We start from the raw sequence: 115,343 nt of genomic DNA, 5'->3' as shown, positions 1-115,343 counted from the left end.
TTGCACACTGCTGCATTCGTTTTACCTTTGTAATATCTACCAGTTTAGTGGTTTTTATGAAGAAGGCGCATATTCATTGTTGTTGCTACTTGTGTTGAGCCTCCCGGCTCACCTCTGCACTGTATTTATCCACCACCAACTTTCTGTATCATCGTGAATCATATTTATCCCATACAAACTAAGGTCAGCCAGGCGCAGCGTGAGGCATTGCTGCAACAGCGCGCGGTTGTCCTGTGGTTTACCGGTCTTTCAGGCTCGGGTAAATCCACCCTGGCGGTACAGCTGGAAGCCCACCTGCACCTGCAGGGCTTCAAGACATACCTGCTGGACGGCGACAACATTCGCAACGGTCTGAACAAGGACCTTTCGTTCACCGACGAAGGCCGCGTGGAGAACATCCGTCGCATCGGTGAGGTGTCGCGGCTGTTTGTCGATGCGGGCATGATCGTATTGTCGGCTTTCATCTCGCCGTTTGCGGCAGACCGCGAGCAGGTGCGGGCGATCGTAGGGGCGGAGAATTTTGTTGAAGTGTTTGTCGATGCGCCGCTGGAAGTATGCGAGCAGCGCGACGTGAAGGGGCTGTATAAAAAGGCACGTGCCGGCGAGGTAAAGAACTTTACAGGAATCGACTCGCCGTATGAGCCACCCGTACAGCCTGATGTACATATTCCCACGCATTTGCAAAGCGTGGAAGAATCGATGGAAACGTTGCTTTCGTTCCTCCGCAGCCGGATCAGCCTGAAAGCAGCCGTGTAAAATGTTATATGTGTGAATTGACCTGAACTTTAGAACATGAGTAATCCATATTACCTGAGTCACTTAAAAGAACTGGAAGCCGAAGCGATCTTCGTGATCCGTGAAGTTGTCGCGCAGTTCGAAAAACCCGCACTGCTGTTTTCGGGCGGCAAGGATTCTATTGTCCTGGCGTATCTCTCGCGCAAGGCGTTCGCGCCGGCGCGGATCCCGTTTCCCCTGGTACACATCGACACCGGTCATAATTTTCCGGAGACGATGGAGTATCGCGACTGGCTCGTGAACGAGCTCGGCGTAAAGCTGATCGTAGGCTCGGTACAGGAGAGCATCGACAAAGGCCGTGTGCGCGAAGAGACGGGTGTCAACGCCAGCCGAAACGCCCTGCAGACCGTCACACTGCTGGACACGATCGAACAACATAAGTTCGATGCCGCCATGGGCGGCGCGCGGCGCGACGAAGAGAAGGCACGCGCCAAGGAGCGGTTCTTTTCACACCGCGACGAGTTCGGCCAGTGGGACCCGAAGAACCAGCGCCCGGAGCTCTGGAACTTGTTTAACGGCCGCAAACACATCGGCGAGCACTTCCGGGTGTTCCCCATCTCGAACTGGACGGAGATGGATGTGTGGCAATACATCTATAGCGAGAACATCCCGATCCCGACGCTCTACCTGTCGCACGAGCGCGAGGTGATCGAACGCGACGGCGCCTTGTTGTCGACGTCACCCTGGCTGCAGTTGAAGGCCGGCGAGATCCCCACGAAGCGCATCGTGCGTTTCCGTACCTGCGGCGACATGCCGATCACGGGCGCGGTAGAATCGTTTGCCGACACCATTGAAAAGATCATCGAAGAGGTAGCCTCTTCGCGGAAGACGGAGCGGGGCACGCGCGCGGACGACAAGCGCTCGGAGACCGCCATGGAAGACCGGAAAAAATCAGGCTACTTCTAAACCAAGACGACCACCACCATGAGCAATATCAACAACCAGCTTCTACGTTTTACAACAGCCGGCAGTGTAGACGACGGAAAGAGCACCCTGATCGGCCGCCTGTTGTACGACAGCAAGTCAATCTTTGAAGACCAGCTTGCCGCCGTGGAAGCCTCGAGTGCCAAGAAAGGGTTCGATTATGTGGACCTGTCGCTGCTGACCGACGGCTTAAAATCCGAGCGTGAGCAGGGCATCACCATCGACGTGGCCTATCGTTATTTTGCCACGCCCAAGCGTAAATTCATCATTGCCGATACACCGGGCCATATTCAATATACCCGCAACATGGTGACCGGGGCCTCGACCGCCAACCTGGCGTTGATCCTTATCGATGCGCGCAAAGGATTGGTCGAGCAGACGTTCCGCCACTCGTTCATCGCTTCGTTGCTGAAGATCCCGCACATCATCGTCTGCGTGAATAAAATGGACCTCGTGGAATACGACCAGTCTGTGTACGAGCGCATCGTCGACGAGTATAAAGCGTTCTCCTCGAAGCTCGAAGTATCGGATATCCAATTTGTACCGATCAGCGCGCTGGCGGGCGACAACGTCGTAAACCGCTCGGAGGCCATGAGCTGGTACCAGGGCGCGACGCTGCTGCACATGCTGGAGACCGTGCATATTGAAAGCGATCATAACCATATCGACAGCCGCTTCCCCGTGCAATACGTGGTGCGTCCGCAGTCGAAAGAGCATCATGACTTTCGCGGCTATGCGGGCCGCGTGGCGGGTGGTATTTTCCGCCCGGGAGATGATGTGACGGTATTGCCTTCGGGATTTCAGTCGAAGGTAAAGGCGATCCACTTTGGTAGTGAGCTGCTGGAGGAGGCCTTCGCGCCGATGTCGGTCACGCTGACGCTGGAAGACGAGATCGACATCAGTCGCGGCGATGTTATTGCCAAGCCCAACAACCAGCCGCAGGCCGAGCAAGACATCGACCTGATGCTGTGCTGGATGAACCAGCGCCCCGTCAACCTCAATACCAAGCTCTATGTACGCCACACGTCACGCGAAGTGCGCGGTGTGCTGAAAGAGATCCAATACAAGCTGGACATCAACTCGCTGCACCGCCTGGAAAACATCGACCAGCTGACGATGAACGACATTGCCCGCGTAAGGATCCGCACGGCGCAGCCGCTGCTGATCGACAGCTATCGCAAGAACCGCATTACGGGCAGTGTGATATTGGTAGACGAAAGCACCAACGAGACCGTCGCGGCGGGCATGATCGTTTGATGGATCTGCCCGCGCTACTACCCATCGCGCTGAACGCCGCCCGCGAGGCCTGCCAGGTGATCCTGGAAGTATATACCTCCGGCGATTTTCAGGCAGAAGCCAAAGGCGACCAGTCGCCCGTGACCCGTGCCGACAAGCTGGCGCACGCGGTCATTGCCGGGCACCTGGCGCCCACGGGGCTTTTTGTGCTGAGCGAAGAAGGAAAGGAGATGCCCTACGATACCCGCAAGGACCTGCCATACTTCTGGATGGTCGACCCCCTGGACGGCACAAAAGAATTTCTCAAACGCAACGGCGAATTCACGGTAAATATCGCCATTATTCATCAGCAGCGCCCGGTACTGGGCGTGGTGGCGGTGCCCGTTACCGGCGATGTATATTACGCTGTGGAGGGGCACGGTGCGTTCCGCGCGCGCGAGGGGAAGGCAGAGGCCCTGGCGCGTCGTACGCCGGTCACCCTGGATCAGCCGCGCCTGCGCGTGGTGGCGTCGCGCTCGTATATGAATGCGGAAACAAAAGATTTTGTCGATGCGCTGGAAGCACCGTCGTTGTTGTCGAAAGGCAGTAGTTTGAAATTTATGTTGTTGGCGGAAGGCGCGGCGGATGTATATCCCCGCTATGCACCCACGATGGAGTGGGATACCGCGGCCCCGCATGCGATCTTACACGAAACGGGCCTGCGCATTCTGCAGGCAGGGCAGGAACACGAGCTGGTATATAACAAACCCTCGCTGCTGAATCCTTCTTTTCTTGTGCTTTGACGGAGCCGGGGTGTGGAATTGCTACTACATCTTTTTTTACGCCGCTTTTTAATTTTTAGCTGTTGTTAAATTATTTAATCGGGTTCATATTGTCGCGACAGTATATTTCGCAAACGATGTAAGTCATAGCGCAAGCATTGCCATAGAATGTTTTGTTTACGTGTAAGAACGACTATTTATCTTTGTTGAGGCCCGTCAAACACTGCATTATACCGATTAAGCAGCGATCGGTATGTTATCTTAATGTCAATAAATCATTGAAAGATTTAAACGCCGAGTAAAGTTAATCTCTAAGAGGTCGGGTATTTTTACACCACTAACTTACACTCAACCTAAAACAAAAGCTATGGTGAAAATTTTACGTTTCGCCTGTTTGAGCATCGGCTTGATGCTTGTAACAGCGATAGTATCACTCGCACAAACGGGCTCCGTTCGCGGCGCTGTCGTAGACAATGAGACGGACGAAACCGTTGTCGGTGCCAGCGTTCTGCTGAAAGGCACAACAACGGGTGTTACGACCGATGCCGATGGCAAATTCACACTTGAAGGTGTTCCAGCCGGGCCGGCAACTATCACAATTTCGTTTATAGGGTATACTTCCAAAGAAGTAGCCGTAACGGTTACAGCGGATAAGGCAGTCAATGCCGGACAAATCCGGTTGGCCAGCGAAGCCATTGGCTTGGACGAAATCAGTATCGTGGCCTCGATCGGTATCGACCGGAAAACCCCGGTAGCATTATCCACGGTACGAGCGGAAGCGATCGAGACCAAACTGGGCAACCAGGAGTTTCCCGAGATTCTGCAAACTACACCCGGTGTATATGTAAACAAAGCCGGCGGTGGTTACGGCGACTCGCAAATTACCATTCGCGGTTTTGAAAGCACCAATGTGGGTGTACTGATCAACGGTATACCGGTAAATGATATGGAGAACGGCACGGTATACTGGTCGAACTGGGTAGGTCTGGCTAATGCCGCCGGTACTGTACAGGTGCAACGCGGTCTGGGGGCTTCGAAAGTGGCGATCCCATCTGTGGGGGGTACGATCAACGTGATCTCAAAAGCTTCTGCCGCGCAGCGCGGGGGAAGTGTTTTCTTAGGTACTGGTAACAACAACTATCAGAAACAAACGCTGGCACTGAATACCGGCCTGTCCGAAAAGGGCTTTGCGCTGTCATTGTCACTGGGGCAGACGAAGGGTGATGGTTATGCCGACGGCACACAGTTCAGCGGTTACGAATATTATCTGGCGCTTGCGAAGAAGTTCAACACCCAGCACGAGATTACTTTCACGGCACTGGGCGCCCAGCAGCGTCACGGTCAGCGTCAGAACCGCTCGACGATCGAGACAATCCGGGATAACAAACGCGGTATTCGCTACAACCCGGATTGGGGCTATAAGAATGGCAAGGTTACGTGGGCGGAAGACAATTTCTACACCAAACCGTTGTTCTCGTTGAACCACTACTGGACCATCAACGAAAATACGGAACTGTCGACGGTGGCGTATGCATCGTTCGGTACTGGTGGGGGTGGTGGTGTGACGACAGTGTCGGGTACACCCAACGTGTTCAGCACGGACGCTGCCAGTGGCGGGTTGCGCACCGACGGCGCGATCGACTTTGACGCGATCATGGACGTGAACGAAGCCCGGGGCACGGCAGGTTCTGCTGCCATTCTGCGTGCTTCGCGTAACGACCATACATGGTATGGTTTACTGTCTACGCTGAACAAGCAAGTAGGCTCTAACTTGAGCATCCTGGGAGGGATCGATTTCCGCTATTACTACGGTGAACACTTTACCGAGTTGACAGACCTGCTGGGCGGCCAGTATTATCCCGATGCAACCAACGTCAATAACCCGGGTGCCCGGGCCGAAGAAGGAGATAAGATCCTCTATAACAACGATAACGTAGTGATCTGGGAAGGCGCCTTCGTGCAAGCTGAATACACGGTGGATAAACTTACGACCTTCCTTACGCTGCAAGGTTCTAACACCAGCTATAAACGCATCGATTATTTCAACTACCTCGACTCAGACCCCAACCAGGAGACCCCGTACTACAACTTCTTTGGCTGGGGTGCAAAAGGTGGAGCCAACTATAACGTGACAGACAACCACAACGTGTTTGCCAACATCGGTTATTTTGAACGTGCTCCTTTTGTCGACGCGGTATTCCGGAACTTCAGAAACGATGTGAACAAAGATGCGGCGCCCGAAAAGATTACCAGCTTTGAAGTAGGATACGGCTATCGCAGCGGCATCCTGACCGCGAATGTCAACGTGTATCATACCCGCTGGAGGGATAAGTTTTTTGCGCAGAACGTAGCTTCGGCAACACCGGGCAACCCGCCGCTGACGGCGAACATCACGGGGGTGAATGCATTACACCAGGGTGTAGAGATCGATCTGAAGGCGATCCCTACCAGCAACCTGACTCTGAACGGGATGTTGTCGGTCGGAGACTGGACCTGGCAGAATAACCTGACGGATGTGCCGGTATTCGACGACACGCAAACACAGGTTCGCACGGTAAACCTCTTTATTAAAGATACCCACGTGGGCGGTTCGGCGCAGACTACGGCTGCCTTGGGTGCCCGCTACGAGCTTTTTGACGACTTCCATCTGGCATTCGATTATACCTATTTCGCCAATAACTACGCGTACTATGACCCGTTGAGCCGCAACGATGAAAAATACAGCGGCAAAGATCCCTGGAAGATGCCGGACTTCGGTCTGGTAGATTTGAATGCTTCGTACAAATTCATCATTTCAGAGGGCATCAACGGTACGCTGTCGGGCAACGTGTACAATCTGTTTGATACCGACAACATCAAGAACGCAAGCGACGGCGTTGACAGCGACTGGCAGTCGTCATTTGTGTATTACGGCTTTGGTCGTACTTGGAGCCTGGGCCTGAAAATTAGTTTCTAACCTGAAAACACTGTTGACATGAAGAATTATTTAAACTATATGGCGGGCATAGCCTCGCTGCTGGTAGTCTTCGCCTGCGACCCGTATGAAGACATTTATGACGAGCTCGATGCGCGGGGAGAGAACTATGACTATACCCTGGTGGACGCCGACTATAATGCGGTTGCCAAAGTAGATGGTGGTGCGGACATTGCTAAAAATAAAAATTTCACTTCGGTAGGTCAGGCCAAGGAATTTATACCGCACATGCTGGCGGCGAAGTATCCGAAGCTGCAAAAAGGATCAAAGGTGCAGGTGACCTACAAGCTGTATTCACCGATTCGCGTCGACAGCATTCGGCCGTATACATTGACAGAAGCGGATTACAATGCCATCACCGAGCCGACGCTTACTTTACAAAACCAGTCCGATGTTTTTAAGGCGGCAACGTATGTGTGGCCGGCCGTGGAGAATTTCGATTTGCTAAACCTGAAATACTCCTTTCCTGTTAAAGCCGCGAACGGCGATCCGGCTCAAAAGGACTCTGTCAGCAAAGTGCTTCGATACAACGATGCCTGGCTTTTGCCGTATGTGATTACTCGGGCCGACTATCGCTTTATGGGCCAGTCGTTCGACAACTTCGACAACCGTACGACAGCGATCGACCGCATTGCCATACTGTTCAACCAGCGCTTTCTGTTTGCCAACAAGGATGAAGTTCGCTTTGCCGCGTATGCATTTACCTATACCGTTGGGGGCGCCCGCGTTACCGTGGACGAAATTGTCATGCTGACGTATACAGGCACGCAGTGGGCAGCACAACAGGACGTCATGCCGGCCACCCTGTCATTTGAGTACGACGGTGCAACCTGGATTCCGGATAACACTATTGCCTATCGATTGGCTGCCGCCGACTACAAGGCGATTGCCGCCAATAAAGGCCTCGGAAACTCCGACGCTGACAACGCAAACTCCTTCGGCAACTTCGATCGCCGTTCCAGCAGCGCCAACTACTGGGATGACACGGAAATCACTGCCGGGCTGGATTTTCTGTTGCAGAGCCTCTTCCCGAATGCCGCAGAGGGACAAAAGTATGCTGTGACCTTCGCCGTCTATACAGGCAGCGCCGGGTTTGAGACAGTTGTGATGATCAAGGAGGGCGGCAAGTACGTACGCTTTGTGAAATAAACGACGACTTATAGAAATATCGGACGAGGGCGCCCCAGGGCGCCCTCGTTGCGTTTAGCACCATGGACAATGGTAATGGAGGCTCTGAAATTGCCTGCGAGTGGGGGATACCAGGGGGACACCCTAGACTTACGCTAGAGTTATCCCAGACTTAAGCCGGCGAGTTCCTGATCTGGTGGAGATTAAATCTACTTATTACCAGCTTCGGGGGCTTGCGGCTCGCGCTTGTGGACGGAGCTGACCGGAGAATAACTCCAGGACGCAGGCTAACGAAAGAGGACGCCCAACAGGCGCCCTCAGATGACTGATCGTGATATTGCTTTTAGCCGTTCGGCCTACATACCCAGTGACTGGTTCTCGATAGAAGCCAGTTCCAGGACCTTTTCGTATTCCGCGGCCGTGAGGTCGTTGTAAAAATAGTGGACGGGGTCTACCTGGTCGCCGTTGATCAGCACTTCGTAGTGCAGGTGGGGGGCGGTGGACAAGCCCGTGTTGCCGACGTAGCCGATGAGGTCGCCGCGTTTTATGTTTTGTCCCGAGCGGACGGCAAACTCGTGCATGTGCGCGTAGCGCGTGCGGTAGCCGAAGCCGTGGTTGACTTCCACCATTTTGCCATAGCCGCTGAACTTGACGCTGACCTCGGCCACGGTGCCGTCGGCGGTGGCGTAGATCGGCGTACCGATAGAGGCGGCGAAGTCAATGCCGGTGTGTAGTTTTTTCACTTTGTAGATGGGGTGTGTACGCCAGCCGAAACCGGAGGCCAGGGCCACCAGTTGTTTGTTGGAGATAGGCTGTATGGCCGGAATGGCCGCGTAGAGCTTCTCTTTCTTTTCCGCCATCTTCACCACTTCGTCCTGAGACTTGGATTCGATGTAGATCTTGCGGCGCAGCAGGTCGACCTTTTCGTTGAGGTTCAGCACGATCTCTTCGTGGTCGATGCTTTTTTCGCGAATGTCTTTGTAGCGGTCCACGCCGCCTACGCCCGCGTCGCGGATGGATTTGTCGATAGGCTCGGCACCCAGCACCACGCGGTAAATGTTGTCGTCACGGTGCTCGATGCCCCCCAGGATGTTGTTCATGTTCTCAACGTCCTTGCTGAGCTTGTCGTAGTAATATTCCAGCTCCTTGATCTCGTTTTTGAGAATGAGCTCTTTGGGAGATTCGAAATAGTTGGCGAACAGGATCATGAGGCCTACGGCCATGATCATGGTCAGGGAAAGGATACCCAGCGCGTTCATGACCACATCGCTGGTCTTGGTTTTTACACGTTCGTACTTACAGGTTTCTGTGTCGTAGTAATACTTGATTCTGGCCATGGTAACTACAAGTAGGTCTGCAAATTAACTAGATTGAGGCCGGAAAACCGGCATAATAGCACTGTTACATTCGATAAACGGCCCTTCCAGCAGGTCAATGCAATATGGTATCGCTGGAAAGACGGCATCCAGGCATTGCCGGATGGCCTTTGGTTTCCCGGGTAAATTTACGATTAAAGTCCGGTTCCTGATACCGGCGGTCTGGCGCGAAAGAATGGCTGTGGGTACGTATGTAAGACTTTTGGCCCGCATCAACTCTCCGAAGCCCGGCAGCATCTTCTGGCAAACGGCTTCGGTGGCTTCCGGCGTAACATCGCGCCTGGCGGGGCCTGTGCCACCCGAGGTGATGATCAGGCAGCAGCGGCGGTTGTCGGCCATGTCGATCATGGTCTGCTCGATCAGGGGTTGTTCGTCGGGAATGACGGCATATTCCTGTTCCCAGGGACTGGTGAGATATTCTTGTAAAGTCTGGGCGATGGCCTTGCCGGGGATGTCTTCATAGATTCCCTGGCTGGCGCGGTCTGAAACATTGATAATGCCTATCCGGATGGTCATGTCGGGCGGTTTGACGGGGCAACATAAAGGAAAAACCTTAAAAAACCTCGAAAATCCGGGTGCGGCTGGTCGCAAAGGGCGGGTTACTCCGGGTATATAATAGTATTGACATAGAATTAAAATAGCATTTAAATAGAATTGAAATAGCCCTAAAGGACTATAAAAAAACCATTTCTATATACACTCATATCCAAACAAAACGGCTCTGTGGCCTGTCGTAAGACCGCGGGCAGCTTTTACCGTTTTGCCTTTACCTGGTGTTGTGGCGAATGTTCTCGGAGCGGCCCTTTTTGAACACCTGCCGGCCTTTGTTGATGCCGCGGCGGAGCTCTTTTTGAACGTCTTCGGGCAGGGCTATGGTGTCTTTACACTCAGCAGAGCAGCAGTTGTTGTATTGTTGCTTGCAATCCTCGCACTGAATGAAAAGCAAATGACAACCGTCGTTCTTACAGTTGGTGTGATCGTCGCAGGGTTTGCCGCATTGGTGGCAGACGGCGATGATGTCGTTGGTGATGCGCTCGCCCAGGCGCTCGTCAAAGACGAAGTTCTTACCGATGAACTTGCTCCCGAGCCCTTTCTCTTTGATCTCCTGCGCGTATTTGATGATGCCGCCGTTGAGCTGGAATACATTTTTGAATCCGATGTGTTTCATCCAGGCGCTGGCTTTTTCGCAGCGGATGCCGCCGGTGCAGTACATCAGGAGATTTTTATCCTTCTGGTCGCGCATCAGGTCTTCGGCGATTTGCAGCTCTTCGCGGAAGGTGTCTACGTTGGGAAGGATGGCGCCCTGGAAGTGGCCTACTTCGCTTTCGTAGTGGTTGCGCATGTCGATGATGATGGTGTTCGGATCGTCGGCCAGCTTGTGAAAGCCTTCGGCGTCTACGTGGGTGCCGGTGTTGGTCACGTCAAAGGTGCTGTCGTCGAGGCCGTCGGCTACGATCTTTTTGCGCACCAGGATCTTGAGCTTGAAGAACGACTTGCCGTTGTCTTCGACGGCGACGTTGAGTCGCAGCCCGTTCATCCAGTCGATGGCGTACAGGTGGTTGCGGAAGGCCTCGAATTGTTGCTCGGGCACGCTGATCTGGGCATTGATCCCCTCGGATGCTACATAGATCCGGCCCAATACGCCGAGGGCTTCCAGGTCGCGGTAGAGCTGGTCGCGGAAGGCAACGGGGTCGGACAGGTGGTGATATTTGTAGAAGGAGATCGTTACCCGTTTCTCCGGGGTGGCGAGCATCTTCTCCTTGAGAAGACGGCCATCAACGCGATTGTACAATGCCATGTGATTAATTGCAGGTCAGTAAATACTGGTCTGAGATGTACCTAAGAGGTCTTAGGTGTCTCTTTTCAGCTAAAACTGCACTGTTTAACGTCATGTAAATTTTGGTCAGACCAGAAAAAAGAACGCCATACAATTAAGACCATATCCCACTTTATCAAAATCATGCTATTTCAAAGAACCAACCCTGCAAAGGTAGCAACGAACGCCAATATTAATGTTGGTTTAACCCGAATATTCCGACGCAAAACCTTCGTATTTGGTCAGAAACGGGCATTCGTCGCGATGATTTTGTCAGTATGGCGCCCCAGGTTTTCTTTTTCTCAATGAGAAATACCGTCAGATCGGCGTTTTAGCGGCGCTAAGTGACGGAGGGCCCATCCGGTCCGCAGCAGTCAGTTGTGTCATGTTGTTGCAGTATCTCCATCATCGAAGTCGAGAAAGTGAAATTCCAGGAATCGCTGATTATTTGAGTCTGCTGTATACGAATGCTGTTTAATTTGGTATAGAATCACCAAGCCATTTCGGATCATATACTGTTTAAGTATGTCATCTCGTCAATCAGCCCGGGAGCAGCACCCTTGGCGTACAGTTCCCGCAAGGTGTCTACTTTGCCGGCTACGACTGTCCTATGGTGCCGGTCGCAATCGTTGATATCAGCCCCGGCGTCGAGCAGCAGCTGAATCATTTCTCTGTTATCCGGAAGGTAATACATACAGCCTTTGAGGGAAGGAGGCTTCCTGGACAGGATGTAGCGAATGAGCTCTTCGTTTCCGCACTTGCAGGCATATGCCAGAAAGGTCATCCCGCTGAACCCCACCGGCGGATCGATCGTTCGGGGCGTGGATGGCCCCGGCACCGGCGTGGTCACGTTGTAGGTCAGTTTGAATTCATTCAAGGCGGGAATTTCTATATGAGGCACCCAGTCTCCCGTAAATGTGAAAGTTGCCATGAGGCTCGTGTCAGTGAGTAGTTATAAACTGACAAATTAAGAGAATGTCGGGGCTCGTTTAAGATTTCTGATGTTTAAAATAAATTTTAACCCCGCCCTACTGATCAGATTCTTTTTTCTGACCGGCGGTGGAAACATGCTGGCTTAGACTACGCCCTGGGATGGCCGGTGGTAGAATATTATTTAAAAGAAGGGTAACCTGAAACCTCGATAATGGTGCAAGATGTACCGAAGAGGTCTCAGATAAAGCAAGTATTCCTGGTTACCTATAATCCTCCTGATAGAGAGCACTTTGCATTAGACCCGAAAGACTTTTTAACGAGCGGATGTTCTTGCGCTTGCGCGGGTTCATCGGCATTCGACGGGAACTGATAACTTCGTATAGACCGGATATCGTATATTGACGTGTTTGAATGATTTTCTGAATGAACAAACTCGTCGCGAGAGCAAACCCGGCCCCCCTGGCTATCGCATGTCTACTGATAGCCAGCCTTTTTTCCTGCAATAAGCGCGACGAGAAAAATCCACCTGTAAAGAATTACGTTGTTTCAGAATACGACTACATACAGGCTTTCCTGGCGATGGACACATTGCCCGCGCCAAAGCGTATAGAACAGATCAGCCTGATGCTGGAAGAGTTCGACTCGACGGAATACCCTGGCAATCCCTGCTACAACTACCTTCATGGCTATCTTCTACAACTCAAGAATAAGTCCGACAGCGCATTGATCTACTACCGGAACATGAAGCCGGATGAACGTTCCGGGCTCTCCATTCTAAAAGAATATGCCATTCTGGCCAGCTCGACAAACGAAGCCGATATTGCCGATTCCGCGCTCATGGCCGCCATCATGCACGTGATTGCGAAAGCGGAAAAAACCAAGAGTCCATTCACCTACAAATTGTACGACCTTCTCGCCAGATTCTACTACAGGAACCAGAACAGTGAAAAGGCCGCAGCATACACGCACCTTTACTACAAGAACCATCCGTTCAAAGATCAGATTACGGTCAGACAGCGTTATCACGCGATCCTGTTTATACTCGCAGTGAGAGACACGGATACCAAGGCTATGCGCGTGCACCTCGACAGCTGCCGTAAGCTGGCCTTGCTGATCAATGACAGCCTCACACTTATGCGTACCTACGAGGGCGAATCGCAGTTGCAAGCGCTCACGGGCCACTACGCCGAAGCCGTCAATGGCTATCGAAAATATTTTCAGTATTTGAAACGAAAAGGCCTTCTCGATATTGTCGCGTTCAACAACATGGCCAAAATCGTACTGGATAATCATCAGCCCGATTCGGCGATTCACTATTTCAGGGAAGCCATACGGTGGGCGGAAGAAAACGTTCCTACCGCCGACCTCACGGAAATTTACGGCGGGCTCAATGAAACGTACTGGAGTATGGGAGATTGCCGTAATGCGCACATCGCCCTCGACTCCGTATTTCAGATATATGCCCGCAACACGGAAGCCATCCAGGCTACGAAAATAGAACAGATCCACACGCGCTACGAAACGGAAAAGAAGGACCATGCGATAGCCTCCCTGCAAACCACCAATGCCCTGAACGAAAAGATCATCACCCAGCAACGGTGGATCTTTGCCGCCACCGGCCTGCTGATCCTCATCGTGCTATTGTTTATGTACAATCTTTATCGCCGCCGCCTCCTGACCGAAAGGAATGAAAAGCTTTCACTGGAAAACAAACGTATGGCACTGGAACAGAAAACCCGGCAGATGCAGCTGAATCCCCACTTCATATACAATGCCATCGCTAACTTGCAGGGACTTATCGGCGGTGGAAAAAAACAGGAGGCCAACGCCTACCTCGTGTCGTTCTCACGGTTGATGCGTAATATCCTGGAGCTGAACCGCCACGAGATGATCTCCCTGGAGGACGAGATCACCTCCCTGAAGAACTACATCGAGCTGCAACAGATGCGCTTTGCCAATATGTTCGACTACCGCATCGACGTTCAGGACCTCGACACCGAAGCGATCATGATCCCACCCATGCTCCTCCAACCCTTTGTGGAGAACGCCATCGAGCACGGCTTCAAGAATATCAGTTATAAAGGCCAGCTGCAGATTACCATCCGCCTGGACGTGCAGCGATTGCACATCGACATCGGCGACAACGGCGTGGGCATCGAAGAACAGCCGACGGCACTTTCCGGGAAGACATCGCTGTCGCGGATCATCACACAGGAGCGGCTCGATATCCTGTTTAACAACGGCAGCCGGAAAGCCTGGTTTGAAACACATACCAATGCGGCATTTGGAAAAGGGACCGAAGTAAACATATACATCCCCGTGCTTGCCGCCTGATAACCCCATGAATGTAATGAAAGTTTATATCCTCGAAGACGAAGTAAATATCCGTGAATACATCCTCTCGCTGGCGGGCAATATACCCTACCTGCAGGTAGTGGGCCATGCTGCCGATATAGCCACAGCACAAAAAGAGATCCAGCAGCTGCAACCGGACCTCATCCTGGCCGACATCGAGCTGAAAGACGGTACCTGCTTCACGCTCTTCAACAACATAAAAACAGACGCCCACATTATCTTTATTACCGCCTACAACCAATACGCGATCGATGCCCTTAACCTGGGAGCATTCGCCTATTTGCTGAAGCCCGTAGATACCGCCGCCTTCAACGAAACCATAGACAGGTGCCATAAGAAGACAGAGGCGTATCGTTTAACAAAACAACAACTCGAAATAGCCGATAGCCACTACCAGAAAAAAGACCCGCCGCGAAGGATCGTCCTTAAAAACTTCGACTTCATCCAGATAGTGGCCATGGAAGACATTGTCTATTGCCAAAGCGACAAAGGTTACACCACCTTCCACCTGAAGGACGGCAGCAAGATCATTATGTCCAAAGTTCTGAAAGAGTACGAGGCCCTGCTCCCCGAAGACACCTTCATCCGCTGCCACCAATCCTATATGGTAAACGTCAATTACATCAGCCGCTATTACAAAGAAGGCGAGCTCCTCCTTACCAACACCCACAAAATCCCCGTTTCCGATCGTAAAAAATCCATCGTTATAGACTACATCGAAAGACTGGCATAGACACGGAAACCAGAAAATAGCAGACATGTTAGAAGGGAGGCGACAAACGACGCCCTCCCTCAGCGCATATCCCCCGGTAACCCGCGAATATCAACCCACCCCCTGCGGATATCAATCTCCCGCATTTGGCCTCATTCGGTCACCTACCTTTACTTCACAATTCAGCAGAAGTACAAAAAACGCCGTAAGAGAACAAAACCATCGGACATGACACGCCAGGAAGTAAAACAGGTCATCCTACACCAATGCGCCCGCGAAAAGAGAATCGTATTGCGCAATATCATCCTCGTCGCCATACTCGCAACCATTGTACTGGCGCTTCTCTGGATTTATGCCCTTCCGAACCTGATCCTGTATAACCAGCAGGCCATTGCCGGTGTGGCATCCAGCGACTTCGGTGTCTATTACAAGTGGGCCATCCCGGTGGGACTGCTGTTGTCATTGATCTACCCCGCGAAGAAACTTTTCGACGTCTTCCAGCGCGAGAAGAATACCCACAAGGTCTTCGACATGCTCCAGCAAAACACAGCTTGCACCATCGTTTCGGAAAACAAAGCGTACCTCACCACCATCCCCCTGCACTGGATAAAAATCCGGCTTAATCCTGTGCACTACTTGCACATCTCCCTGAACGATAGGGGCTACGAGCTGCCGGTGGTTGAAGAACTCGCCCCGGAGATCAAGCGGGTCCTCAGTCAGGCTGACCTCGGCCATTACGAGTCGATCATGGATCAGCTGTATGGGGATGCAGCTCCGGCAGAAACAGAAGATGCACCGGTAAAAAAACAACCCCCGGCGCAACCGTTGCCTTCACTGACCGATTTCCACCGGTACGCCGAGGCCGAATTCTCAGGACAGCTGAAGGACATGGAGCAGGGCAGGGGCTCCGTGCAGAACATATTCGTTGTACAGGTATTCATCGCATTGGCCTTCGTGGGAACTATGGTCTGGTTTTTTGTAAGCGGCGGCTCGGCTATGACGGACCCTGCCGACATATTTAAACTGATGATGACCTTTGTTGGTTTCTCCAGCGTGGTGGGTGTCGGATACTACTTCTTCTATAAACGAAAAATTTCCAACGGCAACACCAACTTCACCGCATTCAAGAAGTCGGTTTTCTCACGCCTGGTGCACTACATCAACCCCGGCTTCGAGTATATCGAGAAAGCACACATCGGACTGCGCGAGTGGCTGCACGCCGGATTGTTCACAGAAGAGAACTACAGCATCACCGGCGGTGACCAGATCATCGGCATGCACAATGGTGTGCCGTTCCAATCCTGTAACCTCACCGTCACCTACAGACCCAATTTCACCAGCGAGAGAGATCCCGACGACTGCGTCTTTTCCGGCAATTACTTTGTGGCCCGCTTTCACAAAACCTTTCCGACACCGATATACATTCATCCACGGAAAGGTGTATTCGGTGCCATCAACGACAGCACGACCACAAGCTACCTCAACACCGAAGGAAATAAGATCCTCCTGGAGGACCCCGATTTTCAGGAACAGTTCAACGTATACTGTGACGACCAGGTAGTGGCCCGGTATGTACTCACCCCGGTCATGATGGAACGCCTCAAAGCCATCAATAAGCGGAACAAAGGAAAGCTCTACATGGCCATCAATCAAAATAACATCGTCATGGCCACCAACTCGGAAAACGCCACGGAAGTGGGCAACGCCGCCTACGGAATGATGTTTACAAAGATCGACCTCGCATTGCTCGACCGTATCTACCAGGAGCTCACCGAGCAGCTGGCGATGATCGACACACTGAAACTCAACCAGGCCCTCTGGAAAAAATAACCGGCATGCACTACATACCCTACATCGCCTTCATCGGAACGCCCGTGGCGTTGATGGTCTATGGAATAAGCCTGTTCAATAGACTTTCGAAAAAGCGCAACCAGATCGAGAACGCCATTTCGTCCCTTGACGCGCTCTTCATCCAACGCGCGGATCTGCTGCCGAACCTAATCGCCTCTGTCAAACAATATATGGTATTTGAACGTGAGACCCTGGAGAAGATCACCGTACTGAGGCACCCTGCCGCCACACAAGCCAACAATCCGTACGTAAGACCCGAAGAAGGCAGCTCTATCCTGCGACAGATTATGATCCAGGTGGAGAACTACCCGGAACTGAAGGCAGGAAGCCAGTTCGCCAAACTGCAATACAGCTTTCAGGAATGCGAGGAACAGATCGCCGCAGGAAGACGCTTCCTGAGCGCATCAATCACGGACTACAACACGAGCACCGTGCTGTTTCCGTTGAACATCATTGCCAGGATATTTGGCTTCAAGCCCCATCAATGGCAATATGCCAGCGAGGTACAACGGCAAAGCGTCGCCGTACAAGACCTCTTTCAGAAATCGTAATCAATCGTAAACATTTATAAACATAATAGATATGGGACTTCTTGATTGGAATGTTACCGCCTACACAGTAGCAGCTACTGTTCAGGCTGAAGATCTGCACAAACACTATGAGGAAAAACTGGGCGCGAAGTATGAGGTGAAGCTTGAGCTCAAAGGAAAGAGCAGGCTGCAGAGAACCCTCACCGGCGTGCGTGAAAACAGCGTGTTCATCGCGAAGAATGCCTACCACCGCACCCTGATAACACCCGTGCACAAGGACGGTATAACCACTTTCAAATTCGATGAATCTTCCGTCAGCCCGTGGCTCACGGCGCTGTCCCGGCAAACGGGCCTGATCGGCGTCCTCCTGATCAGGATCATTTACGGCAACGGCAATGATTTTTATGCAGACGTAATGGATGTGCTGTGCACCAGCTACCCTGTAAAAGAGGAAAAACTCAACGTGGGCATCAGCACGCTCTGGAAGGGCCAGAAGCAAAATCAGCCCGCTTGATAAAAACCAACAATACCATGGCTGAAGAAAAAGAAGAACCGATCAATCCGATGATGGAAGAAATGAAAAAACAATGGGCTGCGATGGGCATCGACCCGAACCAGATGCTTTCCTATATGAACAATGCCATGGGCATGCAGCAAAACATTCAGGACCAGCTCAATCAGGCCATGGGCAGCAACCCGTTCCTGCAGAATCTGATGGGTATGGCGGCCGGTCAGGCCCCGGCCGGCGACATGTTGAATATGTTCGACGAAAGTCCTGAGGTAAAAGAAGATTCTGATCTTACGCCTGCCGAACTCAAGGCCGTGCTCTGCGGGGCAAACATTGCCTATGGAAACACTCAATACCTCAACACGCTCTCTACCTATTGCCCTGTAGAAGATATTCTTGAAGGCCTGGAAAATGCCTGGAACATCGGCTCCCGCGAAGACTTGCTGGGAACGCTCGACTGGCTGGACAAGAATGGCCACAAGGCATATTTCGATATCATCTGGGCCAAGCTCAGTACGCTGCCGAAAGCCGAATGGCGCGCCGGTATCAAAGGTCTTGCGCTGCAGGCCCTGGTCGATACCAACATCGAGCCTGAGCGCCTCATGACCTATGCTACCCACATCCTGGAAGGGTATCCCGGCCTGCTCAGTCACGGAATTTTTGCCGCCGCAAAAACTCCTGATGTCACCGCCTGGGATCTCACCCGCGCCATCAACCTGTGCCGGTTTGGCTTCGACGTCGAGTATCTGACACGCGACGAAGCGTTGCAGAAGATCCAGGAGTTTGCGCAAAAGCTGTACAGCACCTATGATTCCTGGAAAGCACTATCCGAGGGCTACGTGACAGGGTTTGCGATGTGGAGCGGCGAAGGTGACGCCCTCGACGAACGGATAGAGCAGCACGGTGTTCTCTTGCAGCATCCGAAAAGCCCCTGGACGAAGGTCAGCTGGAAGTAATATGCTTACGGATTCTGGTGACCGATTTAAACGCTATGGCAGGTGAGCCCGCCATAGCGTCTCGCGACAGCGGGTCAGTTCCTGGGTTTGAGCTGCCCGCGGACCAGGAGGTTGTATTCTTCGCAGGTCAGGATGCCCTGCTCGTTGCAATACTGGCAGGTTTTGTACTCGTCGCCGAAGGGACCTTTTTTGATCGTGACATGGTCGCCTTTACAGACCGGGCAGATCACCTTGCCCGTGGGGCCGCAGTCGATGTCGTAGTCGGCTGAGAGCACTTCGGCTACTTTGGCCGATGCTTTTGATTTTTCCTTGAGGTACTCTGCTTCCGCTTGTTTTTTCCATTGGATCGCATCCGATGAGTACTGGCCGTTGGTGCCTTTCAGCTGAATGTATTTGTTCAGCCAGTCGATGCTTTGTTTGTATTGGGCCAGGTGAAAAGAGTTCTTGCCAAAGTAGTAGGTCAGGTCGGAAGGAACGCTCCTGAGGTTTTCCAGCACGTACCGGAATTTTTTATCCGCGGCGGCGTACTGACCGTTGTCCATGAAATACACCCCCGAGTCGAGCTCGCGCATGAGCATGGCTTTTTTTGCTTGTTCCTGTTGCTGGATGTATTCCTGTTGCTTTATTCTGTCGGTGCTTTGCGCATGTGTTGTACCGGCCGTTGCCAGGAGTAATAACAGGAAGGTGGCCAGCGTGGTGACCGGGTGCTTGTGGAAGTATGCCGTCATTTAATCAAACCGTTCTTTTCGTATGTCCAGCCACGCGAGCGTGGCCCGGTGAAAGATGTCTTCTTTCACGCTCGTATCCAAATTCATTTTTTCAATAAAGGTGCCGATCTCCAGGTCGCCCAGCGGAAAGGGATAGTCCGATCCCAGGGTGATGCGCTGTGAGCCCTGCAGCCTGAGCACGTATTCCAGCAGCAGCGGGTCGTGCGTGACGCTGTCTACCCAGAAACGCCCCAGGTAGTCGCGCGGCGGCACGGCGTTGTCGATCGCCACCAGGTCGGGCCGGCAATCAAACCCGTGCTGGATGCGGCCGATCGTCGTCAGGAACGACCCGCCCGCGTGGGCGAAGTTCACCCGCAGCCGGGGGAGTCTTTCAAATATCCCGCCAAAGATCAGCGAGCATACCGCCCGCGATGTCTCCGCCGGCATGCCCACCAGCCACGGCAGCCAATACCGCTGCATGCTTTTTTCACCCATCATTTCCCAGGGATGGATCAGCACGGCCAGGTTGAGCCGCTGGCATGCCTCGAAGATGGGAAAGAAGCGATCCTCGCTGAGGTTCAGGTCGTTTATATTCGAGCCGATTTGTACGCCCAGCAACCCCAGCTGCTGACAGCGCTCCAGCTCGCCGATGGCCAGCGCCGTGTCCTGCATAGGGATGGTGCCCAGGCCCAGATAGTTTTTGGGATGGGCCTGTATTAATCCGGCGATGTGGTCATTCAGGAAACGTGCGATGTCGAGGCCGTCCTGCGGTTTGGCCCAATAGGCGAACATGACCGGGATGGTGCAGACCACCTGTACCTGAGTGCCGAAGCGCGCGTATTCGTCGATGCGCAGGTGTGGGTTCCAGCAGTTCTCGCCGATCTCGCGAAAGAAGCGGTTGCCGCGCATCATGCGCGCAAAGCCGGGACGGTGGTGCTCCAGGTGAATAAAGTCTCCATAGCCGAACTTGTCTGTCCAGCGGGGCAGCGTGTCCGGTAGGATATGGGTGTGCGAATCGATTTTCAGCATAGCAGGGAAAGCAACCGGATAAAGATACGGAACCGGCGCTATCCGCGCGGCTTCTTCTTGCGTGGTCCCGGCCAGGGATATTTGCCCGTTTTTCGTTTGGGTGTGCCCTTGGTCTGTTTGCGGCCGTTGCCGGCGTGTTTCGTGATGGAGAAATAACGCGAGATGCCCATGCCTACCAGCGCATAGGTATCGTGTCGGCGTCCCGGCAGGTCGTACAGCGCCTCGTAGCGGTTGAGCTTGTCCAGGTAGGCGGGGGCACGGGGATCCAGGATGCCGTAGTGCACGCGAACGTCCGCGGTGACGCGCCAGGCGTCGGATACGTCCCAGTCGGCGCGGAAGCCCACGAGCGCAAAGACCTGGTACGAGCGGAAGTCGCGCTTTTGCAGCAGGGTGTAGTCGTCCACTTCGGGGGTGGCGACGCCATCATATTCCACGGAATAGCCGGCGGGGAGGAGCGGGTATACCTGGGATGGGAATCGCAAGCGCGCGGCGTCGTGGCGGATCGTTTCGTCGGCGTCGAGCAGGAAGGCCATGCTGCCGCCGCCCACCAGGCTCAGGCGGAAAAAGTCGAGGTCGATCAAATGCAGGCGTATGGCCAGGGGGATGTTGGCGTATTGCTGATGCACGTTGCGCATGCCGACGTGTCCGCCGGAGGTGTTGACTACCTGGAAGTGCTGGCCGATGTTGACCAGGCCGGGGTTGATAAAGAATCCAAAGCCTTCGTAATCAACGGAGTAGTTGATGGAGATCGGGGCGAAGCGCAGGTTGTGCAAGGCGCTGTAGCGGGCGTCGCGGTCGATGCCGGTATCCCAGGTGTGGGTGGCGGTAATGCCGGTAAAGAGGCCGATGGAAACGCTCTTATCTTGTGCGAGAAGCGCGCAAAGGGGGGAAGACAGGCAGAAAACGAGAAGGTAAAGTCGGGTCATTGGCGCTGTCTTCGAGACGGTGCAATATAGAGGCTGCAAAGCTAAACATTTATGGGAAAGTGCCATAGTCCGGGAGGGTAGGGCCGGGGCTGGCCAGGTGGGCTTATGAAGCAGGTAAGTGGGGCGTTGATACGGTGTTGATACGGGTATGATAGGGCTTTGATAGGGGTATGATACGGGTATGCTCGGGTTGGCCTCGGCAGATTTCCCAAAAAATGCCTAAATCGCAGGGGCTTTTTTGCCCATCGCGCATGAACTTGAAAGTAAGAGAACTCCTGGTCCGCACAAACATCTGGTGGGTGCTGTTTTTACGGTTGTCGTTGGCCATGTTGCTGTTTTCGCTTTGCCGGGTAGGGTTTTACCTCTACAACCGCGACTACTTTGCGGATATGACGGCGGCCAACTTTTTTGCGATCATGCTCGGGGGCCTTCGGTTTGACCTGACGGCCGTGCTGTACACCAACATGCTGGTGCTGGTGCTGATGATCGTGCCGTTGGAGATCCGCTTCCGGGCGGGCTACCAGGCGGTGGTGAAATGGATCTTCTTTGTCTTTAACGGAGTGGCCCTGGTGGCCAACGTGTCGGACTTCATCTATTTCAAGTTTACCGGGCGGCGTACCACGGCCGATGTATTCCAGCAATTTGAGCACGAGCAGAACATGGGCGGGCTGTTGGGCCGCTTCCTGATAGACTACTGGCATGCCACGGTGTGGTGGATCGGGCTGATCGTCCTCATGGTGTGGTTGTACAACAAGACGCGTGTGCAGGGGCCGTTGATACGGAACAAGTGGCTGTTCTATAGTTCCGGTCTGGCGGCCATGGTGGGGGTGGCGTATCTCACGGTAGGGGGCATTCGCGGAGGCTTTCAGCATAGCACGCGCCCGATCACGCTCAACGATGCCGGCAAGTATGTGCGCGACCCGAAAGACGTGCCGCTCGTGCTGAATACGCCCTTTGCTTTATACCGCACGGTGGGCAAGACCAAGATCAAGAAGGTACATTACTTTGCCGACGAGGCTGCGCTCGACTCCGTGTTCTCGCCGGTGCGCCACGGGGCCGACTCGGGCGCCATGCGGAAGCTGAACGTGGTGGTGCTGGTGCTGGAGAGCTTCTCCAAGGAGTTTGTCGGCTTCTTTAATCACGATCGGGAGAACGGTACCTATCAAGGATATACACCCTTTCTGGATTCGTTGCTGCAGCATAGCCGGTCGTATACCTATTCGCTGGCCAGCGGGCGTAAGTCGATCGATGCGTTGCCTTCGGTGATCGCCAGCGTACCTTCGATGGGCGTGCCGTATGTGTTGTCGCCATTCTCGGGCAACAGGATCAATAGCCTCGGTACGATCCTGCGCGACGAAGGGTATCACAATTCCTTCTTTCACGGTGCGCCCAATGGGTCCATGGGTTTCCAGGCCTTTATGAACATAGCGGGCATCGAGCATTATTACGGCATGACCGAATATGGCAACGATGCCGATTTTGACGGCTGGTGGGGCATCTGGGATGATAAATTTTTACAATTCATGGCGCATACGCAGCGCGATTTTCCGGAGCCTTTCTTCTCGGCGTTCTTCTCGGTGTCGTCGCACCATCCCTTTAATGTTCCCGACGACTATAAAGCGCGCTTTACCGGCGGCCGCGAGCCGATCCTGAAGTGTATCCAGTATACGGATGAAGCATTGCGCCAGTATTTCCATACGGTGTCGAAATATCCCTGGTTCAAGAATACGCTGTTTGTGATCACGGCCGACCACACGTCGTCCAATATCATGTTCGACGACAGCCGTACGGCCCGGGGGTTGTTTTCCATTCCCATCTTTTTTTACCGCCCGGACAACAGCCTGACGGGCCTGGAGCCGGGGCTGGTGCAACAGTCGGACATCATGCCGACGGTGTTGGGCTACCTGGGCTATCCGCATGATTACATCGCTTTTGGTCGCGACGTATTTCATTCAACGGATGAGATCGCGTGGAATTACAAAGACGATGTGTACCAGCTTTATCAGGGTGATTACCTTATGGAATTCGATGGGCGCCGGGCGTTAGCGTTGTATAACTACAAGACGGACCGGATGCTGCGGGAAAATATTGTCAAACAATATCCGGATGTGGTGCAGGGTATGGAGAAGAAGATGCGGGCGATCATTCAGCAGTATAATAACCGCATGGTGGATAATAACCTGGTCGTGAAGTAGGGACGACACATTGGCCCGGGTCTATAACGTCAGTTGAGTGCGGAGCCTGAAAGGGCGTAACAAGCTGCGCACGGATCTGCCTCGGATTGTTGCGCCCTTACAGGGCTGGTTTGGACTTATGTAAATGTCCACCGTTAAAATCGTCGGTGATTTTAGTCCGACGCTTGTTTTTATGACAATGCCCCGGGCCGGCAAAATCACTACGCCAGGTTGTGGTATACGCTCTGTACGTCGTCGTCGGCTTCGAGGGTCTCTACCAGCTTCAGCACTTCGTCTGTTTCTTCTTCGCTCAGTTCTTTTGTAGTGGTGGGGATATAGTGCAGCTCGGAGCTTTTGGCTTCGAGGTGTTTAGACTCCAGGAACTTGGCCATGTGCCCGAACTCGGTGAACTTGGTGTAGATGGTGACCTCGTCCTCCTGCTGGTCGATGTCGTCGGCACCGGCGTCGATCAGGTCGAGCTCAAGCTCGTCGATGTTGATCTTGGCGGGGTCGAATTTAAAAACGCCTTTGCGCTCGAACATAAAGCCCACGGAACCGGAGTTCCCCATGCTGCCATGGCCTTTGGAGAAGTGCAGGCGAACGTTGGCCACGGTGCGGGTGGGGTTGTCGGTGGCGCATTCCACCATGATCGGTACACCGTGTGGTGCGTATCCTTCGTAGGTTACTTCCTGGAAATCTTTTTCTTCTTTCGAAGAGGCGCGTTTGATGGCCGCTTCTACTTTGTCTTTCGGCATGTTCACGCCTTTGGCGTTCTGGATCGCCATGCGGAGCTTGGGATTGTTCTCGGGAAGCGGGCCTCCCTGCTTCACGGCAATGGCGATGTCTTTGCCGATACGGGTAAACGCTTTGGCCATTTTGTCAAAGCGGGCAAACATCTTATGCTTACGTTTTTCAAATATACGTCCCATAGGATTCTACGATTTAAGGGGTACAAAAATAACGAGATTGTGCATTCCTCAAAATGGAAAGCTGTGCTTATGCTTCCGCGCGTTTGGCCTTTTCCCACACAACCGACTGCCGGCCCCGCAGCAGGCGTACCAGGCCCGCATAAACCGACAGGTTCATGACCACAAAATAATAGGGTACAAAAAAGCCCTTAATGCCGATCTTCCGGTCGCGCAAGGCATATCCCAGGGCGGCCAGCAGATAGAATCCCACCTGGGCGACCAGCATCATCTGGTAGAAGCCAAAGCCTTGTAGGGCCAGGTATATGCTGCTGACCAGGATCAATGGCAGGAACAGCGGTGCCAGCGTCCAGCGCAAGACGCGGTGTGATACATATTGAAAGGTAAGGATGCCGTACCGGAAGGGGTTCAGCAGGTAGGAGAGTTTGTACATCGCCTGAAAGCCGCCGGCGGAGATCCGCACTTTGCGTTTCCATTCTTCTTCGACGGATGCGGAGGCTGTTTCGCTGGCAAAGGCGTCGGGCTCGTAGGCGAAGCGATAGCCTTTGGCGGCAATGCGCAGCGACAGGTAAAAGTCTTCGATGAGCATGTTCTCGGCCGGTTCTTCAAAGAGCTCCGTACGAATGGAGAACAGCTCGCCGGCGGCGCCGACGATGGAGTAGACCTCGGCGTCTTTCTTTTTCAGGAACGACTCGTATTTCCAGTAAAGTCCTTCGCCTGATCCGGAGGCATTGTCTTTGTCTTTCGAAAGGATCCGTTTTTCACCGGCCACGCCGCCGATGGTCGGGTCCTGGTAGTGGCGTACGATGAGCCTGAGCGCCTCCCGGTTCAGGGCCGTGTTGGCATCGCAAAATACGACGATGGGTGTTGAAACATGCTTCATAACCCGGTTTACGGCATGGATCTTACCGCGGCGCTCGGCGGAGTGGAACACTTCAATCTCCGGAAAATTCCGGATTATTTCAGGGGTGCGGTCGTTTGAGCCGTCGGTGACAAAAAAGAGTTTCAGCTTGTCTTTGGGATAATCCAGGGCGAGAGTGTTGTGGATCTTATCGAGGATGAACGCCTCTTCGTTGTAGGCTGCGACGAGCAGCGTAATGACCGGTAACTCGCTATCAGTCTGTATAGTTAGGGGTGAGGAACGACGCTTGAGCTTGCTCAAAATATAAATAATCATGCCATATCCTACATACGTATAGCCAACGATCAAGATACCAAGCCAGAAGGCCGCGAGAAAAGTACGAATCATTGTTTTTGAAGCAATTAAACCACGAATCTAAGAGTTACAAATAGAATTTTGGCGGAATAGAGTACCGATATATTTATTATTTTTGTCGGTCTTTAGTTGGAATATGCGTTTTTTGCCACAAACATTACCTTTATTGCTCACCCTCGTCACCACGGCCGCATTCGGCCAGCTGGTCGCGCCCGGTGACAACGCCTCCACGCCTGTGGGTGTGGCGGTTACGTTCAATATCGCCACAAACGATATCGAAGCCAATAGCAATGCCGATCCGGCCTCCATCGATCTCGATCCCAGTATATTTTCTCCGGGTGCGCAAAAAACGGTCTCCAACAACGACGGTGACTATTCCGTCACCGACACGGGCGAGCTGACGTTTACACCGTCGGCGGGTTTTGCCGGCACCGCAACCCTGAACTACAGCATCTCCGGTTTTCTGCTGCCGGGGACCATCACGATCGAGGTCGTCAATAGCGCCCCCGTGGCAAACGACGACAGCGGGGTCGTGGATGAAAACGGCGAAGTAACGATCCTCATTCTGGCAAACGATACAGACGACGCTATCGGCATCGACCCGGGGTCGGTCGACCTCGATCCCAACCGGCCGGGCCGTCAGAACGATAATAATACGGACGCCGGCGAGTGGAGGGTGAACGGCCAGGGTGAGCTGACCTTTGAGCCCAACGACGGTTATTCCGGTCCGGCATCCCTTACCTATACCGTGCGGGACACGGAAGATGCGCTTTCGAATGTCGCTACGATCTCGATCACCGTAAACCCGGTGAACGATGCGCCTATTGCGAACGACGACGCCGGCCAGACGAACGAGGAGACCAACGTGACGATCAACGTGGTGCAGAACGATACGGACAGCGAAGGACCGGTAGACGCCAGCACGGTGGACCTGAATGTGTCGACCGATGCGATCGATAACAGCGCGACGACGGACGCGGGAGCGTGGAGCGTCGACAACAGCGGTGTGGTGTCTTTCACGCCTGTGGCCGATTTTGTCGGCCCGGCCACCCTGGCGTATACCGTGCGGGACGCGGGTGGCGCCACGTCCAATCAGGCCACGATCACCATTACGGTGAACAACGTTAACGATGCGCCGGTAGCAGGCGACGACGTGGCCAGTACCAATGAAGAGACAACGGGAACGGTAGACGTTACCACCAACGATTCGGACTCCGACGGAACGCTTAATAAAGGCTCTGTCGACTTGAATACCGCTACGGCGGTCATCGAGAGCACCCATACAACAGATCAGGGAAACTGGTCGGTGAACGGCAACGGCATTGTTTCGTTCACGCCCGTGCAGGGTTTGGAAGGTCAGGCTTCTATTACGTACCGCATCAGCGACAACGGCGGCGCGGTGTCTAACATCGCGACGATCACCTTTACGGTGAACGGTGTGAACGACGCGCCGGAGGCCCGTGGCGACAACGGTTCTACAGCCGAGGAAACCGCCGTGACCATCAACATTGTTCAGAACGATACCGATGCCGACGGTTCGATCAACGCCAATTCCGTGGACCTGAATACCGGGATGGCCGGCATCCAGAAAACAAACAACACCGACCAGGGTACCTGGAGTGTCGACGGCAGTGGTGTGGTGACGTTCACGCCGGTGAAAGATTTTACGGGTACCGCTTCCATCACCTACACGGTGGAGGACAATGACGGCGAAACTTCGAATGTCGCCACGATCTCCATTTCGGTATCCAATGTGAACGATGTGCCGGTGGCGGCGAACGATGCTTTCTCCACAGACGAGGATCAGGAAGCGACCTTTAACATCCTGTCCAACGACCGCGATGTAGACGGTACCCTGCAAGCTGCTACGATCGACCTCGATCCTGCAGCGACCGGCATTCAAAATACGGTAGATGTCGCCGGTGGCACGATCAGCACGGTGAGCGGTGGTACGATCCGGTATGTACCGACCCGGAATTTCTTTGGTACGGTGACGGGACGTTATACGGTGTCGGACAATGAGGGCGGTGTCTCCAACGCGGCGACGATCACGATCACGGTCAATGCTGTGAACGATCCGCCCTTGGCCAACAACGACCTGGCGGTTGCCGAAGAGAATGAAACGGTTACCATCAATGTGCTGGAAAACGATACGGATATAGACGGAACCATAAACGCCGCTACGGTCGACCTGAACACGTCCCAGACGGGGATCCAAACTTCCATCACGACCACCGCGGGTACGTTTACTGTGAGCGGCGCCGGCGTGGTGACGTTCGACCCGAACGAAAACTACAACGGTATTGCGACGACAACCTACACGGTACGTGACAACGGGGGTGCGACATCCAACGCGGCGACGATCAGCATCAACGTGAACTCGGTGAACAGTGTACCGGTTGCTACCCATGACGCCGTCACGACGGCCGAGGACACACCGGTATCGCTCAATGTCGTGCAAAACGACCGCGACCCCGACGGTACGATCAATGCCGCCACCGTCGACCTGGATACGAGCACGCCGGGCATCCAGAATACATTGACAACCGACAACGGTACCTTTACCATTCCGACGTCCGGTACGGTGCGGTTTACGCCCACCCAAGATTTCTTTGGTGTGGTGGCAATCGACTATACAGTAGACGACAACGTCGGCGCTACTTCCAATGTCGCGAAGATCACGGTGACGGTTACGTCTGTCAACGACAAGCCGGTGGCGGCGGCCGATGCCGCGACCACGCCGGAGAACACGGCTGTTCCGATCACGATCCTGGCCAATGACAAGGATGTCGATGGTACACTCGATCTCACGAAGGTGGATTTGAATACGGCGTCGGCCGGCATTCAAAACACGGCCACTGTCACGGGCGGTACCTTTGCTGCCAACAGCGCAGGGGTTGTGACCTTTACGCCGTCGGCGGGCTTTAGCGGCAAGGCCACCGTGAACTATCGTGTGAGCGACAACGAGGGGGCCGAGTCCAACGCGGTGGCGATCACCGTCACCGTCAATTCGGTGAACGATGCGCCGGTAGCCAAAGACGATGCGGCGACCACAAAAGAGGATGTTACCGCCACGATCCGGGTGCTCGACAACGACGAGGACGACGACGGTTTGAACACCGGTTCGGTCGACCTCAACCCGTCGACTGCGGGCATTCAGAATACCTTTACGACGGCGGGTCCCGGCGGTACCTTTACGGTCAACGGCACCGGCGTGGTGAGCTTTAAGCCTACGGATAATTATACCGGCACCGCTGTCGCGACCTATACGGTGAGCGACAATCAAAGTGTGGTGTCGAACGTCGCCACGATCACAGTAACGATCGAGCCACAAAACGATGCGCCGGTGGCGAAGGACGACGTGGCGAGCACGAGCGAAAATACGGCGATAACCTTCAGTGTCATTGCCAACGACACGGACGTAGACGGTACGATCGACCCGGCTACGGTGGACCTGAACACCTCGCAGGCCGGGATTCAAAACACCTTTACGAACACGGGCGGTACGTTTGCGGCGAGTGCCAACGGGTCTGTCACCTTTACACCGGCACAAAACTTCAGTGGCTCGGCCACGGCCAATTACCGGGTGAACGACAATCTGGGCGCGACTTCCGCCACCGCGACGATTACGGTTACCGTGGATGGCATCAACGACCCGCCGGGCTTTGACCAGATCCCCGACCAGTTTGTATTGGAAAACTCGGGTGCGCAGACGATCACCATTAGCGGTGTCACCAAAGGCGCGGGGGAAGACACGCAACAGCTGACGTGGATTGCCTCTTCGGGTAATACAAGCCTCATTTCGTCGCCGACCGTTACCTACAACGGCACGGGCAAGCAGGCTACGCTGAAGTATACAGTCGAGCCGGAGGCCACGGGCTCGGCGGTCATCACGGTGAACGTGGTCGACAACGGTTCGAGCGTGGCTCCGAACCAAAACTCGTACACGCAGACCTTTACAGTCAACGTTGTGGAGGTGAACTTCACCTCTACGCCGGTCACGGTGGCGGTTCGCCAGGCGCCGTACATCTACGACATTACCATTACCGACGTGGACCCGACACTGACGATCGCGGCGGCGCAAAAGCCGGCCTGGGCCACCCTTGCCTCGAAGGGCAAGAACATAGCCCGTCTGAGCGGCACGCCGGGCGCCGACGCGCCGGCCAGCAGTACGGTGATACTCCAGATCAAACAGGGCAGCAAGGTGCTGGCCACACAGGAGTTTACGTTACGGGTGAACCTCCGGCCAGCCGTACAGCCGGTGGCGGTGACGCTGGAAGAAGATCAACCCAAAGCATTTGAGGAGGCCGTGTTTGCCGGTGCTTTCTCCGACCCGGATCAAGGCGACGTGCTGGCGGAAGTGCAGTTCCCGGTGATGCCGAAGCATGGCAATCTGTTATTGAACGGTACGGCCATCACGCCGGCTACCCGCGTGCAGGCTTCTGCTCTCCCCGGGGTTGTATACCGCCCGGCGCAGGACTTTGTAGGACAGGATACGCTGTATTGGAAGGCCAGCGATGGCATGAGCTTCAGCCTCGACAGCGCCCGGGTGGAGCTGACCGTTACGCCGGTGAACGATGCTCCGGTCATCTCAGACCTGGAAACAGAACCGCTGGAACACGAGATCGCCGGGGATGCTCCGCAGCAGATCACCAGGACCTTTACCATTACCGACCCGGATAATACGACGTTGGCCAGCGCGGAGATCGGCTTCCGGCTGCAGACCTTCAACCTGGAAAAAGACCGGCTGATGTTCACGAACACCGACAAGATCACGGGTAACTACAATCAGCAGGCGGGTACGCTGTTGCTGACGGGCGAAGCTTCGATCCAGGAGTATATTGACGCGATCCGCAGCATTCAGTACGCGTATGTCAACTTCGAGGAAATTGAAGACGTGACAAAGAATGTATACATCACGGTCAACGACGGCAACCTCTCCAGCGAGACACAGGAGCGCGCGATCAAATTGGTTTACACCTTCCAGGACATCGACATTCCGACGGCCTTTACGCCCAACGGCGATGGCAGCAACGATGTATGGAAGATCGTAGACGCCGACAGCAGCAACCCCGCGCAATACGAGCAGGCCAAGACCCGCGTGTACGACAAGCGCGGCCGCCTGGTATTCGAGACAAACGGGTTCTCGTCATCATGGGACGGCACCGTCAAAGGTGAAGCATTGCCGCCCGATTCGTATTTCTATACGATCGATCTCCAGTACGGCAACAAACGGTACAAAGGCATTGTCACCATCCTGAAATAATTCGCATGAGATCAACGTTTACAGGTATATTTATTTTTGTGTTGGTATGGTCTGTCCGGGGACAATATATTCCCAACAGCGGGCAGATGTTCCAGTTCGCCCCGGTGTACAACCCTGCGTTCAGCGGGGTGGAGGATTTTACGGAGGTGAAATTGGGCTATCGTCAGCAAATGACGAGCTACGGCAAGAATGCGCCGAAGTTTGTGAACCTGCTGGCCAATTTCCGGCTCAAGCAGCCGTTGGATATATCGACGAACACGCTGCGCCCCAGCAATGCCAAGGCAGTATCGCGTCCGGGATTTGCGCCGGCGGGCAAACGCATGATCATCGGTGGCGGAGTGAACGTGTTCAACGAGAAGGTGGGCCTGGTGGAGCGCCTGGGCGGCGGCCTGACATATGCCATGCATTATCCGCTTTCCAAAAAGGTGCGGTTGTCGGCCGGTGTAACCGGCATGGTCGAGCAGATCAACCTGGATACCGACGGCATCTACCTGGGCAAGGAGCCCGACGTCGATCCCTTCTATGAGCACCTGATGGCCGGTTCTTCCAAACAGACGAATCTGGGTGTGCGGGGTGGCCTGTTGCTGTATGGACAAAACTTTTATGTCGGCGTTTCGTATCTGCCGATTGTCACGCATGTGCTAAAGACATCGGATGTGAATTTTTCGTCATCGTATTATCGCGCCACGGGCCAGTTCGGTCTCGCCTTGCCGGGGGGCGCGGATTTTGTATTGAAGCCGAGTGTGCTGGCGATCATGCAGATGGATAACTCTTTTTTGATCGACTACAGTGTGAAGGCGGATATTCGCGAGCGCGCGTGGGTGGGGCTGACATACCGCGATATCAAGGCGGCTGTGTTGCAGGTAGGATTCGATTTTACACCGGTGATAGGAGCCGGTTATTCGTATGAAATGTCGGTAGGCGAATTCAAACAATTTAATGACGGCAGCCACGATATTGTGCTGTCCCTGCGTATTAACAATTTTAAAGGCCAGCGTCAGTATACATGGTAAGATCCACGGTTTTCCTGATCGCTTGTTTGTCCGTGCGCGCCTTTGGCCAGGACCTGAACTTCCAGACCGTTCAAAAGCTACCGGCAACGGTAAATTCCGAGTTCGAGGAATCGATGCCGTTGCTGGCACCCGATGGTAAGACATTGTATTTTTCGCGCTTTATGCACCCGTCGAACAATGGCGGCAAATACTCCGGCACGGATGTGTGGGTCAGTACGTTTGATGCGGCGAAGCGCGGTTGGCAGAAGAGCGACAACGACAAGGTGAATTTCAACAACCGCGGCAGCCAGGCGGTGGTGGGTATATCCGCCAAGGGCGACGTGCTGTACCTGCTGAACACCTCGTCGACCAAAAAGGTCAATGGCATTTATTTTTCTAAGCTCCTGTCGTCGGGTTGGACCACCCCGGAGCTGATACCCATCGAGGGGATCGATTCGCAGGGTTTTTTCAGTCCGTATGTATCACCCGACTTTGATGTCATCATCTTTTCCATGAAGGGCACCGACAGCCGCGGGCAGGAGGACCTGTACGTAAGCACAAAAAACGCGAACGGGCAGTGGTCCAAATTAAAAAATATGGGACCTACGATCAATACGAGTGGTTTTGAGATCTCGCCGTTCTTATCGGCCGACAAAAAGCGGCTGTACTTTTCCAGCGACGGACATTCGGGCAAAGGAGACGCCGACGTGTTCTACAGCGACCGGATGTACGACAACTGGGAGATCTGGTCGGTGCCAAAGAACCTGGGCGAGCCGGTAAACTCGAAAGGATTTGATGCGTATTTTTCCCTATATGGCGATAGTGTGGCGTTTTTTGCCAGTAACCGCGATGGAAAATTCAGCGATATCTACCGATCCTCCGTTAATAAACAAAAAAGTGTGGTGCCGGGGCAACAAACTGCCACCGAAAACGCTTACCAATCTGCATCGAAGACGGATTCAGCAAAGTCCAAAGAGGTTTACCTGACGAGCGCTGAAATTCAGGCATTGTTGGGCCTGAAACTTGATACAAAGATTAAGTTTGCCCCAGGGTCTTTTCATGTGGAAGACAAATCGCGCGAATTACTGTTTTTTATCGCCAATAAGGTGGCAGCCCGGAAGGATGTTGCCCTGCGGCTGGTAGGATATTCAGACGGGACTGGATCGGAAGGATACAGTCTGGAGCTCGCGCGGATGCGTGCAACGTCGATACGTGACTTTTTCATCAGTAACGGATTGGAGTATCACACCATTGTTTCGCAAGGAAACGCAGACAGACATGCTGGTCAAACCGGGTTGGTCGAAATTTTATTTTACAAAAGATAGCTCATTTCTTAAATTGGTACTTTTATAAGGATTTTACTATGGATGTTCTGGTCATTTGGAGGCTTCTGATGCGGAGAAAATGGATTTTGATACTGGTACCGACAGTAGCTGCCTCCATCGCCTTTTACTACAAGTTTACAGCACCCCGCGAGTTCAGGTCCACCCTGAACCTGGCGACGGGATTTACCGTCAATGAACAGGTTCGGGTAAGCGACGAACGCTTCAGCTTGTACGAAGCGGATGTGAAGTTTAATAACCTGATCGAATCGATCAATTCGCCGCAAGCCATTGGATTGTTGTCGTACCGGCTCATGCTGCACGACTTGCAGGACCGGGAGCCATTCCGCAGTCCCAAGAACCCCGAAACGCTTCGCAACAAAGCATTCCTGGAGATCGCCGAAAGGATCCTGCAGAACAAGGCAGACTCCATGACGCTGCTCAACGCGAGCGATGCCGACGAGCGCCGTGTGGCAGGCTTGCTGAAGGAATTTGGCTATGATACCAAGTCCCTCCGGAAAAGCCTGGCCGTAAAGCGGGTGAACTTTACCGACTTTGTTTCCATCGACTACCTATCGGAAAATCCGAAGCTGTCGGCGTTTGCCGTGAACACGCTGGCGGACGAATTCCTGCGCTACAACCGTATTGCCAAGGACGAGCGCTCGACCGAGTCGGTCGACTTCTTCAAAGACCTGGTGACGCAGAAAAAAGAGACGCTCGACATCCTGGGCGAGAAGATGCGTCAGTACAAAGAGGCGAACAACGTATTGAACATCGAGCTGCAAAGCGCGACCAACATCGACCAGATCAGCGACCTGGAAAAGCGTCGTACGGAGGTCGAGTCAGAGATCAACCAGTATCGTCTTTCGATCCGCCGGCTCGACCGGCAGATCAACCAGCTGAGTGGTGCGGGTACGGTGGAAAACCGGGGCAGCGATAACCAAAAGATCGTGCGTCTGCGCAACGCCATCAGCGAGATGAACTCGCGTTATATTGCCAGCGGGTCTTCGAACAAGGCGTTGCTCGATTCGCTCACGGCGGCGCGTCGGCAGTACAGCGAGATGAGCGCCAATTCAAGCGCTGCGACGACGGAGCCCGGCGTGAGTCCGGCCACCAAGGTGCGTGATCTGATCGACAAGAAGGCCGAATACGAAACATCCCTGGAAGTGTCGGAAGCGAGCCTCGCTTCGATCAGCTCGAAGCTGAATGCGCTTCGGTACAATGTATCGGGCCTGACCAGCAAGGAGGCGATCCTGGCCGATATTCAACGCGAGATCGATGTGGCCACACAAGAGTATCGCGAAGCGCAGGAGAAATATAACCTGGCCCAGAATACGGCCAATGCCGGTAACCCGCTGCGTGTGATCCTGCGCGGTCTGCCGCCGGCCGAACATGAGCCTTCCAAGACGATCGTCGTGACGCTGCTGGCGGGTGTGGCGAGCTTCTTCCTCTGCGCCTTTACGATCATCTTCCTGGAGTTTGTGGATACGCGCGTGAAGTCGCCGTTCTATTTCCAGAAATCGGTCAACATGAGTCTGGCGGGTACCCTGAACGTGATCAAGGGCAATACGGACTTTGCCTTCCTGTTCGATAAAAACATTACGGATAACAACCTGCTTACCTTCAAACAGCTGATCCGGAAGCTGCGGTTTGAGATCGAGCGTCAGAACGCCAAGGTGATCCTGGTGACCAGTATGAAGCAGGGGGAGGGAAAGACCTTTACCATTCTCGGCCTGGCGTTTTCGATGAGCCTCATTCAGAAAAAAGTATTGATCATCGATACGAACTTCAAGAACACGGCACTGACCAAGTTGCTGGTGAAATCGAAATTCAAAAAGCTGAAAGGTGCCAACGGCGTGGTGTCGGAAGGAGAAGCGAACCAGTTGCTGAGCCACGAGCCGGAAGATGACTTCAGCAAAGAGCGCGATTTTATCTCGCACACGAAATACAAAAATATACACGTGATCGGCAGCCGGGTGGACAACGATTCACCGTCGGAAATCCTTTCGGGTCGTGACTTCCTGGGCATGCTGACCGAGCTGAAGACGGTGTACGACTACATCTTCCTGGAAGGTGCTGCGATGAATGATTTCCCCGATACAAAAGAGCTGATCGGTTACGCTGATAAAGTTGTTGCCGTATTCTCTGCTGAATCGGTGGTAAAACAGCTGGATAAAGAATCCATTGGTTATCTGAATCAGTTCAACGGCAAGATCGTTGGCGCTGTTCTTAACCGCGTAGAAGTAAAAGACCTCGACCTGTAACCCCTATCAATTCCATGGATTCGCGCGAATCGATTCTCCGGCAATCAAAATTTAAACGCGTATTACAGTACATTGAAAAGTTTGGCTTCTTTACCGCCATGCGGCTGGTGCTTTCCCTGAAAATGGGGAAGGGGCAGGCCACCTTCAAGTACGGCAAGAATACATTGTATATCCGCAAAGGCACCTCAGACGTGCAGGCTTTCGAGCAGATCTTTTTGCTCGACGATTACGATATCAACGTCAAGAATGTATCGCCGCGGCTGATCGTCGATGCCGGCGCCAACGTGGGCTATGCGTCGCTGTACTTTGCCAATAGATATCCCGAGGCTACGATCGTGGCGGTAGAGCCGGAGTCGCAGAATTATCAGTTGCTTTGCAAAAACACGGCGGGTTATCCCAATATCAAGGCGGTTAAATCAGCGGTGTGGAATGAAGATACGCATCTGCGCGTAGTAGACCAGGGCCTGGGCTCATGGGGCTTTACCGTAGAATCTTGTGGTCCGAACGACCCGGGTGCCTTCAAGGCAACGTCTATCGGTACGTTGCTGAACGACACCGGCAAGAGCAGTATCGATATTCTGAAGATGGATATCGAGGGCGCGGAGAAGGAAGTTTTCACCACCAACTACCAACATTGGTTACCGAACGTGAGCGTGATGATCGTTGAGCTGCACGACCGGATCAAGGCTGGAACCTCCGAGGTTTTTTACAAGGCTATCGAAGGCCAGAATTTCTCGATCCAGGAGAAAGGGGAGAACCTGATCTTGTCGAAGGTACGTTAATCATGAATCCCCACACACGGCATGTCCACACAGGGTAAAGGATATTGGCTCAAGTCGGGAGCGTATACGATCATGCAGCGTTCGTCCATGCTTCTCTTTGGCGTGGGCAGTTTCATGATCCTGACGCGGATGCTGCCCAAAGATGAGTTTGGTACCTGGTCGCTCTTCCTCTCGATTACGACGCTTTTTGAGGTGGCCCGTAACGGTCTGATTCAAAACGCGCTGATCAAATACATCGCGTCTCACGACCGCACCGACCATCCGTCTATCACCGCGGCATCGGTATACCTCAATATCATCATTACGCTGCTCAGCCTGATCGTAGTATACTTTTTGGCAGACCTGTCGGCGATGATGTTCAAGACGGACAAGATCATACCGCTGTTTTATGGCTATATGGTGATTTCAGTCCTGTTGGCGCCGTACTCACAGTTCGAATTTTTGCAGCAGGCCAACTTTCGATTTCAAGGTATTTTTGTTTCCACCTTTATACGGCAGGGATTGTTCTTTGTCGGGGTGGCGGTGGCCTGGCTGGCAGGGTGGGAGATTACCCTGGCATACCTCATTGCGGGTCAGATCGTCTCCCTGGCCGTCGCTACTTTCGCGTCGTATTTCTTTACACGCAACTACCTGACACTCGACTATCGCTATCGATCGGAGTGGATCTGGAAGCTGTTTCACTTTGGCAAGTACGTGTTTGGTACCAACATCAGCGGCAAGATCTTTAGCAGCGTAGACCAGATCTTGCTGGGCGGCATCATCTCGACGAGCGCGGTGGCCGATTATAATCCCGCGGTGCGTATAACGATGCTGGTTGATGTACCGACCACGTCGGCGGCGCAGGTGGTGTTTCCACAGAGTGCCCGCATCGCCAGTCAAAACGACCGGAACGGCTTACGCCTGCTGTACGAAAAATCGGTGGCGGTCATTTTGCTGTTCCTGATCCCGTTTGTGATCGGCATCTTTTTGTTTCCGAAGTTAATCGTACTCTTCATTGCGGGAGAAGGATATTATAATTCGATCGAAATCCTGCAAGTAACGATTCTGTATTCGGTGCTGGTGCCGTTCACACGACAGTCGGGCACGATCTGGGACTCGATGGGCATGCCGCGGTTTAGTTTTTTATTTACGTTGGCCATCGCCATCGTAAACATTGGACTTAACTACTGGTGTATTTTGCAGTTCGGTGTGATTGGTGCGGCGTATGGCACATTTGCCAGCTACTTTATCGGCTTTGTGGCAACGCTGGTGATCATGCGCCGGATGCTGGGCGTACAGCTGTCGGAGATCCTGCGGTATGTAGGATACTATTTCCGGTATAGCATAACCCTGGTGTCTGAACGGATCAATTCAAAACGCATTAGCAAGACGCTCTAAATGATAACCGGCAAAGACTTCGTTTTTTTTGGTATGCAGTCGTGGGACACCCCGATCGGCAGCAATTGCAAGAACATTGCCATGGAGGTGGCCCGTCACAACCGGGTGCTCTATATAAACCGTGCGGCGGACCGCTACTCCCTGTGGCGTGGTGACAAGTCGCCGGAGGTGGTCAACCGTCGCCGCGTGATGCGCGGCGAGCTGCCGGTGATGGAACAGGTCTCGCCGAACTTCTGGGTATATACGCCCCCCGTTGTGCTGGACTCGGTCAACTGGGTGCGTCCGCAGGCGTTGTTCGACGCCTGGACGAAGATCAACAATCAACGCCTGGCGCGTTCGATCCAGAAGGCTATTCAGGAAGTGGGATTCAAGGATTTCTACCTTTTTAACGACAATGATTTTCTGCGGGGCCCTCATATTCAGGAAGTGTTGAGGCCGGCGGTATCGATCTACTATATACGCGACTTCCTGCTGGCACAAGACTACTTCAAGCGGCATGGCGAACGTACGGAACCGGCGCTGATGAAGCGAGCGGACCTGGTCGTGGCGAATTCCACGTACCTGGCCAACTATGCCCGTAAATACAATAAACATTCCTACTTCATCGGGCAGGGCTGTGATCTTTCGGCGTTCTCGCCGGAGGCAGGTTACGCCATCCCCGACGACATCAGTCCGATCAAGCGGCCCATTATTGGCTATGCGGGAGCGTTGCTGGAGTTCCGGCTGGACATTGCCACGATTCGCCACCTGGCGGTGAGCCGTCCCGACTGGCAGGTAGTGCTCGTGGGTCCGGAAGACGACGCCTTCCGTCGCAGTGATCTGCACGGTCTGGCCAACGTTCATTTCCTGGGCGCCAAGGCGTTTGAGCAGGTGCCGGCGTATATCAACAGCTTTGACGTCTGCATCAATCCACAGGCGCTCAACCTGAATACGGTCGGCAACTACCCGCGCAAGGTGGACGAGTACCTCGCGTTGGGCAAGCCGGTGGTGGCCACGGCCACGGAGGCCATGGAGCTCTTTGCGGAGCATTCATATCTGTGTGCAGACAAGGAAGCTTACATCGGCCAGGTCGAACGTGCCCTGACAGAAAACAATGCTGCGCGGCAACAGGCCCGCCGGGCCTTTGCGCTCGGGCATACCTGGGAAAACAACGTAGCGGAATTATATCGTGCCATCGATCTGGCTATACCCGAAGCTGTCTATGCAAAATAGTATACCCAATAACCCCAACGACAAAAAGACGGAGCTGTCGAACAACACCAAGTTGCACGCGTCGCTGGTGATTGCGTTTATCGCGACGGTCTATCTGGCCATGTTTGTAAAGATGCTGTTCCTTTAACATATGTTGCTTAAGAAGTCAGCCACCGTTCCCAAAAAGAAAGACGCCGGAAGCAGCCACCTGCGGCCGCTGATCGGCGCGGCCCTGATCTCCTGTGCCGTTGCCTGGCTCATGGGCCATCTGGACTATAAGCTCAGTTGGGCATTTGCCGCTGTGTTTGTCGGGCTGCCGTTTGTGTTCTTTGCATTTACGTTTCCGCGCTTCGGGTTGCTCACGGCCCTGGGCCTGTCGTACTTTATATTCTTTATCAAGCGCATTGTCTACAACTACGAGCTGCCGGTCGGGCTGGTGGTGGAGGTGCTCCTGATCACGTCTGCCGTGGGGGTGCTGGTGCGCTCATTCCTGCACGACGAAATGAAGCCGGGCTGGTATAAGAACAAGATCACCGTGATGGTGGTGTTGTGGATCGCATACCTGCTGTTGCAGGCGGTTAACCCCAACATGACATCGATGAGCGGCTGGCAGCTGGCGTTCCGGGGGATCATCAGTTTTATTGCCACCTATTACATCAGCTTTTACGCATTTAATTCGTTGCAGTTCGTTCGTAGCTTCACCTGGCTATGGGTGGGACTTGCCGCCTTTGCGGCGGCTTACGGGATATACCAGGAAGTGGCCGGCCTGCCGCCGTGGGATTTGAAATGGGTGACCAGCTCGCCGACGCTGTTTGCGTTGAACTTCATCCAGGGCAAGTTCCGGAAGTTCTCGATCCTGGGGAACGTGAGCGCGCAGGGGATCTTTATGGCCTACGCTGCGATCTTCTGCCTGGTCATGATGATGGGGCCGTTCAAAACGAAGATCCGCATTTACATGGCGATCTCGGCGGTGCTGATGTTATTGGCCATGGCCTTTTCGGGAACCCGTACAGCGTATGCACAGGTGCCTGCGGGCATCGCGTTGTATGTGCTGATGACGATCAACAACCGGCGCACGCTCATGCTGGCGATGGGCGCCATGGCAGTGTTTATCTTTATTCTTTTTGGACCGATCTATACGCCGCAGATCATCCGTATCCGGTCGGCGTTCTTTCCGAGCGAAGACTCGTCGATGCAGGTGCGTGACAAGAACCGGAGCCGGATCCAGCCCTATATCTGGACGCACCCCATCGGGGGTGGGATCGGCACCAGCGGCGAGCACGGCCGCGAGCACGCGCCGAACCACGAGCTGGCCGGCTTCCCGCCGGACAGCGGCTACCTGGAAGTGGCCGTGGAGATGGGCTGGCTGGGGCTGCTGCTGAACCTGTCCGTCAAGTTTGTGATCTTGTTCACGGGGGTGCATTTCTTTTATCGGTGCAAGGATCCGGAAGTGAAGATCCTGTACGCGGCCTATATCTGCAGTTTCTTCTCGATCACGGTGGCGCACTTTGCGCAGGTGGCGACGGGGCAGCTTCCCAACGGAATGATCTACAATTGCACCTACGTGATCCTGATTAAACTTATTGAATTTGATCGGTCAGATCAATCTTCTTCCTATTTTAGCAGTTAAATTAAAATGTTTATAGTATGGTAAAACGATTATTACTCGCAGGGATAATTATAGCGCAGACCGGTGCTGCGTGCTTCGCGCAGGGACAACCACAAAGCACCGTGGATTACAATAAGATCATCGTTCCGGGGTCGAGCGCGAGTCTGAACGCAGAAGAGCGGCTGGTGCAGATCGCCTGGCGCAACTATCCGGACAACGAAGCGCTGTGGCATGAGCTGAAGATGGCCAAGGCCGACGTGAACATTACGCGCTGGGCTTGGTTCGATCAAATCTTCCTGCAAGGCAACTTAAACGAGTTTACCATCGAGCCCGATAAAGCGCCCCCCGGCGGTAACTTCTTCCCCAAGTATAACGTGGGGGCCACGATGCCGATCGGTAAGTTTATCAGCATTCCCAACAACAAGCGCAAAGCCAAAGAGGCGTACCGCATCAAGGAGCTTGATATCAACAAGCAGAAGCTGATGATCCGCTCGACCATTCTGGGGTTGTATGCGCAATACAACACCATGCTGGAAATTTATAAGATCGAGAAATCCACCAGCGACGATGCAGACGGTGCCTTCCGCATCGACGAGCAGAAATTCAAGAATGGCGAGATTACGCTGGAGAAATACAACGCTTCACAGGATTATCGGGGTATCAAAAAGATCCGTGAGATCACGGCCGAGAACGACTACAAGCAAGTGAAGTACAAGTTGGAAGAATACCTGGGCATGCGCCTGGAAGATGCCCTGAACTAAGCGGGCTTCCGGTTCTTATTCATTACCGGCGACGGCAGCATTGTCTTTCCTGCGAAAGACAGTTCTGCCGTCGATTGTTTTTACCTCTTCGTATTCCCGCGTCAGGTACGGCTCCAGCAGGTTGTAAAACGTGTTATCGGTGAGCTTGCGGCTGATGATATACCGCGGCTTTTTATCCAGTATGCTGCGAATCTCCGTTGCCGGATCGATGCCGGATACATGGCGGAAGTGATCGTCCAGGAAGAACGGCGGATAGGGGAACCGCGTCGGGATCCGCGCACCGGTCAGGTAATAGATCACGGGTTGTGCGCCCGCCACGAAGATGTAGTCTCCGGGTTGCAGGTCTTGTTTTACGAGGGCGGCGATCTCGGCGGAAGCGTCGTTCCAGTAGGGGTTTCCGGCTACTTTACGGAAGTAGAGCGTCATCACAGTCTCTTCGACGACTGGCAATACCGTTGTCAGCAGGACGAACAGCGTCAGGCAGGCCACGGCGGCCCTGCGCGTTGCTTTTTGCAGGTTGTTATAAAGCGGCGCCCACACGACAAAGAAGAGGATGCACAGGGGAGGCAGCGCTTGCAGAAAATAGTGCGCGTAGAATTTTTTGGTGAGGGAAATGCTGATGAGATCCAACAGCAGCCAGGCCCACAGGGCAAGCACCGTCCACTTTTGTGCGTTGGAACGTGTACCCCGCGCGATCCAAAAGAGCGCCGCGACAGCGGAGCCCCACAGCACGAACTGGTCGCGGAATTGCAGGTAGAACTTGCCGGCAGTCTTTACGATGGAGACGTCGCCGTGTGTGCGGTGTTGAACGTTTGCGCTGAGGGTGGCGGTAATCAGGTCCTGTAAATGTCCTTGCGCATGAAAGTAGTAGAGTATCGCGGCGTTGGGCAGTACAAAGCCAAGAAGGATGAGGACGCCGATGCGCAACGTATTGCGTATTGCCGTTGCGGGTGTGGTTGTCAGAAATTGAAAGAGCGCGATGCCAAGGGCGATGGCCAGCAGGTCGAACGCCACGAGGTATTTGATCTGAAAAGCAAAGCCCAGCACGCCGCCGCCGATGATAAGCCGCCACGGACGTACATGCCAGGTGCCCCGGGCGGTGTCGACGCAGGAGACCATGCACCACACGCCGGCGATCACAAAGGGGATGAAAAAGATCTCGGTGTTGGCGGCCAGCCCTTGATTGACCAGCGTGAAGACAATGTACAGCAGGCCGGGTGCGTACGCAAACGCGCCACTGGCGGGGGCCAGCCGTTGACAGATGCGGTAGAGGAAGTAGGCGGAAAAGGTAACCGCCAGTACGGAGAGTACGCGAATGCCGAGCAGCAGGTCGCCGGCGCCGAAGAATTTGCCCAGGAGAAAACACAGGTACACGCCGGGTGGCTTCTGATCCCAGATCTCCACGTACGGGATGGAGCCATGGCTCCAGGCGTCAGCGATCAGCAAATAGAGGGTCTCGTCCCAATCGATTACGGAATAAAAGAACGAATAGGCACGAAGCAACAGGGTGACCAGCAGGAACGACAGCCAGACGAGGACGTTTTTTTTCATTCAAATAATTAAAAGGTAAATCTATTGGTTTTACTCGTTAAAATTATACTACTATCTTGCGTAATTGATTTTGTCTTGGTTTTTAGTTTGGCATCAATTTAATCTTGCACATGTTTTCTTTCTGGCGCACCCTTCCTGACCGTTTGTCGCGTGTCACTTCCGGTGGTAAGTTCATTTCCGAGATCGACGGCTTCCGGTTCCTGGCCATTTTGCCCGTCGTGATAAATCATGTCAGCCAGCGTGTGGAGAGGCATGCCACGGTGGCGTTCGATCCACCGCTCAGTCAGGACCCGTTCTTCTTCTGGATGTCGCGTGGGTACGTCGGCATCTACGTGTTCTTCGTCATCAGCGGGTTTATTCTGTCGCTGCCTTTTGCTTCGCACAATCTGCTGGGCACGAAGAAAGTGCGCCTGGGTGACTACTTCGTGCGCCGCCTGACACGCCTCGAGCCGCCATACATCATCGCCATGACCATCTTTTTCATCGTGCTGCTCCTCCAGCACGTGCCGTGGTCGGATCTGTTCCCACGCTATCTTCACAGCCTGACATACACGCACAACCTTGCGTATCTGCGCTGGTCCAAGATCAACCCGGTTGCCTGGACGCTCGAAGTAGAAGTACAATTTTATATCATGGCCCCCTTCCTGGCCATGGCGTTCTTCCGCATACGCGACCGGTGGATCCGCCGGTGCACGCTTATGGCAGCGATCATCCTGCTGGTGTGTATCCAGCAATTTTTCGGATGGTGGGATTATCCCTGGTCGTTCTTTATTTTGGGACACCTGCATTACTTCATGGTTGGCTTTGTGCTGGCCGACATCTACCTGCTCGATTGGAAAGCGGGAAGAAGTCCCCAACTGTTTCTGGACGTCGTCTCCGTGTTGTGTATCGTCGGGCTCTTTGTGTTTACCGACCACGATCTGGCCAGTCGCCTGGCGTATCCCGTCATTTTATTTTTCCTGTTCTACGGAGCGTTCCGGTCCGTGCATGTCATTCGAGCCTTCCGCAACCGTTGGATCGTAGCGATCGGCGGCATGTGTTATACAATCTACCTCATTCACTTGCCCATGGCCGAGGGCTTTGGAAAATTAGCCGGGAAATTCCCCGTCACAAATCACTATATCGTAAACCTTCTGGTGCAACTTCCCGTATTTCTATTGCTGTTGTTTGCCGTGAGTGTCGTGTTCTTCCTGGCCATCGAAAAGCCCTGCATGAACAAAGACTGGCCCAGGCAGCTTAAAGAAAAGATCATGCAGCGTTATCGCCTTTTAAAATCGTAGGTCGTGAAGTATATCAATTTCGTTGTCGCTATCATTTTTGCGTTTATCTACTACAGCGTAAAGATCCCGCCCACGGAGAAGTTCAACCTGTGGCTCTGTACCTTTGCGATCCCGGTAGTATTCGCCATCAATATTGTGCTGTTCCTGCTGTATGCCGTCCTGCGCCGTGTTTCGGCGATCTTCTATTTGCTGCCGTTGGTGTTCAACCTGCAGTTTGTAACGGAGACCTATGGCATCAAGCGCCTGTACCGGTCGGAGACGACGTGCTCGGAAGACACGGCGGCGGCCTTTTCGTTGCTGAGCTACAACGTCGGCGGCCTGAAAAAGCCGGAGCATGCGAACATGCATATCTTCGGCGCCAGGGACGACAAGGACAGCGTTACGTTCAAGATGCGCCGGTGGATTCTCGAAAACGACTACGACGTGCAGTGTTACCAGGAGTTTTTTGACCACACCCGCAATCCCTATTTCAAGACGATCGAAGCCATTAAGAAAAAAGGCTATTACTATTTCTTTTCCAAAGATGCCGGCCCCAACGGCGACGCTGTGGGCCTGCTCACGGTATCGCGTTTTCCCATTGTCAACAAGGGAAATGTGCTGGTAAGCGACAATGGGTTTAACCGCGTGATCTATACGGATCTTAAGATCGGTCCCGATACCGTACGCGTGATCAATGTACACCTGGAATCTATGCGGATGAAAAAACACAATCCCCTCTACACGGATAACCCCGATGCACAAAAGCAGCGGGTGAAGGTGATCCTGCATAAATTAAAGGATGGGGTGTTTGAGCGCAGTAAACAGGTGGAAGAGGTATTGGCGGTTATCGATACATCGTCTTACCCGGTGATCTGTGCGGGCGATTTTAACGAGCTGCCTTATTCGTATACGTATCACTCGCTGCGTAAGAAATTGAAGAATGCGTTTGAAGAAAAGGGGCGGGGCTTTGGGTTCTCATATAATGGTAATACCCTACAGTTCTTGCGGATTGATAATCAGTTTTATTCTCCCGGAGTGGATGTCGTCGACTTTACGACGCGACAGGATGTGCCGTATTCCGATCATTTTCCGTTGGCGGGAAAGTACAATCTGTGTAAGGACAGAGATGAATAAATGTAGAGGCTGTTAGAGACCGGCGCTCTCTAAGCGCCCAACAACAATTCCAGGCAAAGCCCGTGCGTGATTGTTACGCCCCTTCAGGGCTTGAATATTCTGTGTTACGTATTACCCAGCCCTACGCTGGCGCTCCAGGCTGGGCTATTGTGTCGTGCCCTTTCAGGGCTGACCGGAATGAAGAGCAATTCAATGTCCACCGGGGATCAATTAAAAAAGCACCTGATTTGCGTATAGGCAAAGACGCAGCCCTGTAAGGGCGTAACATATCAGCCCAGGCTGAAGGCCTGGGGTAAAGGTATAGGGAAAGGCAAAGCCCTGTAAGGGCGCAACAACAAATTCCAGGCAAAGCCTGTGCGTGATTGTTACGCCCCTTCAGGGCTTGAATATTCTGTGTTACGTATTACCCAGCCCTGCGCTGGCGCTCCAGGCTGGGCTATTGTGTCGTGCCCCAGGGGGGGACCGGAATGAGAGCAATTCAATGTCCTCATGGACAATTTAAAAGCATCCGATTTTTCGCGTTGATGTGTATGTTATTACACTTATTTAATGTGGATTATATTGCTCATTATGGGGTTGTCTGCGTTGGTGCAGATGCTGCTGTAGAAGCTTTTCTCCGTACATAAACTTCGATCGTGGCATTGGTAGGTCTCCTGGGCGCCAGGAAGGTATCGACACGTTCGTAGTGCTCTTTCAGACAATCCTGGACGGCGTAGGGGTAGAAGTTGTTGAGCATGGCTACGTCTTCGAAGAGTACGACGTCGTAGTACTGTTCGCTGATCAGGTCGCAGAACAAGCTCACCTCTTTGTCGAACATCGCCACATTCAGGTGATACCAGAGGGGGCGCGGTGTTTCGAGCTCATAGCCGATCTCGTGCGCCAGCGGCGTGAGCTCGGTCATGTTGAGTACCTTGGGTTTTTCCTTGCCTTTGATCTCGGGCATCTCCATCAGGCGGTTAATGCCTTCGATCGTCGGTACGGGCATATATACACCCGAGAAGGCTTTCAGACCGGAGGATTTCCACTCGGCCATGTCGACATCGAGCGTGGTGCTGTCGGTGTTCACCATGAAGTTGTTGCGCGACACGATATTGCGGTCGGTCACTTCGGCGGTACGCGGGAAGACGCGGTCTACGATGCGTTGTACATATTTATAGTATACGCCCGACCACCAGAAGAAAAGCAGTACCACGGCCAGGCCCAGCGGCACCAGGCGGTTGAGGTTGAACGATGCCGGAACAAAGGTGATGAGATACGCAAACGCGAAGCTGTGGAAATAGATGTTATTGTCGGGGGGCGTGTAGCTTGTCACCTGGATGATCAGTGCCTGCACGAGGATGCCGCACGTCAGTAGAAAAAATGTAAACGCCTTGGAGTCCTGGAAGAAGCCCTTTATGTTGCGGAAGCTGTCGGTCTTCACAAAGCCGATAATAAGCACCAGCACCAGGTAGAATTTGGCCCATTGTGACGCGCCGAGGATCTCGTCGAGCAGGTCGTGCATGCTGACGCGTGAATAGTGCGGGGGTTGGCCGTAGTTGAACCAGTAGCCAATGCCATGCGACAGGAACGGCAGCACAAGGGCCATGGCTGTTACGGCAAAGCCAATGACAAAGACCACGACGGGAGCGAACTTACGCTGGCCGATGGCCTGGTAGCCGAGGATGGCCAGGGACAACAGCAGGGCGAGCGCACCGCCGTCTTGTTTGGTAAAGAATGACACGAATACAAAGAAGCCCCCGAGGAACGCGTAGGCATAACCCGCGCGGCGGTTTTCCGTAAAGATGCTTTTGGTGACAAAAAGCAGTCCCACCAGCTCGTAGACAAAGACGGAGTGGTTGTACCACGGCCAGAAGTTAAAGAACGAGTAGGAGAGGCAGAACAGTAGTACGCTGAGGAAACGCGGGCCGCCCAGCAGGTCGAATTGTTTCAGCAGCGACCGGAAAGCGAAGCCAGCCACCAGGTTGATGAACACCTGCGCTTTTACAAGTGAGAACATGTATGGGCCAAATATTTTAAAGAAGACCGCGGGAACAACCCAGTAGGCAAACCCCATGGGCAGGCCGAAGTCCTTGTAAGGCACCTGTCCGAGGTACAACCGATAAGCGCCTTCCCAGGAGAGGAAGATGTTCACGCGGTACGGGTACTGGAAGAACAGGGGAAACAGGGAAAAGCCCACAATTACAATGATCTCTGCAATCGAAATTTTTCGATCCGAGGGGGTCAGGAGGTTGTTCATTTGGCGGTGTGATCTGCTTTAGCGTAGGCTTTAAAATTAGTAACTAAAAAATAACTGGCAAGGTGCGAGTAAGTGTTAATCTTTGATTTTATATTGTGAGTTGAAAAAAACTGTAGAGGCTTTTAATCATGAAATATCTGCGTCTTGTGCGAGCGCATCAATGGATCAAGAATTCATTTTTGTTCTTTCCACTTTTCTTTGCGGGGGACTTGTTGAACATCCCTCAGCTGCTATCCGTGGGGTATGGCTTTCTGGCCTTTAGCCTGGTAGCGTCGTCCATCTATATCCTGAACGACTACAACGACATCGAGGCCGACCGGCAGCACCCGACGAAATCAAAGCGTCCGCTGGCCTCGGGCGAGATCAGCAAAACCACGGGGCTGGCCATCATGGTCGTCACGCTGGCGGGGGGCTTTTTCCTGGCGTACTCCATCGACATCCGGTTTTTGTATGTGACACTTATCTACTACGTGCTCAACCTGGGGTATTCCCTGGGGTTGAAGCATATTTCCATCCTCGACATTCTGATCGTGGCCAGCGGCTTCCTGCTGCGGACGGTGGCCGGTGGCGTGATCGCCCAGGTGCGGATATCCGAATGGTTGATGCTGATGGTATTCCTGCTGGCGGTCTTCCTGGCATTGGCCAAGCGCCGCGATGATATTTTGCTGGCGCAGGAATCGGGCAAGGTCATGCGCAAGGCGAGTGCCAAGTATAACATGGAGTTTGTCAACGGGGGGCTTACCATGCTGATGTCGGTGATCCTGGTGTCGTACATCATGTACACGATCTCGGACGAGGTTACCAGCCGTTTAAAAACGCATTATCTGTATGCTACCGCCATCTTTGTGATTGCGGGCCTGATGCGTTATATGCAGATCACCGTCGTGGAGAACAAGAGCGGCTCGCCGACCAAAGTGTTGTACACCGACCGGTTCCTGCAGATCACGCTGCTGGGCTGGATCGCATCGTTCTTTTCCATCATCTATCGTCATAACTTAATGTCGCTATTCGGTCTGTCGTTATAGGCGGCCGGGAACTACTATGAAAAGTGTATTGATCTTAGGCGCCGGCTCCGACGTGGGTGTGGCGCTGGCCAAAGTATTTGCCCAGCGGGGCGCTGCCGTTACCCTGGCGGGACGCGATATTCCCTACCTGGACACCATCGCCGCCGACCTGCGCATACGCTATACCGGCGTGTCGGTGTATGTACAGTCGTTTGACGCTGTCGCATATGATACCCACACGGCATTTTATGCCGGGCTGCCGCAGGCCGCCGATGTTACGATCTGCGTATTCGGCTACCTGGGCGACCAGGAGAAAGCCCAGCAGGATTTTGCCGAGAGCCGCAAGATCATCGAGTCCAACTATCTAGGCGCGGTATCCATACTGAACGTCGTGGCCGAAGACTATCAACGCAAGGGCCACGGCGTGATCGTGGGCGTAAGCTCGGTGGCGGGCGATCGGGGGCGGCAAAGCAACTATGTATACGGCAGTGCCAAGGCGGGCTTTACGGCGTATCTTTCCGGGCTGCGAAACCGCCTGGTGAAAAACAATGTTCACGTGATGACGCTCAAGCCCGGGTTTATCAAAACCAAAATGGTGGCCGGGCTGAACACCCCGCCGGCGCTCACGGCCTTGCCCGACAAGCTGGCGGCGTATGTGTACAAGGCCATCGGCAAGAAACGCAACGTAGTGTATTATCTGCCGTTGTGGCGGTATATCATGACCATTATCGTGCTCATACCCGAAGCCATCTTTAAAAAACTCAAGCTGTAACCCGTATGGCGACTGCAAGCGGCGAAAAGGTATTGGTGCTGTTCGACCTGGATGGCACGCTGACCACGAAGGATACCTTCCTGGAGTTTATCAAATTCTACCACGGTACGGCCAGCTTCTATGCGGGCTTTGCGCTGCTCTCGCCGTGGCTGGTGTCGTTTAAGCTGGGACTCATTCCGAACTGGAAAGCGAAGGAGCGCGTGCTGCGTTACTTCTTTGCCGGCGAAGACGAGGCTACCTTTCGAAGCAAAGCCGAGGCGTTTGCCGACCAGGTTATTCCCACGCTGCTGCGCCCGGAGGGCGTGGCCACCTTGCGCCGGCACCAGGCAGACAATCATCATGTAGTGGTCGTGACGGCGTCGGCCGAAGATTGGGTGGGGCCCTGGTGCAAAGCCCGCAACCTCCAGATCATCGGCACCCGCCTGCAACGCGATGACCAAAAGATCACCGGCATGCTGGCCACGAAGAATTGCCACGGTGAAGAGAAAGTTTGCCGTATACGCGAAACGTTGGATCTGTCGGCGTACGACACCATCTACGCCTACGGCGACAGCAGCGGCGACAAGCCTATGCTGGCGCTGGCGCATCATCCCTTTTACAAGCCTTTCCGGGGCTGATCGGTTTGATCAGCCCTCTTCTTTTAATCCTCCTTTCGCCGGCGGGTAGAACAGGAGTGTCATATTGTAGCGTCGGCAGAGATTATAGAAGATCATGGGCACCAGGCAGCCCAGCGTTGTACTGATGATGGCGATGAGTCCGCCATTCGTCACGTGGAACACTTTGAAGAGCACAATGCGGATCGGCGCGCTGACCAGCACGTGCATGAGATATATGTAGAGCGAGTGAAAGCCCGCCACCCGCACAAACAACAGCCAGTCGACGTTGGCCAGGTGAAAGGACAGGATAATGGTGAGCACGCTGCCGACCAGGGCGATGACGGCGTACACAAACGGCTCGAGGTCCTCAAAGTTCAGGTACAGATACTGCGTGGCAATAAACAACGCCGTGAATACCAGCAGCCACGCGTAGGAGAGGATCGTGCTGCGGTTCTCTTTGTTCAATACGAAGGACGACGTGAGATCGCCGATGACGATATAGATAAAGTTCTCCAGTATATCATCGATGACATGCACATCGATGAAACGATTGATATAATAAAAAACAATGCCAATGACGAAGAGGGCGACCTTGTTCCCTTTCGTGACGTGGAACAGCGCGAGGTAAACCAGCGCCAGGTTGAAGAGCGCGTAGATAAACCAGAACTGGTCGATCGAACGGGGGTTGATAAAGACCGCGATATAGTCGCGCCAGGTACGATCGGCATTGATATAGTTGGAGAATACGATCTGGACGGTGATCTGGATGAACGTCCAGATGAGATAGGGGTATAACAATGTACGGAGCTTGCTCTGGACGAACTCGCCGGGGGTGCGCTTTAACAGGCTGGACCGGAGGAAGAAGCCGGAGAGGATGAAGAACAGCGGCATCCGGAAGCTGTAGGTGATATCTGCAATCGTTCGATACGCTTCGTGAATCGGAATTTCACTGCGTTCGATGCCGATGACGATGTGCCGGAAGACGACCATGATGATGGCGGCCCCTTTGGCAAAGTCAATCCAGGTGAGCCGGCTTTTCCGGATAGCAGATACGTTAAAGAGGGCGTCGAGAGAAAACATTTGTTTTTTAAGGGTAAAGTCGTTGTGAGATCGGATTATTTTTTACTTTGCTGAGTCTATTTGTTATTGTCTTTTACTGTAGTATGTAGTATGGCTGAATCCAAAACGTATCTCAATTACATTCACAATTTCCGTGGTATTGCCATCATCTTCGTGGTGGGTGGGCATATCTTGTATGGCTGGCATGATAAGTCATCGATCGGGTACCAAATTATCAATTCTGTATTTCAAAATGGTACTGTTCTCTTCATTTTTATAGCGGGATACCTTTTCCAGCACCTTTCGAAGCGGTTTGAATACCGATCGTACCTGGAAAAGAAAGTCACCAATGTGTTGCTGCCGTACCTGATCGTGTCGCTGCCGATCCTGTTGCTGCGCGTTTACAGCGGCACGCCCGAATACCTGCTGGAGATCGAACCGGACTACGCCAACTGGTCTGTCGCCCGCCGGTGCTTCTGGCTGCTCATGACGGGCGCGCATTTACTGCCGCTGTGGTTCGTGCCCATGATCACGCTGTTTTACCTGTGCGCACCGTTGTTGCTGGCGATCGACCGCCGGCCCCGGTACTATTGGATCCTGATCCTGCTGGTCATTGTTTCGTTGCTGGTGCCGCGCAAGGAACTGGAAAACATTCCCCGCATGTTCATCCACTTCCTGTCGGTGTACGTCTTCGGTATGTTCTGCAGCCATTACAAAAATGAGTTGCTGGAGTTCTCCAAGCGCTGGTGGCGACCGCTGACGGCGCTGACGGTGGTGGTCGTGGTCGTCAGTCTGTTTAACATCCCGCTGTACGACCAGATGATGTACGTGCAGAAAATGCTGCTGTGCTGGTTCTTTATTTATTGGCTGTGGCGCTGGGACGCCTATGTGCCGAAGGTCACGGCCTTCCTGGCGGAAATCAGCTTCGGGATCTTCTTTTTGCATTTCTACTTTGTCATCGGCCTGCGCTACGTGCAGGAACAAGTGTTGCACATTCACATCCCGCAGATCGTCTTGTACTGGTCCATTCAGTTTGTAGGTGTCATGGTAACAACATCCGTATTTATCTGGATAATGCAGAAAATATTCGGGAAACGAAGCCGGATGCTGATCGGGTGTTAACTATACCTGTGTGCAATAAGTGCACTTTTGGCGATTGATAGGCACCATTCACCGATGGAGCGTTCTTTCGACGCTGAAATATACTTCTCTTTGCATATCGTCTCGAACAACCCATTAAAAGCCAGTCGCCCAAGGCTTTAAGTAAACATTATAGTAGGATTTTATTGTACAACGGAGATTAAAGTAATACCTTTAAGACCGGCATCGGCTTGTCTAAAGCGTATGCATGCTAAATCTCCCGGAGTGCTTTCTTTCTGGAGATTTAATTCACAACTTAATAAACATGATTCGCCCCTCTACGAATTCTGTCCCTACCTGGTGGTATACCCGTGTGTCTGGTATTGCCGTCCTCTTCCTGTTGACCTCCCTAACTACATGTGTATGGGGGCAGGGCGTTCAAGTCGAAAAACGTAAAGGCACCACTTCGGCGCCATACGGCTATTACGAGTATTTACCCATTGGCTATGACACGGACGCCACCAAGAAATGGCCCGTGTTGCTTTGTTTGCATGGTCAGGGCGAACTCGGTAACGGTACGACGGAGCTATATAAGGCCATCGTAAACGGTCCTGGCAAGGAGATCAAGAAAGGTCGCAACTTCCCCATGGTCATACTGTCGCCGCAGTCGTTGTACTGGTGGGGAGTGCCCACCATCGACCAGTTCGTCGAGTATATCAAGAAAACTTATCGGATCGATACCGACCGTTTTTACCTCACGGGGTTGAGCATGGGGGGTATCGTGGCGTGGGAATATACCGCGAAATACCCCGACAAGATCGCCGCGCTCGTGGCCATTGCCGGTAATGGTAACGCGCAGGATCCCTGCCAGCTGGCCAAAGTACCGGTGTGGGCTTTTCACGGTGACGCCGACAAGACCGTTGACAAATACGGCTCTATCAATACTGTCAACGCTATAAATAAATGCACCAATCCGGTGGCTAATCCTCAGGCCAAGCTGACAATGTATCCCGGAGTGGGACATGATTCCTGGACCAGGACGTATGATGGCAGCGCCGGGTATGACGTCTATGCCTGGATGCTGTCGTATTCCAAAACGGGTGCCACTAACGCACCGCCTGCTGTAAATGCGGGCACCGACAAAAGCTTGCAGTTGCCGACCAACCAGATCGTTATTACGGGTACGGCCAGCGATCCCGAAGGCGGCGCGTTAACCTATGCCTGGACGAAGACCACCGGCCCCGCGGCCACATTGACCAATGCCAACACGGCCAGCCTGACGGCCAGCGCGCTGGTGGCGGGCACGTATGTATTTACCCTGACGGTAACAGACAACCTGGGCAATATGGCCAGTGACCAGATGTCGTTGGTGGTAAACCCTGCGGCTGTCAATACGCCTCCGGTTGTCAACGCCGGCGCGGACCAGATCATTACCTTGCCGCAGAGCAGCACCATCATTACGGGCACCGCGTCTGATGACGGTACGATCAATCAGTATCTCTGGAGCCAGCTTTCGGGGCCGGCGTCAACCATCTCCGACACGCAGAAGCCGCAGATCACGGTAAGCGGCCTTTTAGCGCCGGGCGTATATGTATACCGCCTCACGGCAACGGACGACAAGGGCGCCCAGGGGTCAGACGATATACAGGTCACCGTCAATGGCGCCGCGGTCAACCAGAAACCGGTAGTCACGCTGGGGACGGACATTTCGATCACGCTGCCCCAGAATACGGTAATTATACCGGGCAACGCCACGGATACCGACGGCACGATCGAAACCTATCAGTGGACCAAGATCAGCGGCCCGTCGTGGACGCCCGTTAATGAAACTACACCCGAGCTTACCGCGAACGACCTGGTGGCCGGTATCTATGTTTTTCGCCTGACGGCGCGGGATAATATCGGCGACGAGGGTTATGACGAAATAAAAGTTACCGTACTGGACGCTGTCAATCAAACGCCGACGGCCTCGGCCGGCGCGGATGTGACCGTGGTGCTGCCGACCAATACGGCCAGCCTGTTGGGCAGTGGTAACGACCCCGATGGGGGCATTGTCACATATGAGTGGACAAAGGTGAGCGGCCCGGCTGCCGATCTCGTCAACGCGACGCAAGCACACGCCACGGTGAACAACCTGGTGGAAGGTATATATGTCTTTAGCCTGACGGTGACCGACGACAAGGGCGCCTCGGCCGTCGATGAGATGACGCTGACGGTGCAGGCAGACGGTGTCAATCAACCTCCGGTCGTCAGCGCCGGCGACAACGTAAACGTTGTGCTGCCCCTGGCGTCCGTGGCCCTGACGGCCACGGCGAGCGATCCTGACGGTACGATCCAAAGTTATCAGTGGATCAAGGTAAGCGGCGGGGCCATTACCTTTACCGGGGCCACGACCAACCAGATCGGTGTAACGGACCTGATCGCGGGTACGTTCCGCTTTCGCGTAACGGTTACGGACGACGACGGTGCGACGGCCTCTGACGAAGTTGACCTGATCGTGTCGCCGCCTACCATCAATAAGGCCCCCGTGGTGACGGCCAGTGCCAACGTAACGCTTACACTCCCTGTAAATAATACAGTACTGACGGCGGCGGCGAACGATCCCGACGGTACGATTTCGGCCTATGAATGGATCAAGGTCAGCGGCCCGGCGGCGGGTACGCTGGAGAACGCAGAGACTTCGGCGCTCACACTTTCGGATCTTGTGCAGGGCATCTATATCTTCCGCATTACCGTAACGGACGATGGCGGCGCCAGCGCCTCCGACGAGGTGACGGTAGACGTGCGCCCTTCGGGAACGCAAACGTGTAATTGCGATCACGTGATCGAAGCCAAGAGCGAATACATCAAGGCGATGGATATGCCCAAGCCGGTGAAGCCGGGCGACGTGGTGTGCGTACGCGCCGGTAACCGCGGCTACCTGCGGTTTATGGACTTTGTGGGAACGCCCGACAAACCGATCACTTTTATCAACTGCGGCGGTCAGGTCGTGATCAACAATCCGATCATGGACGGCTCGTTGAGCTTTACGCGCTGTAAATATTTCCGCGTGACGGGTACGGGTGATCCCAACTTCTTCTATGGATTCAAGATCGCGGTTTCGACGAAGAACACGGCGATGTTTATGTCGGACAGCGACTTTGAAGTGGACCACATCGAGATCGCCAACTCCGGTTATGCCGGCATCATGTGTAAGATCGACCCGACGTGCGACAACCCGCAGTATCATCGCGGCAACTTTGTGATGGAGAACATCAAGCTGCACGACAACTACATTCACGATACCAACGGTGAAGCCTACTACGTGGGGTATTATGCCTACGGAGGGATCGACAAGTCGCCTTGCGGACGTGTGTATCCTCACGACATCAAGAATCTCAAGATCTATAACAACATCATCCGCAACACGGCTGCCGACGGCTTGCAGGTCACCTGTGCGGTGGAGGGTTGCGAAATCTACAACAACTCGATTGAAAACTACGGACTCAACCCGTTCTCGGTCGACCAGAACAACGGTATCATCATCGGCGGCGGTACGTCCGGGCTCTGCTATAACAACTATATCCGAAAAGGGAGCGGCGTGGGGATGGCAGTCTTCGGATTGGGAGGCAACATCATCTTCAATAACATCATTGCCGAAACCGGCTCGCACGGTGTATACTTCGGGATAGGTTCGACCATTCCCGGACGAGGTTTTAATTTTATCAACAACACCGTTATGGATACCAAGATGGACGGGATCCGGTATGAGAACACGGTGGCGAAAGGCAGCAAGTTCTATAACAACCTGGTCATCAACCCGGGCACGTATGATACGTATGAACGCGCCGACTTCTGTGCGAAAGGCAAAGACGCGTTCTTCTATTCCAGCTGTTCGATCGGTATGGACTATGACTCATCCAACTTCTTCTTTGCCCGCAATATTGCATCGGTCAAGTTTGTAAACCCCACCAATCACGACTATCACCTGCTGCCGAACTCGCCGGTGATCGACATCGGCCGGGATGTGTCGGCGTACAATATCAATTTCGATCATTTCATGCTCACGCGTCCGGCGGGCCTGAAGTACGACATCGGGGCGACGGAATATCAGAGCGATGGATCGACCAACAAGATCCCGATCATTACGATGCCGGCCAATCAAACGCTGACCTTGCCGACGAACTCGACAACGCTGACGGCGTCGGCCGTCGACCAGGACGGTACCATCGCGAGTTACTCGTGGATCCAGGTCTCCGGACCGACCGACGCGCAGCTGGCCAATGTCACGACCAAAACACTCACCGCGAGCTCGCTGATCGAAGGTGTATATGTCTTCCGCCTGACCGTCAAAGACAATGAGGATGCCTCCGCGTTTGCGGATGTAAAGGTGACGGTGAAGGCGCTGGCGGCCAATAAGCCTCCGGTGGTGAGTGCAGGTACGTATCCTACCATTACGCTGCCCACCAACACGATCGTATTGAAAGGTATTGCTTCCGACGCGGACGGTACCATTGTGAAATATGCCTGGACAAAAGTGAGCGGCCCCGCGGCGACCGGTACAAACCTGGACAAAGCCAGTGCGACATTCAGCGGCCTGGTGGCGGGGATCTATAAGTTCCGACTGACCGTTACGGACGATGATGGCGCGACGGCCTTTGCCGAGGCGAGCCTGACCGTACAGCCGGCCGTGGTGAACAAGGGGCCGGTAGCCAATGCCGGAGGCAGCCGTGAGATCACCTTGCCGATCAACAGCCTGACATTGAATGGCAGCGGCAGTGATGGCGACGGTACGATCACCAAATATGCCTGGAACCAGCAAGGCGGGCCCACGACGATAACGCTCGCGACCACGGACCAACCGAACCTGGCGGTAACAGACCTTGTGGCCGGTGTCTATACCTTCCGCCTGACGGTGACCGACAACCTGGGCGCTACGGCCTTTGCCGATGCGCTGGTGACGGTACACGCGGCAGACGCACCCAAGCCGCCGGTGGTATCGGCGGGGAACGACCAGGAGATCTCTTTGCCTACGAATACAGCGACACTGGTCGGTACGGCCAGCGGCGAGACAACGCTGACGTATCAATGGACAAAACGCAGCGGCCCGAACGCTACGATGGCCAATGGTACAACGCCTACGCTGCAGTTGACCAACCTGCTACAAGGCAGCTATGTGTTCCGCCTGACGGTGCGGGATGAGAATTCGCTATCGGCGTTTGACGACGTTGCGGTCACGGTATTGCCGGAGGTGATCAACATCGCGCCGATCGCGAACGCCGGCAGCAACCAGGCCGTTAAACTGCCGACTACATCGGTGACACTGAGCGGCTCGGGTAGTGACCAGGACGGCGCCGTGGTGAGTTATCTCTGGTCGCAGTTGACGGGTGTGCCGGTAGCGATTACTCCCAAGGTAGCGGGCAAAAACGACGTTGTCGTGGTGGATGGCCTCGATGCGGGCAGCTATACGTTCCGTCTGACGGTAACGGATGACGACGGCGCCACGGGTACGGACGACGTAACCGTTACGGTGGGTACGGCAGCGACCAACCTGCCGCCGATCGCCGACGCCGGCAGCGATGTGACACAATATCTGCCGAACGCCACGGTAACGCTGCACAGCGCGGGTTCTGACAGCGATGGTACGGTAAGCAATTATTCCTGGTACTACGCTTCCGGCCCGATACAGTCATCCGCATTGCCCGTACCGCCGCCGTCTGCCACGCCGGGCCCCTTTGTACTCGAAAACCTGGTGGCAGGAACATACTTATTCCGGCTTACCGTAACCGATGACAAGAACGCCACCGCAACAGACGAGGTGACGATCAACATCCTCCCGGAAACCGTGAATCAGGCACCGCAGGCCACCGCCGGCGAAGACATCAGTGTACGCCTGCCGTTGGCGCAGGTTGTGATAGAAGGAAGCGGCACAGATCCCGACGGTCAGATTGCCTCCTATCAATGGGCGTTGATAGACGGGGAGGGCGTTACCCTGACCAATGCCGATTCACCGACCCTGACCGTAACAAACCTGGTGGCCGGTGGCTTTACGTTTGAGCTGACGGTTACAGACGACGACGGTGAAAAAGCGACTGCCCTCATGACCCTGATCGTATTGCCCGAACGCACAGGACCGGAAGCATTTGCCGGTGCCGACACCGTTATCAGCATGCCGGTAGACGTCGTGAAGCTGGTGGGCTTTGGAAGTGTCACGGAAGGATCGATCACGGAATATAATTGGGTCAAAACATCCGGGCCGGATGTGGTGTTAGAGAATTTTGAAACCCCGGAGCTTGACCTGACGGGTCTGCACCCCGGCGAGTATACCTTTACCTTTACGGTAACAGACGACCAGGGTAAGTCGGCGTCAGACGATGTCTTTGTGGTCGTGACCGAGTCGCTTGGCGCGCCGAAGGTCTTTACACCCAATGGCGACGGACAGAACGATGTCTGGGAAGTCAGGAATGTAAGCCTCGTGAGCGGGTGTCCGCTTGTCATCTACGACAAGCTGGGCAACAAGGTGTATGAATCCACCAGTTATGGCAACGACTGGGACGGACAATATAAAGGACGTAAACTGGAGCCTGGCCCTTACTATTACGTCTTTAAATGTGATGGTGCGAATGTCTTCACAGGTGGTGTTCGATTAATACGATAAAAAAGACCCTGCTTTGATAAAATTCTACCGAACCATTTGCCTAAGCGGTTTGCTTCTGTTGTGCTGTGCAGGTGCGCAGGCGCAGAACTATCCGCTGTATAATCAGTTCCTGGCAAACCCGTATTTCTATAATCCGTCGTTTGCGGCGAACAACGGCTATAGCGAGCTGAACCTGCTGTATCGGAAACAGTGGTCGGGAATCGAAGATGCGCCTGAAGTGAACGGCTTTGCGTTGCAGTATGCCACGCACAACAACATTGCACTCGGCTTTAATTTCTATACCGAGAAGTCGGTTGTGTTCAAGTCTTCTTCGGGCATGCTCACCTTTGCGTATAAAGTGCCGCTAACCAGCGACAGCTATGTGAAGTTCGGTTTGTCGGGGGGGCTGGGGGTATCGTCACTCGATATAAATGCGATCAACGAAGCGGGTACCAACACCGGGCTTGACCCCGCGCTGGCCAACGCTGCCGGTACAACGTACAACCTGCGGGGTAACTTTGGCGTGCATTACCGGTACAAGAACTTTACCGTGGGTTTTGCGCTGCCCAACATCTTCGAGTCGCATGAGAACGATACGATGCAGGTGAACGATGTGAAAGTGTCGCGGCTCAGCGACCAGTTATTCACGCTGAGCTACAAAGCCCTGTTGAGCGATAAATTCACCGTCGAGCCTTATGTGCTATACCGCTGTCTGAACGGGGTGCAGGATCAGAAAGAGGCATCGGTGCTGGTATACTACCGCAACCAGATCTGGGTAGGAGGGGGATACCGTCTGGATTACGGTCCGACGTTGACCGTGGGGCTGGCGTTACGCGACTTTATCAAGGTAGGGTATTCCTACGAGGTTCCGGCCTCGCAGAAGGCTATTTCGACCTATGGCTCGCACGAGGTGCAGCTGCAGGTACGCCTGGGCAAGGCGAAAGGACCTAAGGCTAAGTCCACGGGTACGGCGCTGACGCCGGCTGAACTGGATTCTGTCAAGGCGCAGCTCGACTCGATCAAGACGGCCAAGCAGGAAGCTGAGATAAAGGCCCGAAACGAACGGCTTGAGCGGGAAGAAGCGGAAGCCGCCCTGGAAAAAGAGCGTAAGGAGCGTGAACGTCTGGAAAAAGAGCGGCAAGCCCGTGAAAAGGATGGCCCGGTAACGCCGCCGGTGACGCCGGTGGAGCCTGTTACTCCGGATAATTCGGGTAAGGATACAAAGAAAAAGACAAACGAACCGATCAGACTGACGCCGCCCGACCATCTCTCACCGGGGATCTACGTGGTGGTGGGAGCCTTCAAAAGCCACGAAAACGCGCTGGATTACCAGCGTAAAGCCCTTGCGGCCGGCTTCCCGACGCAGTTGGGAATCGGGAAGAAAGGCTTGTACTATGTGTATGTTTATCAGTCAAATTATCTCGAAAGTTCAAAGAAAATGCGGGATCATATCCGACAATTAAGGGTACTCGATTTCCGAAAAGCATGGGTGATGGAGGTCGAATAAAAATTAACCCCCGGAAACTTATACCAAATAAAGCGCTGATAAACAGCGCTTTATTTTTTTATAGCTCCCACAATTTTTTATTCGTTTTTTGGTTACTTTTGTTCAGCCGTAGTATTTATTGCTGATGTAATATTTTTACGGTTTGTCTACTGTCTGGTGTCTATAGTTAATTTCCCTTAAACCTTTTATGAAAAGACTGGCTTTAATCCCGCTGTTCTTAGTAGGAGCATTATGGGCGGCTGCGCAAACAACGCCGTTCCCAGGTTCCCAGCCCGCATGGGGGCAGATTGGCCCGTGGGGGCACACAAACAATGGTACGAATTGGGATACGTCCCCGTACAAGCCCTACATTTACAAGGGTATTCCCTTTCGGGCGATGGAGCCCCTGAACTTCAACGCAGCCCGCGCTGAAAAGTATCCCCTCATTCTCTTCCTGCACGGCGCAGGCGAAGGTGGCAACGACAACAACCTGCAGCTGAAACACAGTGGCAAAGAGCAACGCGATGCTGTGCAGTCGGGTAAGTTCGAAGGCTTCCTGCTGTATCCGCAAAGCTACTACAGCTCGTGGGGCGGTTCGCTCAACGACTATGTAGTAGAGATCATCAACCTGTACATCCGCGACAAGAACGTAGACCCCAACCGGATCTATGTTCACGGTCTTTCCGGCGGTGGTGCCGGCGTGTGGATGATGCTGGCGAAGTACTCCAAGGTCTTCGCGGCGGGCCTTCCCATGTCGAACGCACTGACCACGACCGTGCCCGATATGCCCAAATTCAAGCACGTGCCCCTGTGGTATGCGCAAGGTGGCCTGGACAAGGCTCCTCCGCCGTCGGCCGCCGAGTACATGGTGGCTCAGTTTCGTGCTGTAGGCGGTGACGTGCGGTATGAGTTCTTCCCGTACCTCGGCCACGGCACCTGGACATCGATGTATGGCAAACCCGACTTCTTCTCCTGGATATTATCCAAATCGAAGTTGACCATTCGCGTATTCGGCGATAGAACGAACTTCTGCAATGGCCAGACGATCAACGTCAACATGGGGATCACGGCCGGCTTTGACGGCTATGAGTGGCGCAAGAACGGTCAGCTGATGGCCGGTGCCAATTCCAATGAAATTCAAAACAACGGCGCAGGTTCTTACCAGGTACGCTTTAAGCGTGGCAACACGTGGACAGTGTGGTCAGAGCCTGTTGTGCTGCAATATGGCTCACCTTCGCCTACACCGGTTATTCAGGCTTCCAGCGGCACCACGTTCCCGGCCCTCGACGGTCGTACGTCTGTGACCCTGACAGCGCCGGAAGGAAAAGAGGTTTACCTGTGGTCTACCGGTGCTACTACCCAAAGCATCACGGTGAACGCTGCCGGCAGCTATACCGTGAAAGCTACCGACTTCAACGGCTGCGAAAGTGCCGCGTCCGCGCCGGTGGTGGTGAGCACAACCAATGGCGCCGGCTCACCGGCAGCCCCGACGGGCCTGGTAGCGAGCTCGGCTTCCGAAACACAGATCCACGTAAGCTGGCTCTACAGCGCGACCAACCACAAGAAATTTGAGGTTTATCGCTCGACGGGCACCGATGCAGGCCCGTATACGCTATTGGCTCTTGTGGAGAAAGAGGAGCGCGAATATTTCGATGACGAGCTCGAGCCGAACACGGCCTATTTCTACAAAGTGCGCGCGATTAACGACGCCGGCGGTTCGGCCTACGCAGGCATCGATGCCTTCACCTTTAAGGATGTAGAGGCTCCTACCGTTCCCACGGAGCTTGCGGTTACCAGCACCTCCGAGAACAGCGTTACGCTGAAGTGGAAATCCTCGATCGACAATATCGACGGTTTAGGCTCCCTTACTTACGATCTGAAAATAAATGGTCAGTCGCTTGTGATGAACAACGCGAATACAATCCACTTCCCCAACAACGTGGCGCAAGGTAAGACAGGCAACCAGTCGACCAACGAGGCTTCGAACCGGGTGGCTACGGCTGCGTTAGACGGCAACCTGAACTCATACTGGTCAAGTGCCGCGGGTACGCTGGAGCAACAAGACTGGATGTATGTCGACCTGGGCGAGGCGTACGACGTAAACTCCGTAAACATTCGCTGGACATCAGACTATGCCGTAGGGTATAAGATCCAGATCTCCGACGACGCCGCTACCTGGAACGACCTGAAAGTAGTTTCCGGCAACGCTGCCGTGGTAAACAACTTTGTAGACCTGGTAGGCACCGGCCGTTACGTACGCGTCCTGGCAACCCTTCGCCGTGGTAACAACAACCGCGTGCGGATTGCCGAGCTGAATGTATACGGCAACAAGGTATCGGGTGGTGACCAGGCCTATATCGGCGCGGTGTTGAAGAACCTCAACCCGCTGTCGGTGTATACCTTCAGCCTGGCCGCGCGCGATGCTTCCGGTAACCTCTCGGGCTACACGTCGCAAGCTTCCGCTTCGACCATCAACACGGGCCTGGCGTACGAGTATTACGAGACCTCTGTCACCACGCTTTCTGCCCTGGCCAACGTATCGCCGATCAAGACCGGCGTGGTACCGAACTTTACCTTTAGCCCGAAGAATGCCAACAGAACAGCGGACTTTGCTTTTATTTACCGCGGTTACATCACAGTACCTACACAAGGCCTGTATACATTTTACACTACATCGGTCGATGGAAGCAACCTGTACATCTCCGACTACCTGATCGTCAACAACGACCTGGTGCATGCTTCTCAGGAGCGTTCGGGCCAGATCATGCTGGCACCCGGTACCTATCCCATTCGTGTGGATTATTTTAAGAGAGGTTCGGGTACGCTCCAGTTGGAGGTTCGGTACGAAGGCCCTGGTATCGCCAAGGTACTGATCCCGGACGCTGCCATGAACAGCACATTTACTCCGCCTGCGAAGCCTTCGAACGTAACGGCGATTACGGCCGTGGCGGCGTCACACAAGTCGATCAAGCTCGATTGGCAGTATAGTGGTGCGGCGACAAGCGGCTTTGAGATCTATCGCAGTGCAACCCGCAACGGTACGTTTACGCTGGTCGGCACAGCCGACGGCGCTGCCCGTACGCATACGGACGCCAACAACCTCACGCCGCTGACGCAATACTATTATAAGATCAAGGCGATCGGAGGCTCGGGTGAATCGGATCTGATCCAGGGTAACAACCTGGGCGCAGGCCTGACCTATAAGTATTATGTCGGCAACTACACGACGCTGGCCGAGCCGCTGTTCGGTGGCGTGGCACCGACCTCTACCGGCACATTGCCAAACTATGCGCTGACGCCGAAAACACAGACCACCAACTTTGGTTTTGCATTCGAAGGCAACATCACGATCCCGACCGCTGGCGTTTATACCTTCTATGACAAGGCAGATGACGGCAGTATGCTGTATATCGACGGTACGCCCGTCGTGAATGACGATTTCACCGATGGTACTACCGAGCGCTCGGGCACGATCACACTGACGCCGGGTGTTTATCCGATCCGGGTCACGTTCCGCCAGAACTCCGGTTCTTCCGCACTGGAAGTACGGTATGCAGGCCCCGGCATCACGAAACAGTTGATCCCGAATACGGTCCTGTCGCAATTCACCTACATTGTAGCCACGACGCAGGCCATCCCGGCTGCGCCCGGCTTGCCTACCGCCCTGACGGCCACGGCGGGTGGTGCCAAGAAGATCGATCTGTCATGGACGCCGACAGCCACCACGGAGGGTGTTAAGATCTACCGTTCGGAAACGTCGGGAGGTACCTTTGCACAAATTGCGTCGGTGAAGGATGTAACGACCTACAGCGACACGACAGTATCGTCCAGAAAGACATACTACTACAAGCTCAGCGCCTTTAACGACGGCGGTGAATCGGGTCAGACGGCAGCGGTGAACGCGGCTACACCGAACACCGCACCGACCGTGGACGCGATCCCCGATCTGAACCTGCTGATCCTGACCAACACGGTGATCGAGGTCAATGCACAGGACGCCGATGGCGACGAGCTGCAATATGCATTCACGAACCTGCCTTCTTTCGGCACGTTTGAAAACTTCGGCGGTGGCCAGGCCAACCTGACGCTCGCGCCGGGCGAGACCAACGCCGGTACCTTTAACAACATCATTCTGACGGTGACCGACGGTTTTGGAGGCATTGCCCGCGATACCTTTAAGATCGTGGTGAACGGCAACCACCTGCCGGTATTCCAGACGGTAGCGAATCAGTCGATCACCGCGGGTAAGACCGTGGTGCTGCCGATCGTGGCAACCGACGCCAACGTCGGCGACGTGCTGACCCTCACTTCGCAAAACCTGCCGTCGTTCGTGACGATGACGCCGGTGTCGAACGGCCGGGTCAACCTGACCATTGCGCCGCCGCTGGCCGAGCGCGGCACGTACAACGATATCCAGATCATGGTGGACGACGGCCAGGGTGGTGCGAACAGCCTGCGCTTTAACATTGTCGTGAAAGAGGCGAAGACCGGTTACACGGTGTCGGTAGACTTCAACGATCGGTGGGATGCGGCACCGCCCGCTCCCTGGAACGGAACGCAACGTTACCCCAACGCCGGCGAGGTGATCAGCAACCTGCTGGACCACGACGGTGCCAACTCGGAGATCTCGCTGACACTGGAAACAGGCTGGGGTGTTAACACCAATGGCCCCGTAACCGGCGCCAACACGGGTATCTACCCCGACGCTGTCATGAAGACCTTCTACTACATCTGGGATAACCGGGTAGAGTCGATCAAGATCGGCGGTCTGAACCCGAGCCTGAAGTACGCATTCAAAATGCACGCGGGCACGACAAACGCATCGGTAGGTGGATCAACCCTCTACACGATCGGCACGCAGACGGCCCTGCTGAACCCGCTGAACAACACTGCGAACGTGGTGACGATCAGCGACATCACGCCGGACGTTAACGGTAACGTATGGCTGAAAGTACAAACCGGCCCCGGTGCGATCTATAGCTACGTGAACGCCATGCAGATCATTGCGTCCTTTGACGACGGTCTGCCGCCGGCCGCGCCGACCAACGCCGTGGCGGCGATCTCCGAGCAGCAAAACTCGGTGGAGCTGACCTGGAAAGACAACGCACCGGCCGAAACCGGTTTCAAAGTATTCCGCTCGCCAACGACAACCGAAGCGGACTATGTAGAAGTTGCCTCCCTGCCGGTGAACAGCCAGGCATACGAAGATGTAACGATCACGTCAAATACGACCTACTACTACAAGGTGTCGGCATTGAATGCCTACGGCACCTCGGCCTTCAGCAATGTAGCGTCTATCACCACACCCGTACTGGCCCCTTCACTGACCCTGAGCACAGACTCTGTGTCAATGGAAGCCACGCAGTCGGTGGTCATCGACATTACGTCGACCGACGCGGCCAACCAGGCCGTGACGATCTCGGCTACGGGCCTGCCTGCCTTCGCGCAGTTTGCTACCACGGGTGCCGGTACCGCTACGCTGACGCTGCTGCCCGGCGTAGAAGACCTGGGCGACTATACCGCTACGATCACCACGCAAAACACCGGTGGTGCCTCGAGCTCGCGTACGGTGAAGATCGCGGTGACGCCGAAGCAGGTGAAGATCGTGTATGTGAACTTTAACACTACCGATCCTGCAAGCGCCCCCTGGAACAACACCAACCTGGCGCCGCTGGCTAACGCCACCTTCAGCAACCTGAAAGATGCGCAAGGTGTCGTCAGCGGCATCACGATCAAGTTTATCGAATCGTGGGGTGGTGTGAACAACGTCGGTACGGTAACGGGCAACAACTCAGGGGTCTATCCGGATGCTGTCATGAAGACGCAGTACTGGGAGTCTACCAACAACGTGAAGAACGTGCAGGTAAGCGGCCTGGATCCTGAGAAAGTATACGACTTCTCGTTCTTCGGCAGCCGCGAGGGTACGGGTGACAGAACCACCGTCTACACGATCGGTGCGAAGTCTGTATCCCTGAACGCCTCCAACAATACCACGCAGACAGCCGATATCAACGGTATCATCGCTCCGAGCGGTACGATCACCTTCCAGGTGCAAAAGACCACAGCGTCGAGCTTTGCGTACCTGAATGCCCTCGTGATCAGCTCATACGGTCAGACGGCCGTACCCGAAGCACCGACCAATGTAGCGGCGAAAGCGAAACACAAGACCAAGGATGCCATCGAGCTGAAATGGGTAGACCGTTCGTACAACGAAACAGGCTTTGAGATCTACCGTGCCACACTGGCCAACCCTACGTTCCAACTGGTAGGCACGGCCGGCGCCGACGCGACGACGTATACCGACCTCGGATTGCAAAGCAATACGACGTATCAGTATAAGGTCCGTGCCGTGAACGGCAGCTCGACCTCGGCTTATAGCAACATGGCGAGCGCAACGACGATCCTGTACTACGTATACATGAACTGCAACAGCGGTTACAACGTCGGTACCCCCTGGAACAACCTGAGCTTTGGCCCTCCGGTTCCGGGCTCGACCCGCTCCAGCCTGAAGGATGATACCGGTGCTACGACAACCGTATCGTTTAAAGTGATAGAGCACCCGAGTGGAACAACCTTCGGCGGTGCGAACCCCTTCGGTAAAATGACTGGTAACAATTCGGGCATCTACCCGGACGATGTATTGCGCACGTTCTTCTTCACGGAAGCAACCGAAACAGCCCGCGTGGTGATTGGTGGCCTGTCGCAGAATTACAAGTACAACTTTGTGTTCTTCGCCAGCCGCGACGGCGACGGCAACCGCGCCACGAACTACACGATCAACGGCACAACGGTAACATTGAACGCTGCATTCAACACGAGCAACACGGTTCAGATCAACGCGATCCAACCGGCGGCCGACGGTACGGTAACGTTCGACATGGTATCGGCTCCGGGCTCCGTATACGGCTACCTGAACGCCCTCGTACTGGAAGTATACACCGAAGTACCGATCATCGGCGGCAGCGCCAATGCCAGAACGGCGGGCACGGAAGTGGTGACCGAAGAGACTGTTGCGTTCAGCGCCTCTCCGAACCCCTTCCAGTCTGACCTGAGCATCTCGGTTAATGCGATCGGCGAAGCCAGCAGCTTTAAAGTGTCGCTGCTCAACCAACTGGGCATGAGCATGCACGAAGAAGTGGTGGGCCTGGATCAGCTGGATTCCGGCAACGAAGACTTGCGCTTCACCCTGCGTAACCTCGATGTTCCGGCGGGTATCTACTTCGTTAACATTACGACGAACACCAACGTACGGAAAGTGATCCGCGTGGTGAAACAATAATCGCCGCAAGCGAATACTAAAAAAGCCCCCGGTAATTCCGGGGGCTTTTTTGTTTTATCAAAGACAGTGACGAGTTCCTTACAAATTGCCGCGCAGCGCCTGCTCGCGTTCGATCGACTCGAACAAGGCTTTGAAGTTTCCTTTGCCGAACGACTTGGCACCGTTGCGCTCGATGATCTCGAAGAACAGCGTAGGGCGGTCCTGGATCGGCTTGGTAAAGATCTGCAGCAGGTAGCCCTCTTCGTCGCGGTCGATGAGGATATTCTGCTTCTTCAGCTCCTGCAGGTCTTCGTTGATCGTTCCGACGCGGTCGAGCACGTCGTCGTAATAATTGTCAGGAACGTACAGGAACTCTACACCCCGTTCGCGTAGCGCGCCGACGGTGTGAACAATGTCGTCGGTGGCAATGGCGATGTGTTGTACCCCCGGGCCCTGGTAGAAGTCGAGGTATTCTTCGATCTGTGATTTCTTTTTGCCTTCGGCCGGTTCGTTGATGGGGAATTTGATATAGCCGTTGCCGTTGGATACAACCTTTGACATCAGTGCGCTGTACTCGGTAGAAATGTCGCTGTCGTCGAACGTAACGAGCAGGCTGAAGCCCATGACCTTTTCATAAAATCCTACCCACTCGTTCATCTTGCCGAGCTCGACGTTGCCCACGCAATGGTCGACATATTTTAAGCCGATCGGTGTGGTCTTGAAGGTGCTCTTGCGGGGTTTGTAGCCGGGCAGGAAGGGACCGTTGTAGTTCTTCCGTTCAACAAATGTATGGATGGTATCGCCGTAGGTCCGGATCGAAGCGACGACCACTTCGCCGAACTCGTCTTTCAGCACTTTGGGCTCGGCCGCAGGTTCCGCGCCGCGGGTGACGGTTTCCATAAAGGACTTGCGGGCATCGTCTACCCAGAGGGCCAGCACCTTCACGCCGTCGCCGTGTTTGCTTACCTGGTCTGCTATGGGCGAGGAGGGCTGCAGGGCGGTGGTCAGGACAAAACGGATCTTGTTTTGTTGTAACACGTAGGAGGCCTTTTCGCGTATGCCGGTTTCCGGTCCTGCATAGGCTACCAGCTCGAAGCCAAGGCAATGCTGGTAATATAGCGCCGTTTGTTTGGCATTGCCGACGTAGAACTCGATGTGGTCGGTGCCATTAATGGGGAGAAAATCCTCGTTCATTCTTTTAACAATTAGGGTGGTCTCTAAACAATTAAAAATCGTTGTTTAGGTAAAATTACAGGTTCACCCGCCGAGAGTAAAGCAATGCAAAGGAGATTCCGTTAAATGGCTTTTTGGCGTCTTTTATTGGTAATGGCCTAGGGAAACAGCCGGGGAGGCAGAATTTTATAATGGCGTGCCGACGATTTTTTTTTGGTGCTTTTCAAATTCAATGAATTCTTTAATCTTTGGGGAAAATAATAGCCATGGATATTAAGGCACTTGACAAGGCCCTGCAAGAGATCGTCGCAAAGCGTAAGGAACTGGAAAAGATCGATTACAACAACCCGAAGTATGACGACCTGGAAGAAGAGCTGCACGACCTGGAAGACGCGTTTCAGGACGAGTACGGCGAGTACCTGGAAGATGCGCTGCAGGAAGTGCACGACACGCTCTGCCCCGACAACGACGTGCTGATGCCGATTGCCTACCTGGGCAAAGGAGTGTATGTCGAAGTAGACAAATACGCCGGTAAAGACACGAAGCTTGTATTGGAAAGCAACCCGCCCCGCGTGATACTGACGGTGGGTAAAGACAAGCAGGAAGTCGTCTGGACTGCAAAATAATATAAAACGAAAGAGCCTCCGCAAGGAGGCTCTTTTTATAGCTTTACGCGTACCCTAGTCGCTGTCGTACGCGGCCCAGGACCTCACGCGCAATGACCCGCGCTTTTTCTTCTCCTCTTTCCAGCTTGCGCTCCAGCTCATCGAGGTTGCTCATGTAGTAGTTAAAGGCTTCACGCTCTTTGCGGAACTTCTCCAGGATGAGCTCGTACAGTTCTTGCTTGGCATGTCCGTAACCAAAATTGCCGGCTTCATACTTCTCACGCAAGGCTTGTTTTTGCGCGGACGTTGCCAGGAGGCTATACAAAATAAATGTATTGTCTTTGTCAGGATTCTTGGGGGCTTCCATCGGCGTGCTGTCCGAGACGATGGATTTTATTTTTTTGAGCAGGTCCTTCTCGGGCAGGAAGATGTCGATGGTGTTGCCATACGACTTACTCATTTTCGAGCCGTCGGTGCCGGGGATGATCTTGACCTGCTCTTCGATGCGGGCTTCGGGGAGGACAAATGTCTCGCCGTACTGGCGGTTGAAGCCCGCCGCGATGTCGCGCGCGATCTCGACGTGTTGCAGTTGATCTTTGCCTACTGGTATATAGTTTGCATCATATAAGATGATGTCGGCGGTCATGAGCACCGGGTATGTGAACAGGCCGACGTTTACGTCCGACAACCGTTCGGCCTTGTCTTTAAAAGACACGGCGTTTTGCAGCATCGGGAAGGGCGTCATGCAGCTCAGATACCAGGTAAGCTCGCATACTTCGGGGATGCGCGACTGACGATACAGGTAGTTCTTTTCAATGTCGAATCCAAAGGCGAGCCATGCCGCGGCCACCGCGCGGACGTTGCTGACCCGCGTTTCGGCGTCTTTAATGGTGGTCATGGAATGCAAGTCGGCAATGAAGAAGAAAGACTCATTGCCAGGCTTTTGTGAGAGCTCGATGGCGGGCATGATCGCGCCCAGCAAGTTACCCAGGTGCGGTCGGCCGCTGCTTTGTATACCGGTTAAAATTCTGGCCATAATTCTGCAAAGAAAATAAAATAAAGCAGAATTGAATTAGTTTTAACTTTGCAGTGCTTAAAAATGAAGGGTAAATGAAAAAGTTGTTCTTTCTGATGTTTTTCGTGGTGGTGGGCCGTTTAGAGGCGCAGCAGCTCAAGCCGATGCAGTTCCGCGAGGAGATTTTCGACTTTGGCATGGTAGCAGAAGAGGGTGGCCCGGTAGACCATGAATTTGTGTTTACCAACGCCAGCGGGCGTCCCGTGAAGATACTGAACGTGCAGGCGTCCTGCGGGTGCACGACACCGGGCTGGTCAAAAGACCCGGTGCCGTCGGGCAAGACCGGTTTTATCAAAGCCAGCTATAACCCCAAGGGCAGACCCGGGTATTTTAATAAAACGCTGACCGTTACGACAGACCTCGATGCAACGCCCATCGTGTTGCAGATCAAAGGCCAGGTGAGCTCGCAGGCGCAGTCGGCCGCCGAGTTTCCCATTGCCAACGGTAACTGGAAATTAAAGACCGGTTCGTTTAATCTGGGCAAGGTGTACCGGAAAGATGAATTCACCAGCCGCGACTTTCAGGTGATCAATGCCGGCACAAAGGCCATTACTTTTACAGGCAAGTATGTAGGACCGACGTATATCAAAGTTGACGTAACTCCCAAAGTGCTGGCGCCGGGCGCCAAAGGAAATGTGAAGGTAAGCTACAACGGCAAGCTGAAAGACTCATACGGGTTTCAATCCGACAACGTAGAGATCACGACGGACGACGAGCAACAACCGGTAAAGTCTTTTTCAGTATACGCTACGTTGGAAGATTACTTTGAGCCGCTCGGACCGCAGGAGCTGAGCAAGGCCCCGCAGATGAAGCTCAACACCACATCCTTTGAGTATGGTCGTGTGACGCAGGCGGGCGCCACACGCGAGCTACTGTTTACCAACACCGGTAAAAAAGACCTGCAGGTAAAGGCGGTGCAGGGTAACTGTACCTGCATTACCGCACAGGCTAACAAGACGACGCTGAAGCCCGGCGAAAGCAGCTCGATCCGGATCACACTCCAGCCGCAGGACCGCTCCGGCACGTTGCAGAAAGCCGTCACGGTATATTCCAACGACCCGCAGAACCCCGTACAACGCATCACATTTTCGGCATATGCCGACTAGCCGATAGGCCGGACGATATAGCGGATCATAAAAAAAGCCCCCGGGAAGTACCCGGGGGCTTTTTTATGACATCGCTGTAAAATGTCTTATGCTTTCAGGTATTTAATGGCTTTTTGCTTTACCATATCACGGTCGGCAGTGATAGAAGGGTCGCTGTATACGTGCTGCGATATTTCGCCCACGACTGCCTTTTTGAAGCCGAGTTTGTCAGCGATCTGCTCGCAGAACACGATCTCGCTTCGGAATACCTGGCCGTCCATTTTCATCAGCTGGATGAGGTGGTACAGGTGCTCGAATTTTTCGTCGTTGGTCAGGCTGGAAATATTGCCGATGGGTTGAGGGTTGTTTAACATGGTGTCAACCTCTTCCTTGCTAATGCCGTTTGCTTTGGCAATGATCTGGATGAGTTTTGACTCCCGGTCTGCTACTTTCCGGTCGCTGGCAGCCAGGTTGATCAACACATTAAGTTCAGCTTTTTTGTCAAAGATCATAGATGCTCTTGGTTTGAAATGCAAATGTTAGAAAATCGGCTATGAAATTTAGTGTAAAATACGAGGATTTCGTACATCCTCAAAATAATTAACGATGGCCGCCGGACATGCAACCCTTATATTTGCCGCCGGTCTTTACGACAAATATTCAAACCGCTATGAAGAACATAATCAGCATACTGCTACTGGTGATCGGGGTTGCAGAAGTGTTTGGGCAGGAATCCCAAACACGGAATGTAGGGGCATTTTCAGGGGTAAAAGTAGCCGAAGGCATCGATGTGTACCTGCGTAAGGGTGATAAAGAGGCTGTGCGTGTAGAGGTGACAGGCACCAAACCCGAAAACGTCGTGACCGAAGTGTCGGGATCGTACCTGAAGGTACATATGCGCGACGGCAACTTTCGCAACAATGTAGATGTGAAGGTATATGTCACGTTCGTAAACCTCGATAAGCTTTCGGCCAGCTCGGCCGGCAGCATCTTCTCCGAAGGCACCGTGGCCGCAAAAGAGTTGGAAATCAGCGCTTCCAGTGCGGGCACGATCGAAGTCGCCCTCGATGCCGAGGCGGTGGAAGTGAATGCATCCAGCGCGGCCGATATCGAGCTCACCGGCAAGGCCAGGGCCCTGTCGATCGAGGCCAGCAGTGCCGGCGAGATCGACGCTTATGGGCTGGAAGCACAAAAGGCGACCGCCGAAGCCAGCAGTGCCGGTTCGGTAAAGATATCGGTGGTCAGCGAGCTGGTGGCGCACGCCAGCAGCGGCGGCAGCATCCGCTTTCGCGGAAACCCCAGTAAATCGATCACCGATTCGAGCAGCGGCGGGTCCGTTAAGAAATCGAACTGATCATTACATCGGATCGGCGTCCAGGATGACCCGGGTGCTGCGGAATTCCTTTTGTTGTGTCAGCGACTCGGTAAGCGACAACAACGTACTCTTGATCTGCGCCAGGTTGGGCGCGGCCCGTGGCACCTTGATCAGGATATTCATCAGGAACTGGTTTCGTATCTTCGAAATGGCCGGCTCGCCCGGACCCAGGATATAGACCGAGGGCAGGTTCGTGCGGCAGGACTCTGCCAGCGTCTCGGCCGCCTGCCGGCACACGCGTTTGTCGGCGTGTTTCAGCGTGATCTCGATCAGGCGGGAGAACGGCGGGTAATGATGCTGTTGTCGGTCGGCCAGCTGCACCTCGTAAAACCCGCGGTAGTCGTGTCGCAGGATCAGCTGCAGCAGCGGATGCTCCGGGTCGGAGGTCTGCACGATCACCGTGCCGCGTTTATCTCTTCGTCCGGCGCGGCCACTCACTTGCGTGATGAGCTGAAACGCCCGTTCATAGGAACGGAAGTCCGGAAAGTGGATCATGCGGTCGGCGTGAAAGATGCCCACCAGGCTGACGCGGTCAAAGTCAAGTCCCTTGGTCACCATCTGTGTCCCCACCAGGATGTTGGTCTCGCCGCGCTCAAACGCGTCTATGATCGTTTCGTACCCAGTCCTGGAGCGGGTAGTATCCAGGTCCATGCGCTGCACCTGGGCGTTGGGAAAATGCAGGTTGAGCTCTTCCTCTAATTTTTCGGTACCATATCCCACGGTCTTGAGCCGGGCGGATGTACAGCTAGGGCATTGCTGTGGTAAGTTCTCTTTATACCCGCAGTAGTGACACACCAGCGCGTGGCGATACTGGTGGTAAGTCAGGCTCACGGCGCAGTTCACACACTTGGGTACCCAGCCGCAATCTTCGCAGTTTACCATGGGCGAGTACCCGCGGCGGTTCTGAAAGATGATGACCTGTTCCTGCTGTTGCAAGGTCTCGTCGATCTTGCGCAGCAGGAGACCCGTGAAATCGCCCTTGAGCGTCTTCTGACGCCGTTCGAGGCCGATGTCCGCCAGCACCACCTGGGGCAGTTGCGCGTCACCATAGCGTTTGTCGAGCGTGACCAGCCCGTATTTGCCTTGCTGTGCCTGGTAGTACGACTCAACGGACGGGGTAGCCGAGCCGAGCAATACTTTGGCGTGGTGCATATGCGCCATCATCATCGCCACGTCGCGCGCATGATACCGCGGGGCGGGCTCTTGTTGTTTATAGGATGAATCGTGCTCTTCGTCGACGATGACGAGCCCGAGATTGTCGAAGGGCAGCAACACCGAAGACCGCACGCCCACCACAAACTTGAAGCGCCCGGATAATACACCGTTCCATACCTCTACGCGCTCGGCGTCGGAGAAGCGGGAGTGGTATACGCCCATGGTCGTACCAAAGACCTTCTTCAGGCGGTGTACGATCTGCGTCGTGAGGGCGATCTCCGGCAGCAGGTACAATACCTGTGATCCGCCTTCGAGCGCCTGGCGGATCAGGTTGATATAGATCTCGGTCTTGCCGCTGCCCGTCACGCCGTGCAGCAGCGTATAGTCGTGCGTGGTAAAAGATTTCAGGATGTCCTGATGTGCCTGTTGTTGTAAGGGGCTCAGGGGGATGACGGGGGTATCGTGGATGTCCTCGTCGGGAAAGCGCGACACGATGACGTCGAACTCTTCAAAGATGTGATGCTTGACCAGCGTCTTGATCGACGAATCGGAAAGCTCCGGGTCGTCGGTCAGGATCTTACGCGAAAGCCCTGCGGCATTCGATCCGGGGTCCTGCATGACGTGTACAAGCTGCAGGTAACGCAGCAGCACGGCTTCCTGCAGCGGCTTTGTTGCCAGCGTCTGGAACAGGTCTTCCAATGGCTTGGCCGTTGTATAGGCCGTCGTCAGCCGGATCCGGCGGTCGGTCTTCGGCCGGTATTTCTCTTTCAGCTCCTCGAAGAGGATGATCGCTTCTTTCGCGGCCAGTGACTTGAGAACGTTGTAGGGATTTTTGACACCCAGCAGCGTAGCGATCGCGGTATAGTCCATCGATTCGCCGGCGAGGGTGCGCAACAGCAAGGCTTCCTTTTCGGTAAAAGAATACGGCGTTTCTTCGAACGAAAAGGCAGGGTGCAGCTGCACCATGCTTTCGCTGGACAGCTTCAGGCCACTGGGCAAGGCTGCGTTCAGTACTTCACCCGCGGTGCAGAGGTAATACGAGGCGATCCAATGGAACAGCCGCAGCTGTACATCGCTCACCACCGGAAAGGTGTCGAGCAGCTCGAGGATATACTTGGCCTCATATTCACGCGGTGCCTGCTCGTGTATGGCGGTGATCACACCGGTTACGACCTTGCGCTCGCCAAAGGGTACAATGGCGCGCTGCCCGGTGCGGATGCTTTCCTGGAAGACCCGGGGTACGCGGTAGGTGAACAGCCGGGGGATGGGGACGGGTAGAAGAAGCTCGGCAAAAAAAGTCCGGATGTCGTCGTGCTGTTCAAAGATTTCCACCATCAAAAAAGCACATTTTTTAGCCGATAGACAACGCCTGCCTGGCCATTTACTACCCGGGCAGGGCAAAACGGGCCGACAGCTGCTTATGCGCTTGCTGCACCTTGCGGCTGCCCTGCTTGCTTTCGATGCGCAGGATCCGGCTGGGGTCGTCTTCGTTCCAGAAGAACAGGCATACGATGCTGCCGCCGCTCACAAACGCGAAGGTTTGGACGTCGCTGGCCGCGGTGATCTTTTGCAGCGTTTCGAAGGCTTTGTTACTCAGGGTGATATCAAAAAAGATGATATTTTCCTCATCGGCTTCGAACAGCGTGCTGACCGACTCGACGGCCGAGGTACCGATAAACGGCTGGTCCGCCAGGCACACCGACTGCGTGATCAGGGAGATCATGACCGGCATGGGCCGGTCGGAATAGCGCGAGCACGGGAGGATGAAATATAAGCCGTCGGGGTATTCCTGCTCCACCGGCGCCGCCGCCAGCGACACGAGCATCAGCCCGGCCGCCAGTAAAAGACCGGCCTTTCGTGCGAGGAAAACCATATGGGGGATCACGCTCTTCACAGTACATCCGCTACGCGGCACAGGGAATATACTGCATTCCATGCGGATGTACCAGTAAAGTCCGTGCAATTAGCACGGGAGGACGCCGAATGCAGGCGATGATCCCCCCAGGTGGGGCAGGACTACAGGTCGAGCGCCACAGAATCCGTTGGCGCCTCTACCCGGGCATTGCCGAGGCTATCCACCGAGAAGCCGCGCAGGCTGTCGGTCAACACCGGAATGAGGGTCTCCGGTCGACCGAGCTTTTCCTGGTATTCGCGAAATTCCCGGGCGAAGAGCTCGGGCGTGTCGTACCGGTTGATGTTCGACTTGGATTTCAGCATGATGATAATCTCCACCAGCTCGTCGTCGGTGAATTGCTCGATGGGTTTATAGATGAATCCAAAGAGGCCACGGTCGGCCCAGGTGCGCAGGCGGGCGATCTTATGGTTCATGACATAGTCGAAGCACTTCTCGGGCGAGGAATATTTTTCCATGCCGAACCCGTATTCAAGATCTTGTAAGCGGCCGTCCCAGGTGATGGAATCCAACGCGGGGTTTTCCATGCGTTGGAAATCATAGACCAGGTCGCAGAAGCAATGCGCCTTGGTGTCGATGTCGTGGATGCGGAGAACATACCGCTCGCCGTAGTTGATAAAGACCTGTTGGGCAAGCGTTGTGTGATAGTGGTTGGGGAAACGCGCTTCGTAGATCCGCATAAAGTTGGCGGGCATCGGCGGGGCGGCGTCGATCTCCTTGGCGAATTCGGTCATCTGCTCTTTCGGCACCAGCAGGTACCAGCGCGAGCTGATGAGCCAATAGGCCACACCGATCTCCATGAGCGTGAGAATGACCGAGCTGATTATAAAGTACTTCAGCAGTCGCAGGAACTTCCGAAGCTGTTTAAATCGTACGGCAGGGTCTTGTACGGGTGTTCCGGGAGCTTTAGGGGAAAACGATAACAGGGGAAACTTTTTCTGGCTCATGTGCTTTATTCCGCGGCGAAAATACTAATATTTTAGTTGAGTCGACGATAAGACCGGCGTATCGCGTTGGAGTTGCTGCAGGGCATCCGGCACGGTGTATACAGGAAGGCGACAGGCCTTGTTGTAACAGACGTATACCGTCGTTTTTCCGTCGATCACGGTCTTGTCGGCCACCAGGGGCAACCCGCTGCCGGCGACAGCCCCCATAAACACGGCAAACGGCAGATATTCCCGCTGCAATTCCTTGCGTACATCCTCCAAGCCGGCGCCAAGTAACACGACCTCCGCCATTCCTTTTTCCACTTCCAGGTACACCGTGGCCCAATAGGCCATATAATTCGGTTCATCCGCGATCAGACGGCTGAATCCCGATACCAACGCCCGGGCGTTCTCTTTCCAGTCGTCACGGTCTAATAACATGCCCAGGTGCCATAAGTTTTGCGCCATCAGCGCATTGGACGAGGGGATGACGTTGTCGAAGATCTCTTTTTTCCGGGCGATCAAAGCGTCGCCATCGTGTGCGGTATAATAAAAACAGTGGTCGGCAGGATCGAGGAATAGCGCGAGCGTTGCTTCCAGGAAGAACGCCGCCCGGCGCAGCCAGTATTCGTCAAAGGTTGCCTCGTATAGCTTGCGGTAAGCCTGGATGAGATACGCATAGTCGTCCAGGAAGCCGCGGGTATGTGAGCGGCGGTCTTTATAGGACCGGTATACCTGCTGCCCGTCCAGCAGCTCGTTCTCCAGGAAGCGCATGTTCTGCACCGCCAGCGCCAGCAGGTCGGGCGACCCGAGTGCGCGGTAGGCATCCGTCAGTCCGGCAATCGTCATGGCGTTCCAGGCGGTAATGATCTTATCGTCCAGCCCGGGGCGGGGGCGGAGCGCCCGCTGTTGAAGCAAGCGGGCCTTGCTTTGCGCCAGCAGTTCCTGCCAGGCGTCGGCGGTCAGGTCTTGCTGTTTGAGGAAGTCTTCGTCGGGCAACAGGCGCGTGAGGATATTCCAGCCGTGCTCCCAGTTGCCGGTGGGCTGGGCGGCATAATATTCGGCGACCAGGGGCGCATGCTCGCCCAGGGCGTCTTCCAGATCACGGTACGTCCACACGTAGTACTTGCCTTCCTCGCCTTCGCTGTCGGCGTCGAGCGCGGAGTAAAAGCCGCCGGCAGGGCTTGTCATCTCCCGGGTCAGCCAGCCCACCGTCTCGGTAATGACCGTACGGAACCCGGGGTCGCGGGTCAGGGCATATGCTTCGGCATACAGGCTGAGCAGCTGCGCGTTGTCGTAGAGCATCTTTTCAAAGTGGGGCGCGAACCACTCGCCGTCTACCGAGTAGCGCGCAAAGCCGCCGCCGATCTGGTCGTAGATCCCGCCCATGGCGATCTTTTTCAGGGTCAGAAGCGTGTGCTGTAAAGCAGGTTGCTCACCCGTCAGCATGTGATACCGCAGCAGCCACTGCCACACCGCCGGCATGATGAATTTCGGCGCGCGGCTCATGCCGCCCCATACGGGGTCGAACTTCGCGGCCAGTTTTTCATAGAGGCCGCGGGCGGTGGCGACAAGCTCCGCTTCCACGGGAGCTTGCCGGAAACGCTCTACATCCGAGCGGAGCAGGTGTAAGCGTAATTGTTCCGCCGTGTCCTCCACTTGCTTGCGGTTGGCCAGGAAGGCGGCGTGCAGGTTTGTGAGGATCTGCGTCCACGACGGCGGAGCGAAATAGGTACCGCCGAAGAAAGGCTTTTGCTCCGGTGTCAGGAATACATTCAGGGGCCAGCCGCCATGGACCCCCAGCGCCTGCACCGCGTCCATGTACAGGTGATCGATATCGGGCCGCTCTTCGCGGTCTACCTTGATGCAGACAAAGTGCTCGTTCATCACCCGGGCGATCTCTTCATTCTCGAACGACTCGCGTTCCATCACATGGCACCAATGGCAGGATGAATACCCGATGCTGACGAGAATGGGTTTGTCCTCCTGCTGGGCCCTGCTCAGGGCTTCCGCGCCCCACTCGTACCAGTCCACGGGATTGTGTGCATGCTGAAGCAGGTAAGGAGAGGAGGCGTGTATCAGACGGTTGGTATGTTTCATGGTGTCTTGGTTCACGAAGTGAGCTGCAATTTCAATGTATGGATCTCCTGTTCAACATCTACAACAGGTTTTAGTTCTTCCAGCCGGCGCAAGGTGTCGCGCACGAACTTCTGGTGCGCCTGCGACGCCGGGTGGAACGGCCGGTGCGCCAGTGCCTGCTGGATGCCGGCCCACGTATCGGCGAAGCTTTGCAGCGACGCGTCAAAATAACGTGCCTTGAACTGCTGCCAGATATAGGCCTCGGCCTCTTCGGTGGGATGAAGCATATCGGCTTTGTAAAAACGATAGTCGCGCAGATCGTCGAGCAGGATCTCAAAAGCCGGAAAATACTCCACATAGTCGAAACGCTCCTGCAAGGTGTGGCATGCGACGCGGAGTACACTTTTGCTCACGCTGTTCAGCACCAGGGTATCTTTGATATGCCGCACCGGGCTTACCGTCAGGATGACACGCAGGGCCGGATAGCGGGCGCGCAGTGCGGTGAGTACCTCCCCGAATGAGGCGACGATCGCATCGGCCGTAAGCAGGGTCTTATCGAACCGCACCGCGGGCTGTTTGTGGCAGTTGGCCACCACTTCGCCGGTGTCGCGGCGGGTATAGGCCCAGGCGGTGCCATAGGTCAGCAGCAGGTAGTCGGTGTGTTGCAGGAACGTATGGACGGTCGCGACCTGCTGCTGAAGCCGGTGGGTGAGGGCCTCGTGTGTCAGTGCCGACAGCTCGGAGTGAAAGTCGTAGTTCAGGTGCACATCGTCGTGCCGCAGGTAAGTGTGGGGCGGGATGGGCGCATCCAGGGCGGCGTAACCCAGCGCCTTGTGCATGGACAGGGGGTTGTAGAGCGTGCCGAAGGGGTTCGCCAGGGTGGCGAGCTTGAGGGCGGCCAGCCGCGAGCCGATGGAATCCGCAAAGCAGGAACCCAGGGTGAGGATCCGCGAGGTGAGGGCCAGTGTGTGTGTCGACACACCGGCATTTAGGGTGGTTCTGAAGGTGTTCATAAATTATGTTACCGCAAACACTTGAAAATTTCGCATACTTTGAAGTATTTTTGAATCATAGGTGGACAATAATTCTGAATAAAAATAGGAAATGCCCATCTTCGATAAGAACCGTATCATAAACCATTTATATCGATGAACAACGACCTCACAGCATTTGAAAAGATCCCGGTGAGCATCTTTAAGGGCTCGGAGGAGGCCTCTCTTTTTTCGGCCCGCGAGATAGCCACTCTGATCAAAAAACGCCAGGCGGAAGGCAAGCACGCCGTCCTGGGACTTGCCACCGGCTCTACGCCGACGCGTGTATATGCGGAGCTGGTAAAGATGCACCAGAAGGAGGGGTTGAGCTTTAAGAATGTCTATACGTTCAACCTGGACGAGTATTATCCCATGCAGCCCGACACGCTGCAAAGCTACGTTCGTTTTATGAACGAGCACCTGTTCAACCACATCGATATACCGAAGAACCAGGTGCACATTCCCGACGGCACGCTGCCGAAGGATAAGGTGGCGGACTTTTGCCGCGAGTACGAGCAGAAGATCGACAGCCTGGGCGGTATCGACATCCAGCTGCTGGGGATCGGCCGTACCGGCCACATCGGCTTTAACGAGCCCGGTTCGACCGAAAAATCCTTTACCCGCCTGGTGACACTCGACCAGGTAACGCGCATCGACGCGGCCAGCGACTTCTTCGGCGAAGAGAACGTGCCCCGCAAAGCGATTACAATGGGGGTAGGTTCCATTCTCAAGGCAAAGCAGGTGATCATGATGGCCTGGGGCGAAGGCAAGGCTAAAGTGATTAAAAAGGCCGTAGAAGGCCCGATCACCGACCAGATCCCTTCGTCGTTCCTGCAAAAACACACCAACTGCCTGGTCGTGCTCGACGACGCCGCTTCTTCCGAGCTTGTACGCATCAAGACTCCGTGGGTGCTGGACAGCATCGAGTGGGACGAAGTGAAGATCCGCAAGGCTGTGGTATGGCTGTGCCAGACCGTGCAGAAGTCGGTGCTGAAGCTCACCAACCACGACTACATGGAGCACGGCATGGGCGACATCATTACCGAGTACGGCTCGGCCTACCAGGTGAACATCAAAGTATTCAACTACCTGCAGCATACCATTACCGGCTGGCCCGGCGGCAAGCCCAACGCCGACGATACCTATCGTCCCGAACGTGCCAAGCCGTTCCCGAAACGCGCCCTGATCTTTTCGCCGCACCCCGACGATGACGTGATCTCCATGGGCGGTACCTTCATCCGCCTGGTGGACCAGGGCCACGAAGTACACGTAGGCTACCAGACCTCGGGTAACATCGCCGTATTTGACGACGACGCCGTACGCTTCGCCGACTTCGTTCGCGACTTTAACGAGCAGTTCGGCCTGAGCAAAGGCGACGGCGAGAAATTCTACAAGCAGATTGTAAAGTCGATCCGGGAAAAAGGACCGGGTCAGAACGACAGCCCGGAAGTGTTGTCGATCAAAGGCCTGATTCGCCGCGGTGAAGCCAAAGCGGGTGGCCGCTACGTGGGCATTCCCGACGAGCAAATGCACTTTCTCGACATGCCGTTCTACGAAACGGGTGCCGTCAAGAAAAAGCCCCTGGGCGAGGAAGATATCAAGATCACGATGGACCTGATCGAAAAGATCAAGCCCCACCAGATCTACGCGGCCGGTGACCTTTCCGACCCGCACGGCACGCACCGTGTTTGCCTCGCGGCCGTGATGGAAGCCGTGAAGCGCCTCAAGGACAAAGACTGGATGAAGGACTGCTGGGTGTGGCTGTACCGCGGTGCCTGGCAGGAGTGGGACATCGACCAGATCGAAATGGCCGTGCCGCTCAGCCCCGACGAGCTGATGCGCAAGCGTCGCGCCGTGTTCAAGCACCAGTCGCAGAAAGACAGCGCCATGTTCCCCGGCAGCGACAAACGCGAGTTCTGGATGCGCGCCGAAGACCGCAACCACGCCACGGCACAAGCCTACAACGCGTTGGGTCTGGCCGAATACGAAGCGATGGAAGCGTTCGTGCGGTATAAGTTCTAAGAGCGGAAGCTCTTTATTTCAAATAACTGAAGGGCCTGGTGTATACCGGGCCTTTCGCTTTTAAGTCGGCCAGTAAGCCCCGGTCCACAGGGGCAGGGGGCGAGCCTTGCTGGCGCAAGTTTAGCGCGCAGCGCGCAACTTGTGCCTACACGGTAGCCAGTTTATAACTGGCGGGCAGAGAAGGTGGCGGAAGAAACGACGGCAGTTACAAACTGCCGGCCGTATAGGCACAAGTCACCGCCCTGAGACAGGGCTCAGACGTGCGCCAGTGACAGGCTATAAAAGCAAAGAGCCCCGATCGGGGCTCTTTGTATGGTCACAAGGACGAAGTCGTTGTTATTCGGCTACGACGTTAACCTTAATCTCGTGCTTTACTTCCTTGTGGAGGTCCAGGCCTACGGTGTATGTACCGATCTGCTTGGGAGCTTCCTTCAGGTGCACTTTCTTACGGTCGATGTCAAAGCCTTTTGCTTTCAGCGCGTCGGCGATCTGCAGGGCCGTAACGGCGCCGAAAATCTTACCGGTCTCACCCGCTTTGGTGCGGATCTCTATGGTCAGCTCGCCGAGGCGGCCGGCCAGCGCTTCTGCGTCTTGCTTTACCTTTGCCGCTTTGTGAGCAGCCTGGCGTACGTTTTCGTTTACCAGTCTTTTGTTCGAGTCGTTGGCGATGAGGGCGTAGCCGTTGGGGATCAGGTAGTTGTTACCGTACCCGGCTTTCACCTTCACGATGTCGTTCTTATAGCCAAGGCCCAATACGTCCTGTTTCAAAATTACTTCCATGTTCGTATATCGTTAAGGGTCCTGGAATTGATTATTTCAAAGAATCGCCTGTGTATGGAAGAATGGCCAGGTGGCGGGCACGCTTTACAGCCTGCGCTACTTTCTTCTGGAATTTCAGGCTGGTGCCAGTCAAACGGCGGGGCAGGATCTTGCCTTGCTCGTTGATGAACTTCAGCAGGAAGTCGGGATCTTTGTAGTCGATGTACTTGATACCGTTCTTCTTGAAGCGGCAGTACTTCGGCTTAACCTCTGCGCGCTTAATAGGTTCGTTCATTAATGTCATTTTTCGCGCTCCTCCTCAGTTTTTTTAACACCTTGTTTCTTGTTCTTGAATTCGCCTTTGCGTCTGCGTTCGTTGTACACGATCGCGTGCTTGTCCAGCACGGTCGTCAGGAAGCGCATAATGGACTCATCCCGTCTGTACTCAGTCTCCAGGGTGTCGATAACGGGCGCGTCGGCCGTGAATTCGATCAGGTTATAGAAGCCGGTTGACTTTTTGTTGATGGGGTAAGCCATCTTCTTCAAGCCCCAATTCTCGATGTTCAATACATCGGCATTGGCCTTCTTCAACACTTTCACGAACTTATCGACAGTATCCTTTGCCTGATCTTCAGACAAAACGGGATTTAAAATGAATACCGTCTCGTAGTTTCTCATGATAGTTTTTTATTTGAGCCTGCAAAGGTAGGCAAATTCACCGGATCACGAAACAAATGCCCAAAAAAGTCCGGTAATTGTGGTTTTTTCGAAGCTTTCTCAGGGCAAAGCCAGGGTTAAAGCATAGATAAAGCATAGTCAAAACAAAGTTAAAGCACTGATAAGGCACATTATAGGATAGTGCTTTATCAGTGCTTTAACTATGCTTTAACTCAGCTTTGGGCCTGCCACAGGGGTGGCTTTGCCCCGGTGTTACGGCGTCATTATTTCACGACAAACTGGCCGGAGCCCATTTTGTAGTCGTTGCAATAGATCTCCAGGGTGTACGTGCCGGAGGCGTAGTCCGAGCCTTTTTCGTAGGTGTAGACCAGCTTCTGCTTGGTGTTGTCGAACAGGATCTCCTGCGAGGCGGTATAGAACTCTTCCTTGCCGTTGTAGATAAAGGTGCCGGAGCCGCGGGCTACGTCGAAGATCACCTGGCCGTTCTCGTCTACGATGCGGATCATGATCTTTTTGCCTTCGATCGGGGCGACGTTGTTTTCGGCAATGTTGAATTCCGCTTTCAGCTTGCTGATCTGGCGGCTCTTGAAGGGCGACTCGCGCTCCTTGCCGCGGTCGCTCAGGGCCACGATGCGTACGTTCTCGGCTTTGAGCTCAGAGGCGATCGCCACCTTGGTGGCCAGCTCGTCCTTGCTTTGGCTCAGGCGGTTGATCGAGTCGCCAAGTTGATTCTTCTGGGTTTTCAGCGAGGTATTTTCGCTGAGCAGGGCCTTGTTGACGTGCTGCAGCTTTTCGATCTCTTCGTCCTTGGTCTTCAGCAGCAGCTCGTAGCCTTCCACTTTGTCCTTGAGGGCCTTGATCTCCTTGCCGGTGGCGCGCTTGGAGCGCTTCAGCTCAGCTTCGACCTCGGCCTTGGCCTTTTCCAGGTCGGAGACGTTGCCCCCCAGCTTTTGAACCTCGGCGATCTTGGCGTCCAGCTCGTCGCGGATCTCGGTCATGCGCTGCATGGTCGTGGCCAATTCTTGCTCGGTCGAGGTCTTTTCGGCGACGAGGGTCTGGTGCTCGCGGCTGTCGAGAAATATCTTTACTCCCTGTATAACAATGATGACCGCCATCAGGGCAATGATAATGGCGTTCTTGTTCGACTTCTTCGGGGCCTGCTCTACAGGAGAGATGTTTGTCGGTTCGCTCATAGTGGGCTTTTTGTAAAAACGCAAAAATAAAATTTCTTCCGCTGTAATTCAATGATTAATACTGCAATACAACGTGCTGTTTGTTCAATGAGGGGTCAAAAAACAAAATACCGCAGCGGTAGAGGTCGGCGCTGGCGTACACCAGCGGATGTTTACGCATCTCCTCCCAGGCCTGTTGCATGCCCGGGGTGTAGTGTATATCGTCGAAGATGAGCATGCTTTGGGCGTGTACTTTCTGCAGCAGCTGCTGAAAGTACCGTAGCGTAGGCTCGTAGCGGTGGTTGGCATCGACAAAGGCCAGGTCTACTTTGCCCGACGACGCCAGGTACGATGGCAGCGTGTGGGTGATGTCGCCTTCGATCAGGCGGATGCGCGCCGCCGGCTGCTGCGCGAAGACGTTGCGCGCGACGCCGGCCACTTCGGGGGCGCCCTCCAGGGTGGTGACCTGCGCGCCGGCCGTGGCGAGGTAAAGTGTATTGAGGCCCAGCGACGTGCCGAGCTCCACGACGTGTGTGTAACCGAAGTGGCGAACGATGCGATGGTATAAATGCGCAAAGCGCTCAGGGCTAATGCTGGTGCGTGCAATGGACTGCACGGTGCGCGACGTGGTCTGACCGTATTGTGGCCCGGCACCAAGGTCCTGGATCGTCAGGCGCGTGGTGTCCTGCAGCAGCGTATCGCGTATGGATTCCAGCGCCGGGAGGCGTGGTGGACGCGGGGTGGGGGCGACCACGCGGGTATAAAAGTCAAAAAAAAAGGGCGAATGCAGCGAGTGCTTGTTGACGGCATCCAGCCAGTAGGTGAAGTACGTTTGAAATTGAAAGCGCGTGGGCATGCTGCGGGGTGGCGGGTAACGGGTACCGGGCGTTTGTGCAGCGCCGCTAGTTCAGGCGGATGGGGGCGACCATGGTGAACGACGGAATGTTAACCTCTACTTTCACGCCGTCCACGACGCGTTCCATGAGGTAGGTACCCACCATCTTGCCGATACCCGACTTCAGGTTACAGCCGGAAACATACTGGTGGGTCTGACCGGGCTCGAGTACGGGTTGTTGTCCTACGACGCCTTCACCTTCTACTTCGCGCGGGCTGAAGCCGGCGTCGTGAATGTGCCAGTGACGGCGCAGCAGCTGGATGGTGTAATCACTCTGGTTCTCGATCGTGATGCGGTAGGTGAAGACATAATGGTACTGGCTCGGGCTGGAATACGCCGGTTGATACTCCGTCTCCACTGTTACTTTGATCCCTTTGGTGATTTCCGTTACCATGTTAGCATCAAAAATATCAAAATTTTAGAATTCCCAAGTGGGGGGCGTTAATACTTGTTTAAGTGATTGAAAATCAGTGATATTATTTGCTTTCCGATTCCCTGAAAATGCTTCCCCTTGTATCGTTTCCCGCCACCGATTAGTTTTAGGCATGGATGTTAAAATTGCGCCTTCCTGGAAGGACCGTCTGGCCGCGGAATTCACCAAGCCGTACTTCGAAAACCTCATCAGTTTTGTCAAACAAGAGTATCAAACGCAGACGGTATACCCGCCCGGCAAAGAGATCTTCAAAGCCTTTGACGCGTGTGATTTCAGCCAGGTGAAAGTGGTCATCCTGGGGCAGGATCCCTACCACGGCGCAGGCCAGGCCAACGGCTTGTGCTTCTCAGTGCACGACGGGATCCGCATGCCGCCGTCACTGGTCAATATCTTCAAAGAGATCCAGGCGGACCTGGGCAAACCCCTGCCGGCCACGGGCAACCTGGAGCGCTGGGCCAAACAAGGTGTCCTGCTGCTAAACGCCACGCTTACCGTGCGCGCATCCTCCCCGGGATCACATCAGAACAAGGGGTGGGAAGCCTTTACGGATGCCGTCATCAAACATATTTCAGACGAACGCGAGCACATCGTCTTCCTGTTGTGGGGATCGTACGCGCAGAAGAAAGGAGAAGTTATAAACCGGAATAAACATCTCGTACTCATGTCACCACACCCGTCGCCGTTCTCGGCTGATCGGGGGTTCTTTGGGAACAAACATTTTAGTAAGACGAATGAGTATCTCGTGAAGCAGGGGCTGACGCCGATCGAGTGGTGATGCCGAAGCCAGCCATAAAAAAGCCCCCTTGCTACAAGCAAGGGGGCTTTTTACTAACACTCCTTTCAGACTATTTGATCAGCTTAAAGAAGCGGTTCCAGCGGATGCGGTTGGCGATGCCAGAGCCTCTGTCTACCGACAGCCAGATGAAGAATGCTTTTCCGACAATGTGGTCTTCGGGTACAAAACCCCAGAAGCGTGAATCGAGGGAGTTGTGCCGGTTGTCACCCATCATGAAGTAATAGTCTTGCTGGAAGGTATATTGGGTCACCGGCTGGCCGTCGATGAAGAGCTTGTCGCCTTCGATCTTTACATTCTTGTTGTGGTCGTACAGCTTGATGGTGGTGCCGTACAGGGCGAGCGTTGATTTGTCGATGGTGATGGTTGCGCCTTTCTTGGGGATCCACAGCGGACCGAAGTTATCGGTCGACCAGCGGAACAACCGCGTCGAGTCGGGGCCGCCGTACCAGTCGTAGTAGCTCGAGTAGGGGATGGTGCCCTCGTCGTGTATACGTTTCTGAAGCTCGATGGCGCGGATGTAGGGCAGCGTCTTCATTTCGTCGGCGCGGGCCTTGGTCAGCCACATCTGGTAGGCAAACTTACCGTCGGCCTGGCGGCCGTGCTCCTGATAGTCTTCGGTGCCCAGGCCCAGGTTCGACAGGTTGCGCTCGCTGATCGGGCCGTCCGACAGGATCAGGTAGCTGAACTGGATCTCGGGCGGCACGGGTGACGCCACGCCGTTGATATATACCTGCTGGTCTTTGATGGACAGCGTGTCGCCGGCGACGGCCACACAGCGTTTAATATAGTTGGTCTTCAGGTCTACCGGGTAGTCGATGCCGTCGTTCAGCCCTTTGGGCGGCACGTTGAAGACCACCACGTCTTCGCGTTTTACATGGCTGATGCCCGGCAGGCGATACTGGGGCAATTTGATCCACTCGACGTAAGAGGGAATGTTGGTGAACCAGATCTTCTGGTGTGTGAGCGGGATCTGCAGCGGCGTGGTCGTGGTGCGTGTACCATAGTGGAATTTGCTCACAAACAGGAAGTCGCCCACCAGCAGGGAGTTTTCCATCGAAGGCGTGGGAATGGTATACGCTTCCATGATCAACCAGCGGATCAGGGTGGCGGCGATCACGGCAAAACCGATCGCCTCGGTCCATTCCTGGCGGGTAGATTTTTCGCCGTGGATCTGGGTGGCAGGGCCTTTATACTTTACATCTTTTTTAAATCCCAGGTAGGGGAAATAAAAGAACGGCACCAGTACGGCGGCAGCGATCTGGTAGAACTTCTCTTTGCCGAACGACTTCATCAGATCGGCCACGACACCAATGGCGATAAGCTGACCGATGACGGGAATGAGGAGATAAAAGACCCAGGACCAGGGCCGTCCGACGATCTTCAGAATGACGACCAGGTTGTAGATTGGAATAAGCGCCTTCCAACCCGGCTGGCCTGCTTTTTCGAATAACTTCCAGAGTCCCACATAGTAGGGAATCAGAAGCGGCAGGAGCGCAAGCATTACTATAAATTCGTAACCTTCCATAAGATGCTATTGAAAAACGTGCAAAATAGAATAAATAATCGATTTAGACGGTTAGTCGCTGACGCAGCCTCAAAATTTCAAGTAATCGTCCATCGAGAGCACGCCTTTTTTATCCTTGATCCACTCGGCCACCATGACAGCCCCCTTGGCAAAGCCCTCGCGGGAATGCGCAATGTGTTTGATCTCGATATCGTCAATGGGAGAGGCGTATTTCACGACGTGTGTGCCGGGCACCTGGTCGATGCGGAAAGATTTGATCACCAGGTCCTCGGGATTGCCGGTATCCTGGTTCACCCAGCCTTTTTTGCGCGACAAGTGTTTCAGGGTACCTTCCGCCAGGGTAATGGCGGTACCGCTGGGGGCGTCTCTTTTTTCGGCGTGGTGGATCTCGTCCATCTCCACGTCGTACTCCGCTATATGCTGGACCATTTTGGCCAGGTACTCGTTCAGCTTAAAGAAGATGTTCACGCCGACGCTGTAGTTGGACGCGTAAAAGAACGCGCCCTGACGTTCGCGGCAAAGCGCTTCGATCTCGGGCTTGCGTGTCAGCCAGCCGGTCGTGCCGCACACCACGGGAATGTCTTTCAGTAAGGTCCGTCTTACATTTTCAAAGGCAGCATCGGGATGAGAGAATTCGATGGCAACGTCGCCCGAGGCGGTTTCAAATTCGTGTTGGTTGTGAAGGTCGATGCGGGCGGAGATGGTGTGACCGCGCTCGAGGGCTACGCGCTCAATGATTTTCCCCATTTTTCCGTAGCCGAGAAGGATGATGTTCATGTAAGGGTTTGTGAGTTCGCCGTAAAACTAAAAACTTTCCGAAAGTTTAGTGCTCCCGGAAAGCTTTTAGTTCGGATTCGTCTATACGACTAGCAAAACTCTTCAAACACTTCGACCAGGTGCTGGCCGATCATTTGGGCATTGCGGCCCTCAATGTGGTGACGTTCAACAAAATGAACCAGCTCGCCGTCTTTGAACAGGGCGATGGAGGGTGATGACGGCGGATAGGGCAGGGTATATTCCCGTGCTTTCGAAACCGCTTCTTTATCAACACCGGCAAATACCGTCGTTAATTGCTGAGGCTTTTTGCCTGCATGCGCTACGGCCCATTTTACACCCGGGCGCGCTGCGCCGGCAGCACAACCGCATACAGAGTTGATCACCAGCAGGGTTGTACCTTTCTGGTTCTTCAGACAATTATCAACTTCTTCAGAAGTCTTCAGTTCAGAGAAGCCAGCGCTGGTCAGATCGGTGCGCATGGGCGCCACTAGTTGTTCGGGATACATATTGTTTTTTACAAAGTTAAATCGGATCGTACTGTTATTATAACAAATTATAAAAATCCTAGTTCAAGCTTGGCCGCCTCGCTCATCATGTCCTGCGAGTAGGGTGGGTCAAAGGTCAGCTCCACCTTCACGTCGTTTACACCTTCGATGGCCTTCAGTTTCTGCTCCACTTCGCCGGGGATGGATTCGGCAGACGGGCACGAGGGCGATGTGAGCGTCATCTGTACATACACATTGTTGACGGGGTACACATTGATCTCGTAGATCAGCCCCAGCTCATAGATGTCCACCGGAATTTCGGGGTCGTAAACGGTCTTGATGGCCTGGAGGACCTTTTCCTGTAAGTCCGGAATGGCTGTCGTGGAGATATGTTGTTCGGTAGGACCGGCAGTTTCGCTCATGACTTTACTTGCATTTTTGTCTTAAACGCCAGGGCATACAGTTTCATCTGTTTGATCATGGCTCCAAAGCCATTAGAACGCTGGGTGCCGATAAAGCGTTCCATGCCGATGCGGTTCATGAATGTAAGATCCGCATGCAAGATCGCGTCCGGCGTCTGCCCGTTAAAGATCCGTACCAGCAAGCTGACAAGCCCTTTGGTAATGGCCGTGTTGCTATCGGCCGTAAAGTAAACTTTGCCGTCTTCGGTCTGGCCCGAAAGCCACACTTTGGACTGGCATCCCTTGACGACATTTTCCTCGGTCTTGTCGGCTTCCGGCATCTCGGGGAGCTTCTGGCCGAGTTCCATCAGGTAGAACACGGCCATTTCGCGGTCGCCGTCCAGGAGAGAGAATTCTTCGGTTATTGCGTCCTGAGTTTCCTCGATGTTCATTTCATGAAGTTGATGATCCGCTCGAGACCTTCCACCAGTTGGTCGATCTCCTTTTTCGTGTTATAAACAGCGAACGAGGCGCGTACGGTTCCTTCTATTTTAAAGCAATCCATCAACGGCTGCGTGCAATGGTGCCCTGTACGGACGGCAATGCCACGCGAGTCCAGCATCTGGCCGATGTCGAAATGGTGGATGCCCTCCACGCCGAACGATACCACGCCCACTTTTTGCGCGGCGGTGCCGATCAGCCGTACACCCTTCAGGGCCGAAACCCGCTCGGTGGCATACGTCAGCAAGGCATGCTCGTGGGCAGCGATGTTCTCGCGGCCCAATCCGAGAATAAAGTCCATGGCGTATTTGTACGCCACCACATCGGCGATGTTGGGCGTACCCGCCTCGAACTTATAGGGCAGGTCGTTGTAGGTGGTCTTGGGAAACGTTACGTCCTTGATCATCTCGCCGCCGGCTTGATAGGGCGGCATCTTTTCCAGCAACTCGCGCTTGCCGTACAGCAGGCCGGTGCCGGTAGGGCCGTACATCTTATGCGAAGAGAGACAATAGAAGTCGCAGTCCAGGTCCTGTACGTCGATGGCGACGTGCGCACCGGTCTGCGCGCCGTCGATCACGGCTACTGCGCCGGCGGCATGTGCCAGGGCGATGATCTCTTTTACAGGATTGATCGTGCCCAGGCTATTGGAGGCATGGTTGACCGACACCACTTTGGTACGCGGCGACAGCAGCTTCTTATAGGCCTCCATGTCCAGCTCGCCGTTCTCCAGTATGGGAATGACGCGCAGCGTGGCGCCCGTCGCTTCGCAGACGATCTGCCAGGGTACGATGTTGGAGTGGTGCTCCAGTCCGCTGATGACGATCTCGTCACCGGCTTTCAGGAACGCGCGGCCATAGGAAGATGCCACCAGGTTGAGGCTCTCCGTCACGCCACGGGTAAAGATAATTTCCTGTTCAGAACGGGCGTTGATAAACGCGCGCGCCGTGTGGCGGGTGTCTTCGTACGCCTTGGTGGCCTTCTCCGCCAGTGTATGAATGCCGCGATGGATGTTGGCGTTATACCCCGTGTAATAATCCATCAGGGCGTTGATCACGACAAGCGGCTTTTGCGAGGTGGCCGCGTTGTCGAAATATACCAGGTCACGTCCGTTTACTTGCTGGTGCAGGATCGGGAACTCTTTCCGGATCGCTTCAACATCCAGCACACGGCTGACGGCGGGAGAGGAGGTCATACTCAAAAGTTTTTGTGGAGCCGTTGGCTGATCAGGTTGTCGAGGTATTCCTTCACCACCGGGTTCTTTACGTTGGTCAGGACTTCGCCTGCAAAGGCGTACAGCATCATCGCCTGTGCCGACAGCTTGTCGATGCCGCGGGCGCGCAGGTAGAACAGTGCTTCCTCGTCCAGCTGCCCCGAGGTGCAGCCGTGAGAGCACTTCACGTCGTCGGCCCAGATCTCCAGCTGCGGTTTGGTATTGACCGTCGCCGTGGGGCTCAGCAGGATATTGCGGTTCGCCTGGAAGGCGTTTGTCTTCTGGGCTTGCGGGCGTACATAGATCTTGCCGTTGAACACGCCGCGTGCGTTGCCGTCCATCACGCCTTTGTAAAGCTCGTTGCTAAACGAGTTCGGCTTGCGGTGGTCTACCACGGTGTGGTTGTCGGCCAGCGTGTCGCCGGTCAACAGGTAGAGGCCGTACATGTGCGACTCGATGCCTTCGCCGTCCAGCACCAATTGTAAATTGTTGCGTACAAGCTTACCGTTGAGCGTGAACGTAAAGGTATTGACACGGCTGTAGTTGGCCTGCTGGATGCGTGTCATGCCGACCTGGTGACGCTGGCCGGCATCGTGTTGAATGCTGTAGAGGTTCAGGCCTGCATTTTCGGCAACGACCGCTTCCGTTACCTGGTTGGAGAACGACGGCGAGGCCCCGGCGGAGTCGTATTTCTCCAGGATGGTGACCTCGGCGTTCCGGCCCACCACGATCAGGTTACGCGTCGCGGTGACGACCTGGCCTTCGCTGGTGTCGTGCAGGTGGTACAGAATGATGGGACGCTCGATGATCTTGTTATCGGGAACGTGTACAAACAAACCGTTCGTCCACGCCGCGGTATTCCAGGCGGTGAACGCATCGGCGGCCGTATCGGCATATTGACCGAGGTGTTTTAGCACCAGGGCCGTATGCGAAACCAGGGCCTCCTGCAAGGGCAGGATGGTCAGGTCGGTCGTCTTCTGAATGCTGGAATCTGCCGGGGAAAATACGCCGTTGATAAACACCAGCGTGTCGGCTTCCAGGCCGGCAAGGGTGTAGTCGTTGATCCGGCTTGCCTGTCCGGCCGGGGTAGGCTGCGACAGGGTGAACTGTTTTTCCAGGATGCGGGTGACCGGCGTGAACCGGTATTCTTCGGCTTTGGCGGCCGGCAGACCGGCCGTGCGGAAGGCTATCGCGGCTTCTTTGCGCAGGGCGGCATCCACGGCGGTGGCCACCAATTGCTTGTCCAGCAATGCGGCTAGCTCCGAGGTTGTATTGTTATCGGTTACAGTGGCGCTCATGACAGGGATCGTGCTTTAGAGTACAGATACTTCTTCTTTGATCCAGTCGTAGCCTTTGGCTTCGAGCTCCAGCGCCAGTTCTTTGGTGCCTGACTTAACGATCTTTCCTTTATACAATACGTGTACAAAATCCGGCACGATATAGTCGAGCAGACGCTGGTAGTGGGTCACCACGATGACAGCGTTTGACTTGTTGCGCAGTTTGTTTACGCCGTTTGATACGATCTTCAGCGCGTCGATGTCGAGGCCCGAGTCTGTTTCGTCGAGGACGGCGAGCTTCGGCTCGAGCATGGCCATCTGGAAGATCTCGTTGCGTTTCTTTTCGCCACCCGAGAAGCCTTCGTTCAGCGCGCGGTTCAGCAACGCCTGATCGATCTCGACCAGCTTCATCTTTTCTTTCATCACGCCGAGGAACGACACCGCGTCCAGCGTGGGCTGGCCACGGTATTCGCGGATCTGGTTCACGGCGGTCTTCATAAAATTGATGGTGCTCACACCGGGGATTTCCACCGGATACTGGAAGGCCAGGAACACGCCTTCACGGGCGCGGTCTTCCGGCGCCATTTCCAGCAGATCTTTTCCTTCGAATGATACTTCGCCACCGGTCACTTCGTATTCTTCACGACCCGCCAGGACCGACGCCAGGGTGCTTTTGCCCGAACCGTTAGGTCCCATGATGGCGTGTACTTCGCCGGGCTTCACCTCCAGGTTGATACCGTTCAGGATCTGTTTCTCACCGATCTTCGCCTGTAAATTCTTAATCGTTAACATCGCTATACCTCAAATCTTTCGTTACGTTCTGTTATAAGTAATGATGCCGGCGTGTTAGCCTACGCTTCCTTCGAGCGTCAGGGCCAGCAGTTTTTGTGCCTCTACGGCAAACTCCATCGGAAGCTGGTTCAATACTTCCTTGGCGTAGCCGTTTACGATCAGCGCCACGGCAGACTCTTCGTCGATACCGCGTTGCAGACAGTAGAAGATCTGGTCTTCGCCGATCTTCGAGGTGGTGGCTTCGTGCTCGATGCGCGCCGTGCTGTTCTCTACGTCGATGTAGGGGAACGTGTGCGCGCCGCATTTGTCACCCATCAGCAGCGAGTCACACTGCGAAAAGTTACGGGCGCCTTCTGCGCGTTTCATGATATGCACCTGGCCCCGGTAGCTGTTTTGCGAGTGACCGGCCGAAATACCTTTCGATACGATCCGCGACTTGGTATTCTTGCCGATGTGGATCATCTTCGTGCCGGTGTCGGCCTGCTGGTAGTTGTTGGTTACCGCGACCGAATAGAACTCGCCCATGGAATTATCGCCGCGCAGGATGCACGAAGGATATTTCCAGGTAATAGCAGAGCCGGTCTCTACTTGCGTCCAGGAGATCTTCGAGCTGTCGCCGTAGCACAGGCCGCGTTTCGTTACGAAGTTGTAGATCCCGCCTTTACCTTCTTTATCGCCGGGGTACCAGTTCTGCACCGTCGAGTACTTCACCTGGGCGTCCTTCATGGCATAGATCTCCACGACGGCCGCGTGCAGTTGGTTCTCGTCACGCTGCGGGGCTGTACAACCTTCCAGGTAGCTTACATACGAGCCTTCGTCGGCAATGATAAGCGTACGCTCGAACTGACCCGTGTTGGCGGCGTTGATACGGAAGTACGTGGAAAGCTCCATCGGGCAGCGTACGCCCTTGGGTATATAACAGAATGAGCCATCGGTAAAGACGGCGGAGTTCAATGCAGAAAAATAGTTATCGTTCACCGGAACCACCGAGCCCATGTATTTCTTCACCAGGTCGGGGTGCTTTTGCACGGCTTCGCTAAAGGAGCAGAAGATGATACCCAGCTCGCCGAGCGTTTCCTTAAAGGTAGTGGCAACGGATACGCTGTCGATCACCGCGTCTACGGCAATGCCGGTAAGGCGCTTTTGCTCGGTCAGCGAGATGCCCAGCTTTTCAAAGGTCTTGATCAGCTCGGGATCGACATCCTCCAGGTTCTTGGGCGTTACCTTCTGCTTGGGGGCAGAATAGTAGATCACGTCCTGGTAGTTGATCTCCGGGAATTTCACATTGGCCCATGTGGGCTCTTTCATCTTGGTCCACTGCTGGTAGGCTTTAAGACGCCACTCCAGCAACCACGCCGGCTCGTTCTTCTTGGCGGAAATAAACCGGATGATATCCTCATTTAATCCCTTCGGGGCGGAATCCGTCTCGATGTCTGTCGTCCACCCGTGCTCGTACTCCTTTGACGTGAGCTCTTCCAGTACCTGATTGTCTTTACTCATAGTGATCAAGTAGTCTATTTAGACTAATTTTAAACAACCTACAAAATTACTAACAAAAAAGGCATTTTAAGGTTCCTGGGCCTTCTTATTTATTTGAAATTGTTTGATCGACGAGGTTCAGGCTGCGGTCCAGGCTCTCTTCCAGGGAGATCATGGTCTCGGTGCGTTCAATGCCTTCCACTTGCTGGATCTTGTCGTGCAATACCAGTTTGAGGTGATTCGTATCCTTACAATGGATCTTACAGAACATGCTGTAATTGCCGGTTGTATAATGGATGCTGGTGATCTCCGGGATGGCTTTGATCTTGGCGATCACCTGGTCGTACAAGGCGCTTTTCTGAAGGAAAATCCCAATGAAAGCGGTGATGTCGTAGCCCAGCTTGGCGTAGTTCACTTTCAATGTCGTTTTCTCGACAATGCCCGCTTCCTCCATCTTATTCATCCGTACGTGCACCGTTCCACCCGATACGAAGGCTTTTTTGGCTACTTCGGTGTAAGGCTTCTTGGCATCCTGCATTAAAATCTCCAGAATCTTCAGGTCTACATTGTCAACTTTATAATTTTCTGCCATGCGTAAAATTGGTTGTTAGTGTTAATTCAAAAATATGAAATAATATTGAAAAGTATACAATTATTGGAATCATTTATTGATTCCGGTACCAGTTAATGTGTTACTTTGTTACATAATTTACAACGAGACAGAAACAAACACACACGCTTGCTCACACAAAAATAAACATCTTGTAGGGTGTTGAAACTGGCAGACAAGCCCTCCGGTCTCGAGGGTGGAGGTAACGGAATAAAGTCCAGCCTTTGGCGACCTAACCGCTCCGTGGAGGTTCGAGTCCTTCTCCTACAGCCGCGCACACGCACACACAAAGATACACATTGTAGGGTGTTGAAATTGGCAGACATGCCCTCCGGTCTCGAGGGTGGAGGAAAAGGAACAAAGCAATGCGCTGATCCCGTCATTTTCTGGAATACAGGGTCAGTACAAAGCCTAACCGCTCCGTGGAGGTTCGAATCCTTCTCCTACAGCAGCTCAGTTTAGGTTAATGAGTTATTCTAGAGCTACCCGTTCCGGTTTTCCGGAACGGGTTTTTTTATGCACTTTGCCCGTCGTCCAACACGTGTTCATGGCCAAATTCTTACATTCCTGTTTGATTTACTGCGAACAATCGTTTGCTTTGGATTATTAAAATTTGATACGACACGCGTCTGATTAACTATGAAAGATTTTCCGTGGTTTAAGCATTATCCCCCTCAGGTTGCACATGAAATAAAGCTCTATGAGTACGACTCGCTGATCGAGCTTTTCGAAAAGAGTGTGGAGCGTTTCCGCGACCGGGTTGCTTTTGAAAATATGGGGGTCACGCTAACCTTCGGACAGGTTGACGAGCTGTCGGGGCATTTTGCCGCCTACCTGCAGAAAGATCTCGGCCTGAAGAAAGGAGACCGCATCGCCATTCAGATGCCCAACCTGCTGCAGTTTCCGATCGTATTCTTCGGCGCCTTGCGTGCAGGCCTCACCGTGGTGAACACCAACCCGCTGTACACGCCGCGCGAAATGGAACACCAGTTCAAGGACGCCGGCATCTCGGCCATCGTCATCGTGGCCAACTTTGCCAGCCACCTGGAAAAGATCAAAGACAACGTACCCTCGCTCAAACATATCATCGTCACCCAGCTCGGCGACATGCTGGGCGGTCTGAAAGGCACGATCGTAAACCTGGTGGTGAAACACATCAAGAAGATGGTGCCGGCCTATCACTTGCCGACCGCGCTTTCGTTTAAGGAAGTCATGAAGAAGGGAGCGTCGTTAAAGCTCGATGCCCCCAAACTGACAAACGACGATCTGGCGGTATTGCAATACACCGGCGGCACGACGGGCGTTGCCAAAGGCGCAAAGCTTTCGCACGGCAACATCGTGGCGCATAACTCCATGATCACCCAGTGGTTCCAGCCCTACTTACAGGATACACGCGGCGGCGACGACCTGATCATCACGGCCATCCCGATGTATCACATCTTCGCCCTGACGGTAAACGGTTTCCTGATGTTCAGCACCGGGGTAAAGAATGTGCTGATTACCAACCCGCGCGATATGAAAGGTTTCGTGAAGGAGCTGGGCAAACACCGGTTCACGATCATCACCGGGGTGAACACCCTGTTCAACGGGTTGCTCAACAACCCCGACTTTAAGAACCTCGACTTCTCGCACCTGAAAGGCTCTGTGGCAGGCGGCATGGCGTTGCAAGACGCCGTGGCCAAGAAGTGGGAGCAGGTGACACGTTCGGCGTTGATCGAAGGCTATGGTCTGAGCGAGACCTCGCCCGTGTTATGCTGTAATCCCCTGGACGGCAAACATCGCCTGGGCACCATCGGTCTGCCGATGCCCAACACAGAGGTGGCGGTGTTCGATGACGACGGCAACCGGCTGGCGGAAGGCGAGACCGGCGAGCTGTGCGCCCGCGGGCCGCAGGTGATGTCGGGGTACTGGCAAAAAGACAATGAAGGTGTATTCTTTCAAAAAGAATGGTTCCGCACGGGCGACATCGGCATCATGGACAAAGACGGCTTCTTCAAGATCGTCGATCGTAAAAAAGACATGATCAAGGTATCGGGATTCAACGTATACCCCAACGAGATCGAGAACGTGCTGGCGGGACATCCCAAAGTACTGGAGGTCGCGGCCATCGGTGTGCCCGACGAAAAGTCGGGCGAGGTGATCAAGGTCTTTATTGTAAAGAAAGACCAGAGCCTGACCGAAAAAGAGGTGAAAGATTACTGCCATGAAAATCTGACGAATTATAAAGTACCGAAGCTGGTGGAGTTCCGCACGGAGCTGCCGAAGACCAACGTCGGGAAGATCCTGCGTCGCGCGCTGAAGGAAGAAAAGGCCGCGGCGGCCTAGTATACTGCTTTTACGAACCTAACAAAAAGACACTGCCTATGATGGGCTTTTTTGAACATCAGTACCTCTCGTACAAAAAGAATCACATCAAGAACCTGCTGGCGCTTGCGAAAGTGGATGGGCATATGCACGAGAAGGAAGAAGCGTTGCTGTACAAGATCGGCCGTCGCTACGGTTTGAAGGATCGCCAGGTGCAACAGCTCGTGGAAAGCAACGAGCAATACGTGCTCAACGTTCCCGACAATCACCATGATAAAATGAACCTGCTGTACGACCTTGTGCTGATGGTGTATGCCGACGAGGTGGTGGATGAGCATGAGATCCGGTTCTGCCAAGACGCCGTGCGCCAGTTCGGTATGAAAGAAGAGCTGGTGCAATGGTTGTTGAAAGAATTCGATCGCGGCACACCGCCACCGCCCGACGACTGGGATCAGATCAAACAGCAGGCAAAGGAGCGATTCCTCGCACAGCCGGTATAATTAGTCGTAGCGCTGGCAGTGGCTGCCGTGCCAGATCAATTTCTGATCGGCAATGTTTTGCATCGACGTCGACTCGTCGAGTCGCTGGCCATCGCATGTCCAGAGCACGGGCATCCAAAGGCACGCCGCGCAGCACGAGCCTTGTACAATAACGATCCGATTCTCGTACGTACCGGTGTAAAGGGTGATCTCATCACCTTCTTCGCTATTTTCCAGCGCCGCAATTTTGTCACGAAGCCATGCCAGGTTCTCTACCGGATTACAAACACCACAAACGCGGTCACTTCCGTCGTCACAAGCGGATCCAGTATCGTCGTCGCTGCCGCAGGCCAATACTCCGGCAGAAAACAGGAGAACGGTCAACGGCCGAAGAATGAATGGTATTTTTACCATATGTAAGTAGGTTTATGTGGTAATAGACACGAATACCGTAGGAACGGTTGGAAACGTTTTTGGGCACAATTCGTGTTAGTATACAGACGGCATCACGGCGGCTATTTTTTACACTTTTCGTTTTAACCGTAGCCGATTAAAAGTAACTTAGGCCCGCGTGGAGACCAGCGTATGGATGAATTCAGAAAATTAACGACGCAAGAGAAGGCATTGCGTATCAATCTCAGCAAAGCGATCTACGGCTCGTTTGCAGAGATTGGGGCAGGACAGGAAGTAGCAGCCAATTTTTTCAAAGTTGGAGGAGCTTCCGGCACCGTTGCCAAGACCATGTCGGCGTACGACATGAAATTCAGTGACGCGATCTATGGTGTAGGAGACCGGTACGTGTGTGAAGACCGGTTGATGCGCATGCTCGACCACGAGTACGTGCTGCTGCCCGAGCGTTTACCGCACCGCATCGAGACCACGCGCTTCTTTGCCTTTGCCGACACCGTGGAGGTGCTCAACTACGAGCGTACCAACCAGGGTCACGGGTGGATCGGACTGCGGTTTCAGCTGCACCCGCAAAGCGAGCCCAACGACTGCGTTATACACGTCAAGATGCACGACAACGACCCGCTGCAGCAACAATATTCGCTGGGCATCGTGGGCGTTAACATGATCTACTCGTGCATGTTCCTGAGTGACCCGGAAGAAATGCTGATGTCGTTGCTCGACGGGCTTACGGCACGCCGCATCGAGATCGACATGTTCCGTATATCGGGCCCCGACTTCAAGCACGTAGACAACCGCCTCATGGCGCTGAAGATGGTGAAGAACGGCCTGACCAAGGCCGCCATGTTCGGCCCCGACGGCAACGTGATGCAGCCCTCGGACGAGCTCTATAAAAAGAATGTGCTGGTGCTGCGCGGCCGCTTCCGTCCGCCGACCCACGTCAACGTCGACATGTTGCTGACTTCGCGTCGCCATTTTAAACAAGAACCCGACGTTACCCGCTCGAACATCGTACTGCTTTCGGAGCTTACGCTGAACGATCTGAGCTCGGAAGGTACGGTCGATGAAAAAGACTTTCTGCACCGTGCCGACATCCTCTGCTCGCTGGGGCAGAACGTTATGATCTCGAACTACTTCGAATATTACCGCCTGGTGGAATACCTCTCCAAGATCACACGGGGTAAAAAGATCGGTATCATCATGGGCATCTTCGCCTTGCAAAAGGTATTTGATGAAAAGACCTACGAGAACATCCGCGGCGGTATACTCGAGTGCTTTGCCTCGCTGTTCGGCACCAATGTCAAACTGTATGTCTATCCGGCCCTGCGTCCGGACGCATCGCTCTTTACGCTGAAGAATTTTGAGGACGGGCTCCCCGCCAACCTCAAGAACCTGTTCCGGTACCTCATGGACAACAACAAGCTCGAGGACGTGAGCGATGCCGACACCCGCAAGCTGCACATCATCTCCGACAATGTGCTGGCGATGATCCGCAAGGGCGAGCCGGGATGGGAGAAGTTTGTGCCGCACAAGGTAGAAGAAGCGATCCGCGACCAGCACCTGTTCGATCTGCCTTCCGGCGATACGGCCGATGTTACCATCGTGCCCGAAGCACAGCCTTAGCGTTTTTGTTTATGGCGCCCGTCCTGGAAGTAACGCCGCGCTTCGGCCATGACTTTCGGTGCCAGTACCATGCTCGTGATCATGGTCGGTACGGCCATGAGCGCAAAGGCAATGTCGATGACGTAGAGCATGGTCTCCATAGACGCCACGGCGCCCACCACGATCATCGCCAGGTAGACGTAATCATAGCCGGCGCTATAACGCTCGTCGATCAGAAAGGCCAATGCTTTTCGTCCGTAGTAACTATACGAGAACAACGCACTGATACCAAACACCAGTGTACACACCAGCAGCACATAGTGTCCGCCCAGGGGCATGGCTTTTCCATACGCTTCGGCGGTTAACGTGATACCCGATGATCGGCTGGTCTGCCAGACGTCCGTCACCAGGATCGCCAGCGCGGTCAATGTGCACGACACGATCGTATCGATCACGGGGCTGAGCATCGATGCCAGCCCTTCCTGTACGGGAGCCGAGCTTTTGGACGCGCCCATCGCCATCGGCGCCGTGCCGATGCCCGCCTCGTTGGAGAACGTAGCGCGACGCACCCCCAGCATAATGATACCGCCCAGCATCCCCCCGAGGAACGGTTGCCCGTGATAATGATGCGCAGCAAAGGCATCCTCAAAGATCATGGCCAGGTACCGCGGCACGCGGTCGGCATACGCCACCAGGATGATCATCACCGAAGCAAAGTGCAGCACGATCATCACCGGCACCAGCCGACCCGCCCAGTTGCCGATGCGTTGGATACCGCCGACGATAACCGTCGATGCAATGGCGCAAAGCACGATGCCGATGAAGAGCTTATTCGTACCGGCCGATACACCGCCCACAGGCTGGGCGTTGAACCCGATATCGAAGATGGCTTGTGTAAGCTGGTTGGCCTGATAGATCGGCAAAGCGCCTACCATGCAACAGAGACAGAACATCACGGCCCAGGGCTGCCAGCGCTTGCCCAGGGCCTCGCGAATGACATACATGGGGCCGCCTTGCAATTCGCCGTTGCTGTCCTTGCCGCGGTAGAGGCTGGCCAGCGTGCTGGTAAAGAAGTTTGTCGACATCCCGACGATCGCCGTGACCCACATCCAAAAGAGGGCACCCGGGCCGCCCAGGGCGATGGCCGTCGCCACCCCGGAAAGATTGCCAATGCCCACGGTGGAAGCCAATGCCGTAGAGAGCGCTTTGTACGCACTGATCTGCCCGGGAGCGTCCGGATCGTCATATTTTCCGCGCAGCACATCGATGGCGTGTTTGATATGCCGGAAGTGGATAAACCGGGAATAGAGCAAAAAGAACAAACCACCCCCCATGATCAGGAACAGTACCGGCCACCAGATGTAGCCGGATAGATCGTCCAAAAAGGACTGCAGGGAGAAAAGGGCGAATAGAGAACAAGAACGCAACTGAATCTACTTTAGAGGCTCAAAAGTAATAAAAAGGAGTTATTTCCTACTTGATGAGTAGATTATTGGCATGGTGGAATGCCGGAGTATGCGCCAGCAAGCGAGCATACCTATTCCAACGCGATCCACAGCTCATAGCAACCTTATATCGAAGCTATTATAATCCCTGACGACAGAAGAAAATATTACGCCAGCCACAGCGTTATAAAAACATTCTGTGAAAAACGGGTTATACCATTGAAAATTTGGTCTTAATACCTGGCAGATATTTTGATATACTGATGGATGGAATGTCCGGAGCACAAAAGACCCCTCAAGTCTTATAACCACTAAACTAATGTATCGGACCGTGGAGAATGGAAATGTAATGGAACGTCAGAACGAGGAGTTGCGAAGGGTCAATGCCGAGCTCGATCGCTTTGTGTACAGCGCCTCGCACGATCTGCGCGCTCCCCTGATGAGTGTCAAGGGCTTGCTGAACATGATCAAGCTTGATACAGAAAAGAAGCACACCGATCTGTACCTGGCGCTGATCGAGAAGAGCGTAGGCCGGCTGGATGACTTCATCACCGATATCATCCAATACTCGCGCAACACGCGCACCGATGTGGAAGAAAAGGAAGTAGACCTCGCGGCCCTGCTGCAGGAGTCCTTGGAAGCCTTGCGGTTTATGGAGGGCGCCGAGCACGTACGGAGCACGCACTACATCGACATCCGCGCGCCGTTCTATTCAGACGCCAGCCGCATGTTCATGGTCTTTAACAATATTATCTCCAACGCCGTACGCTACCGCAACAGCACACGCCAGGATTCGTTCCTCGACGTGCATATCAGCGTTGATACCGAGCGGGCACTGATCCGCTTTTCCGACAACGGGATCGGCATTGCGCAGGAGCACCAGGAATCGATCTTCGATATGTTTTTCCGCGTCAGCAGCGAAGGGCAGGGGTCGGGCCTGGGCCTGTACATCGTTAAAGATGCTGTTGCCAGGTTGCAGGGCACCATCAGCGTGCAATCGGCCACCGGCAAGGGCACGACGTTCATCGTGGAAATTCCCAACCACCTGGGCCAGGCCCGTCTCCAGGCTTAGTCGTCCCTCCCGAAAGGAGACCGGCGGCTGACTATTGGAAAATTGCAATTAGCCCGTAACTTCGTTACAAAGTGTGGGCTCTTGGGGACTATCAGTGATAAGGAATTCAGCTCGTTACTGGATGCAACGTTGTTCTCGAGCATCCTGGATAGCATTAACGAGGCGATCTGGGTGATCGACTTTAACAAGTCGCATCCGTATTGGTTTGCTTCGTCCGCCAACAAGCGGAAATATGCCGTTCCGCAAGATCCGATCTCACCCAACTTCTGGCGTGACAACGTACATCCCGACGACGCCGAGCGTGCAGTAAAAGGATTCGAGCAGGCACTGCAGGACCCGGCCTGCAGCAATTTTGTACATGAGTATCGCTTTTGCGGTGCCGGTAATAACTATTACGTCATTCACGATACCATGCGCTTTCTGCGAAACGAGCACGGCATCGCGCAGCGTGTGATCGGCAGCTGGCGCGACGTGAGCGAAGAGCGGATGCGCGAGCAGAAGCTCGAGCAGGTCCTGAGCACACTGGAAGACGAACGCAACCGCTTTAAACTGATCGCCGAGCTCTCGAGCGCGGCCATGTGGGAATACGATATACCCAACAACCGCTTGTCGTGGATGTCCGGCAGCTCGACCCTGGAAGAGTTTGGTTTTAACAAACCTTCCTACAGGCTGCAAGACTGGGTGGAAGGGATCCATGAAGAAGATCGCGAGCGCGTCGAGCAGAACTTCGACCGCGCCATGGCGACGGAAGAAAGCTTCTTTGATACCTACCGGTTTAAAAAGGCCGACGGAAAGATCGCCTACGTCATCGACCAGGGCACGTTTTTGCGCGATCCGTTTGGCAAGGCCTATAAAGCCGTGGGCAGCTGGGTCGATATAACCCGCGAACGCCTGCGCGAGCTCCTGCTGGAAGATACCTTGCAACACCAGCGCAGCCTGAACTATTCGCTGCAGGTGCGCGAGGAAGAGCTCGCGTCGACGGAAGAGGAGCTGCGCCAGATCAACGACCAGCTGCACATCAACATCCGACAGCTGTCCGAGCGCGAGTTTATCCTCAATCAATCACAAAAGCTTGCCAAGATCGGCAGCTGGGAGTACGACGCCGAGCATAAGACCATGTTCTGGTCGGCGGAGATGTATAATATCTACGGTGTCGATCCTTCCTTTAATTGCAGCGACTTCGAAGAGGTGAACCGGCTCTACGAAGATGGTAGCGAGGCCGTGGTGAGCCAGTCGTTCACGACGCTGTTGAAGGATCACCGGCCGTCCGACATCACTGTACAGCTTAAAACGCCCCTGGGTTATCATAAGTGGGTGCGGATCACCGCGCACCCGTTGCTCGAAGACTACGGCGTGCGCCGCATCCTGGGGCTGACGTACGACATAACGTATTTTAAAGAAGCCGAGGAACGGCTGCGCTCCAGCGAAGAGAAATTTTCCAAGGCTTTTCGCTTTAGTCCCGACCTCATGTCCATACACCGCGAGCGCGACGGTGTGCTGGTAGATGTGAACGACAACGCGTATACGGTACTGGGATTTCGCAAGGAAGAAATTGTCGGCAGGCCCGTACAGGAATTGGCGCTGTTTATCCATCCGTCGGTCCGCGAGAAGTTCTACGACACGTATTTCAGAAACGGTCATGCGCAGGTGGAGACGCAGTGGCGGCGCAAGGACGGGAGCCTGATCGATGTCCTGGTGACCAGCAACCGCATCGAGATCGAAGGAGAGGGCCACCTGCTGAGCGTGGTCAAAGATATATCCGAGTCCAAGGCTGCTGAAGAACGTTTCCGCAAGGCTTTCGATCTGAGCCCCGACCTGATGATGATCTTCCGCGAGCACGACCTCGTGTTGATCGATGTGAACAGTAAGATCGAAATGATCTCGGGCTATACGCGCGAGGAAGTGATCGGCCGGTCGTCCACCGACTTCGAGATCTGGGTGGACAAGGATATGAAGCAAAAGTACTTCGAGTCCTACTTCCAGGAAGGCGGGGTGACGCTGGAAACGCAGTTCCACGGCAAGGACGGCCGTCAGTTCTTTGGTTCGGTCACGACCAAACGCATTCAGCTATCGGGTGAAAATCACATGCTGGTGGTGGTGCGCGACATGACCGAGCGGAAAAAGGCGGAGGAAAAGATCATCGAGAACGAAGCCAAGCTGGATGCCATCATCAACAACACCGACATGAGCATCTGGTCGCTGGACCTGCACTATAAGATCACGGCGCTGAACCGGTCGTTTCACGAAATGGTACAGTACAATACCGATCAGGTACAGTTCGGGGTGGGGCAGAACGTGCTGGATATCTCGCGGCAATTTCTGCCGGAGGAGTACGTGCAATACTGGAAGATGTTGTACAACCGTGCCTTTGCCGGGGAGTCGGTGCTCGAGGAATCCGACCTCAACGGCCGGGCTATTCTTGCCTCGTTGCATCCGATCATTGAAAACAACCGCATCATCGGGGCATCGGTCTACGCCCAGGATATTACCGAGCGCAAGCAGAAGGAGGAGGAGCTAAACCGCAAGAACCTCGAGCTGGCCGAAGCCAACAAAAAGATCGGGGGCCTCCGGCTGATGGCGCTGCGGTCGGTCATGAACCCGCATTTTATTTTTAACGCACTGAACTCCATACAGTTCTTCATTGCCAAGAACGACCGGCAAAACGCGATCAACTACCTGTCGACATTCTCCAAGCTGATCCGCGGCGTGTTGAACCACTCGGTCAACGACAAGATCAGCATTGCCGACGAGCTGGACCTGTTAAAACACTACATCAACCTGGAGATGGTGCGATTCGAAAGCAAATTCGAATTTGTGCTGGAGGTCGACCCTGAGCTGGATAGTGAAAACATCGAGATTCCCTCGCTGCTGATACAGCCCTACGTAGAAAATGCCATTCTGCACGGGTTGTATAACAAGCCCGGCAAGGGGCTGCTGAAGATCTGTGTGCGGTATGATGCCGAGCGCGTGCTGTTCATTGTCGAAGACGACGGCATCGGCCGGGAGGCAGCCCGCCAGTTGCGTGAAAAGAACTTCCCAAAACATACGTCCATGGGCACGGTGCTGACAGAAGAACGGTTGCGACTTATCAACGAGCTGAGCAATGTTTCGTTGGGAATAGACGACCTGGTTCATCCCGATGGAAGCGCCGCTGGTACAAGAATAAGTATCTGGGTAAGATTTTAAATTTGCCGGTACTGGATTTCAGGATACTTTTGGTAAATTAGGTCTGACCTTCTCTATGATCACAAGTATAATTGTCGACGACGAGCTCAAAAGCAGGGAGAGCCTCAAAATTCTGCTGGAAGACTTCTGCGAAAACGTGACCGTTAAGGCCCTTTGCCAGAATATTGCCGAGGCGATCGAAGCGATCCAGGAGAACAAGCCCGACGTGGTGTTTCTTGACATTCAACTCCAGCGGGAAACGGGGTTTGACCTGTTGACGCGGCTGCCGGAAATCGACTTTGAAGTCATCTTCACCACGGCCTATTCGGAATACGCCATCAAGGCCTTCCGGTTCTCGGCCATCGACTACTTGCTCAAGCCCATCGATATAGAGGAGCTCAAGCGCGCGCTGACCAAGGTCGAGAAGCGCAAGGGTGACACGATTGCCACCCGGTTGCAGCAGCTCATGCAAAATCTGCGCACCGGTTCTACCGACAACTATAAGCTGACCTTGCCGACGTCCGATGGATTGCTCTTTGTAAAGATCCAGGACATCCTGTACTGCGAAGCGTCCAGCAACTACACCGAGATCACCTTTGCCGATGGCAAGAAGTGTATTGTAAGCCGGACACTGAAAGAGTACGAAGACCTGCTGGCAGACCATAACTTTTATCGCATTCATAATTCCTACCTGATCAACCTGAACGCCATCAAAAAATATGTGCGGGGAGAGGGGGGCTATGTCATCATGAACAATGACAAATCCCTGGACGTCTCCAAACGAAAAAAAGAGGGCTTTTTGTCTCGCATCGGCACAAAACTCTGATCGGGACCATCCGCTCATTCACGACGGCCACTTGCTCAATACCCATTCCTGGATACCCGGTGCCCGGGTAACATTGTATTGGCAATTGTCTTCCGCCGTCATTACTTTTTGATTTCATCTACTCCTTAACACCACACCGCATGAAATTCCTCTCGTACGCCCTGATCAAGAAAAACTACCTCGACACCCTTAACCAACGGATAGCCTCCGGGCAGCAGGAGGTGGCGGGGGCCACACGCTTTGTCAAGGAGATCGAACAGGGTAACCTCGAAGTGCAGTACAACGGCGACGATAAGGTCGACAACGGAAACCTGCTGGCGTCGTCCCTGATCAGCATGCGCGATCAAATGAAGCGGTTCTCGCAGGAGGAGCGTCAGCGCAACTGGGTGACAGAAGGCCTGGCCAAGTTTGTGGACATCCTGCGTTCGAAGAACGACGACATCAAGGTGCTGGCCGAAGACATCATCAGCAACCTCATAAAATACATGGGTGCCAACCAGGGGGCGTTGTACGTGGTCAACGACGACCGCCACGACGACATGTACCTGGAAATGCTGGCTTGCTATGCCTACGACCGCAAGAAACACCTCACCCAGCGCATCGAGATCGGCGAGGGGGTGACCGGCCAGGTGGTGTTGGAAAAACGCACCACCTACCTGACGGTTATTCCCAAAGACTTCATTCGCATAACCTCCGGCCTGGGCGAGGCCTCGCCCAAGGCGCTGCTGATCGTGCCGTTGAAGATCGAAGAGCAGGTGCTCGGGGTGATCGAGATCGCCTCGTTCACCGAGATCAAGCGGTACAAGATCGACTTTGTGGAAAAACTGGCCGAGAGCATTGCCGCCACGGTGCTGGCGGTAAAGACCAACGACCGCACCCGCAAGCTGCTGGAGGAGACCCAACAGCAGGCCGAGCAGATGCGCTCGCAGGAAGAGGAGATGCGGCAGAACATGGAGGAGCTGGCCGCCACGCAGGAAGAGATGCACCGCGTGCTGACCGAAGTGCAGGGCAAGGAGCGTTACATGATCGACCTCATCGATGCTTCGACCGATTCGATCCTGACGGTGGACAAAAACATGCAGATCATCAACTGCAATACCCAGTTCCGGTCCACCTACGCCGGCATGGATATCGGCAAAGGCTTTGACCTCACGCGTATTTTCGCTACCGCCGAAGAAAAAGAGCGTTACCGGGGCCTTTACCAGCGTGTGTTCGAAGGCGAATCCTTCGAAATGACAGACCACGTGCGTGTCAACGGTACGGATATGTATTATCAGCTGTCGTACAGCCCTATCCGCAACGATGCCGGCGACGTCATGGCCGCCGCGGTCTTCGCCAAGGACGTAACGCAAATAATAAAAGCCAAGAACGATGCCCAGCATCAGTCGGAAGAGCTGAAGGCGCAGGAAGAAGAGCTGCGCCAGAACATGGAAGAGCTTTCCGCCACCCAGGAGGAAATGCAGCGGATCCTTCAATCCGTACAAGCGCAGGAACGGTACCTGAACGAGCTGCTCAACGCGTCGACGGATTCCATTTACACCCTGGATAAGGACCTGAAGCTGATTAGCTACAACAAAGCCTTTGGCGCGGCCCTCGAAGGCATGGGCGTACCGTTGCAGAAAGGCTTTGAGATGCTGTCGCTTTTCCCCGAAGGCGAGGAGCGCGAAAAGCAACGCGCGCTATACCTGCGGGCGCTGAAAGGAGAGACCTTTGAAGTGACCACCGACTATACGGCCAACGGTGTTACGTCCTACCACACCAGCATCAACGCGCCGCTGTACAACGATGCCGGCGAAATCTTTGCGTTGGCGTCCTATTCACACGAGGTGACGCAACAGGTGGAGATGCAACGGCAGACGCAGGAAAACGAGCGATACCTGAACGAGCTGATAAATGCGGCGACGGACTCGATCTACACCCTGGATAAGAGCTTCCGCCTGATCAGCTTCAACCGAGTCTTCGGTGATGCCCTGGAAAGTATGGGCATACCGTTGAAGAAGGGGTTTGAGATCCTGTCGCTGTTCCCCGACAAGGCGGAACAGGATAAACAGCGGGCGTTGTATGAACGCGCCTTGAAAGGAGAGTCCTTCGAGGAGATCTCGACCTATAGCTCCAACGGCGAGACGTCATATTATGCCAATAGCTTTGCGCCGCTGCGCAACGAGGCAGGCGAGGTATTTGCGATCGCCGGCTTTGCCAAAGACATCACCGAGCGTGTAAACCTGCAAAAGCAGGCGGAAAAGCGGGAGAGCGTACTGGGGCTGACCACGATCCTGTCGGAAGCAGATGAACGCGGCGTCATTACGCTGGTGAACGACAAGCTCTGTGAGGTGTCCAAATACAAACGCGAAGAGCTGATCGGCAAGCCGCACAGCGTCTTCCGGCACCCCGATATGCCGAAGGAATTGTTCAGCCTCTTCTGGCAAACGATCAAAGCCGGACAGGTGTTTAAAGGGATTATTAAGAACCGCGCCAAGGACGGCACCCACTATTGGGTGGACGCCACGATCGTACCGGTAAAAGACGACACCGGCAAGATCGTGCAATACATCGGAGCGCGGTATCATATTACGGACGATACCCTCGCGCTGACCCTGTATAACAGGCAGGCGGAGGCGTTAAAGCTTCCCAAACTTTTCTGATGCAACGGAGTGATGACAGGGAACGAAAGGTGATGCAGGACTATGAATGGAACATTCCGGAGCAGACGCTCCCGCCGGCGTTGATTGCCGAGAGTGATATTGTGCGCAACCTGGCGACGATCTTCGAAGACTCGGTCATACTCGACGGCCGCTTCCGGATCGCGATGGTCAGCCACCCCATCCTGCGTACGCTGGGGTACACCGCCGGGGCGCTCGAAGGGCAAAGCATCAACTACCTGGGCGGCGCGGACGAAGACCTGCAGCCGATGTTACAGGCAGCGTTGGGCGCGGGTTTTTTTAAGGAGATCGTCGTTTCGCTGCAGACCAGCAACGGCCAGGCCGTTGTCTTTGGCTTGTCCGGGTTTTACCTGGGACTGATCAGCGATTACAATGGCTACATTGTTCTGAAGCTAAAGAACCTCGACATCGTCCGTCAGCTCCACCAGCAACTGGCGGAAAACCGCAGAGCATTGGAGGATTTCGTTTATCGCACGTCGCACGACCTGCGCGGGCCGGTGGCGAACATCCGGGGGCTGATCCGCCTGCTCAAGAATCGCCCCGACGATACGGAGCTGGGGCTGCTGGCCGATATGCTGGAGGCCAGCGCCACGCAACTGGATGACCGCCTCATCAAACTGCTGTACCAGGCAGATTTCGGCCATCAGCAGCCGTTACCCATCCACCCGGCGACGCAGCCGTAGACCCGGCGACTTCTTCCGCCTGCTCATTTGCTTCTCCCACCTGCTCATTTCCTCTATCGGTCGCCTCGGGGCCGCCGTATATTTGTAGCACATACACAGTAAAATTCTCCTGTATCATAGGTTTTGGGTTTAAGGGTTACAGGAATTAGAAAGCCCCGCTGGCAGACGGCCACGGGGCTTTTCTGCTTTCAGGGCCGTGCCATTCGGGCGTACGACGGTTAAACCGCGTCAGACACTTACTCCCCCGTTTCCAGCCGCTTATCGTCGGAACCCGTACGTTGATCGACAGAACTCCCCACTTAATAACTCAGTCCGCCCACCTAATCGCGCGCGCTGTTCCCATCCGGGGTTTCAACGTTAATTCGAACATATTTCAATACTCCCCCGTATGAAACAAACCATTCTAGTAGTAGACGACTTTGCCAGCATCCGCGATTTTGTATGTGAAACGCTCCAGCGCAAAGGGTACCAGACACTGGGCGCGGCCAACGGCAACGAAGCATACAAGGTCCTGACCGAAACAGAGGAAGTAAACCTGGTCCTGACCGACTACAACATGCCCGACTGCACGGGCTATGAACTGCTCAAAAAGATCAAAGATAACCCGACGGTGTCGAAAGTACCCGTCATTTTTTTAACGACCGAATCGAACCCGGACAAGATGCGTAGCGCCAAGGAGGCGGGACTGACGGCGTGGATTAAAAAACCATACCGCTCGGAAACGTTCTTTGCACAGATAGAAAACGCGCTGTCCAATGGACATTAACCAGAAGCGGTTCATTGAGGACGCGCTGGATCTGCTGAACGAGCTCGACGAAGGATTATTACAGCTCGAAGCAAACCCACATGCCAGTGCCCCCCTGGAGCAGGTGTTCCGCACCATGCATACCATCAAGGGCGGCGCCAACATGTTCGGGTTTGAAAACATCGGGAGCCTGGCCCACCAGCTGGAGACCTTGTACGACTACGTGCGGCAGGGAAAAATGCAGGTGTCCGATGGATTGATCAGCATCACCCTGCACGCATTCGACAAAGTGCGGGACCTGCTGAAAGAAAAAGATGCTACTCGCATCAACAATAGCGACGCGCTGAAAGAGCATTTACAGGTAGCCATGGAGTTCCTGAAGGCTGCTGAAGCCACCGGTGACCTTGCCGACCTCTCGGGCACTACGGTTTCGAAGGACGAACTGGCTACCTTCTTTCTGCGCGTGTCGCCGTCTGTCGCACTGACGGAAGATGGCAACCATCCGCTTATCTTCATCTTACAAGATATAGCGATCCTGGGCAACTGCCGTGTGCTGGTGCATAAACATCCGTCGGGAGAAGTAGCGCTGTGGGAGGTGATCATCGCCACGACCACATCCCAGGCGGAGCTCGAGAGTTATTTCATGTTCGTCGAGAACGAATGCGCGGTTGAATACATCCGCCTGGCTCCCGGCGACCTGTTTGAAGATGCGGCGTTCACCGAATACCTGGACGCGCTGCAAGGACAGCCTGTCGCGCTGGAACAGCTCCAACCGATCCTGGACCGGCGTCAGACCACCTATACGGCGCCGCTGGAGGAAGAAGGCGAAGGTGATGCCGCTGCCGGGCGTAAACGTGTCGCTTCCGACAGCTTTATAAAAGTAAGCAAACGCAAAGTCGACGACCTGCTGAACTGGATCAGCGAGCTGATCATCCTGCAGGCGCAGCTGTCGAACACCGCTTTGTCCCTGCAGCATCCGGCGCTGACGAACGTGACCGAGCAACTGGAAATGATCACGGGCCGCCTGCGCGATACCTCGCTGGAGATAGGCCTTGTGCCGGTGGAAACATTGGTGACAAAATTCAAGCGCCTGGTGCGCGATCTTTCGCGGCAGCTGGGCAAGAAGGTAAACTTCCTGAGCGAGGGCGCCGAGACGGAAATGGATAAAGACGTGATCGAGCTGATGGCCGACCCGATGATCCACATCATCCGGAACGCCATCGACCACGGTATCGAAACACCCGAAGTGCGCAAAGCGGCCGGTAAGTCCGAGCACGGTGCCGTCAAGCTGAAAGCATTCAACTCGAGTGCCTATGTAAACATCGTCATCAGCGATGACGGAAAAGGAATCTGCAAAGAGAACGTTCTGAAGAAGGCGCAGGAGAAAGGCCTGGTGGCCGCCGACGCCAACCTGACGGACGACGAGATATACGATCTCATTTTCCATCCCGGATTGTCTACAGCATCACAGATCTCCGATGTATCGGGTCGTGGTGTGGGGATGGATGTGGTCAAACAAAAGATAGTAGAGCTGCGGGGAAGTGTCTCGGTAAAGAGCCAGCCGGGACACGGAACCGTCATCCACATCAAACTGCCGTTGTCGCGATCGATCATCGAAGGCCTGCTGGTAAACGTAGCGGAAACACGTTATGTGGTACCGATGAATGTCGTCGAGCGTATCGACCGGATACCGTACGCGGAGCTTTGCCGCGATAACAAGGTCAACAAAACAGTCGTCGTCAATGAAGAGCCCTTGTTTGTGCTCTCCCTGCGCGAGCAGTTCCATGCGGGGCTGCCCCCGCCGCGAACGACCGATATAATTTCGGTGCAGGTAAACGGTGCGCGCAAGGGTATTGCCGTCGACAAGATCGAAGGCAAGATGCAGACCGTCATGAAGCCCCTGGGGGACGTCTATAAGCACCAGGACTTTATTTCGGGGAGTACGATCCTCGGTAATGGGAACCTCGCCCTGGTACTCGATCCGGCGCGTTTGTTTTCCATGAGCGTGAATACAATCACTGTCTAACTATAATGAGTAAACATTACGAATCACACGCATACCTGACCTTCTCGTTGGGCGAAGAGAAATTTGCCATCAGCGTGGAGAACGTCCAGGAAGTCGTGGAGCTGGAGCAGGTCACCAAGGTGCCGAATGCCCCCGACTATATGCTGGGCATCATCAACCTGCGGGGCAGGGTGCTGCCGCTCCTCGACACACGCATGAAGCTCGGCCTGCAGCGAACGGAGATCACAAAAAAGAGCCGCATCATGATCCTGGACCTGACGACGGAAGAAGACAAGAGCTTGCAGGTAGGCGCCTTGGTAGATATTGCCAAGGAAGTCATCGAGCTGACGGCAGACGATATACAAGAGGCGCCCGACTTCGAGAACTATAAAACACACGCGCCGATTACCGGCGTCGTAAACAACCGCGGCGACATTACCATGATCATGGACATTGCCCGGATCTTCTCCACGGCAGACATCGTACAGCTCAATACACTTAACTAATATACCACGGCTTTAATCTTTATTATCTATGATGAATAATTTGACGATCCGCACCAAACTGATAGCAGCGTTCACCACCCTGCTGATCCTGATGGGCGTGATCTTTGCAATCTCGTATTCCAGTATCAGCGACATTAACGACAAGCTGAACGAAATCACCGACAAGACCGCCGTGCAGCTGCAATTGATCGGCGACATTGAAGTAAATTTAACAGAGATCAGCCGCGACCAGAAGAAGCTGATCCAGGCCGAAGACCTCGAGAGCATGAACGCCATCAAACGTTCCATCGATGGATTTACGCAAGAGCTTACCGGCACAATGGCAGAGCTGGAAAGCATCAGCGGGGAAGAGACGGTAGTGAAGATTAAAAATCTGCGGGCCCGCGTGAACGACTTTTTGAATGCGGGTTCGAATGTGATACAGCTGGCCATGGAAAATTCAGAGATCCAGGCGGCGTTGTTATCTGACAACGAAGCGTATGTAGAATATGCAAAGGTAAAATCGACATTGGAAGAGTTGATCGCACGCCTGAACGCTGGGGGCGACAAAGCACAGCTCGACAGAGTATACCAGATCCGGGGCTACCTGGTGGAGTTAAAGAATTCGGAGAAGACCCTCATCGCCGCCGAGACCGAAGAAGCAAACAAGGCCGTTATCCAGAAGACAGGGGAGATTGAGAACAAGATCGAGATCCTGGGTACGGCCATCGGCGGCAGCCTGGTGGGCGAAAACAAAGCGCTCTTCGACAAATACCAGATGCAGTATAGCAACTTCTATAACCTGCACCTGCGTGTGCGCGACCTGGCGCAGAAGAACTCGAACACTCGCGCCGAGGCTTTATCGGAAGGCGAAGTGGAGAAGCTCGACGACGCATCCGACGCGGTGCTGAGCGAGATCGAGGCCGATATCGAAGGCAAGCTGGCGCAAGACCGTATTACGGTCGACGAAATGTACGCCAGTACGATCCGCACGATGATGATCATCATCATCCTGGCCATCGTCATCGGTTCACTGGTAGCGATCTGGTTGTTACGTGACATCACCTCGTCGTTGAACGTAGCAAAAGATACGATCCGTAAGGTCGGCAAAGGCGACTTCGGTGCCGATGTGCGCATCGAGAAGCAGGACGAGATCGGCGATATGCTGCAGGAGCTTCAACTGATGGTGGAGAAGCTGCGCAACAGCGTGGAAGTGGCCAAGCTGGTATCCAAAGGAGATCTGACCATTGACTTCAGCACCATTCGCAACAAAGGCGGTGACCTGGACGACGCATTGGAAACCATGGTGACCAACCTGCGCGAGATCGCCACGACGATCTACAACGGCGCCGAAAACGTGTCGGCGGCCAGCCAGCAGGTGGCGTCGGCCTCCCAGCAGATGTCGCAGGGTGCGCAAGAGCAAGCCAGCGCATCGGAAGAAGTATCTTCTTCGATGGAGCAGATGGTAGCCAACATCCAGCAGAACACCGACAATTCACGCGAGACCGAAAAGATCGCCAACAAGGCGACCAAAGATATACAGATCAGCGGCGACGCCGTGTCAGAGACCGTGGAAGCGATCACCAACATTGCCGAGAAGATCGCCATCATCGAGGAGATTGCGTCGAAGACCGACCTGCTGGCGCTTAACGCGGCCGTAGAAGCCGCCCGTGCCGGCGAACATGGCAAAGGATTTGCCGTCGTGGCTGCCGAGGTGCGCAAGCTTGCCGAGCGCAGCCAGAAGGCCGCCGCGGAGATCACCGAAATATCGTCGAAGACCGTGCGCGC

At 54.4% G+C, this 115,343-nt stretch carries 87 protein-coding genes; 49 read left to right on the top strand and 38 right to left on the bottom strand.

The features are described from left to right. Positions 1–153 precede the first annotated feature (153 nt). The 6 genes from cysC to KK078_RS07635 all read left to right on the top strand — a co-directional run bounded on the left by cysC (position 154) and on the right by KK078_RS07635 (position 7,839). Complete coding sequence (gene cysC, locus KK078_RS07660; RefSeq protein ID WP_254089663.1) at positions 154–756, top strand: adenylyl-sulfate kinase; 603 nt, start codon at positions 154–156, stop codon at positions 754–756. Positions 757–792: 36 nt separating this feature from the next. Continuing rightward, positions 793–1,701, top strand: a complete 909-nt coding sequence (gene cysD / locus KK078_RS07655; RefSeq protein WP_254089662.1) for a sulfate adenylyltransferase subunit CysD — start codon at positions 793–795, stop codon at positions 1,699–1,701. Positions 1,702–1,719: 18 nt separating this feature from the next. Beyond that, complete coding sequence (cysN, locus tag KK078_RS07650) at positions 1,720–2,976, top strand: sulfate adenylyltransferase subunit CysN (RefSeq protein WP_254089661.1); 1,257 nt, start codon at positions 1,720–1,722, stop codon at positions 2,974–2,976. After that, a complete protein-coding gene (gene cysQ / locus KK078_RS07645) occupies positions 2,976–3,737 on the top strand; it encodes a 3'(2'),5'-bisphosphate nucleotidase CysQ (protein ID WP_254089723.1) in 762 nt (253 codons plus the stop codon). Before cysN ends, cysQ begins: the two co-directional genes overlap by 1 nt. A gap of 346 nt (positions 3,738–4,083) precedes the next feature. After that, the gene (locus tag KK078_RS07640) at positions 4,084–6,672 is read left to right on the top strand and encodes a TonB-dependent receptor (protein ID WP_254089660.1); all 2,589 of its coding nucleotides are present in this window, start codon (positions 4,084–4,086) and stop codon (positions 6,670–6,672) included. An 18-nt stretch (positions 6,673–6,690) separates the two neighbouring features. Then, positions 6,691–7,839, top strand: coding sequence for a hypothetical protein (locus tag KK078_RS07635; protein ID WP_254089659.1), 1,149 nt, complete (start codon positions 6,691–6,693; stop codon positions 7,837–7,839). 335 nt (positions 7,840–8,174) lie between these two features. On the opposite strand, the gene KK078_RS07630 is transcribed toward KK078_RS07635, so the two are convergent. The 4 genes from KK078_RS07630 to KK078_RS07615 form a co-directional block, all read right to left on the bottom strand. Continuing rightward, entirely contained in the window at positions 8,175–9,155 is a 981-nt protein-coding gene (locus tag KK078_RS07630) for a M23 family metallopeptidase (RefSeq protein WP_254089658.1), read from the bottom strand. A 24-nt stretch (positions 9,156–9,179) separates the two neighbouring features. Beyond that, positions 9,180–9,710 carry a molybdopterin adenylyltransferase gene (gene mog / locus KK078_RS07625; protein ID WP_254089657.1) on the bottom strand — a complete coding sequence of 177 codons (531 nt, stop codon included), beginning with the start codon at positions 9,708–9,710 and terminating at the stop codon, positions 9,180–9,182. Positions 9,711–9,960: 250 nt separating this feature from the next. Then, on the bottom strand, positions 9,961–10,992 hold the full coding sequence (trhO, locus tag KK078_RS07620) for an oxygen-dependent tRNA uridine(34) hydroxylase TrhO (protein WP_254089656.1): 1,032 nt from the start codon (positions 10,990–10,992) through the stop codon (positions 9,961–9,963). Between the two features lie 526 nt (positions 10,993–11,518). After that, entirely contained in the window at positions 11,519–11,941 is a 423-nt protein-coding gene (locus KK078_RS07615) for an ankyrin repeat domain-containing protein (RefSeq protein WP_254089655.1), read from the bottom strand. Positions 11,942–12,366: 425 nt separating this feature from the next. Between KK078_RS07615 and KK078_RS07610 the strand changes: the two genes are divergently transcribed. The 6 genes from KK078_RS07610 (at position 12,367) to KK078_RS07585 (ending at position 18,855) form a co-directional block, all read left to right on the top strand. After that, entirely contained in the window at positions 12,367–14,277 is a 1,911-nt protein-coding gene (locus KK078_RS07610) for a sensor histidine kinase (protein WP_254089654.1), read from the top strand. A 16-nt stretch (positions 14,278–14,293) separates the two neighbouring features. After that, complete coding sequence (locus tag KK078_RS07605; RefSeq protein WP_254089653.1) at positions 14,294–15,031, top strand: LytR/AlgR family response regulator transcription factor; 738 nt, start codon at positions 14,294–14,296, stop codon at positions 15,029–15,031. Positions 15,032–15,238: 207 nt separating this feature from the next. Next, positions 15,239–16,840 (top strand): DUF3137 domain-containing protein, encoded by a 1,602-nt coding sequence (locus KK078_RS07600; RefSeq protein WP_254089652.1) that lies wholly within the window; start codon positions 15,239–15,241, stop codon positions 16,838–16,840. Positions 16,841–16,845: 5 nt separating this feature from the next. Further along, on the top strand, positions 16,846–17,412 hold the full coding sequence (locus tag KK078_RS07595) for a LemA family protein (RefSeq protein ID WP_254089651.1): 567 nt from the start codon (positions 16,846–16,848) through the stop codon (positions 17,410–17,412). Positions 17,413–17,443: 31 nt separating this feature from the next. Next, positions 17,444–17,905 carry a hypothetical protein gene (locus KK078_RS07590; protein ID WP_254089650.1) on the top strand — a complete coding sequence of 154 codons (462 nt, stop codon included), beginning with the start codon at positions 17,444–17,446 and terminating at the stop codon, positions 17,903–17,905. Positions 17,906–17,922: 17 nt separating this feature from the next. Then, a complete protein-coding gene (locus KK078_RS07585) occupies positions 17,923–18,855 on the top strand; it encodes a DUF1266 domain-containing protein (protein ID WP_254089649.1) in 933 nt (310 codons plus the stop codon). Positions 18,856–18,929: 74 nt separating this feature from the next. On the opposite strand, the gene KK078_RS07580 is transcribed toward KK078_RS07585, so the two are convergent. From KK078_RS07580 to KK078_RS07570, 3 genes are read right to left on the bottom strand one after another with little or no spacing between them, the layout of a single operon-like run. Further along, positions 18,930–19,583: a hypothetical protein gene (locus tag KK078_RS07580; protein ID WP_254089648.1), complete on the bottom strand. Its 654-nt coding sequence runs from the start codon at positions 19,581–19,583 to the stop codon at positions 18,930–18,932. Then, positions 19,584–20,591 (bottom strand): amidohydrolase family protein, encoded by a 1,008-nt coding sequence (locus KK078_RS07575; RefSeq protein WP_254089647.1) that lies wholly within the window; start codon positions 20,589–20,591, stop codon positions 19,584–19,586. It lies immediately after the preceding gene. A 38-nt stretch (positions 20,592–20,629) separates the two neighbouring features. Beyond that, positions 20,630–21,517 (bottom strand): porin family protein, encoded by an 888-nt coding sequence (locus KK078_RS07570; protein WP_254089646.1) that lies wholly within the window; start codon positions 21,515–21,517, stop codon positions 20,630–20,632. A 251-nt stretch (positions 21,518–21,768) separates the two neighbouring features. Here KK078_RS07570 and KK078_RS07565 point away from each other — a divergent pair, with 251 nt between their 5' ends. After that, positions 21,769–23,712 (top strand): LTA synthase family protein, encoded by a 1,944-nt coding sequence (locus KK078_RS07565; RefSeq protein WP_254089645.1) that lies wholly within the window; start codon positions 21,769–21,771, stop codon positions 23,710–23,712. Between the two features lie 200 nt (positions 23,713–23,912). Here KK078_RS07565 and KK078_RS07560 read toward each other — a convergent pair whose 3' ends face one another. Further along, positions 23,913–24,620: a YebC/PmpR family DNA-binding transcriptional regulator gene (locus KK078_RS07560; protein WP_254089644.1), complete on the bottom strand. Its 708-nt coding sequence runs from the start codon at positions 24,618–24,620 to the stop codon at positions 23,913–23,915. Between the two features lie 67 nt (positions 24,621–24,687). Beyond that, positions 24,688–25,866, bottom strand: a complete 1,179-nt coding sequence (locus tag KK078_RS07555; RefSeq protein ID WP_254089643.1) for a glycosyltransferase family 2 protein — start codon at positions 25,864–25,866, stop codon at positions 24,688–24,690. Between the two features lie 133 nt (positions 25,867–25,999). On the opposite strand from KK078_RS07555, the gene KK078_RS07550 reads away from it, so the two are divergent. The 10 genes from KK078_RS07550 to KK078_RS07505 all read left to right on the top strand — a co-directional run bounded on the left by KK078_RS07550 (position 26,000) and on the right by KK078_RS07505 (position 41,397). Beyond that, positions 26,000–31,099, top strand: coding sequence for a tandem-95 repeat protein (locus tag KK078_RS07550; protein WP_254089642.1), 5,100 nt, complete (start codon positions 26,000–26,002; stop codon positions 31,097–31,099). Positions 31,100–31,104: 5 nt separating this feature from the next. Continuing rightward, complete coding sequence (locus KK078_RS07545; RefSeq protein ID WP_254089641.1) at positions 31,105–32,112, top strand: PorP/SprF family type IX secretion system membrane protein; 1,008 nt, start codon at positions 31,105–31,107, stop codon at positions 32,110–32,112. Then, positions 32,106–33,416, top strand: a complete 1,311-nt coding sequence (locus KK078_RS07540) for an OmpA family protein (RefSeq protein WP_254089640.1) — start codon at positions 32,106–32,108, stop codon at positions 33,414–33,416. The genes KK078_RS07545 and KK078_RS07540 overlap by 7 nt, the downstream gene beginning before the upstream one ends. A gap of 86 nt (positions 33,417–33,502) precedes the next feature. Further along, complete coding sequence (locus KK078_RS07535; RefSeq protein WP_254089639.1) at positions 33,503–35,677, top strand: polysaccharide biosynthesis tyrosine autokinase; 2,175 nt, start codon at positions 33,503–33,505, stop codon at positions 35,675–35,677. A gap of 14 nt (positions 35,678–35,691) precedes the next feature. After that, positions 35,692–36,459, top strand: coding sequence for an FkbM family methyltransferase (locus KK078_RS07530; RefSeq protein WP_254089638.1), 768 nt, complete (start codon positions 35,692–35,694; stop codon positions 36,457–36,459). Positions 36,460–36,480: 21 nt separating this feature from the next. Beyond that, positions 36,481–37,836: a flippase gene (locus KK078_RS07525; RefSeq protein WP_254089637.1), complete on the top strand. Its 1,356-nt coding sequence runs from the start codon at positions 36,481–36,483 to the stop codon at positions 37,834–37,836. Between the two features lie 33 nt (positions 37,837–37,869). After that, positions 37,870–39,048, top strand: coding sequence for a glycosyltransferase (locus KK078_RS07520; RefSeq protein ID WP_254089636.1), 1,179 nt, complete (start codon positions 37,870–37,872; stop codon positions 39,046–39,048). Continuing rightward, positions 39,038–39,175 (top strand): hypothetical protein, encoded by a 138-nt coding sequence (locus KK078_RS07515; protein WP_254089635.1) that lies wholly within the window; start codon positions 39,038–39,040, stop codon positions 39,173–39,175. The genes KK078_RS07520 and KK078_RS07515 overlap by 11 nt, the downstream gene beginning before the upstream one ends. A 3-nt stretch (positions 39,176–39,178) precedes the next feature. Then, positions 39,179–40,657 carry an O-antigen ligase family protein gene (locus KK078_RS07510; RefSeq protein ID WP_254089634.1) on the top strand — a complete coding sequence of 493 codons (1,479 nt, stop codon included), beginning with the start codon at positions 39,179–39,181 and terminating at the stop codon, positions 40,655–40,657. Positions 40,658–40,674: 17 nt separating this feature from the next. Next, entirely contained in the window at positions 40,675–41,397 is a 723-nt protein-coding gene (locus KK078_RS07505) for a TolC family protein (protein WP_254089633.1), read from the top strand. A gap of 15 nt (positions 41,398–41,412) precedes the next feature. Here KK078_RS07505 and KK078_RS07500 read toward each other — a convergent pair whose 3' ends face one another. Continuing rightward, entirely contained in the window at positions 41,413–42,948 is a 1,536-nt protein-coding gene (locus KK078_RS07500) for an ArnT family glycosyltransferase (RefSeq protein WP_254089632.1), read from the bottom strand. 110 nt (positions 42,949–43,058) lie between these two features. Here KK078_RS07500 and KK078_RS07495 point away from each other — a divergent pair, with 110 nt between their 5' ends. After that, positions 43,059–44,228 carry an acyltransferase family protein gene (locus KK078_RS07495; RefSeq protein WP_254089631.1) on the top strand — a complete coding sequence of 390 codons (1,170 nt, stop codon included), beginning with the start codon at positions 43,059–43,061 and terminating at the stop codon, positions 44,226–44,228. Between the two features lie 3 nt (positions 44,229–44,231). Then, the gene (locus tag KK078_RS07490; protein ID WP_254089630.1) at positions 44,232–45,341 is read left to right on the top strand and encodes an endonuclease/exonuclease/phosphatase family protein; all 1,110 of its coding nucleotides are present in this window, start codon (positions 44,232–44,234) and stop codon (positions 45,339–45,341) included. 568 nt (positions 45,342–45,909) lie between these two features. Here the strand turns inward: KK078_RS07490 and KK078_RS07485 are convergent. Beyond that, the gene (locus tag KK078_RS07485; RefSeq protein WP_254089629.1) at positions 45,910–47,577 is read right to left on the bottom strand and encodes a hypothetical protein; all 1,668 of its coding nucleotides are present in this window, start codon (positions 47,575–47,577) and stop codon (positions 45,910–45,912) included. 128 nt (positions 47,578–47,705) lie between these two features. Between KK078_RS07485 and KK078_RS07480 the strand changes: the two genes are divergently transcribed. The 3 genes from KK078_RS07480 to KK078_RS07470 are packed head-to-tail and all read left to right on the top strand — an operon-like array spanning position 47,706 to position 49,970. Next, the gene (locus KK078_RS07480; RefSeq protein WP_254089628.1) at positions 47,706–48,602 is read left to right on the top strand and encodes a UbiA prenyltransferase family protein; all 897 of its coding nucleotides are present in this window, start codon (positions 47,706–47,708) and stop codon (positions 48,600–48,602) included. 16 nt (positions 48,603–48,618) lie between these two features. Beyond that, positions 48,619–49,353, top strand: coding sequence for an SDR family oxidoreductase (locus KK078_RS07475; RefSeq protein WP_254089627.1), 735 nt, complete (start codon positions 48,619–48,621; stop codon positions 49,351–49,353). Positions 49,354–49,358: 5 nt separating this feature from the next. Beyond that, on the top strand, positions 49,359–49,970 hold the full coding sequence (locus tag KK078_RS07470) for an HAD-IB family hydrolase (protein WP_254089626.1): 612 nt from the start codon (positions 49,359–49,361) through the stop codon (positions 49,968–49,970). Positions 49,971–49,979: 9 nt separating this feature from the next. Here KK078_RS07470 and KK078_RS07465 read toward each other — a convergent pair whose 3' ends face one another. Further along, positions 49,980–51,029 (bottom strand): acyltransferase family protein, encoded by a 1,050-nt coding sequence (locus tag KK078_RS07465; RefSeq protein ID WP_254089625.1) that lies wholly within the window; start codon positions 51,027–51,029, stop codon positions 49,980–49,982. Between the two features lie 90 nt (positions 51,030–51,119). Here KK078_RS07465 and KK078_RS07460 point away from each other — a divergent pair, with 90 nt between their 5' ends. From KK078_RS07460 to KK078_RS07445, 4 genes are all read left to right on the top strand, one after another. After that, positions 51,120–52,130, top strand: coding sequence for an acyltransferase family protein (locus tag KK078_RS07460; RefSeq protein WP_254089624.1), 1,011 nt, complete (start codon positions 51,120–51,122; stop codon positions 52,128–52,130). A gap of 283 nt (positions 52,131–52,413) precedes the next feature. Next, positions 52,414–58,725 carry an alpha/beta fold hydrolase gene (locus tag KK078_RS07455; protein WP_254089623.1) on the top strand — a complete coding sequence of 2,104 codons (6,312 nt, stop codon included), beginning with the start codon at positions 52,414–52,416 and terminating at the stop codon, positions 58,723–58,725. Positions 58,726–58,738: 13 nt separating this feature from the next. Continuing rightward, positions 58,739–60,211 carry a PorP/SprF family type IX secretion system membrane protein gene (locus KK078_RS07450; RefSeq protein ID WP_254089622.1) on the top strand — a complete coding sequence of 491 codons (1,473 nt, stop codon included), beginning with the start codon at positions 58,739–58,741 and terminating at the stop codon, positions 60,209–60,211. A 376-nt stretch (positions 60,212–60,587) separates the two neighbouring features. Beyond that, positions 60,588–67,469: a PA14 domain-containing protein gene (locus tag KK078_RS07445; protein ID WP_254089621.1), complete on the top strand. Its 6,882-nt coding sequence runs from the start codon at positions 60,588–60,590 to the stop codon at positions 67,467–67,469. A gap of 78 nt (positions 67,470–67,547) precedes the next feature. On the opposite strand, the gene hppD is transcribed toward KK078_RS07445, so the two are convergent. Further along, positions 67,548–68,642, bottom strand: coding sequence for a 4-hydroxyphenylpyruvate dioxygenase (gene hppD, locus KK078_RS07440; RefSeq protein ID WP_254089620.1), 1,095 nt, complete (start codon positions 68,640–68,642; stop codon positions 67,548–67,550). Positions 68,643–68,887: 245 nt separating this feature from the next. On the opposite strand from hppD, the gene KK078_RS07435 reads away from it, so the two are divergent. Continuing rightward, a complete protein-coding gene (locus KK078_RS07435; RefSeq protein ID WP_254089619.1) occupies positions 68,888–69,247 on the top strand; it encodes a hypothetical protein in 360 nt (119 codons plus the stop codon). 43 nt (positions 69,248–69,290) lie between these two features. On the opposite strand, the gene trpS is transcribed toward KK078_RS07435, so the two are convergent. Continuing rightward, on the bottom strand, positions 69,291–70,262 hold the full coding sequence (trpS, locus tag KK078_RS07430) for a tryptophan--tRNA ligase (RefSeq protein ID WP_254089618.1): 972 nt from the start codon (positions 70,260–70,262) through the stop codon (positions 69,291–69,293). A gap of 74 nt (positions 70,263–70,336) precedes the next feature. Between trpS and KK078_RS07425 the strand changes: the two genes are divergently transcribed. Further along, positions 70,337–71,407 (top strand): DUF1573 domain-containing protein, encoded by a 1,071-nt coding sequence (locus tag KK078_RS07425; RefSeq protein WP_254089617.1) that lies wholly within the window; start codon positions 70,337–70,339, stop codon positions 71,405–71,407. An 86-nt stretch (positions 71,408–71,493) separates the two neighbouring features. Here the strand turns inward: KK078_RS07425 and KK078_RS07420 are convergent, their stop codons facing one another. Then, a complete protein-coding gene (locus tag KK078_RS07420) occupies positions 71,494–71,898 on the bottom strand; it encodes a TerB family tellurite resistance protein (protein WP_254089616.1) in 405 nt (134 codons plus the stop codon). Positions 71,899–72,056: 158 nt separating this feature from the next. Here KK078_RS07420 and KK078_RS07415 point away from each other — a divergent pair, with 158 nt between their 5' ends. Further along, a complete protein-coding gene (locus tag KK078_RS07415; RefSeq protein WP_254089615.1) occupies positions 72,057–72,740 on the top strand; it encodes a head GIN domain-containing protein in 684 nt (227 codons plus the stop codon). A gap of 3 nt (positions 72,741–72,743) precedes the next feature. On the opposite strand, the gene priA is transcribed toward KK078_RS07415, so the two are convergent. From priA to KK078_RS07390, 5 genes are all read right to left on the bottom strand, one after another. Next, positions 72,744–75,251 carry a replication restart helicase PriA gene (gene priA, locus KK078_RS07410; protein ID WP_254089614.1) on the bottom strand — a complete coding sequence of 836 codons (2,508 nt, stop codon included), beginning with the start codon at positions 75,249–75,251 and terminating at the stop codon, positions 72,744–72,746. Between the two features lie 49 nt (positions 75,252–75,300). Continuing rightward, a complete protein-coding gene (locus KK078_RS07405) occupies positions 75,301–75,789 on the bottom strand; it encodes a hypothetical protein (RefSeq protein WP_254089613.1) in 489 nt (162 codons plus the stop codon). Positions 75,790–75,932: 143 nt separating this feature from the next. Continuing rightward, complete coding sequence (locus tag KK078_RS07400; RefSeq protein ID WP_254089612.1) at positions 75,933–76,775, bottom strand: hypothetical protein; 843 nt, start codon at positions 76,773–76,775, stop codon at positions 75,933–75,935. Between the two features lie 24 nt (positions 76,776–76,799). Continuing rightward, complete coding sequence (locus KK078_RS07395) at positions 76,800–78,854, bottom strand: thioredoxin domain-containing protein (protein ID WP_254089611.1); 2,055 nt, start codon at positions 78,852–78,854, stop codon at positions 76,800–76,802. Positions 78,855–78,865: 11 nt separating this feature from the next. After that, a complete protein-coding gene (locus KK078_RS07390) occupies positions 78,866–79,846 on the bottom strand; it encodes a GSCFA domain-containing protein (protein ID WP_254089610.1) in 981 nt (326 codons plus the stop codon). A gap of 135 nt (positions 79,847–79,981) precedes the next feature. Between KK078_RS07390 and nagB the strand changes: the two genes are divergently transcribed. Further along, the gene (gene nagB / locus KK078_RS07385) at positions 79,982–81,886 is read left to right on the top strand and encodes a glucosamine-6-phosphate deaminase (RefSeq protein WP_254089609.1); all 1,905 of its coding nucleotides are present in this window, start codon (positions 79,982–79,984) and stop codon (positions 81,884–81,886) included. 336 nt (positions 81,887–82,222) lie between these two features. On the opposite strand, the gene rplI is transcribed toward nagB, so the two are convergent. From rplI to apaG, 6 genes are all read right to left on the bottom strand, one after another. Next, positions 82,223–82,666 carry a 50S ribosomal protein L9 gene (gene rplI / locus KK078_RS07380; protein ID WP_254089608.1) on the bottom strand — a complete coding sequence of 148 codons (444 nt, stop codon included), beginning with the start codon at positions 82,664–82,666 and terminating at the stop codon, positions 82,223–82,225. Between the two features lie 31 nt (positions 82,667–82,697). Beyond that, positions 82,698–82,949, bottom strand: a complete 252-nt coding sequence (gene rpsR / locus KK078_RS07375) for a 30S ribosomal protein S18 (RefSeq protein WP_254083047.1) — start codon at positions 82,947–82,949, stop codon at positions 82,698–82,700. Next, positions 82,946–83,323, bottom strand: a complete 378-nt coding sequence (rpsF, locus tag KK078_RS07370; protein WP_254089607.1) for a 30S ribosomal protein S6 — start codon at positions 83,321–83,323, stop codon at positions 82,946–82,948. Before rpsF ends, rpsR begins: the two co-directional genes overlap by 4 nt. A gap of 263 nt (positions 83,324–83,586) precedes the next feature. Continuing rightward, positions 83,587–84,516 (bottom strand): chromosome segregation protein SMC, encoded by a 930-nt coding sequence (locus KK078_RS07365; protein WP_254089606.1) that lies wholly within the window; start codon positions 84,514–84,516, stop codon positions 83,587–83,589. A gap of 55 nt (positions 84,517–84,571) precedes the next feature. Further along, the gene (locus KK078_RS07360) at positions 84,572–85,351 is read right to left on the bottom strand and encodes an O-methyltransferase (RefSeq protein WP_254089605.1); all 780 of its coding nucleotides are present in this window, start codon (positions 85,349–85,351) and stop codon (positions 84,572–84,574) included. Positions 85,352–85,397: 46 nt separating this feature from the next. Further along, positions 85,398–85,784 carry a Co2+/Mg2+ efflux protein ApaG gene (gene apaG / locus KK078_RS07355; protein ID WP_254083051.1) on the bottom strand — a complete coding sequence of 129 codons (387 nt, stop codon included), beginning with the start codon at positions 85,782–85,784 and terminating at the stop codon, positions 85,398–85,400. 151 nt (positions 85,785–85,935) lie between these two features. Between apaG and ung the strand changes: the two genes are divergently transcribed. Continuing rightward, a complete protein-coding gene (gene ung / locus KK078_RS07350) occupies positions 85,936–86,598 on the top strand; it encodes a uracil-DNA glycosylase (RefSeq protein WP_254089604.1) in 663 nt (220 codons plus the stop codon). A gap of 70 nt (positions 86,599–86,668) precedes the next feature. Here the strand turns inward: ung and lepB are convergent, their stop codons facing one another. The 10 genes from lepB to KK078_RS07295 all read right to left on the bottom strand — a co-directional run bounded on the left by lepB (position 86,669) and on the right by KK078_RS07295 (position 95,658). Continuing rightward, the gene (gene lepB / locus KK078_RS07345; protein ID WP_317195878.1) at positions 86,669–88,144 is read right to left on the bottom strand and encodes a signal peptidase I; all 1,476 of its coding nucleotides are present in this window, start codon (positions 88,142–88,144) and stop codon (positions 86,669–86,671) included. Positions 88,145–88,213: 69 nt separating this feature from the next. Beyond that, a complete protein-coding gene (gene dapB, locus KK078_RS07335; RefSeq protein WP_254089603.1) occupies positions 88,214–88,921 on the bottom strand; it encodes a 4-hydroxy-tetrahydrodipicolinate reductase in 708 nt (235 codons plus the stop codon). A gap of 89 nt (positions 88,922–89,010) precedes the next feature. Then, a complete protein-coding gene (locus KK078_RS07330) occupies positions 89,011–89,427 on the bottom strand; it encodes a BrxA/BrxB family bacilliredoxin (RefSeq protein WP_254089602.1) in 417 nt (138 codons plus the stop codon). A 47-nt stretch (positions 89,428–89,474) separates the two neighbouring features. Next, entirely contained in the window at positions 89,475–89,828 is a 354-nt protein-coding gene (locus KK078_RS07325; RefSeq protein ID WP_254089601.1) for an SUF system Fe-S cluster assembly protein, read from the bottom strand. Then, positions 89,825–90,259, bottom strand: a complete 435-nt coding sequence (locus KK078_RS07320; RefSeq protein WP_254089600.1) for a SufE family protein — start codon at positions 90,257–90,259, stop codon at positions 89,825–89,827. The genes KK078_RS07325 and KK078_RS07320 overlap by 4 nt, the downstream gene beginning before the upstream one ends. Next, positions 90,256–91,500, bottom strand: coding sequence for an aminotransferase class V-fold PLP-dependent enzyme (locus KK078_RS07315; RefSeq protein WP_317195877.1), 1,245 nt, complete (start codon positions 91,498–91,500; stop codon positions 90,256–90,258). The genes KK078_RS07320 and KK078_RS07315 overlap by 4 nt, the downstream gene beginning before the upstream one ends. 2 nt (positions 91,501–91,502) lie before the next feature. Then, positions 91,503–92,816: a Fe-S cluster assembly protein SufD gene (gene sufD / locus KK078_RS07310; RefSeq protein ID WP_254089599.1), complete on the bottom strand. Its 1,314-nt coding sequence runs from the start codon at positions 92,814–92,816 to the stop codon at positions 91,503–91,505. A 15-nt stretch (positions 92,817–92,831) separates the two neighbouring features. Next, positions 92,832–93,587, bottom strand: coding sequence for a Fe-S cluster assembly ATPase SufC (gene sufC, locus KK078_RS07305; protein WP_254089598.1), 756 nt, complete (start codon positions 93,585–93,587; stop codon positions 92,832–92,834). A gap of 54 nt (positions 93,588–93,641) precedes the next feature. Continuing rightward, positions 93,642–95,087: a Fe-S cluster assembly protein SufB gene (sufB, locus tag KK078_RS07300; protein ID WP_254089597.1), complete on the bottom strand. Its 1,446-nt coding sequence runs from the start codon at positions 95,085–95,087 to the stop codon at positions 93,642–93,644. Positions 95,088–95,172: 85 nt separating this feature from the next. Then, the gene (locus KK078_RS07295) at positions 95,173–95,658 is read right to left on the bottom strand and encodes an Lrp/AsnC ligand binding domain-containing protein (RefSeq protein WP_254089596.1); all 486 of its coding nucleotides are present in this window, start codon (positions 95,656–95,658) and stop codon (positions 95,173–95,175) included. Between the two features lie 657 nt (positions 95,659–96,315). On the opposite strand from KK078_RS07295, the gene KK078_RS07290 reads away from it, so the two are divergent. Both KK078_RS07290 and KK078_RS07285 read left to right on the top strand, forming a co-directional pair. Next, positions 96,316–98,001 carry an AMP-binding protein gene (locus tag KK078_RS07290; protein WP_254089595.1) on the top strand — a complete coding sequence of 562 codons (1,686 nt, stop codon included), beginning with the start codon at positions 96,316–96,318 and terminating at the stop codon, positions 97,999–98,001. A 38-nt stretch (positions 98,002–98,039) separates the two neighbouring features. Continuing rightward, entirely contained in the window at positions 98,040–98,480 is a 441-nt protein-coding gene (locus KK078_RS07285) for a tellurite resistance TerB family protein (protein WP_254089594.1), read from the top strand. Here KK078_RS07285 and KK078_RS07280 read toward each other — a convergent pair whose 3' ends face one another. Continuing rightward, on the bottom strand, positions 98,481–98,873 hold the full coding sequence (locus tag KK078_RS07280; protein ID WP_254089593.1) for a hypothetical protein: 393 nt from the start codon (positions 98,871–98,873) through the stop codon (positions 98,481–98,483). A gap of 171 nt (positions 98,874–99,044) precedes the next feature. On the opposite strand from KK078_RS07280, the gene KK078_RS07275 reads away from it, so the two are divergent. Further along, a complete protein-coding gene (locus KK078_RS07275) occupies positions 99,045–100,490 on the top strand; it encodes a TonB-dependent receptor (RefSeq protein WP_254089592.1) in 1,446 nt (481 codons plus the stop codon). Here KK078_RS07275 and KK078_RS07270 read toward each other — a convergent pair. Next, the gene (locus tag KK078_RS07270) at positions 100,487–101,851 is read right to left on the bottom strand and encodes an alanine/glycine:cation symporter family protein (RefSeq protein WP_254089591.1); all 1,365 of its coding nucleotides are present in this window, start codon (positions 101,849–101,851) and stop codon (positions 100,487–100,489) included. The two genes, KK078_RS07275 and KK078_RS07270, sit on opposite strands and share 4 nt — an antisense overlap. Positions 101,852–102,233: 382 nt before the next feature. On the opposite strand from KK078_RS07270, the gene KK078_RS07265 reads away from it, so the two are divergent. From KK078_RS07265 to KK078_RS07225, 9 genes are all read left to right on the top strand, one after another. Further along, the gene (locus tag KK078_RS07265) at positions 102,234–102,986 is read left to right on the top strand and encodes a sensor histidine kinase (protein ID WP_254089590.1); all 753 of its coding nucleotides are present in this window, start codon (positions 102,234–102,236) and stop codon (positions 102,984–102,986) included. A gap of 81 nt (positions 102,987–103,067) precedes the next feature. Beyond that, a complete protein-coding gene (locus tag KK078_RS07260) occupies positions 103,068–106,172 on the top strand; it encodes a PAS domain S-box protein (protein ID WP_254089589.1) in 3,105 nt (1,034 codons plus the stop codon). 55 nt (positions 106,173–106,227) lie between these two features. Next, positions 106,228–106,977, top strand: a complete 750-nt coding sequence (locus tag KK078_RS07255) for a LytR/AlgR family response regulator transcription factor (protein WP_254089588.1) — start codon at positions 106,228–106,230, stop codon at positions 106,975–106,977. A 140-nt stretch (positions 106,978–107,117) separates the two neighbouring features. After that, entirely contained in the window at positions 107,118–109,619 is a 2,502-nt protein-coding gene (locus KK078_RS07250) for a PAS domain-containing protein (RefSeq protein WP_254089587.1), read from the top strand. After that, positions 109,619–110,320, top strand: coding sequence for a histidine kinase dimerization/phospho-acceptor domain-containing protein (locus tag KK078_RS07245; protein ID WP_254089586.1), 702 nt, complete (start codon positions 109,619–109,621; stop codon positions 110,318–110,320). Before KK078_RS07250 ends, KK078_RS07245 begins: the two co-directional genes overlap by 1 nt. 388 nt (positions 110,321–110,708) lie before the next feature. Next, positions 110,709–111,086 carry a response regulator gene (locus tag KK078_RS07240; RefSeq protein WP_254089585.1) on the top strand — a complete coding sequence of 126 codons (378 nt, stop codon included), beginning with the start codon at positions 110,709–110,711 and terminating at the stop codon, positions 111,084–111,086. Then, positions 111,076–113,091, top strand: a complete 2,016-nt coding sequence (locus KK078_RS07235) for a chemotaxis protein CheA (RefSeq protein ID WP_254089584.1) — start codon at positions 111,076–111,078, stop codon at positions 113,089–113,091. Before KK078_RS07240 ends, KK078_RS07235 begins: the two co-directional genes overlap by 11 nt. Before the next feature lie 5 nt (positions 113,092–113,096). After that, positions 113,097–113,576, top strand: coding sequence for a chemotaxis protein CheW (locus KK078_RS07230; RefSeq protein WP_254089583.1), 480 nt, complete (start codon positions 113,097–113,099; stop codon positions 113,574–113,576). A gap of 28 nt (positions 113,577–113,604) precedes the next feature. Then, positions 113,605–115,343 (top strand): HAMP domain-containing methyl-accepting chemotaxis protein (locus KK078_RS07225; RefSeq protein WP_254089582.1); only part of this gene is annotated, 1,739 nt, incomplete at its 3' end.

This window comes from Dawidia soli (assembly GCF_018598185.1).
Classification (GTDB): Bacteria; Bacteroidota; Bacteroidia; order Cytophagales; family Cyclobacteriaceae; genus Ohtaekwangia; species Ohtaekwangia soli.
The sequence above is the reverse complement of the archived record's forward strand: the minus strand, read 5'-3'. Positions and strand labels throughout refer to the sequence as shown.

Coding starts and splice junctions, on each gene's coding strand:
- KK078_RS07560 (WP_254089644.1), bottom strand. CDS start 24,620: ATGGGACGTATATTTGAAAAACGTAAGCATAAGATGTTTGCCCGCTTT.
- KK078_RS07395 (WP_254089611.1), bottom strand. CDS start 78,854: ATGAAACATACCAACCGTCTGATACACGCCTCCTCTCCTTACCTGCTT.
- KK078_RS07400 (WP_254089612.1), bottom strand. CDS start 76,775: ATGAGCCAGAAAAAGTTTCCCCTGTTATCGTTTTCCCCTAAAGCTCCC.
- ung (WP_254089604.1), top strand. CDS start 85,936: ATGGATGTTAAAATTGCGCCTTCCTGGAAGGACCGTCTGGCCGCGGAA.
- rpsR (WP_254083047.1), bottom strand. CDS start 82,949: ATGACATTAATGAACGAACCTATTAAGCGCGCAGAGGTTAAGCCGAAG.
- KK078_RS07585 (WP_254089649.1), top strand. CDS start 17,923: ATGGCTGAAGAAAAAGAAGAACCGATCAATCCGATGATGGAAGAAATG.
- KK078_RS07505 (WP_254089633.1), top strand. CDS start 40,675: ATGGTAAAACGATTATTACTCGCAGGGATAATTATAGCGCAGACCGGT.
- KK078_RS07470 (WP_254089626.1), top strand. CDS start 49,359: ATGGCGACTGCAAGCGGCGAAAAGGTATTGGTGCTGTTCGACCTGGAT.
- KK078_RS07445 (WP_254089621.1), top strand. CDS start 60,588: ATGGAGCCCCTGAACTTCAACGCAGCCCGCGCTGAAAAGTATCCCCTC.
- KK078_RS07475 (WP_254089627.1), top strand. CDS start 48,619: ATGAAAAGTGTATTGATCTTAGGCGCCGGCTCCGACGTGGGTGTGGCG.
- KK078_RS07495 (WP_254089631.1), top strand. CDS start 43,059: ATGTTTTCTTTCTGGCGCACCCTTCCTGACCGTTTGTCGCGTGTCACT.
- KK078_RS07405 (WP_254089613.1), bottom strand. CDS start 75,789: ATGGTTTTCCTCGCACGAAAGGCCGGTCTTTTACTGGCGGCCGGGCTG.
- cysD (WP_254089662.1), top strand. CDS start 793: ATGAGTAATCCATATTACCTGAGTCACTTAAAAGAACTGGAAGCCGAA.
- rplI (WP_254089608.1), bottom strand. CDS start 82,666: ATGGAAGTAATTTTGAAACAGGACGTATTGGGCCTTGGCTATAAGAAC.
- sufD (WP_254089599.1), bottom strand. CDS start 92,816: ATGAGCGCCACTGTAACCGATAACAATACAACCTCGGAGCTAGCCGCA.
- KK078_RS07575 (WP_254089647.1), bottom strand. CDS start 20,591: ATGCTGAAAATCGATTCGCACACCCATATCCTACCGGACACGCTGCCC.
- KK078_RS07435 (WP_254089619.1), top strand. CDS start 68,888: ATGGATATTAAGGCACTTGACAAGGCCCTGCAAGAGATCGTCGCAAAG.
- KK078_RS07365 (WP_254089606.1), bottom strand. CDS start 84,516: ATGAGCGAACCGACAAACATCTCTCCTGTAGAGCAGGCCCCGAAGAAG.
- lepB (WP_317195878.1), bottom strand. CDS start 88,144: ATGGAAGGTTACGAATTTATAGTAATGCTTGCGCTCCTGCCGCTTCTG.
- KK078_RS07240 (WP_254089585.1), top strand. CDS start 110,709: ATGAAACAAACCATTCTAGTAGTAGACGACTTTGCCAGCATCCGCGAT.
- KK078_RS07420 (WP_254089616.1), bottom strand. CDS start 71,898: ATGATCTTTGACAAAAAAGCTGAACTTAATGTGTTGATCAACCTGGCT.
- KK078_RS07290 (WP_254089595.1), top strand. CDS start 96,316: ATGAAAGATTTTCCGTGGTTTAAGCATTATCCCCCTCAGGTTGCACAT.
- KK078_RS07520 (WP_254089636.1), top strand. CDS start 37,870: ATGCAGTCGTGGGACACCCCGATCGGCAGCAATTGCAAGAACATTGCC.
- KK078_RS07295 (WP_254089596.1), bottom strand. CDS start 95,658: ATGGCAGAAAATTATAAAGTTGACAATGTAGACCTGAAGATTCTGGAG.
- KK078_RS07250 (WP_254089587.1), top strand. CDS start 107,118: ATGAAATTCCTCTCGTACGCCCTGATCAAGAAAAACTACCTCGACACC.
- KK078_RS07525 (WP_254089637.1), top strand. CDS start 36,481: ATGTCCACACAGGGTAAAGGATATTGGCTCAAGTCGGGAGCGTATACG.
- KK078_RS07230 (WP_254089583.1), top strand. CDS start 113,097: ATGAGTAAACATTACGAATCACACGCATACCTGACCTTCTCGTTGGGC.
- KK078_RS07280 (WP_254089593.1), bottom strand. CDS start 98,873: ATGGTAAAAATACCATTCATTCTTCGGCCGTTGACCGTTCTCCTGTTT.
- KK078_RS07255 (WP_254089588.1), top strand. CDS start 106,228: ATGATCACAAGTATAATTGTCGACGACGAGCTCAAAAGCAGGGAGAGC.
- KK078_RS07615 (WP_254089655.1), bottom strand. CDS start 11,941: ATGGCAACTTTCACATTTACGGGAGACTGGGTGCCTCATATAGAAATT.
- trhO (WP_254089656.1), bottom strand. CDS start 10,992: ATGGCATTGTACAATCGCGTTGATGGCCGTCTTCTCAAGGAGAAGATG.
- KK078_RS07635 (WP_254089659.1), top strand. CDS start 6,691: ATGAAGAATTATTTAAACTATATGGCGGGCATAGCCTCGCTGCTGGTA.
- rpsF (WP_254089607.1), bottom strand. CDS start 83,323: ATGAGAAACTACGAGACGGTATTCATTTTAAATCCCGTTTTGTCTGAA.
- KK078_RS07455 (WP_254089623.1), top strand. CDS start 52,414: ATGATTCGCCCCTCTACGAATTCTGTCCCTACCTGGTGGTATACCCGT.
- sufC (WP_254089598.1), bottom strand. CDS start 93,587: ATGTTAACGATTAAGAATTTACAGGCGAAGATCGGTGAGAAACAGATC.
- KK078_RS07275 (WP_254089592.1), top strand. CDS start 99,045: ATGGATGAATTCAGAAAATTAACGACGCAAGAGAAGGCATTGCGTATC.
- priA (WP_254089614.1), bottom strand. CDS start 75,251: ATGGTGGAAATCTTTGAACAGCACGACGACATCCGGACTTTTTTTGCC.
- KK078_RS07460 (WP_254089624.1), top strand. CDS start 51,120: ATGGCTGAATCCAAAACGTATCTCAATTACATTCACAATTTCCGTGGT.
- KK078_RS07330 (WP_254089602.1), bottom strand. CDS start 89,427: ATGTATCCCGAACAACTAGTGGCGCCCATGCGCACCGATCTGACCAGC.
- KK078_RS07415 (WP_254089615.1), top strand. CDS start 72,057: ATGAAGAACATAATCAGCATACTGCTACTGGTGATCGGGGTTGCAGAA.
- KK078_RS07515 (WP_254089635.1), top strand. CDS start 39,038: ATGCAAAATAGTATACCCAATAACCCCAACGACAAAAAGACGGAGCTG.
- KK078_RS07390 (WP_254089610.1), bottom strand. CDS start 79,846: ATGAACACCTTCAGAACCACCCTAAATGCCGGTGTGTCGACACACACA.
- KK078_RS07630 (WP_254089658.1), bottom strand. CDS start 9,155: ATGGCCAGAATCAAGTATTACTACGACACAGAAACCTGTAAGTACGAA.
- KK078_RS07610 (WP_254089654.1), top strand. CDS start 12,367: ATGAACAAACTCGTCGCGAGAGCAAACCCGGCCCCCCTGGCTATCGCA.
- KK078_RS07360 (WP_254089605.1), bottom strand. CDS start 85,351: ATGCCCACGCGCTTTCAATTTCAAACGTACTTCACCTACTGGCTGGAT.
- cysN (WP_254089661.1), top strand. CDS start 1,720: ATGAGCAATATCAACAACCAGCTTCTACGTTTTACAACAGCCGGCAGT.
- mog (WP_254089657.1), bottom strand. CDS start 9,710: ATGACCATCCGGATAGGCATTATCAATGTTTCAGACCGCGCCAGCCAG.
- apaG (WP_254083051.1), bottom strand. CDS start 85,784: ATGGTAACGGAAATCACCAAAGGGATCAAAGTAACAGTGGAGACGGAG.
- KK078_RS07565 (WP_254089645.1), top strand. CDS start 21,769: ATGAACTTGAAAGTAAGAGAACTCCTGGTCCGCACAAACATCTGGTGG.
- KK078_RS07640 (WP_254089660.1), top strand. CDS start 4,084: ATGGTGAAAATTTTACGTTTCGCCTGTTTGAGCATCGGCTTGATGCTT.
- KK078_RS07540 (WP_254089640.1), top strand. CDS start 32,106: ATGGTAAGATCCACGGTTTTCCTGATCGCTTGTTTGTCCGTGCGCGCC.
- KK078_RS07235 (WP_254089584.1), top strand. CDS start 111,076: ATGGACATTAACCAGAAGCGGTTCATTGAGGACGCGCTGGATCTGCTG.
- KK078_RS07465 (WP_254089625.1), bottom strand. CDS start 51,029: ATGTTTTCTCTCGACGCCCTCTTTAACGTATCTGCTATCCGGAAAAGC.
- KK078_RS07265 (WP_254089590.1), top strand. CDS start 102,234: ATGTATCGGACCGTGGAGAATGGAAATGTAATGGAACGTCAGAACGAG.
- KK078_RS07325 (WP_254089601.1), bottom strand. CDS start 89,828: ATGAGCGAAACTGCCGGTCCTACCGAACAACATATCTCCACGACAGCC.
- KK078_RS07570 (WP_254089646.1), bottom strand. CDS start 21,517: ATGACCCGACTTTACCTTCTCGTTTTCTGCCTGTCTTCCCCCCTTTGC.
- sufB (WP_254089597.1), bottom strand. CDS start 95,087: ATGAGTAAAGACAATCAGGTACTGGAAGAGCTCACGTCAAAGGAGTAC.
- KK078_RS07285 (WP_254089594.1), top strand. CDS start 98,040: ATGATGGGCTTTTTTGAACATCAGTACCTCTCGTACAAAAAGAATCAC.
- KK078_RS07605 (WP_254089653.1), top strand. CDS start 14,294: ATGAAAGTTTATATCCTCGAAGACGAAGTAAATATCCGTGAATACATC.
- KK078_RS07590 (WP_254089650.1), top strand. CDS start 17,444: ATGGGACTTCTTGATTGGAATGTTACCGCCTACACAGTAGCAGCTACT.
- KK078_RS07600 (WP_254089652.1), top strand. CDS start 15,239: ATGACACGCCAGGAAGTAAAACAGGTCATCCTACACCAATGCGCCCGC.
- KK078_RS07545 (WP_254089641.1), top strand. CDS start 31,105: ATGAGATCAACGTTTACAGGTATATTTATTTTTGTGTTGGTATGGTCT.
- hppD (WP_254089620.1), bottom strand. CDS start 68,642: ATGAACGAGGATTTTCTCCCCATTAATGGCACCGACCACATCGAGTTC.
- KK078_RS07315 (WP_317195877.1), bottom strand. CDS start 91,500: ATGACCTCCTCTCCCGCCGTCAGCCGTGTGCTGGATGTTGAAGCGATC.
- KK078_RS07320 (WP_254089600.1), bottom strand. CDS start 90,259: ATGAACATCGAGGAAACTCAGGACGCAATAACCGAAGAATTCTCTCTC.
- KK078_RS07510 (WP_254089634.1), top strand. CDS start 39,179: ATGTTGCTTAAGAAGTCAGCCACCGTTCCCAAAAAGAAAGACGCCGGA.
- KK078_RS07555 (WP_254089643.1), bottom strand. CDS start 25,866: ATGATTCGTACTTTTCTCGCGGCCTTCTGGCTTGGTATCTTGATCGTT.
- dapB (WP_254089603.1), bottom strand. CDS start 88,921: ATGAACATCATCCTTCTCGGCTACGGAAAAATGGGGAAAATCATTGAG.
- trpS (WP_254089618.1), bottom strand. CDS start 70,262: ATGGCCAGAATTTTAACCGGTATACAAAGCAGCGGCCGACCGCACCTG.
- nagB (WP_254089609.1), top strand. CDS start 79,982: ATGAACAACGACCTCACAGCATTTGAAAAGATCCCGGTGAGCATCTTT.
- KK078_RS07500 (WP_254089632.1), bottom strand. CDS start 42,948: ATGAAAAAAAACGTCCTCGTCTGGCTGTCGTTCCTGCTGGTCACCCTG.
- KK078_RS07480 (WP_254089628.1), top strand. CDS start 47,706: ATGAAATATCTGCGTCTTGTGCGAGCGCATCAATGGATCAAGAATTCA.
- KK078_RS07245 (WP_254089586.1), top strand. CDS start 109,619: ATGCAACGGAGTGATGACAGGGAACGAAAGGTGATGCAGGACTATGAA.
- cysQ (WP_254089723.1), top strand. CDS start 2,976: ATGGATCTGCCCGCGCTACTACCCATCGCGCTGAACGCCGCCCGCGAG.
- KK078_RS07485 (WP_254089629.1), bottom strand. CDS start 47,577: ATGAACAACCTCCTGACCCCCTCGGATCGAAAAATTTCGATTGCAGAG.
- KK078_RS07580 (WP_254089648.1), bottom strand. CDS start 19,583: ATGACGGCATACTTCCACAAGCACCCGGTCACCACGCTGGCCACCTTC.
- KK078_RS07595 (WP_254089651.1), top strand. CDS start 16,846: ATGCACTACATACCCTACATCGCCTTCATCGGAACGCCCGTGGCGTTG.
- KK078_RS07425 (WP_254089617.1), top strand. CDS start 70,337: ATGAAAAAGTTGTTCTTTCTGATGTTTTTCGTGGTGGTGGGCCGTTTA.
- KK078_RS07530 (WP_254089638.1), top strand. CDS start 35,692: ATGGATTCGCGCGAATCGATTCTCCGGCAATCAAAATTTAAACGCGTA.